This is a genomic window from Flavobacterium artemisiae (assembly GCF_042678225.1).
Taxonomy (GTDB): domain Bacteria; phylum Bacteroidota; class Bacteroidia; order Flavobacteriales; family Flavobacteriaceae; genus Flavobacterium; species Flavobacterium artemisiae.
The window spans coordinates 371,767-487,109 of sequence record NZ_JBHUDZ010000012.1; the positions used below are offsets into that span (position 1 = coordinate 371,767).

At 33.9% G+C, this 115,343-nt stretch carries 104 protein-coding genes, 4 tRNA genes and 1 riboswitch (2 of these 109 only partly in view); of the genes, 64 read left to right on the forward strand and 44 right to left on the reverse strand.

The features are described 5' to 3' along the window. Positions 1-67, reverse strand: the beginning of a protein-coding gene (locus tag ACFSC2_RS12300) for a hypothetical protein (RefSeq protein ID WP_379815146.1). Its footprint begins 287 nt before the window's first position; 67 of the gene's 354 nt are visible here — the first part of the coding sequence; it begins with the start codon at positions 65-67; its stop codon lies off the left edge, out of view. 222 nt (positions 68-289) lie between these two features. Here ACFSC2_RS12300 and ACFSC2_RS12305 point away from each other — a divergent pair, with 222 nt between their 5' ends. Beyond that, on the forward strand, positions 290-991 hold the full coding sequence (locus ACFSC2_RS12305) for a porin family protein (protein ID WP_379815145.1): 702 nt from the start codon (positions 290-292) through the stop codon (positions 989-991). On the opposite strand, the gene ACFSC2_RS12310 is transcribed toward ACFSC2_RS12305, so the two are convergent. Then, positions 986-1,591: a hypothetical protein gene (locus ACFSC2_RS12310; RefSeq protein ID WP_379815144.1), complete on the reverse strand. Its 606-nt coding sequence runs from the start codon at positions 1,589-1,591 to the stop codon at positions 986-988. The two genes, ACFSC2_RS12305 and ACFSC2_RS12310, sit on opposite strands and share 6 nt — an antisense overlap. 133 nt (positions 1,592-1,724) lie before the next feature. Between ACFSC2_RS12310 and ACFSC2_RS12315 the strand changes: the two genes are divergently transcribed. The 3 genes from ACFSC2_RS12315 (at position 1,725) to ACFSC2_RS12325 (ending at position 5,944) form a co-directional block, all read left to right on the forward strand. Then, complete coding sequence (locus tag ACFSC2_RS12315) at positions 1,725-4,196, forward strand: bifunctional UDP-N-acetylmuramoyl-tripeptide:D-alanyl-D-alanine ligase/alanine racemase (RefSeq protein ID WP_379815143.1); 2,472 nt, start codon at positions 1,725-1,727, stop codon at positions 4,194-4,196. A 203-nt stretch (positions 4,197-4,399) separates the two neighbouring features. Then, the gene (gene mscL, locus ACFSC2_RS12320; protein WP_379815142.1) at positions 4,400-4,786 is read left to right on the forward strand and encodes a large conductance mechanosensitive channel protein MscL; all 387 of its coding nucleotides are present in this window, start codon (positions 4,400-4,402) and stop codon (positions 4,784-4,786) included. A gap of 168 nt (positions 4,787-4,954) precedes the next feature. Then, on the forward strand, positions 4,955-5,944 hold the full coding sequence (locus tag ACFSC2_RS12325) for an aspartate-semialdehyde dehydrogenase (RefSeq protein ID WP_379815141.1): 990 nt from the start codon (positions 4,955-4,957) through the stop codon (positions 5,942-5,944). A 334-nt stretch (positions 5,945-6,278) separates the two neighbouring features. Here ACFSC2_RS12325 and ACFSC2_RS12330 read toward each other — a convergent pair whose 3' ends face one another. From ACFSC2_RS12330 to ACFSC2_RS12340, 3 genes are all read right to left on the reverse strand, one after another. Continuing rightward, the gene (locus tag ACFSC2_RS12330; protein ID WP_057121545.1) at positions 6,279-6,596 is read right to left on the reverse strand and encodes a 2Fe-2S iron-sulfur cluster-binding family protein; all 318 of its coding nucleotides are present in this window, start codon (positions 6,594-6,596) and stop codon (positions 6,279-6,281) included. Between the two features lie 187 nt (positions 6,597-6,783). Then, positions 6,784-7,023, reverse strand: coding sequence for a NifU family protein (locus ACFSC2_RS12335; RefSeq protein WP_057116000.1), 240 nt, complete (start codon positions 7,021-7,023; stop codon positions 6,784-6,786). Between the two features lie 75 nt (positions 7,024-7,098). After that, entirely contained in the window at positions 7,099-8,229 is a 1,131-nt protein-coding gene (locus ACFSC2_RS12340) for an Mrp/NBP35 family ATP-binding protein (RefSeq protein ID WP_379815140.1), read from the reverse strand. 428 nt (positions 8,230-8,657) lie between these two features. Here ACFSC2_RS12340 and ACFSC2_RS12345 point away from each other — a divergent pair, with 428 nt between their 5' ends. After that, entirely contained in the window at positions 8,658-10,142 is a 1,485-nt protein-coding gene (locus ACFSC2_RS12345; RefSeq protein ID WP_379815139.1) for a L,D-transpeptidase family protein, read from the forward strand. Positions 10,143-10,318: 176 nt separating this feature from the next. On the opposite strand, the gene ACFSC2_RS12350 is transcribed toward ACFSC2_RS12345, so the two are convergent. The 3 genes from ACFSC2_RS12350 to ACFSC2_RS12360 all read right to left on the reverse strand — a co-directional run bounded on the left by ACFSC2_RS12350 (position 10,319) and on the right by ACFSC2_RS12360 (position 14,968). Beyond that, positions 10,319-12,745, reverse strand: coding sequence for an ABC transporter permease (locus ACFSC2_RS12350; RefSeq protein WP_379815138.1), 2,427 nt, complete (start codon positions 12,743-12,745; stop codon positions 10,319-10,321). Between the two features lie 124 nt (positions 12,746-12,869). Next, positions 12,870-13,577, reverse strand: a complete 708-nt coding sequence (locus tag ACFSC2_RS12355; protein ID WP_057115876.1) for an ABC transporter ATP-binding protein — start codon at positions 13,575-13,577, stop codon at positions 12,870-12,872. Between the two features lie 152 nt (positions 13,578-13,729). Continuing rightward, on the reverse strand, positions 13,730-14,968 hold the full coding sequence (locus ACFSC2_RS12360) for an efflux RND transporter periplasmic adaptor subunit (protein ID WP_379815137.1): 1,239 nt from the start codon (positions 14,966-14,968) through the stop codon (positions 13,730-13,732). Positions 14,969-15,127: 159 nt separating this feature from the next. Between ACFSC2_RS12360 and ACFSC2_RS12365 the strand changes: the two genes are divergently transcribed. Beyond that, complete coding sequence (locus tag ACFSC2_RS12365; RefSeq protein WP_379815136.1) at positions 15,128-16,477, forward strand: sigma-54-dependent transcriptional regulator; 1,350 nt, start codon at positions 15,128-15,130, stop codon at positions 16,475-16,477. Positions 16,478-16,598: 121 nt separating this feature from the next. Beyond that, positions 16,599-17,924 carry a sensor histidine kinase gene (locus tag ACFSC2_RS12370; RefSeq protein WP_379815135.1) on the forward strand — a complete coding sequence of 442 codons (1,326 nt, stop codon included), beginning with the start codon at positions 16,599-16,601 and terminating at the stop codon, positions 17,922-17,924. A 242-nt stretch (positions 17,925-18,166) separates the two neighbouring features. Here the strand turns inward: ACFSC2_RS12370 and ACFSC2_RS12375 are convergent, their stop codons facing one another. The 5 genes from ACFSC2_RS12375 to ACFSC2_RS12395 form a co-directional block, all read right to left on the reverse strand. Further along, on the reverse strand, positions 18,167-18,493 hold the full coding sequence (locus ACFSC2_RS12375) for an MGMT family protein (RefSeq protein WP_263523981.1): 327 nt from the start codon (positions 18,491-18,493) through the stop codon (positions 18,167-18,169). 80 nt (positions 18,494-18,573) lie between these two features. After that, positions 18,574-19,212, reverse strand: a complete 639-nt coding sequence (locus tag ACFSC2_RS12380) for a LysE family transporter (RefSeq protein ID WP_379815134.1) — start codon at positions 19,210-19,212, stop codon at positions 18,574-18,576. Positions 19,213-19,253: 41 nt separating this feature from the next. Further along, positions 19,254-19,931, reverse strand: a complete 678-nt coding sequence (gene trmB / locus ACFSC2_RS12385) for a tRNA (guanosine(46)-N7)-methyltransferase TrmB (RefSeq protein ID WP_379815133.1) — start codon at positions 19,929-19,931, stop codon at positions 19,254-19,256. 198 nt (positions 19,932-20,129) lie between these two features. Beyond that, positions 20,130-21,515: an ammonium transporter gene (locus tag ACFSC2_RS12390; protein ID WP_379815132.1), complete on the reverse strand. Its 1,386-nt coding sequence runs from the start codon at positions 21,513-21,515 to the stop codon at positions 20,130-20,132. A 261-nt stretch (positions 21,516-21,776) separates the two neighbouring features. After that, entirely contained in the window at positions 21,777-22,265 is a 489-nt protein-coding gene (locus tag ACFSC2_RS12395; protein ID WP_379815131.1) for a nuclear transport factor 2 family protein, read from the reverse strand. A gap of 262 nt (positions 22,266-22,527) precedes the next feature. Here ACFSC2_RS12395 and ACFSC2_RS12400 point away from each other — a divergent pair, with 262 nt between their 5' ends. After that, on the forward strand, positions 22,528-23,193 hold the full coding sequence (locus ACFSC2_RS12400) for a hypothetical protein (RefSeq protein WP_379815130.1): 666 nt from the start codon (positions 22,528-22,530) through the stop codon (positions 23,191-23,193). Between the two features lie 359 nt (positions 23,194-23,552). On the opposite strand, the gene ACFSC2_RS12405 is transcribed toward ACFSC2_RS12400, so the two are convergent. After that, complete coding sequence (locus ACFSC2_RS12405; RefSeq protein WP_379815129.1) at positions 23,553-23,867, reverse strand: HPF/RaiA family ribosome-associated protein; 315 nt, start codon at positions 23,865-23,867, stop codon at positions 23,553-23,555. A gap of 360 nt (positions 23,868-24,227) precedes the next feature. Between ACFSC2_RS12405 and ACFSC2_RS12410 the strand changes: the two genes are divergently transcribed. Continuing rightward, the gene (locus ACFSC2_RS12410) at positions 24,228-24,461 is read left to right on the forward strand and encodes a hypothetical protein (RefSeq protein WP_379815128.1); all 234 of its coding nucleotides are present in this window, start codon (positions 24,228-24,230) and stop codon (positions 24,459-24,461) included. A gap of 53 nt (positions 24,462-24,514) precedes the next feature. On the opposite strand, the gene ACFSC2_RS12415 is transcribed toward ACFSC2_RS12410, so the two are convergent. Next, entirely contained in the window at positions 24,515-25,297 is a 783-nt protein-coding gene (locus tag ACFSC2_RS12415; protein ID WP_379815126.1) for an HNH endonuclease, read from the reverse strand. Positions 25,298-25,466: 169 nt separating this feature from the next. Then, on the reverse strand, positions 25,467-27,938 hold the full coding sequence (locus ACFSC2_RS12420) for an AsmA family protein (protein WP_379815123.1): 2,472 nt from the start codon (positions 27,936-27,938) through the stop codon (positions 25,467-25,469). A 242-nt stretch (positions 27,939-28,180) separates the two neighbouring features. On the opposite strand from ACFSC2_RS12420, the gene trxA reads away from it, so the two are divergent. Continuing rightward, entirely contained in the window at positions 28,181-28,498 is a 318-nt protein-coding gene (trxA, locus tag ACFSC2_RS12425) for a thioredoxin (RefSeq protein WP_008466289.1), read from the forward strand. Between the two features lie 397 nt (positions 28,499-28,895). On the opposite strand, the gene ACFSC2_RS12430 is transcribed toward trxA, so the two are convergent. Further along, positions 28,896-30,971, reverse strand: coding sequence for a tetratricopeptide repeat-containing sensor histidine kinase (locus ACFSC2_RS12430; protein WP_379815121.1), 2,076 nt, complete (start codon positions 30,969-30,971; stop codon positions 28,896-28,898). Next, positions 30,968-31,675 (reverse strand): LytR/AlgR family response regulator transcription factor, encoded by a 708-nt coding sequence (locus ACFSC2_RS12435; protein WP_379815120.1) that lies wholly within the window; start codon positions 31,673-31,675, stop codon positions 30,968-30,970. Before ACFSC2_RS12435 ends, ACFSC2_RS12430 begins: the two co-directional genes overlap by 4 nt. 207 nt (positions 31,676-31,882) lie before the next feature. Here ACFSC2_RS12435 and ACFSC2_RS12440 point away from each other — a divergent pair, with 207 nt between their 5' ends. The 10 genes from ACFSC2_RS12440 to ACFSC2_RS12485 all read left to right on the forward strand — a co-directional run bounded on the left by ACFSC2_RS12440 (position 31,883) and on the right by ACFSC2_RS12485 (position 43,602). Then, on the forward strand, positions 31,883-32,422 hold the full coding sequence (locus tag ACFSC2_RS12440; protein ID WP_379815119.1) for a hypothetical protein: 540 nt from the start codon (positions 31,883-31,885) through the stop codon (positions 32,420-32,422). Positions 32,423-32,470: 48 nt separating this feature from the next. Beyond that, a complete protein-coding gene (locus ACFSC2_RS12445; RefSeq protein ID WP_379815117.1) occupies positions 32,471-33,052 on the forward strand; it encodes a hypothetical protein in 582 nt (193 codons plus the stop codon). 151 nt (positions 33,053-33,203) lie between these two features. Then, positions 33,204-35,780: a M1 family aminopeptidase gene (locus tag ACFSC2_RS12450; RefSeq protein ID WP_379815115.1), complete on the forward strand. Its 2,577-nt coding sequence runs from the start codon at positions 33,204-33,206 to the stop codon at positions 35,778-35,780. Next, on the forward strand, positions 35,777-36,703 hold the full coding sequence (locus ACFSC2_RS12455; RefSeq protein ID WP_379815113.1) for a DUF58 domain-containing protein: 927 nt from the start codon (positions 35,777-35,779) through the stop codon (positions 36,701-36,703). The genes ACFSC2_RS12450 and ACFSC2_RS12455 overlap by 4 nt, the downstream gene beginning before the upstream one ends. An 86-nt stretch (positions 36,704-36,789) precedes the next feature. Beyond that, positions 36,790-36,863, forward strand: a tRNA-Asp gene (locus tag ACFSC2_RS12460). 623 nt (positions 36,864-37,486) lie between these two features. Continuing rightward, positions 37,487-37,560, forward strand: a tRNA-Asp gene (locus tag ACFSC2_RS12465). A gap of 480 nt (positions 37,561-38,040) precedes the next feature. Further along, positions 38,041-38,865: a helix-turn-helix transcriptional regulator gene (locus ACFSC2_RS12470; protein ID WP_379815112.1), complete on the forward strand. Its 825-nt coding sequence runs from the start codon at positions 38,041-38,043 to the stop codon at positions 38,863-38,865. Positions 38,866-39,611: 746 nt separating this feature from the next. After that, positions 39,612-40,910 carry a TolC family protein gene (locus tag ACFSC2_RS12475; RefSeq protein WP_379815111.1) on the forward strand — a complete coding sequence of 433 codons (1,299 nt, stop codon included), beginning with the start codon at positions 39,612-39,614 and terminating at the stop codon, positions 40,908-40,910. Positions 40,911-40,964: 54 nt separating this feature from the next. Then, on the forward strand, positions 40,965-42,017 hold the full coding sequence (locus tag ACFSC2_RS12480) for an HlyD family secretion protein (protein ID WP_379815110.1): 1,053 nt from the start codon (positions 40,965-40,967) through the stop codon (positions 42,015-42,017). A 1-nt stretch (position 42,018) separates the two neighbouring features. Next, positions 42,019-43,602 (forward strand): efflux MFS transporter permease, encoded by a 1,584-nt coding sequence (locus ACFSC2_RS12485; RefSeq protein WP_379815109.1) that lies wholly within the window; start codon positions 42,019-42,021, stop codon positions 43,600-43,602. Here the strand turns inward: ACFSC2_RS12485 and ACFSC2_RS12490 are convergent. Then, a complete protein-coding gene (locus ACFSC2_RS12490) occupies positions 43,599-43,970 on the reverse strand; it encodes a hypothetical protein (RefSeq protein WP_379815108.1) in 372 nt (123 codons plus the stop codon). The genes ACFSC2_RS12485 and ACFSC2_RS12490 overlap by 4 nt on opposite strands. Positions 43,971-44,075: 105 nt before the next feature. Here ACFSC2_RS12490 and ACFSC2_RS12495 point away from each other — a divergent pair, with 105 nt between their 5' ends. Beyond that, on the forward strand, positions 44,076-44,738 hold the full coding sequence (locus tag ACFSC2_RS12495; RefSeq protein WP_379815107.1) for an HAD family hydrolase: 663 nt from the start codon (positions 44,076-44,078) through the stop codon (positions 44,736-44,738). 98 nt (positions 44,739-44,836) lie between these two features. Here the strand turns inward: ACFSC2_RS12495 and ACFSC2_RS12500 are convergent, their stop codons facing one another. The 4 genes from ACFSC2_RS12500 to ACFSC2_RS12515 all read right to left on the reverse strand — a co-directional run bounded on the left by ACFSC2_RS12500 (position 44,837) and on the right by ACFSC2_RS12515 (position 46,956). Continuing rightward, entirely contained in the window at positions 44,837-45,628 is a 792-nt protein-coding gene (locus tag ACFSC2_RS12500; protein WP_379815106.1) for a hypothetical protein, read from the reverse strand. 347 nt (positions 45,629-45,975) lie between these two features. Then, entirely contained in the window at positions 45,976-46,299 is a 324-nt protein-coding gene (locus ACFSC2_RS12505) for a hypothetical protein (RefSeq protein WP_379815104.1), read from the reverse strand. Then, on the reverse strand, positions 46,299-46,724 hold the full coding sequence (locus ACFSC2_RS12510; RefSeq protein ID WP_379815103.1) for a hypothetical protein: 426 nt from the start codon (positions 46,722-46,724) through the stop codon (positions 46,299-46,301). The genes ACFSC2_RS12505 and ACFSC2_RS12510 overlap by 1 nt, the downstream gene beginning before the upstream one ends. Position 46,725: 1 nt before the next feature. Continuing rightward, positions 46,726-46,956: a helix-turn-helix domain-containing protein gene (locus ACFSC2_RS12515; protein ID WP_379815101.1), complete on the reverse strand. Its 231-nt coding sequence runs from the start codon at positions 46,954-46,956 to the stop codon at positions 46,726-46,728. Between the two features lie 86 nt (positions 46,957-47,042). Between ACFSC2_RS12515 and ACFSC2_RS12520 the strand changes: the two genes are divergently transcribed. After that, positions 47,043-47,276, forward strand: a complete 234-nt coding sequence (locus tag ACFSC2_RS12520) for a hypothetical protein (protein ID WP_379815100.1) — start codon at positions 47,043-47,045, stop codon at positions 47,274-47,276. Positions 47,277-48,142: 866 nt separating this feature from the next. Here ACFSC2_RS12520 and ACFSC2_RS12525 read toward each other — a convergent pair. After that, positions 48,143-48,227, reverse strand: a tRNA-Leu gene (locus tag ACFSC2_RS12525). A gap of 109 nt (positions 48,228-48,336) precedes the next feature. Here ACFSC2_RS12525 and ACFSC2_RS12530 point away from each other — a divergent pair. From ACFSC2_RS12530 to ACFSC2_RS12560, 7 genes are all read left to right on the forward strand, one after another. After that, a complete protein-coding gene (locus ACFSC2_RS12530; protein WP_379815099.1) occupies positions 48,337-49,725 on the forward strand; it encodes a dipeptidase in 1,389 nt (462 codons plus the stop codon). Between the two features lie 29 nt (positions 49,726-49,754). Next, the gene (locus ACFSC2_RS12535) at positions 49,755-50,195 is read left to right on the forward strand and encodes an energy transducer TonB (protein ID WP_379815098.1); all 441 of its coding nucleotides are present in this window, start codon (positions 49,755-49,757) and stop codon (positions 50,193-50,195) included. A gap of 238 nt (positions 50,196-50,433) precedes the next feature. Further along, the gene (locus ACFSC2_RS12540) at positions 50,434-51,165 is read left to right on the forward strand and encodes an energy transducer TonB (RefSeq protein WP_379815097.1); all 732 of its coding nucleotides are present in this window, start codon (positions 50,434-50,436) and stop codon (positions 51,163-51,165) included. 334 nt (positions 51,166-51,499) lie between these two features. Then, the gene (locus ACFSC2_RS12545) at positions 51,500-51,880 is read left to right on the forward strand and encodes a toxin-antitoxin system YwqK family antitoxin (RefSeq protein WP_379815096.1); all 381 of its coding nucleotides are present in this window, start codon (positions 51,500-51,502) and stop codon (positions 51,878-51,880) included. Positions 51,881-51,897: 17 nt separating this feature from the next. Beyond that, positions 51,898-52,866, forward strand: coding sequence for a DUF6624 domain-containing protein (locus ACFSC2_RS12550; RefSeq protein WP_379815095.1), 969 nt, complete (start codon positions 51,898-51,900; stop codon positions 52,864-52,866). Positions 52,867-52,916: 50 nt separating this feature from the next. After that, entirely contained in the window at positions 52,917-53,288 is a 372-nt protein-coding gene (locus tag ACFSC2_RS12555; protein ID WP_379815094.1) for a BlaI/MecI/CopY family transcriptional regulator, read from the forward strand. Then, positions 53,285-54,511: a M56 family metallopeptidase gene (locus ACFSC2_RS12560; protein WP_379815093.1), complete on the forward strand. Its 1,227-nt coding sequence runs from the start codon at positions 53,285-53,287 to the stop codon at positions 54,509-54,511. Before ACFSC2_RS12555 ends, ACFSC2_RS12560 begins: the two co-directional genes overlap by 4 nt. A 206-nt stretch (positions 54,512-54,717) precedes the next feature. Here ACFSC2_RS12560 and ACFSC2_RS12565 read toward each other — a convergent pair whose 3' ends face one another. Further along, positions 54,718-56,082 (reverse strand): saccharopine dehydrogenase family protein, encoded by a 1,365-nt coding sequence (locus ACFSC2_RS12565; protein WP_379815092.1) that lies wholly within the window; start codon positions 56,080-56,082, stop codon positions 54,718-54,720. Positions 56,083-56,270: 188 nt separating this feature from the next. Here ACFSC2_RS12565 and ACFSC2_RS12570 point away from each other — a divergent pair, with 188 nt between their 5' ends. Together ACFSC2_RS12570 and pckA are read left to right on the forward strand one after the other, a co-directional pair. After that, positions 56,271-56,657, forward strand: a complete 387-nt coding sequence (locus tag ACFSC2_RS12570) for a DUF423 domain-containing protein (RefSeq protein WP_379815091.1) — start codon at positions 56,271-56,273, stop codon at positions 56,655-56,657. Positions 56,658-56,957: 300 nt separating this feature from the next. Further along, on the forward strand, positions 56,958-58,562 hold the full coding sequence (gene pckA, locus ACFSC2_RS12575) for a phosphoenolpyruvate carboxykinase (ATP) (protein WP_379815090.1): 1,605 nt from the start codon (positions 56,958-56,960) through the stop codon (positions 58,560-58,562). Positions 58,563-58,853: 291 nt separating this feature from the next. Here the strand turns inward: pckA and ACFSC2_RS12580 are convergent, their stop codons facing one another. Together ACFSC2_RS12580 and ACFSC2_RS12585 are read right to left on the reverse strand one after the other, a co-directional pair. After that, positions 58,854-59,912 carry a phytase gene (locus ACFSC2_RS12580; RefSeq protein ID WP_379815089.1) on the reverse strand — a complete coding sequence of 353 codons (1,059 nt, stop codon included), beginning with the start codon at positions 59,910-59,912 and terminating at the stop codon, positions 58,854-58,856. A 76-nt stretch (positions 59,913-59,988) separates the two neighbouring features. Next, positions 59,989-62,799 carry a TonB-dependent receptor gene (locus tag ACFSC2_RS12585; protein ID WP_379815087.1) on the reverse strand — a complete coding sequence of 937 codons (2,811 nt, stop codon included), beginning with the start codon at positions 62,797-62,799 and terminating at the stop codon, positions 59,989-59,991. Between the two features lie 237 nt (positions 62,800-63,036). Between ACFSC2_RS12585 and ACFSC2_RS12590 the strand changes: the two genes are divergently transcribed. From ACFSC2_RS12590 to ACFSC2_RS12620, 7 genes are all read left to right on the forward strand, one after another. Beyond that, positions 63,037-64,137: a DUF4407 domain-containing protein gene (locus tag ACFSC2_RS12590; protein WP_379815086.1), complete on the forward strand. Its 1,101-nt coding sequence runs from the start codon at positions 63,037-63,039 to the stop codon at positions 64,135-64,137. 161 nt (positions 64,138-64,298) lie between these two features. Then, positions 64,299-64,976, forward strand: a complete 678-nt coding sequence (locus ACFSC2_RS12595) for a glycerophosphodiester phosphodiesterase (RefSeq protein ID WP_379815085.1) — start codon at positions 64,299-64,301, stop codon at positions 64,974-64,976. Positions 64,977-65,126: 150 nt separating this feature from the next. Continuing rightward, a complete protein-coding gene (locus tag ACFSC2_RS12600) occupies positions 65,127-66,335 on the forward strand; it encodes a BaiN/RdsA family NAD(P)/FAD-dependent oxidoreductase (protein ID WP_379815084.1) in 1,209 nt (402 codons plus the stop codon). Positions 66,336-66,340: 5 nt separating this feature from the next. Beyond that, a complete protein-coding gene (locus ACFSC2_RS12605; RefSeq protein ID WP_379815083.1) occupies positions 66,341-66,988 on the forward strand; it encodes an HAD family hydrolase in 648 nt (215 codons plus the stop codon). Beyond that, positions 66,989-67,561 (forward strand): Crp/Fnr family transcriptional regulator, encoded by a 573-nt coding sequence (locus ACFSC2_RS12610; RefSeq protein ID WP_379815082.1) that lies wholly within the window; start codon positions 66,989-66,991, stop codon positions 67,559-67,561. A 59-nt stretch (positions 67,562-67,620) separates the two neighbouring features. Further along, positions 67,621-68,310 carry an MBL fold metallo-hydrolase gene (locus ACFSC2_RS12615; protein WP_379815081.1) on the forward strand — a complete coding sequence of 230 codons (690 nt, stop codon included), beginning with the start codon at positions 67,621-67,623 and terminating at the stop codon, positions 68,308-68,310. A 51-nt stretch (positions 68,311-68,361) separates the two neighbouring features. Then, on the forward strand, positions 68,362-69,081 hold the full coding sequence (locus ACFSC2_RS12620; RefSeq protein WP_379815080.1) for a hypothetical protein: 720 nt from the start codon (positions 68,362-68,364) through the stop codon (positions 69,079-69,081). Here the strand turns inward: ACFSC2_RS12620 and ACFSC2_RS12625 are convergent. Continuing rightward, positions 69,068-70,063 (reverse strand): tetratricopeptide repeat protein, encoded by a 996-nt coding sequence (locus ACFSC2_RS12625; RefSeq protein WP_379815079.1) that lies wholly within the window; start codon positions 70,061-70,063, stop codon positions 69,068-69,070. The two genes, ACFSC2_RS12620 and ACFSC2_RS12625, sit on opposite strands and share 14 nt — an antisense overlap. 58 nt (positions 70,064-70,121) lie before the next feature. Continuing rightward, positions 70,122-70,598 (reverse strand): TspO/MBR family protein, encoded by a 477-nt coding sequence (locus tag ACFSC2_RS12630; protein ID WP_379815078.1) that lies wholly within the window; start codon positions 70,596-70,598, stop codon positions 70,122-70,124. A 150-nt stretch (positions 70,599-70,748) separates the two neighbouring features. Between ACFSC2_RS12630 and ACFSC2_RS12635 the strand changes: the two genes are divergently transcribed. The 6 genes from ACFSC2_RS12635 (at position 70,749) to ACFSC2_RS12660 (ending at position 76,072) form a co-directional block, all read left to right on the forward strand. Then, positions 70,749-71,831, forward strand: coding sequence for a diphosphomevalonate decarboxylase (locus ACFSC2_RS12635; RefSeq protein WP_379815076.1), 1,083 nt, complete (start codon positions 70,749-70,751; stop codon positions 71,829-71,831). Between the two features lie 62 nt (positions 71,832-71,893). Next, positions 71,894-72,124, forward strand: a complete 231-nt coding sequence (locus ACFSC2_RS12640) for a hypothetical protein (RefSeq protein ID WP_379815075.1) — start codon at positions 71,894-71,896, stop codon at positions 72,122-72,124. Positions 72,125-72,172: 48 nt separating this feature from the next. Then, complete coding sequence (locus tag ACFSC2_RS12645; RefSeq protein WP_379815074.1) at positions 72,173-73,111, forward strand: mevalonate kinase family protein; 939 nt, start codon at positions 72,173-72,175, stop codon at positions 73,109-73,111. A gap of 68 nt (positions 73,112-73,179) precedes the next feature. Then, on the forward strand, positions 73,180-73,770 hold the full coding sequence (locus ACFSC2_RS12650) for a DUF502 domain-containing protein (protein ID WP_379815073.1): 591 nt from the start codon (positions 73,180-73,182) through the stop codon (positions 73,768-73,770). A gap of 58 nt (positions 73,771-73,828) precedes the next feature. After that, positions 73,829-74,785: a geranylgeranylglycerol-phosphate geranylgeranyltransferase gene (locus ACFSC2_RS12655; RefSeq protein ID WP_379815072.1), complete on the forward strand. Its 957-nt coding sequence runs from the start codon at positions 73,829-73,831 to the stop codon at positions 74,783-74,785. A gap of 378 nt (positions 74,786-75,163) precedes the next feature. Continuing rightward, positions 75,164-76,072 (forward strand): pseudouridine synthase, encoded by a 909-nt coding sequence (locus tag ACFSC2_RS12660; RefSeq protein ID WP_379815071.1) that lies wholly within the window; start codon positions 75,164-75,166, stop codon positions 76,070-76,072. A gap of 64 nt (positions 76,073-76,136) precedes the next feature. Here ACFSC2_RS12660 and ACFSC2_RS12665 read toward each other — a convergent pair whose 3' ends face one another. After that, positions 76,137-76,739, reverse strand: a complete 603-nt coding sequence (locus ACFSC2_RS12665) for a DUF937 domain-containing protein (RefSeq protein WP_379815070.1) — start codon at positions 76,737-76,739, stop codon at positions 76,137-76,139. 285 nt (positions 76,740-77,024) lie between these two features. Beyond that, on the reverse strand, positions 77,025-77,525 hold the full coding sequence (locus ACFSC2_RS12670) for a DUF456 domain-containing protein (RefSeq protein WP_379815069.1): 501 nt from the start codon (positions 77,523-77,525) through the stop codon (positions 77,025-77,027). 470 nt (positions 77,526-77,995) lie between these two features. Here ACFSC2_RS12670 and ACFSC2_RS12675 point away from each other — a divergent pair, with 470 nt between their 5' ends. Further along, positions 77,996-78,481: a hypothetical protein gene (locus ACFSC2_RS12675; RefSeq protein WP_379815068.1), complete on the forward strand. Its 486-nt coding sequence runs from the start codon at positions 77,996-77,998 to the stop codon at positions 78,479-78,481. Positions 78,482-78,487: 6 nt separating this feature from the next. On the opposite strand, the gene ACFSC2_RS12680 is transcribed toward ACFSC2_RS12675, so the two are convergent. Next, positions 78,488-79,591, reverse strand: coding sequence for a glycosyltransferase family 2 protein (locus ACFSC2_RS12680; protein WP_379815067.1), 1,104 nt, complete (start codon positions 79,589-79,591; stop codon positions 78,488-78,490). Further along, a complete protein-coding gene (locus ACFSC2_RS12685) occupies positions 79,588-80,532 on the reverse strand; it encodes a hypothetical protein (RefSeq protein ID WP_379815066.1) in 945 nt (314 codons plus the stop codon). Before ACFSC2_RS12685 ends, ACFSC2_RS12680 begins: the two co-directional genes overlap by 4 nt. A 140-nt stretch (positions 80,533-80,672) precedes the next feature. On the opposite strand from ACFSC2_RS12685, the gene ruvC reads away from it, so the two are divergent. The 9 genes from ruvC to ACFSC2_RS12730 all read left to right on the forward strand — a co-directional run bounded on the left by ruvC (position 80,673) and on the right by ACFSC2_RS12730 (position 86,286). After that, on the forward strand, positions 80,673-81,227 hold the full coding sequence (ruvC, locus tag ACFSC2_RS12690) for a crossover junction endodeoxyribonuclease RuvC (RefSeq protein WP_379815065.1): 555 nt from the start codon (positions 80,673-80,675) through the stop codon (positions 81,225-81,227). A gap of 99 nt (positions 81,228-81,326) precedes the next feature. Beyond that, positions 81,327-81,704: a four helix bundle protein gene (locus ACFSC2_RS12695; RefSeq protein ID WP_379815064.1), complete on the forward strand. Its 378-nt coding sequence runs from the start codon at positions 81,327-81,329 to the stop codon at positions 81,702-81,704. A gap of 104 nt (positions 81,705-81,808) precedes the next feature. Further along, positions 81,809-82,936, forward strand: a complete 1,128-nt coding sequence (hemW, locus tag ACFSC2_RS12700; RefSeq protein ID WP_379815063.1) for a radical SAM family heme chaperone HemW — start codon at positions 81,809-81,811, stop codon at positions 82,934-82,936. A 107-nt stretch (positions 82,937-83,043) separates the two neighbouring features. Continuing rightward, a complete protein-coding gene (locus ACFSC2_RS12705; RefSeq protein ID WP_379815062.1) occupies positions 83,044-83,421 on the forward strand; it encodes a GxxExxY protein in 378 nt (125 codons plus the stop codon). Between the two features lie 51 nt (positions 83,422-83,472). Further along, on the forward strand, positions 83,473-84,231 hold the full coding sequence (locus ACFSC2_RS12710; RefSeq protein WP_379815061.1) for a cyclase family protein: 759 nt from the start codon (positions 83,473-83,475) through the stop codon (positions 84,229-84,231). A 150-nt stretch (positions 84,232-84,381) separates the two neighbouring features. Further along, positions 84,382-84,783 (forward strand): GNAT family N-acetyltransferase, encoded by a 402-nt coding sequence (locus ACFSC2_RS12715; protein WP_379815060.1) that lies wholly within the window; start codon positions 84,382-84,384, stop codon positions 84,781-84,783. Continuing rightward, on the forward strand, positions 84,780-85,130 hold the full coding sequence (locus ACFSC2_RS12720; protein WP_379815059.1) for a DUF4260 domain-containing protein: 351 nt from the start codon (positions 84,780-84,782) through the stop codon (positions 85,128-85,130). The genes ACFSC2_RS12715 and ACFSC2_RS12720 overlap by 4 nt, the downstream gene beginning before the upstream one ends. 6 nt (positions 85,131-85,136) lie before the next feature. Continuing rightward, positions 85,137-85,508, forward strand: coding sequence for an MmcQ/YjbR family DNA-binding protein (locus tag ACFSC2_RS12725; protein ID WP_379815058.1), 372 nt, complete (start codon positions 85,137-85,139; stop codon positions 85,506-85,508). Between the two features lie 70 nt (positions 85,509-85,578). Beyond that, complete coding sequence (locus ACFSC2_RS12730) at positions 85,579-86,286, forward strand: PH domain-containing protein (protein WP_379815057.1); 708 nt, start codon at positions 85,579-85,581, stop codon at positions 86,284-86,286. 76 nt (positions 86,287-86,362) lie between these two features. On the opposite strand, the gene ACFSC2_RS12735 is transcribed toward ACFSC2_RS12730, so the two are convergent. The 8 genes from ACFSC2_RS12735 to ACFSC2_RS12770 all read right to left on the reverse strand — a co-directional run bounded on the left by ACFSC2_RS12735 (position 86,363) and on the right by ACFSC2_RS12770 (position 98,794). Next, on the reverse strand, positions 86,363-88,030 hold the full coding sequence (locus ACFSC2_RS12735; RefSeq protein WP_379815055.1) for an alpha-amylase family glycosyl hydrolase: 1,668 nt from the start codon (positions 88,028-88,030) through the stop codon (positions 86,363-86,365). 234 nt (positions 88,031-88,264) lie between these two features. Then, a complete protein-coding gene (locus ACFSC2_RS12740) occupies positions 88,265-90,136 on the reverse strand; it encodes a glycoside hydrolase family 13 protein (protein ID WP_379815053.1) in 1,872 nt (623 codons plus the stop codon). A 5-nt stretch (positions 90,137-90,141) separates the two neighbouring features. Continuing rightward, the gene (locus ACFSC2_RS12745) at positions 90,142-90,849 is read right to left on the reverse strand and encodes a carboxylesterase family protein (protein ID WP_379815052.1); all 708 of its coding nucleotides are present in this window, start codon (positions 90,847-90,849) and stop codon (positions 90,142-90,144) included. 213 nt (positions 90,850-91,062) lie between these two features. Continuing rightward, a complete protein-coding gene (locus tag ACFSC2_RS12750) occupies positions 91,063-93,177 on the reverse strand; it encodes a glycoside hydrolase family 97 protein (protein ID WP_379815051.1) in 2,115 nt (704 codons plus the stop codon). Positions 93,178-93,204: 27 nt separating this feature from the next. Beyond that, complete coding sequence (locus ACFSC2_RS12755; RefSeq protein WP_379815050.1) at positions 93,205-95,508, reverse strand: glycoside hydrolase family 65 protein; 2,304 nt, start codon at positions 95,506-95,508, stop codon at positions 93,205-93,207. 48 nt (positions 95,509-95,556) lie between these two features. Then, entirely contained in the window at positions 95,557-96,210 is a 654-nt protein-coding gene (gene pgmB, locus ACFSC2_RS12760; RefSeq protein WP_379815049.1) for a beta-phosphoglucomutase, read from the reverse strand. Positions 96,211-96,230: 20 nt separating this feature from the next. Next, on the reverse strand, positions 96,231-97,586 hold the full coding sequence (locus ACFSC2_RS12765; protein WP_379815047.1) for an MFS transporter: 1,356 nt from the start codon (positions 97,584-97,586) through the stop codon (positions 96,231-96,233). A gap of 176 nt (positions 97,587-97,762) precedes the next feature. Further along, positions 97,763-98,794, reverse strand: a complete 1,032-nt coding sequence (locus ACFSC2_RS12770) for a LacI family DNA-binding transcriptional regulator (RefSeq protein ID WP_379815046.1) — start codon at positions 98,792-98,794, stop codon at positions 97,763-97,765. Positions 98,795-99,029: 235 nt separating this feature from the next. On the opposite strand from ACFSC2_RS12770, the gene ACFSC2_RS12775 reads away from it, so the two are divergent. From ACFSC2_RS12775 to ACFSC2_RS12790, 4 genes are all read left to right on the forward strand, one after another. Then, positions 99,030-102,011: a SusC/RagA family TonB-linked outer membrane protein gene (locus tag ACFSC2_RS12775; protein WP_379815045.1), complete on the forward strand. Its 2,982-nt coding sequence runs from the start codon at positions 99,030-99,032 to the stop codon at positions 102,009-102,011. Positions 102,012-102,046: 35 nt separating this feature from the next. After that, positions 102,047-103,651, forward strand: coding sequence for a RagB/SusD family nutrient uptake outer membrane protein (locus ACFSC2_RS12780; protein ID WP_379815044.1), 1,605 nt, complete (start codon positions 102,047-102,049; stop codon positions 103,649-103,651). A 19-nt stretch (positions 103,652-103,670) separates the two neighbouring features. Next, entirely contained in the window at positions 103,671-104,768 is a 1,098-nt protein-coding gene (locus ACFSC2_RS12785) for a SusE domain-containing protein (RefSeq protein ID WP_379815043.1), read from the forward strand. Between the two features lie 84 nt (positions 104,769-104,852). Continuing rightward, positions 104,853-107,729 carry an alpha-amylase family glycosyl hydrolase gene (locus tag ACFSC2_RS12790; protein ID WP_379815042.1) on the forward strand — a complete coding sequence of 959 codons (2,877 nt, stop codon included), beginning with the start codon at positions 104,853-104,855 and terminating at the stop codon, positions 107,727-107,729. Between the two features lie 92 nt (positions 107,730-107,821). Here the strand turns inward: ACFSC2_RS12790 and ACFSC2_RS12795 are convergent, their stop codons facing one another. Beyond that, positions 107,822-108,046, reverse strand: a complete 225-nt coding sequence (locus ACFSC2_RS12795) for a DUF6814 family protein (protein WP_379815041.1) — start codon at positions 108,044-108,046, stop codon at positions 107,822-107,824. 14 nt (positions 108,047-108,060) lie between these two features. Next, positions 108,061-109,554, reverse strand: coding sequence for an MFS transporter (locus ACFSC2_RS12800; RefSeq protein ID WP_379815040.1), 1,494 nt, complete (start codon positions 109,552-109,554; stop codon positions 108,061-108,063). Positions 109,555-109,786: 232 nt separating this feature from the next. Beyond that, positions 109,787-109,979, forward strand: a riboswitch (cobalamin riboswitch). Between the two features lie 278 nt (positions 109,980-110,257). Between ACFSC2_RS12800 and ACFSC2_RS12805 the strand changes: the two genes are divergently transcribed. Continuing rightward, positions 110,258-111,577, forward strand: a complete 1,320-nt coding sequence (locus ACFSC2_RS12805) for a DUF5074 domain-containing protein (protein WP_379815038.1) — start codon at positions 110,258-110,260, stop codon at positions 111,575-111,577. A gap of 166 nt (positions 111,578-111,743) precedes the next feature. Here the strand turns inward: ACFSC2_RS12805 and ACFSC2_RS12810 are convergent. Beyond that, positions 111,744-111,816 (reverse strand) — tRNA-Phe (locus ACFSC2_RS12810). A gap of 99 nt (positions 111,817-111,915) precedes the next feature. Here ACFSC2_RS12810 and ACFSC2_RS12815 point away from each other — a divergent pair. The 5 genes in view from ACFSC2_RS12815 to ACFSC2_RS12835 are tightly spaced (at most 50 nt apart) and all read left to right on the forward strand, a layout consistent with a single transcriptional unit that may run on beyond the window. Then, complete coding sequence (locus tag ACFSC2_RS12815; protein WP_379815037.1) at positions 111,916-112,650, forward strand: type III pantothenate kinase; 735 nt, start codon at positions 111,916-111,918, stop codon at positions 112,648-112,650. Next, positions 112,643-113,872 carry a hypothetical protein gene (locus ACFSC2_RS12820; RefSeq protein ID WP_379815036.1) on the forward strand — a complete coding sequence of 410 codons (1,230 nt, stop codon included), beginning with the start codon at positions 112,643-112,645 and terminating at the stop codon, positions 113,870-113,872. Before ACFSC2_RS12815 ends, ACFSC2_RS12820 begins: the two co-directional genes overlap by 8 nt. 50 nt (positions 113,873-113,922) lie before the next feature. Continuing rightward, complete coding sequence (gene lptC / locus ACFSC2_RS12825; protein WP_379815035.1) at positions 113,923-114,483, forward strand: LPS export ABC transporter periplasmic protein LptC; 561 nt, start codon at positions 113,923-113,925, stop codon at positions 114,481-114,483. A 5-nt stretch (positions 114,484-114,488) separates the two neighbouring features. Beyond that, a complete protein-coding gene (locus ACFSC2_RS12830; RefSeq protein WP_379815034.1) occupies positions 114,489-114,683 on the forward strand; it encodes a hypothetical protein in 195 nt (64 codons plus the stop codon). 3 nt (positions 114,684-114,686) lie between these two features. Next, on the forward strand, positions 114,687-115,343 hold the 5' portion of the coding sequence (locus ACFSC2_RS12835; RefSeq protein ID WP_379815033.1) for a hemolysin family protein. It continues 600 nt past the right edge of the window; the window shows 657 of its 1,257 coding nt (coding positions 1-657); it begins with the start codon at positions 114,687-114,689; its stop codon lies beyond the right edge, outside the window.

Consider the following 115,343-nt stretch of genomic DNA (forward strand, 5'->3'; position numbering starts at 1 on the left):
GAAACAATATTGAGAACAATATCATTACAGCAGATGCGAAACTTATTATGAGCTGTTTTCTTTTCATGCTTTGCAAAGGTATAAAAGATAAAAATATAAATGCATCTAATTTTTGTTTCGAAAAATGTATTTCTTGAAAAAAGTACAGTAAATAGCTTTATTCATCATTAAAAAAAGAATAATTAGATCAGAATCGTGTCCAAAGACATCATTATATTATATTTGTATATGAAATAAATCAGGTTTGAAAAGCGTTTGCTATAAAGACCTCTTAAAATAAAACTCCAATATGCGAATTATATACAGCTGTTTAATTTTACTCACTAGTTTTTACTCTTTTGCACAAGATGTTAAGCCTGAAGTAAAACCAGTGGTCAAAATTGACTCGCTGTATCGAGAAGATCAGTTTTATTTTTCGATAACTTATAATATGTTTACCGATATTCCGGCTCAGTTTAGGCAAAATAAATTTTCTCTCGGACTTGCAGGCGGTTTTCTTCGCGATATGCCAATTAATAAATCAAGAACAGTTGCAATTGCGACAGGTTTAGGTTTGAGTTATCAAAACTATTTTCAAAATCTTACTATTTCTAAAGACGCTTCTGGAGCAGTTGCATACGGCGTAAATGATTACGGACAGTTTGTTTCTAACCGTTACAGACAATACGCTGTTGAACTTCCGATAGAGTTTAGATGGCGCAACTCTACTTTTGAAAGTTATAAATTCTGGCGTATTTATGGAGGAATGAAATTAAGTTATATTTTTTCAAGCTCATCAGTTTTAGATGATGGAGAACAAACTTATAGAATCAATAATAATCCGGACATCAATAAATTTCAGTACGGTCCGTATATTTCTGCGGGTTATAATACTTGGAATCTTTACATCTATTATGGTTTAAGCCCATTGTTTAAATCGGCAACAACTGTAGATGGTAATAAGATTAATTTAAAGACCTTAAATGCAGGTTTGATTTTTTATATTCTATAACCAGAGATATAAAAAAAGCAGTTGCGGCATAATGCCGACAAACAATCCAATTAAGATTTCTCTTGGCGTATGTGCATCCATTTCTAAGCGCGAAGAAGCAACAACTCCAGAAAGTAAAATAAGCAATGCCGGCCAATACGGATTATGCATTTGAAGATGAATGTTAAGTCCGATTACAAAAATGGTAAAGCCGGTTATTGCTACCATATGAAGACTTGCTTTTATTTTAAATAAAGCGCAGACCAAAGCCAAAATAGTGCTGAATAAAGCTCCCAGAAAAAAGAAATGAAGCTCCGGATAACGCAGAATTACAATACTTCGTTTGACCAATAAAATATACAAAAAGCATTGTAAAACCAGCGGAATTGTGCGTTCTGAGGTCTTACTCAGCATAATCGATTTTACGTGCCCGGTTGATTTTAGCAATAAATAAAATAAAACCGGAACAATAACATTGATAACCAAGATTTGAAAAAGCACAAAATATTTTTCCTGCGAACTAAAAAGATCTTCTTTATAGAACAAATAAAATAAAGTGGCGTAAAGCGATATAAAAATCGGATGCAGTATATAGGAGAATATTGGAAGAAACTTTTTCAAAACAATAAATTTTTCGGGTATCTAACAAATATACTTTTTTGCCACGAATTCACGAATGATAAAAAAAGGAAATTCGTCAATTCGTGGCAAATTAACTCGTAATGCTGTAATTTTGAAAAAAAGAAATTTCCAAATGAGCCTAAACTTAAAAAGCCTGATTTCAGTTCTAAATGCCAAATGGATTGGTTTAGAAACTGATGTTTTTATCGATCATGTTTCAATTGACAGCCGTTCACTTCAGAACGGATCTCAAACTTTGTTTTTTGCTCTGGCCGGAGTTAACAACGATGCTCATTTGTTTATTCCAGATTTAATAAAAAATGGTGTAAAGAATTTTGTAGTGCATTATATTCCAGATAATTGTGCAGATAAAGCTAATTTTTTGATTGTAAAAAACACATTGCATGCACTTCAGGAATTTGCAGGATATTATAGAAATATTTTTCATTTTCCGATCATCGGAATAACAGGAAGCAACGGCAAAACCATTGTAAAAGAATGGCTTAACTTTTTATTGAGCCCCGATTATAATATAATCAGAAGTCCAAAAAGTTATAACTCACAAGTTGGTGTGCCGCTTTCGGTTATTGCGATTAATGAAAAGCATAATTTAGGAATCTTTGAAGCGGGAATTTCGACAGTAAGTGAAATGTCTAAATTAGAGAAAATCATTAAGCCAAATATTGGAATACTTACAAGTATTGGTTCTGCTCACGATGAAGGCTTTGAAAATATAGTGCAGAAGATTGATGAAAAATTGCTGCTGTTTAAAGATTGTTCAGTCATTATTTATCAAAAAAATGAAATTGTTGATTCGTGTTTAACTCAATTTACTGCCGAGTATATGATGCATCCGAGAAAGCTTTTTTCATGGAGTTTCAAAGATAATAGCGCCGATGTTTTTATTTTGAAAAAGGAAGTTGAGAATGAATCTACAGTAATTCAATATCAATTTAAAAAAGAAGTTCATAATTTGATAATTCCCTTCAGCGATGCAGCTTCGGTAGAAAATGTCATTTCTTGTTTGTTGATTTTGTTGTATTTTAATTATGATCAGGAAACAATTCAGAATCGAATTGAAATGCTTTATCCTGTTCGAATGCGTCTTGAAGTGAAAAACGGAATTAACAATTGCAGTATTATCGATGATAGTTACAGCTCCGATTTTCAATCGCTCAAAATTGCTTTGGATTTTCTAGAAAGCCAAAAGAAAAAAGGTGCTTCTAAAACGGTTATTTTATCTGATATTTTTCAAAGCGGTTTTACAAACGAAGAGTTGTATTCTAAAGTTGCCCAATTAATTTCGGACAATAAAATAAATCGTGTAATTGGAATCGGACCAACGATTTCTTCTTTTGCCGATCAGTTTGAAAACAGTACAATGTTTCAAAACACAACTGATTTTATTGAGGCAATTGAAAGCCTGAATTTTAATAATGAAACCATTTTAATCAAAGGAGCAAGATCATTTCAGTTTGAAGAAATTGTGTCGCTTCTTGAAGAGAAAACACACGAAACAGTTCTCGAAATTAATCTGGATGCAATTAGTCATAATTATAATTATTTTAAATCGAAGCTGGCACCAACAGTCAAAATGATGGTAATGGTAAAAGCTTTTGGTTACGGAAACGGCGGTTTGGAAATTGCAAAACTGCTGGAACATCATAAAGTAGATTATTTAGGTGTGGCTTTCGCCGATGAAGGAATTTCGCTTAAAAACGGTGGCATCAAATTACCGATTATGGTTTTAAATCCAGAATCGACCAGTTTTCCTTCGATTATTCAATACCAATTAGAACCAGAAATTTATAGTGTAAAAGGTTTAAATGCCTTTTTAAAAATTGCACGCGAAAAGAATCTAAAAGATTTTCCGATTCATATTAAAATCGATACCGGAATGCATCGTTTGGGTTTTGAAGAAAATACTTTAGACGAATTGATTCAGACTTTAAAAGGAAATTCGACCGTTCGTGTTCAAAGTGTTTTATCGCATTTGGCAACAAGCGATGATACCAAACATTATGATTTTGTAAATAAGCAGATTGCGTTGTTCGAAAAGCTTTCTTCTCGATTAATAAACGAATTAAATATAAATCCGATTCGTCATATTTTGAATACCTCTGGCATCAGCAATTTCCCGAATGCGCAATACAATATGGTGCGTTTAGGAATTGGTTTGTACGGAGTTTCAAATGATCCAGCAGAACAAAAATACCTAGAAAATGTTGGAACACTTAAATCCATTATTTCGCAGGTTCGTACAATTCCCGCAGGCGACAGCGTAGGTTACGGAAGAAGATTTATGGCTGAAAAAGAAACCAAAATCGCCACAATTCCGATTGGTTACGCTGACGGAATCGCAAGATTGTGGGGCAATGAAGTGGGTTTTGTGGTCATAAAAAATCAAAAGGCGAAAATCGTAGGCAGTGTTTGTATGGATATGTTAATGGTAAACGTAACAGAAATTGACTGCAAAGAAGGTGATTCTGTAGTGATTTTCGGCGAAAGCCCAACAGTAATTGAAATGGCTGAGGCACTAAAAACCATTCCGTACGAAATTATGACGAGTATTTCGCAACGAGTAAAGCGCGTATTTTTCAGATAGTTTGTTTTGAACCATATAAGTTATATAAGGGCATTTTAGTTTGACTTGTTTTCTTTTTTGTTTAAGAGTATTTTAAATCATTCCATAAAGCTTATAATTCCTTACATGACTTATATGGTTTAAAAGTCAATGAGAAATGAGGTTTTTTAAGGAAAATTGCGTATTTTCGATATTCATTTATTTAAAAACTAAACAAATCAGATATGGGATTTTTTTCAGAATTTAAGGCATTTGCAATGAAAGGCAATGTAGTTGACCTTGCTGTTGCTGTAATTATTGGAGCTGCTTTCGGTAAGATTGTAAATTCATTTATTGAAGATGTAATCACACCGTTAGTTTTAAAACCTGCTTTAGATGCAGCTCATTTGTCAAAAATAGAAGATTTAGTTGCCTTTGGAGGCGTTAAATACGGCCTTTTTCTTTCGGCAGTAATCAACTTTATAATTGTAGCCTTTGTTTTATTTTTGATTATTAAAGCAATGAACAGCCTTAAAAAGAAAGAAGAACCGGCACCAAACCAGCCTGCAGCACCAACTCAAGAAGAATTGCTTACGCAGATTAGAGATCTTTTAAAAAGTAAAAATATATAATACCGCTACACTAAGTCTAACTTAACCGCCTACTAAAGAGGCGGTTTTTTTACAAAATGTTTATTTTATAACATTTTGTTATTTTTTGTGAATCACCTTGCGGAGACTTTTATTATACTTATTTTTGCCATACAAATTAGAATAATTGATTTATTTAAAAATATAAAAATGAGAATAGCGGTTGTAGGTGCTACCGGAATGGTGGGCGAAGTAATGCTTAAAGTTTTAGCAGAAAGAAATTTTCCTGTTACAGAATTAATTCCTGTTGCATCTGAAAGATCAGTAGGAAAAGAAATTGAATATAAAGGAACTAAATATAAGGTAGTTGGTTTACAAACAGCAGTTGACATGAAAGCAGATATCGCTGTTTTTTCAGCTGGTGGGGATACTTCTTTAGAATGGGCTCCAAAATTTGCTGCTGCTGGAACGACCGTTATCGATAACTCATCAGCATGGAGAATGGATCCGACTAAGAAATTGGTTGTACCAGAAATCAATGCTTCTGTTTTAACGAAAGAAGATAAAATTATTGCAAATCCAAACTGTTCAACAATTCAGATGGTTTTGGCTTTAGCACCTTTGCACCAAAAATACAACATCAGAAGAATTATTGTTTCTACTTACCAATCTATCACAGGAACTGGTGTAAAAGCGGTAAAACAATTAGAAAATGAGTATGCTGGAGTGCAAGGAGATATGGCATACAAATATCCAATTCACAGAAATGCAATCCCGCATTGCGACAGCTTCGAAGATAACGGATATACTAAAGAGGAAATGAAATTAGTTCGTGAGACTCAAAAAATCTTGGGTGATAACACGATCAGAGTTACAGCTACTGCAGTTCGTGTACCAGTTGTTGGAGGCCACAGCGAGGCAGTAAACGTAGAGTTTACAAATGATTTTGAAGTTAATGAAGTTCGCGAAATTCTACATAATACAGATGGAGTAGTAGTACAGGATAATTTAGATACATTTACATATCCAATGCCTTTGTACGCAGAAGGTAAAAATGATGTTTTCGTTGGAAGAATTCGTCGTGACGAAAGCCAGCCAAATACATTAAACATGTGGATTGTTGCTGATAATTTAAGAAAAGGTGCCGCAACTAACACCATTCAAATCGCTGAATATTTAATTCAAGCAGGTTTGGTATAAAAATATAGTTGAAGAAAATTGTTAAAAAGGAAAAACCGTGATTACGTAAAAGTGATTACGGTTTTTTTGATAAATAGACATATCATTATTCAACAACAAACCCGACAGGTTTTTAAAATCTGTCGGGTTTGTTGTTGAATACCAATCTACATTCCGAAGGAATGCCTGCTCGGTAGAAAATAAATTTGAATTACGGTTGCACGTTCCGTAGGAACGTTGATTATTGAATATTGTTTTGCGACAAACAATATTATTTTTTCCACCGACCAGATATCCTACGGAATATATAAGTTAATAAAAAAGCGAGAATTGAGGTTCTCGCTTTTTTTATATTTTAATATTCAGGAGCCAATTCTAACTCCAATCCTTCTAAGTCTTCGGTAATTGGAATTTGACAGCCTAAACGACTATTAGATTTAACGTAAAACGCTTCAGAAAGCATAGCCTCTTCTTCATCTCCCATTTCTGGTAATGCAACATCATTTAGAACATAACATTGGCACGAAGCGCACATAGCCATACCGCCGCAGGTTCCTTCAACAGGAAGTTCGTATGCTTTGCATAACTCCATAATGTTCATTGCCATATCAGTAGGAGCTTGTAATTCGTGAATAACTCCTTCTCGATCTTTAATCTTTATTAATACATCCATTTTAAATTATTGGAATTTTATTTTAGGATTAGAAAACGTGTCCAAATCCTTCATAATTAATTTTAGCTTTTCGATTTCTGTTTTTGGCTTATTATAATGCAATATCATTTTGGGATGCATTATGTTCTAGATTCCTGAAGTAGATCTATATACTGTTAAAACATAAAGTCGAAAACAATTAAACGATTTACATAATATTTACCACAGTTTCAATTTGCGGCGCATATTTTTTTATTGTTGTTTCGACACCTGCTTTCAGTGTCATTTGATTTACGCTGCAGCTAATGCAAGCTCCTTCCAAACGAACTTTTACATGTTTATCATCTTCAATAGAAATCAATGAAATATCTCCACCGTCTGATTTCAAAAATGGTCTTATCTCGTCTAAGGCCAATAAAACATTATTTGTTAATTCTTCTGTTGTCATAATTATAATGTGTCAATTTATAATGTGCCAATTAGATATTATGTACATTCTCTAATTGGCACATTATCTAATTATCTAATTTTTTTTAACTGCCGAACAACCTGCCATTGTTGTAATTTTTACGGCTTCTGTTGCTGGTAAACTTTCGTTTCTGTTTACTGTTTCTTGTACAACATTTCGAGTGATTTCTTCGAATACTTTCTCGATTGGCGAAGCAGTCTGTAATGCTGCAGGACGACCGTAATCTCCCGCTTCACGAATAGATTGTACAATTGGAACTTCTCCTAAGAACGGAACTTCTAAATCTGCAGCCAGATTTTTTGCACCTTCTTGTCCAAAGATATAATATTTATTTTCTGGTAATTCTTCTGGTGTAAAGTAAGCCATGTTTTCGATAATTCCTAAAACAGGAACATTGATATTATCTTGCATAAACATTGCAACTCCTTTTTTAGCATCTGCAAGTGCCACAGCTTGTGGTGTACTTACTACAACCGCTCCAGTAATAGGAAGCGACTGCATGATCGATAAGTGAATATCTCCTGTTCCTGGAGGTAAATCAAGAAGCATGAAATCTAATTCTCCCCAATCTGCATCAAAGATCATTTGGTTTAAAGCTTTTGCAGCCATTGGTCCTCTCCAGATTACAGCTTGGCTTGGAGCAGTAAAGAATCCGATAGAAAGCATTTTGATTTCGTAGCTTTCGATTGGTTTCATTTTCGATTTTCCGTCAACCGTAATAGAAACTGGTTTCTCGTTTTCAACATCGAACATAATCGGCATCGATGGTCCGTAAATATCAGCATCTAAAACACCAACTTTAAAGCCCATTTTTGCAAGCGTTACCGCCAAATTTGCTGTTACAGTAGATTTTCCTACTCCTCCTTTTCCAGAAGCAACAGCAATAATATTTTTGATTCCAGGAATAGCGCGGCCTTTAATTTCTGGCTTTTCTGGAGATTCTACTTTAATATTTACTTTAACTTTTGCGTCAGGCGAAATTAATTCGTGAATTGTTTTTTTAATATCGTCTTCGGCTCTTTTTTTAATGTGCATTGCAGGTGTGTGCAATACCAAATCTACAACGGCTTCGTCTCCAAAAGTAATAACGTTGGTTACAGCACCGCTTTCAACCATATTTTTTCCTTCTCCAGCTATAGTAATTGATTCTAAAGCTTTAAGAATTTCTTTTCTATCTAATTTCATTGTGATGGGCTATTTTTGTATTGTACGAAATCAGAATATAAGATAATATTTATTTAAACTGATTTCAGGGTGCAAAGATAACGGATTAAGTTCGGAATTAAACGTTTTTTGAATTGTAATTATTGATATTGAGATTATTCAAAATTATTCTATGGAGATTTTCGTCACTATTTTGAGAATGAATGTTTTGGATGTAAAAATTTTCTTTTAAAATAACGAAGGTTTTTAAGATGAAAATAGAGGGTCTTTTTGTCTAAATTTTCTTCTTTTTTGAATTAGATTCTCACAAAACTTGATTATATTTGACACGCCTTAAGTCTGTGATTTTCAAATAGTAAAAAGTATGTGAAAACTTATTTTTAGGTCATTTTATTGAGTTTTCGATATTTTTTTTAAAAGTTTTTTCTTCAAACTTAAACTTTAAAAATATGCGAAATTTTACTTTGCCGACGATTCTCATTGCAATCAGTTTTTTTGCATTTTCATTTAAGGCAGCCCCAGACAAAATAAAAAGCATAGAATCTGCTGTTGTTTCTAAATATGCCGTAGTAACTATTGATGCCGCAGCGATTAATTCTTTTTTTAAAAAATATCCAAAACTCAAAAAATACCAAAAAGATGTTGAGGGTATTTATAAAGCCAAAGAATACAAATCGATTTGGTATGATGACAAAAGTATATCAGAATTTGGAGCCTTATTATATCAAAAGGTAAATGTTCTTAAAGATCAGGGAATAGATAGTACAATGCCTTACAAAGAGGTTATAGACGAAGCATTTAACGAAAGTGATAATATTGTACCGCCGCAGATTGATACCGAATTACTGCTCACCAACATGTATGTTTTTTACGCAAGCAACGTCTATTCTGGTGTAGATTCGGCAACTTTAAAAAAGATTGGATGGTATCTTCCGTCCAAAACCATTTCGTATTCCAGAATATTAGATTCGCTAATTGTAGACAACAGTCGTCTGAATGAAGACGATTATCTCTTATTCAATCAATATTATAAACTTCAGGATGCTTTAAAAAAATATCGCAAAATAGAAAAAGACAATCTTTGGCAGAAAATTACGATCGACAGCGCCAATTATAAAGATTTAAGACCAGACGATACTGCCATAGCAATTAAGCAGATAAGACAGCGATTATATGTCGTCGGCGATCTTAAACAAGACAATAAGAGCGATATTTATGACGAAGAATTAATGGCGGGAGTTTTGAATTATAAAAGAAGATACAATCTAAAACTGAATTACGCCATTACAAGAGATCATATCAATCAACTTAACGAACCGATCAGTAAAAGAATCAAAACGATTATGCTGAACATGGAGCGCTGCCGTTGGATTCCGACCAAATTAGCGAAAGCCAATGAATATATTATGGTTAATATTCCATCATTTAGAATGTTTTATGTGAAAGGCGGACAGTACGCGCTGGTTTCGGATATTTTTGTGGGAAGCCGATTAAGTGAAACGGTGATTTTTAGCGGTACAATGGATCGAATTGTTTTCAGTCCGTATTGGTATGTGCCGAAAAGCATCATTCAGAACGAATTAAAACTGCAGATGGCAAACGATAAAAACTATCTTGCCGATCATAATATGGAATGGAACGGCGGAAAAGTGAGACAAAAACCCGGTCCTAAAAACTCTTTAGGTTTGGTAAAATTTATGTTCCCGAATCCGAACGATATTTACATGCATGATACGCCTGCAAAAAGTTTATTTGAATTTGAAAAACGAACGTTCAGCCACGGTTGTATAAATGTGAAAGAAGCAAAAGCACTGGCATTAGAAATCTTAAAAGACGATCCAGACTGGCCTGTCGATAAAATTGACAAAGCAATGAGCGGTGAAAAAGAAACAACCTGTATGCTTAAAAATAAAATTCCGGTTTACATTGGTTAGTTTACAGCTTGGGTTCAGGATAACGGAGAAATTAATTTCTTTCCAGATGTTTACGGAAGAGACGATAGTTTAGATAAACTGCTTTATTCTGATGCTGTTACAATGAAATAAAAAATAAAAGCCCGACGGATTTAACTGAAATCTGTCGGGCTTCTTAAAAAAAATGGTCTACAAGTTTATTCGTATTTAAGATACTTCAATACATCAATTTTGGTTACTTGATACGCTTTTGTTAAAACAATTACTAATGTCAAACAAAGAAGCGAAATCAATGCTACACCAAACGGAATTGGAGAAACTCCAATTCTGAAAGCAAAATCTTCAAGCCATTTTTGTAATAAGATATAGGCAGGAATAATTCCGATTCCAAACCCCATTAAGCAGAAAAGAACGTATTGTTTTGATAATTCTTTTAATAAAATATCGGTTTCTGCACCTAATGTCTTTCTAATGGCAATTTCTTTCAATCTTCTCTCCATCGAAAATGATGCCAAAGCGAACAATCCGAACACAGCAATTATAATTACAACCATATTTAAGATAAAAAACAGATTTTTTTGCTTGATTTGTTCTTCATAAGTTTTAGCGAACCCTTTGTTAACAAATTCATAGTCAAAAGGATAATCAGGATTTACGTTTTTCTCCCAATACGATTTCAATTTTTCTAACGTTTCTGTTAAATTATTTGGAGATACCTTTACAAACACATTATTAAAGTTATTCCATTTTAAAGTTTTAAGATTAATAAAGACCATTGGCGGTACTTTATTTTGTAAACCAGTAATATTAAAATCTTTTACAACGCCGACAACTTTAAATTTCAAATTACCTTTTTCATCTCCCCATCCAGAGGTTACAACAGTATTTATCGGGTCTTTAAGATTTAATATTTTTACCAGCGTTTCATTCATCAGCATGCTGTTGATTGTGTCTGATGCAAACTTAGGAGATAGATCACGTCCTTGAACAATTTTGATTTTCATCATATCCAGAAAACCAAAATCCATTTCGACATTTCTTGGCTGTACAAAAATACCATTATGTGTAAATCCAGAACTTGAATTGGTGCTTCCTCCAAAAGAACCAGCGAATGTAGAAACATCTCTAACTCCAGGAATTTTGGCTATTTCTTGTTTGTCAACCAAATATTGCTGTGTTCTTTTAAATCGATCTGGTTTGTTGTATGGAATCGAAATAACTTGATCGCCGCTGAATCCCAGATCTTTATTTATCATATAATTAACCTGAGAATTGACAATCAAAGCACCAATGATGAAAAATGCTGCGATTCCGAATTGAAAAATAAGCATTGAATTTCGAACCCAAATACCGCTTTTACTTCTAGAAAAATTGCCTTTTAAAACTTTTAAAGTTTCAAAATTTGAGATATAAATAGCAGGAAATATACCGCCCAAAATAATAACTAATCCAAATATTAAAATGAGCTGCAGGTAAAATTCACTGCCATTTATAGTCAAATTTTTCCCTAAAAAGTTGTTGTAAAAAGGCAATGATAGCTCTACAATAGCAAGCGCAAAGACAATAGCAAGAAGCACAATTATAGCAGTTTCAAAAATAAACTGAGTGATAATCTGCTTTTTCGTTGCGCCGACAATTTTGCGAACACCAACTTCCTTGGCACGTTTTATTGCCGATGCCGTTGCAAGATTTACATAATTTACAAGCGATAAAATCAAAATTAAAACAGACAAGCCAGCCATGATATAAAGCAGTTTTAAATTGCCCATGCCTTCAGGAAAATTACTTCCAGAGGCTTTTGTGCCATGCAGACGAGCAGTCTTTAACTGATCCAGAATAATTTTAATTTCGCCGTTTTCTTTTACATATTGTTCCACTGTCTGTCCGCTTTCTTTGGCATCTTTTACAGTACGGTTTACAAAGTTTACGTTATGCATTTTCTTTAAAACCGAAGCAGGATCAGCATTTTTTTTGATTTTAATCAAGAAACCATAATTAAAATTTCCCCATCTGTTTTCGTCGCCATCTCTTTTTACACCGCTGAAAACATAATTTGGTTCTATAGAAGAAGGTCTGGTAACACGATAAACCGATTTTACAGTATAATTTGCAGTTCCGTAAAAGACAGATTTACCAATTGGATCCTGATCTTTAAAAAGTAATTGGGCCTGTTCTTCAGAAATGGCAACGCTGTTTTTTTCTTTTAGAATATTTGTTTTGGCTCCTTTTAAAATTTCGAAAGGAAAAAAATCAAAGAAATTATTATCACTGACCATTATTTTTTTAGTCAATAATTTTTGACCTTGATATTTGATAATATCCTGATCGTACCAAGTATTAAAAAAACAGATTTTTTCGATTTCAGGAATAGTCGCTTTGCAGGTTTCTCCAAACGGAATCGAACTGGTTGCCCAAGTATCCCCGGTTGCTCCGATTTTGTTTAGAACCATGTAGGTGTCTTCTTTTCCTGGATTCCATTGATCGTACGAATGTTCATTATTCCAATACAAAATCGCGAAAATCACGCCCGCAATTCCGATGCTTAATCCTAAAACATTTAAAAGCGAAAACAGTTTGCTTTGCTTTAAATGATAGATAAATATTTTAAACCAGTTGAAAATCATGGTATATGTTTTTAGTTAAATGAGTTTTTTTTAAAGATTTTTTCTTTAAAGCATTGTAAAAATTTTGCAGACAAATTCTACCAGAATAACGAATGCAGTAACAATAATTTTAATCATCATTTAATTATTTAGCGTCCATAAAAACATCAACATTTCGTTGATTTAATTTTTCAGAAAATATAACTCCGTCTTTCATATGAATCGTTCTTTGCGAAAAAGAAGCATCATAATCAGAGTGGGTAACCATCAGGATTGTAGCGCCTTTAGCGTGTAAATCGGTTAAAAGTTCCATCACTTCGTTACCGTTTTTACTGTCTAAGTTTCCAGTCGGCTCATCAGCAAGGATAATTTTCGGATCGTTTACCAAAGCCCTTGCCACCGCAACTCTTTGTTGTTGTCCTCCAGAAAGCTGCTGCGGAAAATGTTTCAATCGGTGCGAAATATTTAATTTCTCTGCAATGGCTTCAATTTTTTGCTTTCTCTCAGAAGCTTTTACATTGTTGTAAAGTAAAGGCAGTTCGATATTATCGTAAACAGAAAGCTCGTCGATCAAGTTGAAGTTTTGGAAAATAAATCCGATGTTTTCTTTTCGCACTTTAGCCCTTCCTTTTTCTTTTAAACCGATCATTTCTTGGTCTAACAATTTGTAGCTTCCGTCACTGGCGCTGTCTAGAAGTCCAATAATATTTAGTAAAGTCGATTTTCCACAGCCAGAAGGCCCCATAATAGTTAGAAAATCTCCTTTTTTAATCTCTAAGTTGATACCGCTCAAAGCAGCAGTTTCTATTTCTTCTGTTCTAAAAACTTTGGTTAAATTCTGAATCGTAATCATAATTTTTAAGGTTTTGAAATGTTATTAAATACGTTTTTTGATTGATGATTGATGTTTTTATATTTTTTTGTTTCAGGTTTCAAGTTTCAGGTTCTTTTCGTTGCGTTAACTTGAAACTTGAAACTTGAAACCTGAAACAAATGAAACTTATATTATTCCAGCGAAAGCACTTCTATGTCTTTGTAATCTGTATAAGATGAAGTAATTACCGATTCTCCTTCTTTTAAGCCTTCTAGAACTTCATAATACGAAGGATTTTCGCGTCCTAATTTGATATTTCTTCTTTCGGCTTTATTTCCTTTTACGACAAAAATCCATTTTCCTGCCGCTTCTTGGTTAAAACTTCCTCTCGGAATTACTAATGTTTTATTCTTTTCAGATAAAATCAATTTTACGCCAAAACTAAGTCCGTCTTGTAATACAATGTTTTCTTTTGATGTGAAAACCAGTTCAACTGTAAAGCGTCCGCCTTTTACTTCTGGAATAACTTTGGTAACTAAAACTTCAAGATTTGAACCTTTAAATTCAACCTGACCTTTTAGACCTTCTCTAATTTTTTCCAAATAAAACTCATCCACTTCTGCGACCAATTTATAGCCTTTTTTAGAATCGATTTTTCCGATGCTTGCTCCAGCCTGAAAAGTTTTTCCTAAAACCGGTTCAAAAGAAGTTAATCTTCCCGTTTCTGGTGCAGTAATCAGGAAATTCTTTTTGTTATTTCTAAGAATGTCCAAACTTTTCTCCATAGTCTGAATCGAACGATTGATCTGCGAAATCTGAACTTGATTGCTTTGTTTTTCTTTCTGAATGCTTTGTTGAATTGTTCTTTTGCGCTCTTCCTGAAAACGAAGACTTTCTTTAAACGTATTCCAGTCGTTTTTAGAAATTACCTCTTTATCGTAAAGCTTAGAATTCATATGGTACAATCTTTTGGCATCATTATAATCATGCTCGATTAAAACAAAATCTTTTGTCAAGTTCAATTCCTGATTTCTAATATTCAGTTTTCCTGTATTTAAGTTGTTGATTTGTTCAATAATAGCCGTTTCTTGAGTAAGATAATTTAATTCTGTATTTGGGTTGTACAAACGCGCCAATGATTGTCCTTTGGTTACCATTGCGCCATTTTCTACAAAAATCTCTTTTACAGAACCGCCCTCGGTAACATTTACGAGCATCAAATTTAGAGGTTCTACTTTTGCCTGAAAAACTACAAAGTCTTCAAAGAAAGCTTTTTCTGCTTTTTGAATGGTTATTTCTTCTGTTTTTACATTTAAAGTTCTTTTGGTATTAAAGGCAAAAAAAACGATGACAGCCAAAACTAAAAAAACAGCAATTGCTATTGAGAGATATCTAAATTTTTTATTTTTACGAGGAATTATCTTGTCCATTTCTTTAATAATTTACTGATAGTCAATAGGTAAATACTGTGCCATAAAATTTATTTTTTGTAAAGCATTGATTTTAAAGAGGCTTTGAAAATGGACTTAAAAAAGCAGTGTTCGATAATGAACAGTTGACCGTTCGAAAGCGAACATAAAACCAAAAACATGCGAAAAAAACAAGCCCAAATATTAATTGTTGACGATCAGGAAGAAATTCTTTTTTCGGCAAAAATGATTCTTAAAAAGCATTTCGAAACCATTTTTACAGAAAACAATCCTAAAAAAATCATTTCTCTTTTAAATGAAAATGAAATAAATGTGGTTTTGCTGGACATGAATTATCGAATTGGTTTTGAAGACGGGCGCGAGGGAATTCATTGGCTGAAAGAAATCAAAACGCTTTCTCCAAATACAATCGTGATTTTGATGACGGCATTTGGTAAAATCGAAACCGCTGTTGAAGGCATAAAAATTGGCGCTTTTGATTATGTTCTAAAACCTTGGAACAACGAAAAACTGCTAGAGGTAATTGATAAGGCAGTAACAGAAAGCAGAAAAAACAGTAAAAAAACAGCCGCAGAAAATACAGAACAAACCGAAAAAAGGTATTTTGTCGGAACTTCTGCCAAAATAAAACAAGCTTATGCAATAGCCGAAAAAGTAGCGAGAACAGACGCTAACGTTTTGATTTTAGGTGAAAATGGAACCGGAAAATATGTTTTTGCAGAACACATCCATCAACATTCTGAAAGAAAAAATCAGCCTTTTGTGCATGTAGATTTGGGATCTTTGAGCGATAATTTGTTCGAAAGTGAACTTTTTGGTTACGCAAAAGGTGCTTTTACAGATGCAAAAGTGGACACAGCTGGAAGATTTGAAACAGCTCAAAACGGAACTATATTTTTGGATGAAATAGGAAATATTCCGTTGCATCTTCAAGCGAAATTACTGCACGTTTTGCAGACTAAAACGGTAACACGTTTAGGAGAAAGTAAACCGCGTCTGCTCAATGTTCGTGTAATTGCAGCAACAAACAGCGACATTAAAACCGAAGTCAAGAATAAAACTTTTCGTGAAGATTTATTGTACCGAATTAATACAATGGAAATTAATCTGCCCGCTTTACGCGAAAGAAAAGATGATATTGTCCCGATGGCGAATTTTATTCTGGAGCAGATTGCTGAAAAATACAATCAGGAAAATTGGCATTTTGAAGAAAATGCAGCGCCTTATCTGGAAAAATATCCGTGGAAAGGAAATGTCCGCGAAATGGAAAATAAGATTGAACGCGCCCTTATTTTGGCCGAAAACAATACAATTTCTGTAATCGATTTGGATATTTTAGACTTTGAAGAAATTCAGGAAAACGACGAAAATCCGCTGTCTGAAATGGAAAAAGGAGCAATCGAAAAAGCTTTATTCAAACACAACGGAAACATCAGCAAAACCGCTGAAGAATTAGGTTTATCCCGCGCCGCTTTGTATAGAAGAATTGAAAAATATGATTTAAAATAAGTTTAGCCATAGATTATAAGGATTAAAATGATCTTTATTCTTTGTCTAAAAATAAAGTCTTCCGCAGATTTAGAAGCTAAAATCATTTTAATCTTTTAATCTGTGGCAAAAAATAATATAAATGAAGAATTGGAAATTTTATAACGCGCTATTTGTTAGAGTTTTATTTTTAATGATACTCTTTCTTTGTAGCGCTTTTTTGTTTTACAAAGGATTTAAATTCAATGCTATTTTAGTTGGTTTTTTTGCAGGGATATTTCTTTTCGAAATGTATTTTTTTGTCAAAAATCAACTTTTGTTTTATGACAAAACGATCAATTCTATTCTGCACAACGATTTTTCGGCCAATTTTCCAGACGAGAATAAAAAAGATAATTTCAAAAGTTTGTATCAATTGTATGACACTTTAAAAGTGCAAAAACAAGAACAGACTTCCAAAGAATTGATTTATCGTTCGATTTTGAACAGTATTGATACAGCGGCTTTAATCTTAGAAAAAGAAAATGAAACTTGGTCGGTTTTTATAATGAATGATTGTTTTTCGAGATTATTTAAAGTGCCAAAAGTAAGCCATTGGAAATATCTTAAAAATTATCTTCCAGCGCTTTGTGATGAAATTGAAAAAGTAGGTTTCAGCGAACTTAAAACCGCGATTTCAGTTAAAATTCAAGATCATGATCTGCAGACTTTTATGCTTCAAACTTCAATTACACAAACCTATAACAAAGAATATTTTATCATTTTATTGGATAGTATTCAGCGTGTAATTGAGAAAAAAGAAAAGGAAGCGTGGATTAATTTAATGAAAATTATTTCGCATGAATTAATGAATTCTTTAACGCCGATTCGGGCGCTTTCGCAAAATCTACTTCATATTGTAGATCAGGAAGAATTAGAAGAAGATGATTTTGAAGATATTAAAAGCAGTATTTCTACAATCATAAACCGAAGCGATCATTTACAGGTTTTTGTTGAGAATTACAGAAAACTTGCCATGCTGCCGACACCAAACAAACAAATGACGCAGATCAATGCTTTGTTTGAAGATTGTCTGCGAATTATGAATCCAATTTTGAAGGCAGAAGGAATCGAATTGATAAATGAAATCAACAGCTCACGTTCTATTTTGATAGATAAAAACCAAATGGAACAAGTAATTATTAATTTGATAACCAATAGCATTCATGCCTTAAAAGAAAAATCAGAAAAGAAATTGATTCTTTCAAGTTATACCGAAAATAACCGTTTTTTTATTGTGATTTCGGATAATGGAAGAGGAGTAGACTCAGAAATTCGAGACAAAGTTTTCCTGCCGTTTTTCACCACTAGAAAAGACGGCGCCGGAATCGGCTTAACGCTTTCTAAAAATATTGTGGAAGCACACGGCGGTTATCTAAGTTACCAAACAGATGCCGAAAAAACCGATTTTGTGATTTGCCTTATTTGATTTTTTTTTTTGAACCATATAAGTGATATAAGTTCATTTAAAAGAAATTTATTAAAGTTGACAAGGATTTTTATTGTAGAGACGCACTGCAATGCGTTTTTTTGTTCCCGCAGATTTAGCAGATTCGACAGATTTTTTGTTTGATTGTGAAGAATTAATCTCCTAAATCTGTAAAATCTGCGAGAGAAAAATTATTTAGCTCTGACTAAAATGAACTTATATCACTTATATGGTGAAAAAAATTAAATCTCAACTTCTGGTTTCCAAAAGTGCTTCTCAAAATCTACAATCTGATTATTGACTACTTTAATACCTTCGTTCTCTAAAAGTTGCTGCATTAAATTAGTTCCGTCAAAATGATGTTTTCCTGTCAAAAGTCCTTTTTGATTGACAACGCGATGCGCTGGAACATCGTCCATATTATGACACGCATTCATTGCCCAGCCGACCATTCGCGCAGAACGGGCAGTTCCCAAAGCTTTTGCAATTGCGCCATAAGAAGTTACTTTCCCAAACGGAATTTGTCTTGCAATTACATATACTCTTTCAAAAAAGTTTTCTTCAGCCATTTTAAAATATTTTTACCATTGAGAAATAAAATTAATTAAGATAAAACACTTAATTTTTGATAATCTCTTAATGGTGTTTTTTAACCGAAATAGTAATTCAAAATATTAATAAGCGTAGCAATAGCAACCAATCCCGTAATCGATCCGATGATTTTGTTCATGTTTTTCATTAGGTAATCGGTTTTTTTCTCGATTCTTCCGAAGAAAGCTATGTAGCTGTACAAAACAGCAAAAGATCCTAAAACCGAGCCTAATACAAAAGTGAAAATAATGTTGTTTTCGAAAACAAAAAGGTGATACGAAGCCAAAGTAACGCTCACGACAACGTAATACGGAATCGGGAAAAAGTTAAGACCAGAAAGCAGCATTCCGAGGAAAAAACGGCTTTTTTTGCTGCTTTTTTTAATCTTTGATTTCTTTTTGGTTTTCGGTTCTTTAGCAATAAAAAGGAAATAGATGGTAAGTATCGAAAAAATGACAAAACCTATTTCGCGAAGCAGTGTTACAACATCGGGACGATTATCGATCACCCGCGCAAAAAGAACGGCAACATATACTTGAAAAAAAATAACGAGAACAGCACCAATTACAAACCACAAAGCATTCTTTTTACCTTCTTTCAGGTTTATTTTGGCTGCGGTCATGTTAATTAATCCAGGCGGAATAATTCCAATTGCAGCAGCTATAAAGCCAGAAAGAAAGGGAGTAAATAAGGCCATTCAGTCAATTTGTAAGTTGTGTATTCGTTTGGAAAATTAAATTAGTCTTTAATTTTGAAACGAATATACGTAATTGCCTTGTTAATTTCTAAATATTGTTTTTCATAAAAAGTCTGAATCGAAGTTACCACTTCTGGACTTCCTTCATTTTTATATACATTATGATTGGCATAAAGTACTTCGTGACCTTCTCCGTGCAGTAAACCAAGTGTGTAACCGTGCATAAATTCACTGTCGGTTTTTAGGTTTACAACTCCGTCTTTGTTCAGGATTTTTTTGTACAATTTCAAGAACTCAGAATTGGTCATTCTGTGTTTGGTTCTCTTGTATTTGATCTGCGGATCTGGAAAAGTAATCCAGATTTCATCAACTTCGCCTTCGGCAAAAATATGATTGATCAATTCGATTTGTGTGCGGATAAAAGCCACATTATGAAGTCCGTTTTCTACAGCGGTTTTAGCACCTCTCCAAAAACGCGCACCTTTAATATCGATTCCGATAAAATTTTTGTCTGGGTATTTCTCTGCTAATCCAACAGAATATTCTCCCTTTCCACATCCTAATTCTAAAACTAATGGATTATCATTTTTAAAGAAATCAGAATTCCATTTTCCTTTTAAAGGCATTAAATCACCAACAACTTCTTCGCGTGTTGGCTGAAAAACGTTTTGAAATGTTTCGTTTTCTCTGAATCTTTTTAGTTTGTTTTTACTTCCCACTTTTACAAAAATTTTGTGCAAAATTAAGGAATATAAACGAATGAAGTAGTGTAAATAAGTTTTTTTGCCACGAATTACACAAATTTCCACTAATTTTTTCTTCTGTTTTTTTGTTCAAAACAAATCAGCAAAGCTGATGCTAAAAAAAAATAATTTGTGAAAATTTGTGTAATTAGTGGCTAAAAAAATATATAAATTTTAGCTGTATTCTGGGGTTTCAGGAACGGCTAACATTTTAGGATCAAGGGTTTCATCATGTTGTGATAAATCCAATCCGATGTGTTCTGATTCTTCTGAAACTCTTAGGGGAATAATAAAGTTAGTTACTTTGAATAAGAAATAAGCCCCGAAGAAAGTAAAGATTGAAACCAAAACCAAGGCCATCATGTGATGTCCGAAAACATTCCATCCGCCGTGAAGTAAACTCGCGTTTTCTCCGTGTGCAAAAATAGCCGTTAAAATCATTCCCATAATACCGCCGACACCGTGGCAGGCAAAAACGTCAAGCGTATCGTCAAATCTTTTTGAATATTTACAATTAACAGCCGTGTTAGAAACCAAAGCCGTCACAAATCCGAAGAACATACTTTCAGGAACTGAGACAAAACCTGCGGCAGGCGTAATGGCAACTAAACCAACTACAGCGCCGATACAAGCTCCAAGTGCCGAAACTTTTCTTCCGTTCATTCTATCAAAGAAAATCCAAGTTAACATCGCCGCAGCAGAAGAAGTTGTAGTGGTTGCAAAAGCCATTGCAGCAGTTCCGTTGGCAGCAAGTGCAGATCCGGCGTTAAATCCGAACCAGCCAAACCAAAGCATTCCTGTTCCTAATAACACAAACGGAATATTGGTTGGAATATGCTGACTGTTTTTTCTTTTTCCTAAAACAATAACTCCGGCCAAAGCGGCAAATCCAGAACTCATGTGCACCACAGTTCCGCCGGCAAAATCTTTTACCCCAAAGTAGCTTCCTAAAACTCCCGTCGGATACCAAACGGCGTGACATAAAGGAGCATATATGAAAATGGTAAATAAACTAATGAAAATTAAATAAGAGATAAAACGAACACGTTCTGCAAACGACCCCGTAATAATAGCAGGGCAGATAATTGCAAATTTCATCTGAAATAAAGCAAAAAGCATAAACGGAACTGTACTCGCTAATTGTTTATGAGGCAGAACGCCAACATAATCCATAAAAGCAAAAGTAAACGGATTTCCGAAAAAACTGTAAAAATGATCGCCAGAACCAAAACCAACTGGTTCTCCAAATGCCAGACTAAAAGCAACAACAACCCATAAAAGTGTAACCACTCCTAAGCATATAAAACTTTGAAGCATAGTCGAAATAACATTCTTTTTACCGACCATTCCGCCGTAAAAAAATGATAATCCCGGTGTCATAATCAAGACAAGACAACAAGAAGTCAGCATCCAGGCAACATCGGCAGTTACAATATGATCTGTTGTTGCAAATGCGGATAAAACATAATTATTTTCTGTTACAGTTGGCCAAAATGCACCGATAATGCATACGACACTTATCATTATGAAGGAAATGACCCAGCGTTTTTCTATTTTCATTTTAAAATACTTTGTTTAACCCTATTTTTTTTGGGGTCAAAGTTAAAAAAAAATAAATATTCTAGTTTGAAGGGCTGTTAAATTAGAGGTATGGCTTTTATTTTGGTTGATTTTGTAAAATTGAAGTGCTTTTTTTGAAACTATCTTATTTTGTACTTCAAAAAAAGCACTGTTTTTGCTGAATTTATTAAAATTAATTTGCTAATCCGATTTGTAAAACGCTATAAAAGTTATGTTTATAAAAAGAATTAGCAAAAATGTTTATTTTTTCTGAAGCTTTGAAATCAAAACGTCTTCAATCGGCGATTTAATTTTGGTTACGGCATCCACCTCATCATTCGGAATTGTCATTGATAAAACATAATGTTGAATTTTCCATTCGTTTCCAACTTTCACTAAAACACCAGAACCGCGGCAGATTTTCATTTGTGTATTCAGCAATTCGTCAAACCAAGCAATTTTTCCCGATTTATCAAAAAAGATATGACGTTCTAAAGCCGTAAAATTCCAAGTTGTTCCTTTGTCGAAATAAGGTTTTGCCCAAGTTTTAAAAGCCGATTTTGTCCAATTTTCTGTCGCATCGGTTCCGATATAAATTGCATCGTCGTTTAAGGCGCTGAAATAAGCTTCAAACTTAACATCGGCAGCAGCTTTGTGCCATGCGTCTAATGTTTTGTTGATTTTGTCTTTGTCGGCTTGTGCATTCGCGAAAGCGGTAATGAATAAAAGAAGTAAAGTGATTTTTTTCATGAGAGATAAATTAAAAGCTTAAAGTTAAGAATGATTTTGAATGGATGGAAGATTTCACGCAGATTTTGCAGATTTGAGCAGATTTAAATTAATTAATCTGCGTTGATCAGCTTAAATCTGTAAAATCTGCATGAAATAAATTTTAAAACTTCAAGACAAATCATTAAAGTAATTCAAAGTTAAACTTTAAATTATCTTACATCACTTATATGGTTTAAATTCAAAAAACGAGTATATTTGAGAGCTTAAAAATTCCCAAATTATGAATACAAAAATCTACATAAGTTCAATTATAATTTCTTCGCTGCTTTTAGTTTCCTGCAAAAAAGAATTAGAGCCTCAAGAAACTACAGCAACATCCGAATTAATCCGACTTGGACTTGCAAAAGATACTTCAAAAGTACAGACACCAGCAGCACAGACAGCTACTCAGTTGACAAACCCAAATACGGTTTTGAGCGATACAAAAGGAATAAATCCTGCTCACGGACAGCCAGGACACCGTTGTGATATTGCAGTTGGAGCGCCTTTGAATTCGGCTCCGACACAACAAGCACAAGCAGTTCAGGCGCAAGCAGGGCAGACAGTTCAAGTAAACACTGGTCAACCGCAAGTTGTTACGACTACTACAACACCAGTAAAAACAGCAAAAGGAATGAATCCGCCTCACGGACAGCCAGGACACAGATGTGATATTCCGGTTGGAGCGCCTTTAAATTCGCCTGCAGCAAAAACGACAGCAACGACAAACGCATCACAAAACGGAACGGTTTCTCAGAATTTTACCGTGACACCACAAGCAAATCCAGTGCCGGCATTGTTAAGCACAGAAGGCGAAGCAAAAGTTGCCGACGGAATGAACCCTGCACACGGGCAACCAGGACACCGTTGCGATATTGCAGTTGGAGCGCCTTTACCAAAATCATAATTTTTTTGAACCATATAAGTGATATAAGAAAATTTAAGATTTTCATTTATTGCTATTTATAAAAAAACGCGAAGCCGTAAAGTACCTACTTTGCGGCTTCGCGTCTTTGCGAGATTAATTCTTTCTAGTAAAACTAAACTGAACTTCTATCACTTATATGGTTCAAAAAATAAATTAATGTTCTTTTTTATGTTTCACCATATAAGTGATATAAGAAAATTTAAGATTTTCATTTATTGCGATCCATAAAAAAGGCGAAGCCGCAAAGTTTATTTAAATACTTTGTGGCTTCGCGTCTTTGCGAGATTAATTCATTCAGTAATTCTAAATGAACTTATATCACTTATATGGTTCAAAAATTAATGGGCTTTAATTTTTTCGAAAGTTGTAGTCAACGATTTTTTGGCTTTTGCCAAAGCGCCGCTAAAAGCTTTTTCTAGTGTTTCGGCGTGTTCTGTTACAGTGATTGGCTGTAATTTTACAGGACGAACTTCTATTACACATTTTTTGTCGTGCAGACTGAATTTTTCTCCATTTTCATCTCCAAAGTGAATTTCTACACGTGTAATTTTATCCTGAAAACGATCTAAGCTTTTTTCTACTTCTGCAGCAAAATAAGTTTCTAATCTTGCGCTTCCTTCAATGTTTTTGTCGGTGTTGATTTGTACTTTCATAATGGTTCATAATTTAATGATTCATAATTTAATGATTCATTCTCAAACTTATTTATTCTAAAGGAAAAAGACAAGTGAGTTAAGGAAATATTATGAAATTTTAAAATGATTTATTTTTCAATTTTGTAATTTCGATTTAGAGAAAATATACTTATAGTATTTTAATTTAAAAACAAAGAAAAAACCTACAATTTATATTTTGTTTTTCATATATTTGAAGTCCTTAAACTTTCAGACTATGAAAAAGACAAAACTTCTGCCCGCTCGGTACGCTGGCGGTATTGGAAACAACCGCAACGCTCTGAAAGGCGTAGGACAGCTAACCCTTGCGGGTTTTATTATTCCTTAAACTTTCAGATTATGAGTACAAACAATCTTTCACAAGAAACCCAATTAAGGTTAACTGAATTCTTCAACAATTCAATTGATACCAAAAGTATGGCGAAAAGCATTCGACAAGTAAATTATGTTCTTGCGCTTAATGCAATGCACGAAAAAGAATTTCTGCAGCAACAAAGCATAAGCCTTGAAGATAGTTTTTATTGGCTGCATAAATTAGCTGAGATTCTGGATCCTTATTTGGAGGTTGAGTAAGATTTATTAAAGATTAAATGAGAAAGCCACTTTGAAGAGTGGCTTTTTTGTTTTCAAAATATTTGTTTATTGAAAATCATATCTAAATGATGTTGCAAAAAATCCTTGTTTGGAAGATATTTTTGAGCTTTAATTATTTCATTATTTTCTATTGGAGCAAAATATTTTTGAAAGTATTCAGTATTTTTTTTCTTTTTTAATGTCTCAGAAAATATGATTTTGTGATCTGTATTAATTCCGATTAATCCTTTGTCAAATGCTTTGTCATAAAGCGCAGAAAAGCAAATTCCGTTTTCAGGATTTAAACGATGTTCTTCATTTGCAGACCAAGGTATTATATGACTGGCAAATAATAATTCAGGAATATCGATTCCTGTAATTGCACATTTGTTTGCATAATTTGTTAAAACCAATTTTCTAAAAAAACATTGGTTTACCCTTGTTTTTACTTCACGAATTTTCGTTTCACCTTTTAATTCTTTTAAGTCAGTAAGAATATCATTGTATTTGCTTTCAAGAGAAGTATTTTCTTTTTTAGCCAATATTTCTTCGCTTTGAAATAATAGTTCTTCTTTATTATTAAAGAATTCTTTCCATATAGGTTCAACTTGTCTCTTTCCATTTCCTAGACCTTTTATACCTCTTTGTTGATGAAAAGGATCAACACTTGCAAAATTACCTAGTCTCATTGCTATTGAGCTTGGAGTCCTGTTTATAAGTTTTGCTAATTCAATTACATCAGAATTGTTTTTGTGCATTTTTCCAAATTCAATTTTAAGATATAAATTAAAGACAACGATTAATTCTTCTCGTGTCCAGAGGTTTATTGGTGGCATTGTCGGATAAATTTGTCTCCGATAAATATAAACAATTAATATTTAAGTCCGATTTGTCATTTCGAGGAACGAGAAATCTCCACGAGTAACTCTACAATCTGAATCAAACTTTGCGGAGCCTCTTGTGGAGATTTCTCCTTTCGACATGACAAAAAAGAGAAATAAAACATCACTCCTTATCCCTCTTCCCCCACTTAATCTTCATTTTCCCCTCATTATCATAAGCAATCAAATGCAATACAATACCGCGTTCTCGAACTGCTTTTCGTTCGGCTTTGGTGGCGAGTTGGGCATCATTTTTAGAATTTCGAAGCGGAACAGTAAGTGCGAGATTGGTGCCTCGGCCGAAAGAATAAATACCGTCGATGTCGAGGTTTAAAACACTGGAGCTTATAGTTAGTTTATGAATATCAATCTGCTCACCGCGAAGAGTAAGATCGCCGGACAAATCGCTGAACGTAATATTCTCAACATCACGACGCGGAAACGCAAACTTGCCGACTTTCATAATCGGTTCAAAATTGAGCAGTGCGCCTTGGTTGACTTTAAAACTTAATTTTCCGCGCATGGAGTTGACAATTAGATTACCCTTTCCGTTCATGAATCCCGTTACGTTGGCGTCACTGCTAAGTCGGCCTTTTATGTTTTTCGGACTAAAAGATTTGATTTCGAAGTTATTAAACGATTTTAAAAAGCTGGCAATATCTACGTTGCGAACCTGTGCGACAGAGCTAAAAATATAATTATTTCCTTTAGGTTCTATGGCGCCGTTAAAAGTAATAGTACCGCCAGAAGTTTGTACGTTTCCATTTTTAAGCAGCAATTTCGAATTCAGCATTTGCAACGTTGCTTTTGTGTTGGTTGCAGTCAGCGCACCGTAAGTGATTTTATCGGCTTTTAGATTAATTACAGCGGTACATTTGTCAATAACCGATTTTAATTGATTGGTAAAATTCACATTCTTTTTAGCTGATTTTTGATGTGCCGTTTTTTGGGTGGGACTGTTTTTTAAAATCCCCAAAAATTGTTTTACATCAATATTAGGGCAGTAGATATTCCAATTTACGACCATTTTTTCGGGTGCGTCGTAATAGAGATTTAGGAAATTATCAATTTTTCCGTCAATCTGTATGATATTCTTTTTGTGCTTGTAAGCGATTTTTTTGATGTAAAGCGCCTCTTGTGTAAATGACAATTGCACGGCTGTTTTTTCTGCACGAATGCCTTTCGGAATATAATCAAATGTAGCGCTGTCAATATCAACATCGCCTGTAAAACGAGGTTTATTAATGTAAAGATCTACTATGTCAAACTGAAATCTCAAATTGGTTTTGGCATGGCCGCTTTCAAAATGAAGCATTTTTTCATTCATCATTCCGTTAAGTTTCGAAATATCAAAATCGGCATTTACAAGTCCGGTGGCAATTGGTTTTTCGAGATTGTTTATAACGGCTTGCGGAATTCGTAACGGAATAGTTTCATATTCACCTTTAAAATTGGTTAAAACAATCGCCGAATTCGGATCGTTAAATCCGTTTTGTGGTTTGAAATTATTGGTAAAAATTCCTTTAAAACTGCAATTGGTAAATAAGCCGTCTGGAATCGTAAGTTCGTTATTTTTAATAATTGCTTGAACCACGATCTTCGGATCGCCTTCAACATTCAAATCGCCTTTTATATCACAATTGACTTCAATAGGTTTTTTCAAATCAAACTGATTCAGTTTTTTGCTGATATTTCCCGATAATAAATTAGAGGCACTTCGCCACAAAATAGTGGTTTCGATATTGATTCCGGAAAGCGAATTTCCTTTTCCAATATTAAAAAAAGCAACAATATCAAATGAGTCAGAACCAATTTTTAAGTTTTTGGTTTTAATGTCAATTTTCTCTTTTTCATCATTATATGAAATGTCAAAATGCCCTTCGAGTTCTTTTTCTTTGGCAAAACTTCCGTGAACGGTATTAAAAGCGAGACTGTTGATTTTAGTTTTCAAAAACAAATCTGTCGTCCAATTATCGTCGTCATAATCAACTTTCGATTTTAAACTCGAAACATCAAAATCAAATAATTTATGTCCGAGCTGATTATCAATAGAAACATGAACATTATCTAAAAGAACTTCGTCAATTGTGGTTTCTGGTTTTTCGTTATTCGATGGTGTTTTTTTCTTTTTAGGTTTAAAAATATTGGTGTTAGAATAGCCGTTTGCAGCTTTGTAAATATTAATTTGAGCATCATTAATCACAATTTTGTGAATATTGATTTCGTTCTGCATCAAACTCCAGATGTTCAATCGGGCTTCAATTTCGTTGGCTTTTAGTAAAGTGTGTTTGTGCGAATTCCATTGATTGTCTTTTAGTTCGACATCTTTTAAGGCTAAAGTAAAATTGGGAAATCCGGTTAAAAACTTATAATGAAAATCGGTTACGTGAAATTTACCATTAATATTTTCATTGATTTTATGATTGACTTTCGCAACGATTTCAGCTTTATTCTGATTGAAATAAATTGACAAAGCACCGCAGGCTAGAAGAAGAATTGCAATTAAACCCAAAATAAAAAAACCGAAGCGTTTGGCATATTTTTTAAGACGTTCAGATTGAAAAAAAGTTTTTATTTGAAGTAAAGTTTCGGGCATTATAAGGGTATTTAGTATGATTAAAGATACCACAAAAATTTAACTTTAATTTAATTTTTTGATATTCAAATTAATACGAACTTTATAAATAGACCCAAATGTATGTTACAGTATATAATTTATGACAATACATTTATAATGAAAACTAATTTAGTAATGGTGTTTGATTTGTTTTAAATTTTTAAATTTGTACTGTAGTTTGAAAGTTAAAACATTCAGACATAATTTTAATCTAATATATTATGGCATTAGCAATAACAGATGCTACTTTTGATGAAGTAGTTTTAAAATCAGATAAACCAGTAATGGTAGATTTTTGGGCAGCATGGTGTGGTCCTTGTAGAATGGTTGGTCCAATCATTGACCAATTAAGCGAGGAATACGCTGGTAAAGTAGTTGTTGGTAAAGTAGATGTAGACGCTAACCAAGAATTTGCTGCAAAATATGGTGTGCGTAACATACCAACTGTTTTGGTTTTTCAAAACGGTGAAGTAGTAGGCAAACAAGTAGGAGTTGCTCCGAAACAAGCTTACGCTGACAGCTTAGACGCTTTGTTGTAATCTCCAAAGATTGCAATTGATATAAAAGAGGTTTGACGAAAGTCAAGCCTTTTTTATTGGTTTTCTGTCGCGAAGTGAAAAGTTTTTTTGCCACAAATTTCACGAATGGCAAGAATTTTTTGCTTTAATTTGAAATTTCACGAATTTTTACAAATGAAAATGGAGGATATTTTTGCCACAGATTATTAAGATTAAAATGATTTTTTTGAAACTCGTGAAACACAAAATTATTACTCTCGCAGATTTGGCAGATTACGCGGATTATTTATATTAAAATTGAAAAATAAAATCTGCACAATCTGCCAAATCTGCGAGAGAAACAAAAATCCATTTAATCTATTTAATCTGTGGCAACATAAAAAATTCGCGAAAATTAGTGCAATTCGTGGCGAAAAAATTAGAAGATCAGCGTAAAAGTAGTTCCAGTATCTGGCTTTGAGCAGACTTCGATTTTACAATTAATGGCGTTGGCTAAGTCGCGGATTAAGTGTAAACCCAAACCCGATTTGATTCCGATTACTTCGGATTCGTCGTATAAAGCTTTGAATTTTTCTTGTGTGCCGCCTGGGCCGTTGTCAGTTATAGAGAGGAAGGTTTTATTATTTTCCTGCCAGGCTTTCCATATAATTTGTGCATTTTCTGTTTTGTCCAAAGCTTTTATGGCATTTCCTGTCAGGTTTCGCATAATGGTTTTGAGATAATTTTCATCTGTTTCCAGCGAGATATTTTCTGGATTTTCAAATACGATTTGGATATTTTCAGAACTAGAAAAATGCTTTTGAATTTCTTCGAATATATTTTCTACCGCTAATTTTCTCGGCTGCGGTTTAAAGTTTTCCATCTGACCTTTGCTCCAAAACAACATATCTTCCATAGAATCCAGCAGATTTTCAGCTCCAGTTGTAATTTTGGTCTGCATTCTCAGTTTGGTTTCTTCATCCATTAATTCTGGATTTTCTTTTTGAAGATGCAGAAAATGAATCAAATTCGAAATAGGGCTTCGTAAATCGTGATTCAAAATACTAAAGAATCTTGCTTTGATTTTATTAGCTTCGTCCAATTCCTGATTCAGAGCCTGAAGTTTCAAATTGGTTTTCTTCCTGATCTGGCTTTGTCTTAATAACAATAATCCGATTATTGCAACAAGAGCAATTCCCGAAATAAGAAAAATACGCTGTTGTCTGGCATCTTCAATCTGAATGTTTTTGATCGCATTTTCGGTCGAAAGGTTCTTGATTTCCTGCGCCTTGGTTTTGTTTTGAAATCTGGCTTCTGCATTTGCAATATTTTGCTTAGCAGATTCTGCCATCATCTCGTCGTTGTTTTTGCTGTAGATTTCGTTATAATAATACGCTTCTTTCCATTGTCCGAGTGCAGCGAAACTTTGAGAAAGTTTTTTATTAATGTTGACGAAAGATTCTTTGTCGTATTTTAAAGCGTTTACAGAAGCTTTTTTTAAGGTTTCAATGGCTTTTTTGTATTCTCCTTTTTCATATAAAACCCTTCCCATTATAGCATTGGCTTCCATAATAATATCCTCGTCATTGGACTTTTTGCCTAATAAAACGGCTTTTTTAGCATAAAAATAAGCAGTTTGCGTCTGGCGTTCGTTGACGTAATATTCGGAAAGACTTCGGTTGGCATAACTTAAATTGAGAAACAAAGAATCTTTTGGTGTGATATAGCTGTAGACTTGCTTGTAATATTTTTGAATACTGTCTTTTTCTTTTAATGAAACATAACAGTGCAAGTAGTAATTTGATAAAAATGCGTTGACATAAGGAGAATGAATTGTATATTTTTTGGCCTCGTTCAAATATTCGACTGCTTTATGATATTGTTTCATTTTGGTGTAAGCGCTTCCTATTTGAAGATAAGAAACTCCGATATTTTCCTCATTGACTTTATCTTTTTTAAGCAGTTTTTTATAGGAAATCGCTTTTAGTTGATAACGAATAAAAGTTTCATATTGAGCATTATCCTGATAATATTCAGCCAGACTTCCGTTTAAAACAGCTTTGGTGTAATTGCTTTTTGTGGTATCCAAAACCTGTTTAATATATTGAGCTAAAGATTTACTTTTTACGGTATCTTGAACCGAATAATAAGCGTAGTTAAGACGCATTAAAATGGTTGTTTCATTTTTTAAATGGCGTGCTTTTCTGGCATATTTCAATGCTGTTTCATAATTAACCAGCGCATTTTGATATTGATTGTTGCTAAACTCATAAGCAAGACCCTTTTGAAGATAAAAACGACTCTTGTAAGCATTTTGATTTTTGGCAATTACTATTCCTTTGTCTGCAGCTTTAATCAGTTTTGGATAGTCTTCTTTTTCTAAAAGCCCAGCGGTGTATTGCAGCCAGACTTTCAGTTTTTCGTCTGTAGTTTTATAGCGTGCCAAATTAGGTTCCTGCTGTGCAAAGACATTCGAAGAAATAAAAAGTAAAAGCAATAACCTTATACTTCTCATGCCATTAAGTTTAGATTTTCTTTATAACTTCTCCCAATCGGAATCACGGCATTATTATTCAGAATAATTTCGTTCGAATTGATTTTCTGCACATATTGTTTTTGAACAGCAAAACTTCTGTGAATGCGCACAAAAGACTGAAAATGATCTTCTTTTAATAAATTTCCGATACTCGATAAAACGCAGTGTCTTTTCTGGTTTGTAATTACCAAAGTATAATCTTTTAAGGCTTCGAGATATAAAATTTCGTGCAGTTTTACCTTGGTTTGTTCGTGGCCTTCTTTAATGTAAATGGTGTCACCGCCAATACTTGCTTCAAAAAGAGACGCTTTGAGTTTGATTTCCATAAACTCTTCGATACGATTTATGGTTTGGGTAAAGCGGTCTAATTTTAAAGGTTTTACAATAAAATCTAAAGTTTCAATTTGAAAACTCTCTACAGCATGTTCAGGATGTGCTGTTATAAAGACGCAAACGGGAACTTCTAGAGCCTGTTTTCTAAATTCGATTCCGTTTAAACCCGGCATATCGATATCTAAAAACAGAATATCGATTTTTTCTTTTTCTAAAAAAGGAACAGCTTCTTCAGCCGATTCAAAAACACCTAAAATATCCAAAACAGGAAACTTCTTAGCGTACGAAACTGCCGTAAGTCTGTCTATTTCGTCATCATCAACAATAATACAAGAGTATTTTTTCATCATCAAATTGGCTTTTATAACAAAAAATAAGTCGTCTGTCTATTTAAAATGTTGTTCGTCTATTAGCGGTTTTTTGGCAGAATTTAATCCGGCAACTTTGTCCTGTAAATCAATCACAAGGAACAAAAAACCTTAAAGAGATTGTTACAAAAATAAAGCTATTGAATTAAAAAAGAATCATTTGACCAATTTTTTACAACTAAAATTATTATGAAAAATTTCAAAACCATTTTTACAATTTTATTATTAGCAGTTACTGCAATTTCTTGCAGCGGAGACGATGGCGCAGATGGTGTAGACGGAGCACAAGGAGCACAAGGAGCAGCTGGGACTGCAAACGTTATTTACAGCGCATGGATGACAGCTCCGACAGCGGCAGCAGAAACCATCGACGGAACTTCTGGATTGTCTACAACTCTTAATGCTCCAGAACTATCAACAGATATTTTAGCTAAAGGAACTATTCTGGTTTATATGTCTTTTGGAGGAGGAATGTACACATTGCCTTATACGTCTACAGCAGGCGGATCAGCGAATACAATAACTGCTATTACAAGTTTGCAAAAGATAAAACTGTTCCGATTCAAACATGCAAATGACGGAACTACAGTCGCACTTCCAACGACACTTAACTGGCGCTATATCCTGATTCCTGGCGGTGCAGCCGCAGCGACTGCAAAAACAGCAAAAATAGATTATTCTAAAATGAGCTACGAAGAAGTATGCCAACATTTTAACATTCAGCCTTAATTTATAAAGACCAATCAATTCAATTATAACTAATTAAAATTAAATATCATGAGAGCTTTTAAATCAATTTTTACACTTTTAATTATTACGCTTTCTGCAGCATGCAGCAGTGATGATGATAAAGACAATACGCCAAAATTTAATACAGAAAATCCGTTGGCAGCTTATTACACAGCAACCGGATTTAGTACAGTGACAAATTTTGTGAACTCGGGAGATTACGAATTCGGACTTGTATTTACACCAACCGTAAAAGGAAAAATTAAGGCCATAACCTTAAAGCTTCCCGCGGCAAACCCAACGGTTCGTGTCACGATCTGGGATTTCGCATCAAAAGCTGTTTTACGTTCTGAGACTCTAAACGTGGCAACAGCAGATGTGCAAGTTTCAAAAGAAATCAGCGAATTGGCGCTTGAAAAAGACAAAAAATACGTGATTACCATGAATTCTAATGACTGGTACAAAAAGAGCAAAGCAGATAATTCTAATGCTGTTTACCCAATTACAGCAGGAAATATTATAATTAACGAATACAGATGGCTTTCTGGAACAGCACAAACTTTTCCGACGACTGTTGCTACAAGCTACAATGCAGGAGATTTAAGTTTTGATTTTCAACAGACAGAATAATTTTTTGGATAGTTTTGAATTAGTAAGAAAAAGGTCTAACGATAGTTAGGCCTTTTTCGTTTTAAAAAGGAGAAAATAAAATTCGTATGAATTCGTGCCATTCGTGGCAGACTTTTTTTTTATTTTTAACGAATCTTATATTCCTTTAAAAATGAAAATCTTCTACTGCCTTCTCGTTTCTTTTGTATTAATGAATACTAATTTTGCACAATCTAAACCAGAAGAGAAATTTTTGGTAGACCAAGGTGTTTCACAGCAATTGGCTAATTATCGAAAATATCAAATTTCTGAAGTGTCGTATGAACTTCTATTCGAAATTCCGAATCAGAAAAATGAAAATATCAATGCCAAATTAAATTTAAATCTTAATTTAAAAGACTTACGTTCGGGTCTGGTTTTAGATTTTAAAGAAAAATCAGAAAATATAAAATCGATTTTGGTAAACGAAAAAAATATCAAAATAGATCATAAAGACGGGCATATTTTTATACTGGGAGAAGACTTAAAATCAGGTAAAAATGTAGTCTCAATTTCATTCACTGCAGGAAATTTATCTTTAAACAGAAATGACGATTTTCTATATACTTTATTAGTTCCAGACCGCGCGAGTACTTTATTTCCATGTTTTGATCAACCCGATATCAAAGCGACTTATAAACTGAGTTTAACTGTTCCAAAGGATTGGCAGGTTTTGGCTGGAGCCGAAGTGAAAAATAAAGTCGAAAAAGGAGATTTTACCGCTTATACTTTTGGCGAATCAGACAAAATGAGCACGTATTTGTTTTCTTTTGTGGCTGGAAAATTTAAAGAAACTACTCAGAAGCCAGGAAAGTTTGAAATGAAAATGCTGTATCGAGAAAACAATCCGAAAAAGATTGAAATTAGTACCGATACTATTTTTGGACTTCATCAGCAGTCATTGGATTTTCTTGAAAAATATACCAATTATGCATTTCCATTTCAAAAATTAGATTTTGCAGCCATTCCCGTTTTTCAATACGGCGGAATGGAGCATGTTGGAGCCATTCAATATAGAGAATCGACTTTGTTTTTGGACAACAGTTCTACCGATAACGAAAAACTAAACCGCGCCAAATTGATCGCTCATGAAACCTCGCATATGTGGTTTGGCGATTTAGTCACCATGAAATGGTTTGATGATGTTTGGATGAAAGAGGTTTTTGCCAATTTTATGGCAGACAAAATCATGAATCCGATTTTTCCGAAAATCAATCATAATCTGCAGTTTTTAAACGCTCATTATCCTGGCGCTTATGGCGAAGATCGTTCTTTAGGTACGCATCCGATCAAGCAAAAACTAGCCAATTTAAAAGATGCGGGATCACTTTATGGTGCTATTATTTATAATAAAGCGCCAATTATGATGCGTCAGCTTGAGGCTACTATGGGAAAAGAAGCTTTTCAAAAAGGAATTCAGAAATACATTTCAACTTACGCCAATGAAAATGCCGATTGGAATAATTTAGTTACGATTTTAGATGCTGAAACGCCTGTAGATTTACAGAAGTGGAGCGAAGTTTGGGTCAATAAATCGGGAAGAGCTATTTTTTCTGATTATCTAGAATTGGATAAGAAAAACAAAATCACAAAGTTTGAAATCAGTCAAAAAGCAGAAGACGGATCGGATAATATCTGGCCTCAAACTTTTCAAATTGGTTTGATTTATAAAAACGAGGTAAAAGTTTTAAATGTCAAGATTAATGATAAAACCTTGAATTTAAAAGAAATAGTCGGACTTAAAAAACCGTTATCGATCATTTACAACTATAATGGTTTTGGATACGGAGTTTTTCCGCTTGACGGGAATACTTTAAAAACAATTCCAACTTTAAAAGATGCAACGGCAAGAGCTTCGGCTTATATTAATGTTTACGAAAATACTTTGACAGGAAATGTTGCTCCAAACAAAGCTTTTGATTGTTTTGTGAGCGGCATTCAGACCGAAGAAAATGAATTGGTTTTAGGCATTTTAACCAGCCAGACAAATTCGATTTTTTGGAAATTTTTGACTGAAAAACAGCAGCAACAGAGACAGGAAGAACTGGAACAAGTAGTTTACGAACGTTTACAGGAAAAGTTATCGAGTAATGTAAAAAAGACGCTGTTTAATTTATTCAGTTCAATCGCTTATTCTGAATTTGGAAAAGAGAAATTATATGAGATTTGGAGTAAAGGGGTAACGATTTCCGGTTTAAAATTAAATGAAGATGATTATACCAACATGGCTATGAATCTGGCAATTTACAAACATCAAAAAGCCGATCAGATTTTAGCGAAAGCGAAAATGGCAATCACAAACCCTGATAAAATAAGACGTTTTGAGTTTTTAATGCCGTCACTTTCGCAGGATGAAAAAGTGAGAAATGCATTTGTAGAGTCTTTAAAATATGATGAGAATAGAGAAAAAGAATCTTGGGTTTCAGTTGGTTTGGCCAATTTTCATCATCCGCTGCGACAAGAAAGTGCTCAGAAATACATTCGTTTTTCTTTAGATTTAATCGAAGAAATTCAGCGTACGGGAGATATTTTCTTTCCAAAAGACTGGCTGAATAACACAATCGGCAAATATTCTTCTAAATTTGCTTTTGATGAAGTACAGCGATTCTTGAAAGAAAATCCTAACTTTAGTCCGATTCTAAAACGAAAGTTATTGCAATCGACAGACGGTTTGTACCGCGCGCAAAACATTAAAAAAGAAACCGAATGAAAATTGAAACGGAAATAGAGAAAGTCTCGAGTTTTCAGCATCTTGAAATGCTGGCAAATCAGGTTGTGGAAGGTTTTATATCTGGAATGCATAAAAGTCCGTTTCATGGATTTTCGGCCGAATTTGCCGAACATAAAGTCTATAACGCCGGCGAAAGCACCAAACATATCGACTGGAAATTGTTTGCCAAAACCGATCGTTTGTATACCAAACGTTTCGAGGAAGAAACCAATATGCGCTGTCATATTATTGTAGATAATTCGTCATCAATGCATTATCCGGAACTAAAATCAAATCAGCCTTTTTATGAAAAGAAGATTGGTTTTGCGGTTCTGGCTTCGGCGGTTTTAATGAATATTTTAAAGAAACAGCGTGATGCCGTTGGTTTGAGCGTTTTCTCGGATAATTATGAATATTACGCTCCCGAAAAAGGCAGTGACCGCCATCATAGAATGCTTTTGAATAAATTGGAACAATTATTAGAACAGCCAAAAGTCAAAAAAACGACTGATACAATTACGTATCTGCACCAAATTGCAGAGAAAATGCACCGCCGTTCGATGATTATTTTGTTTACAGATATGTTTCAGTCTGCAGACGAAGAGAAGTTATTCAATGCTTTACAGCATTTAAAACACAATAAACATAAAGTTGTTTTGTTTCACGTTGTAGACAGCAAAACCGAATTACAATTTGATTTTGATAATACGCCGAGAAAGTTTATCGACTTAGAATCAGGCGATGAGGTTTCTATTTTTGCCGATAATGTAAAAGAAGCGTACGAAAAAAGGGCAGAGGAGTACTTTAAAGAGTTGTCTTTAACTTGCGCGAAGAACCAGATTAAGTACGTTGCGGTCAATGTTGGCGATAATTTCGAAAAAATATTGACTACTTATTTAGTTGAAAAACAAAACTTTGGATAATATTTTAAATAAAAATTAAATATTTTTTATAAAAACACTTGCAGAAATGAAATTCTGTTATATCTTTGCAACCGCAATAACGCAGAGGTTTGGTAGTTCAGTTGGTTAGAATACATGCCTGTCACGCATGGGGTCGCGGGTTCGAGTCCCGTCCAGACCGCAATATTGGGAGAAGCCTTTCCTTTATGGAAAGGCTTTTTTGCCCAAAAACGGTATCTAAGATTAGTTGTGTTGTTTTGCTGAGAATTTGTAACTCTCAGCTCGGTTTAGTAGTTAGACCAATGAAAAGCTTTCCACTTTGTGGATGGCTTTTTTGATTTAAGACCTTTTGCAAAAGGTAAATTCCAATGATTTTGAATTCTCAAAATTAAATTCCAAATTTCAATTTACATACAGTTTGTCATTTCGACGAAGGAGAAATCGCACTAGAAATTCCACACAGATTTTACCGCAAAGCACGCGAAGATTTACACAAAGTCCGCAAAGCTTTATAAGCTTTACGGATTTTTTTGTTTCAATACATTTCAAACATAGCCCGTGGTTTCAACCACGGGGAGAAGAATTGTAATTATAATTACGCCCAAATGATTGAAAAAAGTGGTTGTGTTTGGATGCTTCTTTGCGAACTTTGCGGTTGAATAAAAGAAAGTTCTTACTTTTTGGTTAAAATCTAAATTTTTAAAATATTGGAATTTAATCAATTAAAAAAATATCAAAATTTTATTCGTAAAAACGCTTGCAGAAACGAAATTCTGTTGTATTTTTGCACCCACAATAACGCAGGGTTTGGTAGTTCAGTTGGTTAGAATACATGCCTGTCACGCATGGGGTCGCGGGTTCGAGTCCCGTCCAGACCGCCTAAGTTTGTAAAAAGCTTCTCTTAATGAGAAGCTTTTTTTGTTTTGTCCACTTTGTGAAATTTAACGCAAAGAGCGCTAAGGTTTAAGCAAAGTTCGCTAAGGTTTCTTTTAGCAAGATTTATAAAAGTTCGCAAAGCTTTATCGTATGGCTTTGCTAACTTTGGGTTTATAGGCGTAATGCTTGGAAAAAATTCTTGTGTGCTTTGCGGTTTAAATATTTTAGGTTTCAATTTTGGAATTTGACCGCAGTAATTTAACTATTAAGCACGCTAAGGTTTACGCAAAGAGCGCTAAGGTTTTTTTAGCAAGATTTATAAAAGTTCGCAAAGCTTTATCGTATGGCTTTGCGAACTTTGCGTTTATAAGCGTAATGCTTGGAAAAAATTCTTGCGTTCTTTGCGGTTAAATATTTTTAAGTCCAGTTTTGGAATTTGGAATTTTAAATATTGGAATTTATTTCTTTCCTATCTTTATACTATGGAACAAGGTACATTCAAAGTAGACAAATATTACCTCAATAAAGTAGATGCCGATAAAAAAAGCATTTACTGTCATCATGATATAATGGGTGAATTGTTTGTTCCTCGACACAAGCATGACAAAGCACAAATGCTCTATGCAGAGGGCGATGTGGTTTTTGTGACAACGGAAACAAAATCGTACTTTCTGCCTGCAAGGCATTTTATCTGGATTCCTGCCGGTTTAGAACACAGTATTGAACCAAAGTCGGAACATGTGATGATGCGAAATCTGTATTTTCCGGTTGAAAAGAATGAAGATGAATTCTACAAAAGCGAAGGTATTTATCCAGTGAACAATTTACTGCTTCAAATGATGATGTTTACTAATCAGTGGAATGGGGATTTGAAAAAGGGAACGCCGAGTTTTGTTATTGCAAAAGCGATAAAAGCAATTCTTCCTCAAATATGTCATACGAATTTGCCTTTAGAACTTCCTCAGCCCAAAGATGCTCGTTTGGGTAAAATTCTTCGTTATATCGAAAATAATCTTGGAGAAACAATTCTTTTTGCTGATGTGGCGCATGAATTTGGTTACAGCGAACGCTCTTTGTATCGCTTATTTCAAAAGGATCTCAAAATGTCTTTTATTCAGTATTATACCATTCGAAGAATTCTTAAAGCAATCGAACTTTTATTAGAAAGAAAGCTTTCGGTAAAAGAGGTAGCTCTGGAAGTTGGTTATAATAGTGTTCCGACTTTCAGTAACACTTTTTTCAAAATTTTGGGGCAAAGACCTTCTGATTATTTAAACGGAGAAGAAATTTTGGAGCGTGGGAAATAGATTTTTGTTTCACGCAGATTTATTTAGATTTAAGCTGATTTTGCTGATTTTCTTTATTTCAAGCTGAAATTTTTCTCTCGCAGATTCCGCAGATTTAGGGGATTTTTGAAATGCGTTAAATGATTTTATCACGCAGATTCAAATAGATTTAAGCTGATTTAGCTGATTTTCATTATTTTTTGCTAAAAATTTTTCTCTCGCAGATTCCGCAGATTTAGGGAATTTTTGAAATGCGCCGAATGATTTTTTCACGCAGATTCAAATAGATTTAAGCTGATTTAGCTGACTTTCATTATTTTTTGCTAAAAATATTTCTCTCGCAGATCTCGCAGATTTAGGGGATTTTTGGAATGCGCCAAATAATTCTTTCACGAAGATTTAGATAGATTTAAGCTGATTTACAGGTTTATTAAATAATAATCTGCACAATCTGCCAAATCTGCGAGAGAAAATAAAATCTGTGCATATCTGCTTAAATCCTTTTAATCCCGATAGCTATCGGGAGTGTGAAACCCTTAACCAGAATCAACAATATTCCTTTTTATCGTAATAATTTGTATTTCAGTATTTTAATATAACGTTTTCGAAAAATGGAATTTTAACATTTGTCCGAAATGAATATGTTATTGACTTTTTATGATTATCAGTCACGGAAAAAATGAAGGAACTTTGCATCATAAAATATTTATGTATTCATGTTCCTTACAAATTTAAAAGAAGATTGTTTCCCCAGAAGCTTGTGGATATTGTTAATTCTATTCACATTTAGTAGTTTACAGGCGCAGGAAGTTCATACGGTTTCTTTACAAGAAGCGATGAAACTGGCAAAGGAAAACAACAAAAAAGTCTTGAAATCTCAACTGGAGATTACGCTCGCTGAGCAAAATATCAAAGAAAGAAAAGAACTTAGATTGCCGGATGTAGAATTAAACGGCATGTATTCCAGAATTACCAACATTACCGAATTTAAAGGAGATGGTTTCTTAAACGGAAAAGAAGTTACCAAAGCAATTCCGGAAATCTACGAGGTAAATTCAACTTTTAAAATGCCGATTTACGTTGGAAACAAAATCAATAATGCGATTAAAATTGCGAATGATGAAAGTGAAATCTCCAAAATAAAATCGGAAAAAACAGAAAATGATGTCGAATTGCAGGTTGTGGCAAACTATCTGGCGATTTATAAAATGATGGAACTTCAGAAGATTTTTGAAGAAAATATCAAAGAAGAAAAAAGCCGATTAAAAGAAGTGCAATCGATGCAGAAACATGGAACGGTGACTAAAAATGAAGTCATTCGTGCCGAATTACAACTTTCAGATCGCGAATTGAATGCGTTGACAAACTCCAAAAACATCAAAATCGCACTTCACGATCTGAAGACGTTGATTCAGCTTTCGGAAAACGAAGAAATTGCAATCGACACGACTTCGAATTTAGACGAAATGAATGGTCTAGATCCGTATGATTTTTATCTGAATAAAGCGATGCAGAACGAAGAAATGCGTATTGCAAGTCAGGAATTGAAAATCAGTAAAACCGAACTGCAATTGGTAAAAGGAAATTATCTTCCAAGTGTACACTTCTTCGGGAATTATGGATTTTATTATCCAAACTACAAATTCTTTCCGCCAAATCCGTATTTGTACACTTTAGGTCAGGTGGGAATCGAGGCGCGTTTTGATCTTTCGGCTTTATATAAAAATAGAACGAAAGTTGCGCAGGCGAATACTAAAATAGAATGGCATAAAATGCAGACCGAAATTGTAAAAGACGAAATTCAGGACAAGCTTTTTAAAGAGCATACACAATATCAGGAAATCCTAGAAAAGTTTGTGGTGGTTGATAAAGCGTTGGATTTAGCGAATGAAAATTACCGAATTGTAAAGCTGAAATACTTAAACCAGTTGGTTTTAATTACCGAAATGGTCGATGCCGATAATGCTTTGCTTCAGGCGAAATACAACAAAATCTCAACTCATTTAGATGCCATTTTAAAGCATTATGAACTAATGCATACGGCAGGAATGCTTTCGCAGAGTTAAAAAGTTAGAAGAAGAGAAAATAGAAAATAGATAAAAGAAAATAAACTAAAGTTTATGGTTAAGATAAAAAATGAAACTAAGAGAAATAGAACGTTTCATATCATAATAACAATTATTGCGTGTACGCTGGTTGTCAGCGGGGTTATTTTAGGAATTTGGTTTTATGTTTTTAACCGAAATCACGAAGAAACCAATGACGCTCAGGTAGAACAATACGTTACGCCGATTATGTCAAGAATTACGGGTTATGTACAGGAAGTTCGTTTTAATGAAAATCAGTTTGTACATAAAGGAGATACTTTGGTGGTGATCGATAATAGAGAATATAAATCGAAATTGAATGTGGCTTTGGCCGATGTTCAAAATGCACAGCAAAACAGTGTTGTGGCTCAAAAAAATGCGGTTAATACAGCAAGCGCGACGGCAATTAACGAATCGCAATTAGAGGCTGCAAAATCGAATCTTTGGAAAACCAAATTAGAATATGAAAGATACAAAGCTTTGGTAAGCGAAGAAGCGGCAACTTCACAGCAATTAGAAAAGGTCCGCGCTGATTACGAATCGGCTCAGGCTCATTTTCAGGAAATGAAAAACAGGATTCATTCGGCTTCTTTGAGTACTTCTGTTGCCGAAGCCAATGTACCGACAACGCAGACGAATATCGCCTCAAAACAAGCTACGGCAGATAATGCTGCTTTATTTCTTTCTTACACCATTATTACAGCGCCTTATGACGGCTGGGTTGGAAAACGAACTTTACAACCAGGACAAATGATAAAAGAAGGTCAGTCTTTGCTTTCTATCGTGAGTAAAGAAAAATGGATTACGGCCAATTTTAAAGAAACGCAATTACAGTATTTAACTGTTGGGCAAGAAGTCGAAATCAAAGCCGATGCTGTAAGCAACAAGGTTTTTGAAGGAACAATTGCTTCGTTATCGCCAGCGAGTGGTGCGAGATTTTCGTTGCTTCCGCCTGATAATGCAACTGGAAACTTCGTAAAAATCGAACAAAGAATTCCGGTTCGAATTCAGTTAAAAGATAACGACAAACAAATCGATTTTTTAAGAGCAGGAATGAACATTACGGTTATTGCTGCACACAAATAAAATGGAAGATAAAAGTATATTTAAATCCTGGGTGCCGCGATGGGCGATCATTATTATCTTGTTCGTTTGTCTGTTGCATTCGATGATTTTATTGGGAGTTTATACGTCAAACGTAACGTATGCGGCAAGTTTTCTGGACATTGAACCCGAAGATTTGCAGTTTGCGATGTGCGTTACTTACGGAACTTTGCTGGCAACGATTTTAATAGAAAGCCGTTTCTCGAGTTTTTTTCCTGCAAAAAACTACCTGATGGCCGTTTATTCCCTTATCGGAATTACGATTGTGACATCGGCTTATATTACCAATTTTTCGGTTTTTTTATTGATGAGAGTTGCGGAGGGAATCCTGATGGCGCTTCCAGTAATTACAATCAGACAATTGCTGATTGAACAGTTTAATTCTAAAAATGCCATAATTATTGGTTTTTCATTTTATTATGGCTCGCTGTTGTTGTCAACGCCTTTTATTATGAATATTGCCGTATGGTTTCTCGATCATTACGACTGGAAATACATGTTGTATGTTTCGGGTGGCCTTCAGGTTTTAAACGTTTTTTTAATCTTAGTTACTTTCAGAGGGCACCGAATTACAAAGAAAATTCCATTGTATCAAATCGATTGGATGAGTTATTTTTTGGTTTTGATTTCTATTCTTTGCGGTGCCTACTTTTTTGTGTATGCTGAAAAAAAATATTGGTTCGAATCGTCAGAAATGGTTTTAATGCTGATGATTTCGCTCATTACAGGCGGATTATTCATCTTTAAAGAACGTTTGGTAAAAAGACCAAGTTTCGATTTCGAAGTCTTAAAATATGCCAATCTAAGAATTGGATTTTTATTGTTTTTTTTATTTTACATCAGCCGGGCGACACTGAGTTTGTGTCATTCGGCGATGTTCTCTATCTGGAATTGGGATCCGTCACGCGTTGCGGGCGTACAATACATTAACGGATTAGGAAATGTAATCGGACTAATTTTAGCCGCTTTTTTTCTGATGAAATCTGTTTCGGCGAAAATTATTTTCATGATTGGTTTTACGCTTATTGCGATTTTTCATTTTTGGTTTACGTTTCTTTTTGTGCCAGATGTGGCGCTTAGCGATATTATTGTTCCCTATATTTTGCAAGGAATCGGTGTTGGGTTTTTATTTGTTCCGCTCATCTTATTTACCACATCATCGGTTCCGGCAAATATGGCGGTTTCTTCAGGAATTGTTGGGGTTTCAGGACGTTTTTGGGGAAGTACAATTGGTTTTTGCGTGATGCAGAATGCGATGGTTTTCTTGAATAAAAAACACTTCCTAAAACTAAGCCAATTTGTAACTGGCGAAAATCCAGAAGCACAGCAAACTATAGCAAGTACAACACAAAGTTTCATTGCAAAAGGATATTCTGCAGATAATGCAAATGTTCTGGCTATGAAAAAGCTTTTCGGCACAATCTCGAAACAATCGACTTTATTGGCCGATATGGAAATTTATACCATTGTAGGTTATGGTTTGGTGGTTTTGATTATTCTAATTGCTTTAAATCAGCATTTGAGACAGACGATGACTTTCGTAAAAAGTAAAATTTGGATTGGCTAATAAAATTCTGGAAAAGTTTTTTGTTTTCCTGTTGTGGAAATGAGTATATAACCGTCTTTGCCTAGTTTTCCTAATAATGCTATTGATTTTTCAGAAGACATAATTTTTAAACTTCGAATTTGATCTTTAGAGATATTAATTTCTTCTAATTTTTTAGTCGAATATGTGATAAAATTATTCTCGATCTGAAGTGCCGGAGCAGAACCGAGAATTCCATTTTTTTGGTTTTCACGAATTAGATTGACTAGGTAAAGCTTATCTTTTCCTTTGAGAATATATCTACTTTCTATTTCGGTTAATTGTGTTGGTTTACAGCTTAGAAAAGAGACAACAAAAAATAATAAAAGTAAATTTCTGCAAATTTTCATTTCATTGATATCTTAAGTTAGAAAGTAAATAAAAGAATTGAATTTCAAATCTAAAAAAAAATATAAATGCTCGTATCTTGCAACCGTTAAAAACAAAATAAAATTATGAGCCAAAAATGTGTAATCTTTGATATGGACGGCGTAATCTGCCACACCAATCCGCATCATGTCGTAGCTTTCGAAGAGTTTTTCAATAAATATAAAATTCCGTACACCAATCAAGAATTTGAAGAACATATGTACGGAAAACACAATAGTTACATTATGTCGCATTTCTTCAAACGTACTATTGAAGGAGAAGAATTGATCAAACTAGAAGACGAAAAAGAAGGAATGTTTCGTGAAATTTATAAAGACAAAGTCGAAACAATTCCGCATTATATGCAGTTTCTGGAAGAACTAAAATCCCGCGGATTCAAAACAGCTGTTGCAACATCGGCGCCGCGTGCTAATCTGGATTTAATTGCCAATTTCCTGAAACTCGACCAAAAAATGGATTCGATGATGTCAAGCGAAGACGTTACACTTCATAAACCAAATCCAGAAGTATATTTAAAATCAGCAGAGCGTGTTGGCGTTTCTCCGTCGGATTGTGTGGTTTTCGAAGATTCTTTTTCGGGTGTTACAGCAGGATTAAATGCCGGAATGAAAGTGGTAGGCGTTTTGAGTACGCATACAAAAGAACAACTTCCGCCTTGTGATTTTTATATTAATGATTACAGCGAAGTGAATGTGGATAAGATTCTCGAGCTTTTGAGTAAAAAGTAATTAAACTTTGCGCCTTCGCGTCTTTGCGAGAGATTCATAAGTATAAAATCATGCTTTAAATGATCTCGCAAAGACGCGAAGGCGCAAAGTTTCTATATTCAATACTTCTCATTCAAAAAAGCAATCCAGCCTTTTTCAAATTCTTCGGGAGTTACTTTTAAAGTTTTTTCGATATCGCCAAATGACGAAATCAATTGAGAGACGCTATCTTTTCCCCATTTAGACGTCACATATTCAATAATGGTATAACCAATATTATAAATCTGATTGTTTTGATTGAGTTCTTTTAAAGTCAGGTTTTTGCTTTTGGCATATTTTACGCTTAAAGAATTGACTTCTTTTGCTTCAAAAATACTAATCGATTCCCAAAGCCAGCGCGGATATTCGGCTTTGAATTTTTTATCAAATTCTTTTTCGAAAGTTTTTCGGTCTTGTGAGATAATAGTCTCTTTGGCTTTATCGATTAAAATATTTAACTGAACGCAATGCGTAAATTCATGAAGCGCCGTTTTGAGCGGATCGTCGGGAAAAATAGCACTAAACCAATTGCTGTAGACAAAATGAAATTCGTTTGGACCGCGACTTGTGCCTTTCGTATTTTCTTTTAAACCAGTCGCAGTATTAAACTTGTATTGCGAACCGTAAATAAAAACCTTTATCACATCGTGTTGTACGTCTTTAAGGTTTTCTCTTATCGGAGCATAATTTTCTTCTAAATGTCTGCTGACTTTTTCGGCTTCACTTTTATAAATACCGCTATAAGAAATAGCAAAATGTTCTGATTTTAAAGTTTGAGTTTCCTGTTTAACGGTGAAACTTCGAACCGTTCTTGCAAAGTAAAAAACAACAATAATTCCTAAAAGAATGACTAATAATCTGTATTTTTTCATGTGTTCTAAATGGTTTTAGAGATTTAAAATGAATAAAATAGGGAGAATTAGTGTTTTTGGTATTTTAAAAATAAGAATATTTAAGATTAAAAAGATAAAATAAGTAAAGAAATTTCTGAATTTTTTCGGCTTAGTTTTCCGCATTGTAACTACGAAGCTTTGTCATTTCGACGTAAGGAGAAATCACACGCAGGATTCGACACAGATTAGTAATTTACTTTGTGGAGTTCTAGTGTGATTTGCTACGCCTGTTCGCTATCGCTCGGATCTCCTAACGTCGAAATGACAAACGAGATCAATTGCCTCCTGCTTTAGCTGGAGGTTTTTTGAATTGAAAGGAAATTGCTTTAGCCAAAATCTTTAAACATTACTATTAACATTAAAACTGTAACTAAAAGAAAAACAGAAGAACTCAGTAGAAGCCACAAAGTCTTTTCAAGCCATTTTGTTTTTAAATCTCGAAGCAGTAAAATAGAATTAGCAAAAGAAAAAATAACAAGAAAGATGCACAAAAGTAAAGTGCCAAAACTTCCGTATTCATAGATCCAGCGAAAATCGGTTGAAAATCGAAATCTTTCTATAAACCTTTTTGTGATACAACTTAGAAAAAATAATGTCGGAATTGCAATAGCAATTTTCTGCGTTAAATCAAGATTTTTGAGATTTTTCATCATTTAAATTCTTTCCAGGAAACAGTAGCTTTATTTTCTATTATCATAATAAATGCCCAAAGTTGAGGATGATTATAACAATCGGTCTCTGTAGAATAGTATATTTGATTTAAGTAATGTTTTATTTTTTCTGACAATACTGTTTTTAATTCTTTTTCATGTTCGATAGGTAATAATTCTTCTCTAAATCCGCCTTGATGGAGGCTAAACTTCCAATCTGATTCTGATTTACTAGCTTGGATTGAAAAACCTCGAAAACTGCTTTGAATATATTGATCAGCAAGAAATGTTTTTGAGTTTATTAAGTTTCCGTTGGTTATCGAACTAAACTTTATTCCAGCAAAAATTTCGATTTCTTTTATCTCTTTTAAAGTGAATAAAAAGCGAAATTTTTTAGGAAGTTTTTGTATTTTGAATTTCCCCATTTTACTTCACAGAAAAATTCAACAACTCTTTAGGTTCAATATCCAAACCTTTGGCAATTTTTACTAGAGTTTTTACGGAGGTATTAATTTTAGCAGTTTCTATTCTTGCTATTTGAGATTTAGTCATACCAGAATCATCAGCTAAATCTTGCTGTGATAAGTCTTTTTTTTCACGTAACTGTCTAATGTGAATTCCAAGATTTATGATATAAGTTTCTTCTGAAATATTCATATTTCAAAAGTGGAAAGATTTATTTCTCTTTCGATAGCATACATGCCTACAAATTATTATATTTGCCTCAAATAAAAAATAAGATAATGGTTACAGAAAGTATTTCAAAAGAAACAGAGAAAAGACTGTTGGATTTTTTTAATGATGTTGTTGACCCCAAAGATTTGGCAAAAGCGATAAGGCAATTGCATTATATAATTGCTTTGAGTTTGGTGATGGAAGAAGAAACTGTTTATGCACAGAAAGAAAACTTAAAAAAAGGTTTTTATTGGCTAAATGAGTTAGCCGAAATCTTGCATCCTTATTTAGAGGTTAAATAAAGAAATTGTGTTTTAAGCACAGTTCATTTCGACGAAAGGAGAAACCAAACAGCGAAACCGACAAAAAATTCCGAGTGATTTCCGCGATTTTTCCATAGTTTGACAACGCGTTGGTGATGCTGGGAATCTTCTTTCGTCAATTTGAAAATAAGATAGATTTTTTGCCACGTTTGTCATTCCGAGGAACGAGGAATCTTCACAAGTAACTCCACAACGAAAGTCCAATCTTTATCGAGCTTCTCGCGGAGATTTCTCGTTCCTCGAAATGACAAAACAGAGCGGATAGTCAATTAGATTTCGAAATATAGCCAATGGTTTCAACCATTGGAACGCAATCATTGTCGACAATCTATGTCTCCCGTGGTTGAAACCACGGGCTATGTTTGAAATAAAATTAGGTTAAAAGTTCATTTCGACGAAAGGAGAAACCAAACAGCAAAACCGACAAAAAATTCCGAGTGATTTCCGCGATTTTTTTCATGTGTACAAACGATTGGTGATGCTGGGAATCTTCTTTCGTCAAGATGAAAATAGGATAAATTTCCCGAAGCGGTTGTCATTCTAAGGAAAGGCAGTATGGAAAACCGTAAAACAAACTAATTTGTTAAAACTAGTTTTGTTATTATTAATCAATAAATTAAAAGAAATGAGATGTAGTAACTGCAGAAAAGATACGCCGTTCAGCGGTAAAGTTTGTCATTGGTGTAATAATGACAAATCAAAAGATCAACAGAATCATAGTGTTGTTGTATTTGTTTCAATAATAATTGTACTTATTATTTGGATGTTTATTTAGTAATATTGTTATGATTTAAGATTTACTCCAAAAACAAAAAAGCTTCTGAAAAATATTCAGAAGCTTTTTTTGGTGCGGATAATAGGACTCGAACCTACACGCCTTGCGGCACCAGATCCTAAGTCTGGCATGTCTACCAATTTCACCATATCCGCGGAATTGTGGGTGCAAAGATAGGCATACTTTTGAATTATCAAAGCGTTTTTTGAAAATTTTTTTTAATTCTCTTTTTTGTACTTTTGGTTTTCTATAAAAATAATTTAAATGGAAAACATTAAAGCTTACGTTCAACAACATAAAGATCGCTTTATCAATGAGTTGATCGAATTATTAAAAATTCCGTCGGTAAGTGCCGACACTGCATATTCTCAAGATGTTATTGATACAGCCGAAGCTGTTAAGGAAAGTTTAACAAAAGCAGGCTGCGATTATGTCGAAACTTGCGACACTCCAGGTTACCCAATTATCTACGGAGAAAAAATAATAGATCCAAATCTTCCAACGGTTTTAGTTTACGGACACTATGATGTTCAACCGCCAGATCCACTAGAATTATGGACTTCGCCGCCATTTGAACCAGTAATTAAAACCACAGACATTCACCCAGACGGCGCCATCTTCGCGCGCGGTGCTTGTGATGACAAAGGACAAATGTTCATGCACGTAAAAGCATTAGAATATATGGTTCAGAACAACGAGCTTCCGTGCAACGTAAAATTCATGATCGAAGGAGAAGAAGAAGTAGGTTCTGCAAGTTTGGCTTGGTTCGTAGAGCGTAATCAGGAAAAACTTAAAAACGACGTAATCTTAATTTCAGATACTGGAATGATTTCAAACCAACAGCCGTCTATTACGACAGGTTTAAGAGGTTTGAGTTATGTTGAGGTAGAAGTTACAGGTCCGAACCGTGATTTGCATTCAGGATTGTACGGTGGAGCAGTAGCGAACCCAATTAATATTTTGGCAAAAATGATTGCTTCGCTTCATGACGAAAACAATCATATTACAATTCCGGGATTCTACGATAAAGTTCAGGAATTATCTGCAGAAGAAAGAGCCGAAATGGCAAAAGCGCCTTTTAGCTTAGAAAGATATAAAAATGCTTTGAACATCGCTGATGTTTACGGTGAAAAAGGTTATGTAACCAACGAAAGAAACTCAATCCGTCCGACATTAGACGTAAACGGAATCTGGGGCGGTTACACAGGAGAAGGTGCTAAAACGGTTATTGCAAGCAAAGCTTTTGCTAAAATCTCAATGCGTTTAGTTCCAAATCAGGAATGGGAAGAGATTACAGAACTTTTTACAAAACATTTTACAAGCATTGCTCCGGCTGGAGTTACGGTAAAAGTAACACCTCACCACGGTGGTCAAGGTTATGTAACGCCAATTGACAGCATCGGATATCAAGCTGCCAACAAAGCATATACAGAAACGTTTGGAGTTCCTGCAATTCCTGTTCGTTCAGGAGGAAGTATTCCGATTGTAGCTTTGTTCGAAAAAGAATTAAAAAGCAAAACTATCTTAATGGGATTTGGTTTAGACAGCGATGCGATTCACTCTCCAAACGAACATTTCGGAATTTTCAATTACTTGAAAGGTATTGAGACTATTCCTTTGTTTTACAAGTATTTTGTGGAGCTTTCTAAATAGTTTTAAACGCAAAGAGCTTTTGTATAAATATGAATGTATGTTTCAGACCCATAGCTAAATTTAGTCAAAGAGTAATTGTTTTTATTATAATTGCTTTTGTTAATTATGGATTTTCACAAGCATCAGTTCAAAAAAAAATAGTTAAAGAGGGTCCAAATTTTAAATTGTTCAATGAAGTTGAAGTAAAACCTGAATTTGAGGGTGGTGTAAACAACTTTTACAAATATATTGGATATAATTTTAAGCGTCATGAAAATGAATTATATGGTGAAATAAAGGCATTTTTTATAATTGAAACAGATGGTTCAGTGTCTGATATTGAGATCATAAAAAACGACCTGGGAAATATCGCCGAAAAAGAACTTATTCGGATTTTAAAAAACTGCCCTAAATGGATTCCAGGTTATGAGAAAGGTATTCCCGTTAGGGTGAAATCTGTAATCCCTATCAAATTAGAAAAACCGAAATAAATATCCGTTTCTGGAAAAAATCAAATTTTGATAAAGTTGACTTCATATAAATCCGTTCAGCAATGAGCGGATTTTTTTTGAGTTTTTGCCAAGAAGACACTAAGTTTTTGTTTTGAAGTTTGTCAAAGTTTTTTGCTGCATTTTTTTCATTTCCAAACAGAAATAAATAGCTTTTGTATTGTTTTATTTGTTAAAATTGCAATCTATTTATCAAACCAAGAACTAACTAACCGTGAGAATGCAAAAAAAACTTTTAACTATCTTTTCTTTATTTATCTGTTTCATTTCTTTTGAAATTAAAGCTCAGACAAAAACTTTTCCAACAAGTAAAGACTATAAAGAAATGTCTGAATTGGACGAATTGCCTACTTTTCCAGGCGGTATTAATGAATTTTATAAATTCATAGGAGCAAATTATCAAACACCAAAAGTTCAGGGACTAGCGGGTAAAGTTTACGCCACATTTATAGTCGAAAAAGACGGATCTTTAGGTGAGATAAGAGTGTTGAAAGACATTGGTTACGGTACAGGAACAGAAGCAATCAGAGTGCTTCAAATTTCTCCTAAATGGATTCCTGGAAAGAGCAAAGGAGAAACGGTTCGCGTTTTGTATTCTTTGCCAATTAATATTGTTGCTACCGGACCGCTTGAAGAAATATATTCTCTTAACGAAGTGTTCGAAAAACCAGCTTATCCAGGAGGCTTGCAAAATTTTTATAAAGAGGTTTCAAAGCATTTCAAAAGCCCTGAAAAAGAGGGATTGAAAGGAGAGCTTGTTATTGGTTTTATAATTCAAAAAGATGGTTCGATAGGAGATACCAGAATTTTAAAAGATATCGGCTATGGTACAGGCGAAGAAGCTATTCGATGCTTAAAATTACTTAAAAAATGGTCTCCAGGAAAACTTAAAGATGGGACGGCGGTAAATACAGCTTACAGTCTGCCTTTTACCATTCAATCAAAAAATTAATTTAGTAAAGATTTTAAAATGATATAATCCGTTCAGCAATGAGCGGATTTTTTTTGAATTTGGTTGAAATTTGAAATCTAAAATGGATTTGGGCGTTGCCTCCGGCCGGGCTATCCGCTGTATCTTTTTATTTTTAAAGAAAAAATAAAAAGGATGCCGCTTCTATCCCTAACGCATTCGGGATTTTAAGAACCTCACGATTATTAAAGTAAAAAAATAAGAAAAAACTTGTTCGTTTGAAATTTAACTCTACATTTGTAGAAACGAATCTATAATTGTAGAGCAAATGAATTTCAAAAATCTTTTTTTACTATTGTTTTGTGGGTTGATATTTTTGAGTTGCAAAAGCAAACCGATTAATCAGAAAATAGACAAGAAAAAAGAAGGTGTTTGGATTGATTCCTATTCACAAGACGGCACAGATTACAAATCGTATGAATATTATAAAAACGATATTCCTGTAAAGAAATGGAAATCGTATATCAATGGAAAAATCTACAAAACAGAGAAATATAGAAACGGAATTTGTGTTGTAAAAAGTTATTATGAAAACGGAAAATTAGAATCTAAAGGAAAAACGAAGTTAGAAACCAATTCAGTTGAAACACATTGGTTTTATTTTGGAGAATGGAGATTTTATTCCAATAACGGGAAATTAACTGAAATTAAAAATTACGACAAAGGTGAATTAATCTCAGAACAAAGTATAAAATAAATCAGTAACCTAAGACCATGAAAAAAACAATTACTTTCTTTTTTATTGTAATGAATTGCTTTTTATCTCCAGCTCAGAATTATAAAGAATGGATTCGCAAAGCAGATTCTTGTTATGCTAAGGAAAACTATAAAACGTCTGTTGACTATTATGAAAAAGCTTTTAAAATAGAACAGAAATCGGCTGCGCATTTGTACAAAGCTAGTTGTTCTGCGTCTATGTCAAGCGAAAAGAAAAAAGCTTTTAAATGGTTGAATCTAGCTATTGATAACGGTTACAAAAGTATTGCATATCTTCAGTTTGATTGGGATCTAAAATCTTTGCATTCAGATAAACAATGGAAAAAAACGATTGATCATTTGCAGAAAAAACTGGATGTTTTGGAGGTTAATTATGATAAGCCTTTGCAAAAAGAACTTTTGGCAATTTACACCGAAGATCAAGGAATTCGCCAAGAGTTTATGCGGGTTTATAAAGCAAATGGCTTAACAGTAAATAAAAAGGTTGATAGCATTGGTAAAGTGATGCAGTTTAAAGACAGTATCAATCTTATTAAAGTGATGAAAATCCTGGACGAAAAAGGCTGGATCGGTTCAGATGTTGTAGGCGCAGAAGCGAGTCAGACGTTGTACCTGGTTATTCAGCACGCCGATTTGGTATATCAGCAAAAATATCTGCCAATGATGCGAGAGGCTGTGAAAAAAGGAAATGCAAAACCAGCTAATTTGGCTTATCTTGAAGATCGTGTTGCGTTGCGAGAAGGAGGTAAGCAGATTTACGGAAGTCAGATTTATACTAATCCTTCGACCAAAAAGAATTTCATTGCACCGCTAGAAGACCCTGACAATGTTGATAAACGAAGAGCAGAAGTTGGATTAGGGCCTCTCTCAGATGTTGCTTTAAAGTCGAATATAGTCTGGAATGTAGAAGAGTATAAAAAAGAATTACCAGAATTGATAGAATTAATTAATAAAAAAAAGCAATAAAGAAAAACTCAGTACCTTAGACTCTTAGAACCTCAGAATCTTAAAGAAAAATGCAATTATCAAACTCAGAAGAACAATTAATGGAACATTTATGGAAGCTTGAAAAAGCTTTTATGAAAGATTTGCTCGAAGCTTATCCAGAGCCGAAACCCGCAACAACAACAGTCGCGACTTTATTAAAAAGAATGATCGACAAGAAATTTGTAGCTTATAACGAATTCGGAAATTCTAGAGAATATTATCCGTTAGTCAAAAAAACAGATTATTTCTCAAAACATGTAAAAGGTTTGATTAGTAATTTCTTTAATAATTCGGCTTCTCAGTTTGCTTCGTTTTTTACGACAGAAACGAATTTGTCTACTTCAGAATTAGAAGAACTTAAAAAGATTATTGATTCGCAACTTCAAAAAAAGAAAAAATGATAGACTATTTGTTAAAATCAGGAATACTGCTTTTTGGTTTTTATGCAGTTTATAAAATAATGTTAGAAAACGAAAAAATGTTTCGTTTCAATCGAGCTTATTTATTAGGAAGTTTGATTTTTAGTCTTGTTATTCCGTTGCAATTGTTCTCAGTTCAATCTTTATTTTCAGATAAAATAAGCGTAATGCAGCTCGACGGAATTGTTATTCGAACCAGTACAGCCGTTTCTGATTCAGTAAATTTTAATCAGATTTTCTGGTTTGGAGTAGTTTTAGTTTATGCGATTGTAGCAATTATTTTGACGGTACGATTTTTTAAAAATCTGTATGCTATTTATAGGATTTCAAAAAATAATAAATCTCAAATTATTGAAAACAAGAAAGTCGTTTTGGTGAAAAATACCATTTTACCATTTTCTTTTTGGAATGCTATTTTTATTAATAAAGAAGATTTTGAAAACGGAAGAATTCCGACCGAATTAATTGCGCACGAGAAAGCGCATTTGGTACAGAGACATTCGCTGGATATTCTTTTTGTTGAGATTTTGCAAATCATTTTCTGGTTCAATCCGCTTATTGTTTTTTTTGAAAAAGCCATAAAACTGAATCACGAATTTTTGGCAGACGAAGCGGTGAATAATCAGTTTAAGGAAGTATCTAATTATCAAAACCTACTGCTGCATTTTGCTTCAAATAAAGGTACTGTTGCTTTGGCAAGTAATATCAATTATTTAATAACTAAAAAGCGTTTTCTTATGATGTCAAAAAAAGAATCTCTAGTGAAATCTACATTTAAAATTTGTGGTGTTTTTATTTTTTGTGGAATTATGTTGTTGGTTTTTAGTGAAAAAACAACTGCTCAATCAGCAAATAGTACTCCTATGATGAAAAATGGATTTTCGGTAAATTATGATACTGAAAGTGTAAATGAACCTCAATATCCAGGCGGGATCCAGGAGTTTTATAAATTCGTGGGAGAAAACTTTAAAATTCCTGAAGAAGCTTCAAAAAATAAAGTTGATGTAAAGATTTATATGGAGTTTATGGTTGAAAAAGATGGAAGTTTGTCTGAGTTTAAAGCCACCAAAGGAGATGTTTATGGAATAGGAAATGAGGCGATTCGTATTCTAAAGCTTTCACCAAAATGGATTCCGGCTACTCAGGAAGGAAAACCAGTTCGTGTTCTTTATAATCTGCCAATTCTCATTCAGTCAGCAAAATAGGTTTTTTTGAGGTACAAAGGTCCAAAGTTATAAAGAGACAGAGTTTTTTTACTTGTCAAAGTTGATTGACAAAGAATTAAAACCTTTGTTACTCCGAAACTTTGCACCTTTGTCCCTTTAGATAAAAAAAATCCGCTTCTAGTTCAGAGAAGCGGATAAAATTAAAAAACTAATAAAAAAAATTCTAAAAAAAATAATTGTCCAGACTAAAATAAGTCGGGGTTATATCCAAAATACGGGACGATTTGTTCGTTAAAAACAACTCCGTATTCTTCTAATTCTTTTAAAATAGGTTCGTAAACTTCCTTTTTAATCGGAAGCTGAACGCCTGGAGTTTTTATCTTTCCATTCAAGATTAATAAAGTTGCAATCGCAACCGGAAGACCAACAGTTTTGGCCATTGCAGTATACGTTTGGTCGTCGCCAATGCAGACCATTTTAGAATCAATTTGCTCTTTTTTGCCATTCATTTCGTAACCAAATTTATGATACATAACAATCATGTCTTTGTCATTTGGTTCTAAACTCCAGCTGTCGGATAATATCTTTTGGAGAATCTGTGCAGGAGTTGCATTTGGCAGATTGACTTTTTTGTTTGGGTTAAATAAATCCAGTTCCAAAAGTTTGTCCCACATAATATCGTCCTGATCGATTTTTAAAATCAGACGCGTTTTAATTTCTACAGAATCTGTTGGGTGATAAGGCAGAAACGAATTCACAAACTGACGGTAACTCATATTTTCAGAATCTTCCATGATGTAACTGTCATCAGTCATTCCGAGTTGTACAAACATATTCCATGCTCGCGAAAAACCAACTCGTCGAATTGTTCCTCTATATAAAGTAAGAACATTGTCTAAACCATAAACCGATCTGTATTTTAAAGAATCGCGGTTAGAATAGGCTTCAAACTTTCCATAACCTTCGACTTCTAGAAACTCCGTTCTTCTAAACAAAGCGCTGTACGGAATATATTTATAAGTACCTTCCTGAATAAATTTGGCTGCACCGCCTTGTCCTGCTAAAACTACATTTCGAGGCGCCCAAGTAAATTTGTAATTCCATAAATTATTGTCAGATTCTGGGGCTACCAATCCACCGCAGAAAGATTCGAATAAAAGCATTTTACCGCCTTTAGCTCTAATTTCGTCAATAACTTTCATGGCGCTCATATGGTCGATGCCGGGATCAAGTCCGATTTCGTTCATAAAAATCAGATTGTTCTTTTTGGCTTCTTCATCCAGCGCCTGCATGGCATCACTTATATAAGAAGCGGTGACTAAATGTTTCTTGAAATACAGACAATCTTTTGCAACTTCGATATGAAGATGTGCAGGAAGCATTGAGATTACAATAGAAGCTTTAGAAATTGCTTCTTGCCTTTGTGAATCATTAAAAATATCTAAAGAAATCGGCGTAGCATTCGGATGTTCTTGTGTCTTTTTTGAAGCTAATTCTAAAGAAAGGTCCGCTACAGTTAAATGCAGGTTTTCTTCAGCAGATTTTGCTAATAAATATCGAATCAAAGACGATGCAGATCTTCCTGCTCCAAGTATTAAAACGTTTCTCATGCTTTAAATATTTAACACAAATATATTTAAATGTTATATATGTAACAATTTTATTTAAATAAAATTGAATTTATTTTTTGACTGCAGCTAAAAAAATAAGCTGTTTTTATTCTAAATAATTGTAAAAGAGAAACGATTTTTCGGTTCGTTTGAAGTATTTTTGTGTCAAATTTCAAAAGAAATAAATTATGAAAAGAAGAATCGTATTAACGGGAGCTTTGGTTGGAATGATCGCTATTATTTTAGGTGCTTTTGGAGCACATTTGCTAAAAAAATATCTTACTGTTGATGAACTGAATACCTTTGAAGTTGGAGTTCGATATCAAATGTACCATGCACTGTTTCTTCTTTTTCTTTCTACACGAAAAGAGATTGCCGAAAAAACTTTAAAAACAATCTATAATTTGGTTGTGGCAGGAGTTTTACTTTTTAGCGGATCAATCTATTTATTGGCTACAAAAAGCCTGACAGTTTTTGATTTTAAAATTATCGTATTCGCAACACCTTTGGGCGGATTCTTATTAATTATTGCTTGGGCGGTATTATTCCTTACGATTTTGAGGAGAAAATCATAAAATACCGAATAAAAAATTCTATCTAAAAATTAATCTTTAATTTTGTCTCATAAATAACATATAACTTTATTTATGTGAATTTTTTGTATTTTATATTGAAAATCAAGAATAATATAACAAATTCATATAAAGAGGTGTAATAAAACAAATTAGAAGCGATTATTTTTTTGTTTTTATAATTTTAAGAACAAAATTTCTCTTTTTTCATATAAATTAAAGTGAAATTGGCTTTTTTGAAAGAAATAAAAATTAATCTGTAATTTTGCATTCTCTTAAGTATCACACACAACTTAAAAATTTATGGACACTAACACAGTTTTCGCGCAATCGATTTCGTTAAAAGAATTAGGAATTGAAAATGCAAAAGTTCGTTATCAATTAACTGCAGATGAATTACATGCTATCACTTTGCAGTCAGGGCAAGGTGTTGAAAATTCTACTGGAGCGTTGGCAATTAATACAGGTGAATTTACAGGTCGTTCTCCACAAGATCGTTTTATCGTAAAAGATGATATTACTAAAGATCAAGTTTGGTGGGGAAATGTTAATATTCCGTTTGAACCTTCAGCTTTTGAAAAGCTATATAATAAAGTAACAGCGTTTTTATCTAACAAAGAAGTTTTTGTTCGCGATTCATACGTATGTTCTGATCCAAATTACAGATTAAATGTTCGTGTAGTAACAGAAACGGCATGGTCAAATCTATTCTGTTACAATATGTTTCTTCGTCCAGAAGAATCAGAATTAGCTAATTTTACTCCAGAATGGACAGTAGTTTGCGCACCAAGTTTTATGGCAGATCCTGCTGTAGACGGAACACGCCAGTCTAATTTTGCTATTTTAGATTTTACTAAAAAAATCGCTCTTATCGGCGGAACTGGTTACACAGGAGAAATGAAAAAAGGAATTTTCTCTGCTTTGAATTTCATTCTTCCAGTTTTCAAAAATACACTTCCAATGCACTGCAGCGCCAATGTTGGTGAAGCAGGAGATACAGCAATCTTCTTCGGATTGTCTGGAACAGGAAAAACAACCTTATCAGCAGATCCAGAACGTAAATTAATCGGAGACGATGAACACGGATGGACAAACGAAAATACAGTTTTCAACTTCGAAGGTGGTTGTTATGCTAAAGTAATCAACTTAACAGAAGAAAATGAACCAGACATTTTTAGAGCGATCAAAAAAGGTGCGCTTTTAGAAAATGTAGTTTTTAAAGCTGGAACTAATGAAGTGGATTTTGATGATGTTTCGATCACTCAAAACACTCGTGTAAGTTACCCAATAACACATATTGATAATGTACAGCCAGGTTTGGTTGGACACAATCCTAAAAATATATTTTTCTTAACGGCAGATTCTTTCGGAATTTTGCCTCCAATCTCAAGATTAACTCCAGGTCAGGCGGCTTACCACTTTATTTCTGGATATACTGCAAAAGTTGCTGGAACAGAAGCGGGAGTTACTGAACCTCAGCCTAATTTCTCTGCTTGTTTTGGAGCACCATTTATGCCTTTGCACCCAACACGTTATGCGGAAATGTTGAGCAAAAAAATGAAAGATGCAGGAGTAAAAGTTTGGTTAATCAATACAGGCTGGACGGGAGGTCCTTACGGAACAGGAAGCCGTATGAAGCTAAAATATACTCGAGCGATGATTACCGCTGCTCTTAAAGGAGAATTGGATAATGTAGAATATAAAAATCACACTATATTCGGAATTTCAAAACCACAATCTTGCCCGAATGTTCCAGAAGAAATTTTGAATCCTCGAAATACTTGGGAAGACAAAGATTTATACGATAAAAAAGCAATCGAATTAGCTCAGAAATTCAAAGCTAATTTTGCCAAATTTGAAGAGTTTGCTAACGCTGAAATTTTAGCGGGAGCGCCAATTACAGAATAAAAGGAATTATTGATTCAAAATAAAAAAGCTGTTCGTTATGAACAGCTTTTTTTGTTTTTGTTACTTAAGGTTAAATTTTACGGCAAAGATTCACAAAGATTTACGCCAAGATTCGCAAAGTTTTATTTTTAAGCTTTGCGAATCTTGGCGTTTTTTTCTTTGCGTTAGAAAAATCATTGAAACGCAGTTTTCAGTACAGTTTAAAGGAAAGGACTGAAAAACTGCAATTTCAAATCAACACTGAATCTTTATACCAGAAATCATTGTACTAAAATATATGTATCAATGGTATTATTTCTTTGCTTCGTCAATACGTTTTTGGATTAAATCCCACGCATAATAGTGGAAAGTCATTCCGTTGCTCATGGCTACGAAAAGTCCGTTTTTGTATTTTGGACCTAAGTTTATGCTTGTAACATCTGCACCATCACATTCGATAGTAGATGTTGGAATTTCTGCCAATAAAGGATAACTGTTCGGATTTCCTTTTGCTCCTTCTCTCGGATAAACCATAAAAGTGTTTGCCTGTTGGTTGGAAACTAAAATATATCCGGTAGAATCTGTTTTCTTGTAAATAGCGATTCCTTCATTATCTGCTTTAAAATCTTTTTGCCCAAAAAGAGCCAATTCTTTATTATCGTTTAAAGACGGATCAGCTTTATATTTTCTGATTCCGAATTGTTCGTCGCAATATAAAACCGTTCCCAATTCGTTGTCAACTGCAATCGCTTCGATTTCTTTTTTACCGCTGTAAGCTCCAAATTTGCGAACTACTTTTGCTGCAGCGAATTTTCCATTTCCAGAAAGTTCATATTGCCATAAATAACTTCCAGAAGGTCCCGTTTTTCTTCCTACAATAGCAAAAATCTTCCCGTCAGCTGGGCGAGTGTAGAGTGCAACTCCCATAGGATCGCGTTGTGCTTCGCCTTCAAAAACAGGAATACCACCGTTATCAATAGGTTCTAAATCTGGTAAACTAAAAATTCGGATCTTATTTTCTTCTCTTTCAGTTGTAACCGCAACGTCAACTTTTTTTCCGTCAATAACCAATCCGTAAGCGATATCGACGTTGTTTGGTCTTTTTAGAACAATCGATTTTTTAAGGATTTTTCCATTCAAATCAAAAGCATACAAACCGCCGTCTGTATCTTTATCTGTTCCAACAATAATACTTTTAGAAGCATCTGTTGGGTGAATCCAGATAGATGGATCGTCTGTGTCGTGAGGCAAAGCTTCTGTAACCGCTGTCGGTTTTAAAGCATTCGGTTGAATCGGAGCTAATTTATCATCTTTACAAGCGGTAAATAAAACGCTTAAAAGTAAAAATGATAGTATAGATTTATTTTTCATTTGATAAATATATTTTAATGCAATTAGACAGAGCGATAAAACTCTGTCTAATGTAAGAATTTTAAAAAATTATATTTTACAAGTCTAATTTCAACCCAAGATTGAAACGTGCTTGGTAATATTCTGCTTGTTTTGTATGTCCTTCAACACCTTGGTAATAACGTAACGGCTGATTTGTCAAGTTATTCGCTTCTGCAAAAACACGTAATTGTTTTGTGATTTTATAAGAAGCATTCGCATCTAAGAAAAACTGCTTGTCATAGTAGCTGTCTTTGTAAGATTCAGAACCTAATTCATCTAAATAATCAGAAGTAAAGTTGGTTGAAACTCTCGCAGAGAAACGTTTGTTTTCCCAAGATAAAGATCCATTGAACATGTGCGGTGCAGTACCTGGAAGACTAATATTTTTTCTTTCGTTTCCATCCTCATCAGCAATTCCGTTTGCTTTAGATTTCGTGTAAGTATAGTTTAAGTAAATACCAAAACCTTTTAAGAATTTACCAGGTAAGAAATCCAACTGACGCTGTAAAGCAACCTCAAATCCGTAAACATTAACATTGTCCCCGTTTCTTGATTGTAAAAATGACCAGTTTTCTCCAGCTGGAATTGGGTTTGATTGATTTGGGAAATCTGCAGCAAATTTCGCATCAGTATATTGATTGTCGCTGTAGTTGTAAATGAAATCATTTAATCTTTTGTAGAAAACACCTCCAGAAATCAAACCAACAGATTTGAAATAGTTCTCTACCATCAAATCATAGTTGTATGCATATGTAGCTTTAAGACCTGGATTTCCAGCTGTAATTTCTTTGTCAGCAGCAATGTTGTTTACATAAGGAGCCAATGCGTAATAGTTTGGTCTTGCTAAAGCTGTTGTCGCTGCAGCTCTTAAAATCAAATCTTTTGTAGCATTGTATTGAAATGAAATACTCGGCAGTAAGTTCGTATAAGAGTTTGTATTGTTGATTTTGCTTTCTAATTCTTCTTCATCCAAAACTCTGTTTCCAGTATAATCAATATGCGTATTTTCAACACGGAAACCTAAAACCATAGAAAGTTTATCATTAAAATCCTGATCCCATCTTACATACGCAGCAGTAATTCTTTCTTTTGCGTTGTAGTTTACCGCTAAATATTCTGCTGGATCTGATTCTTTTTCGAATAAAGAAGCATTGTTCAAATCTAATCCTCCTAAATAAGCAGCAGAAGCAAAAGTTCCTGGTACATATTTACTTCCCGGATTAAATCCTTGACCATCATAATAACTTGTTGGAACTTCAGATAATAAATCCATTCCAGCATTAAGAGGAGAATAAGAATAGAACATATTGTTTCTTTCTTTTTCTTTTAAACGAAGTCTAAGACCAGTTCTCAATCTTCCTTTTTCTCCTGCAATTACAGAGAAAGGAAAACGGATATTTACTTTTGCACCAAATTCACTTTCGCTAGTTTCGTCTGTGTTTTCAGTAACTGAGTCAAATTCAAATTGATCAAGAGCTTCTCCAGCTGTTGTAACTAAAGGAAATCTTGTATCTGTTAAGTTTTCAAATACATCAAGGCCTTTCTGACGGTATTCGATATAACGCTCACCCGGACGGTATTCTCTTGCTTTTGCATAGTTGGCAGACCAATCTAAGTCTAAAGTAGAATTAATCAAGTGCTCTCCGCGAAGCGAATAATTCTGAACTCTTTGATCTTCTAATCTTCTGTTTTTATTTCGGCTGTTATCAACACCACCTTTTGTCTGACGTTTTACACGACCTTCAAAACCAATAATTTCTTCACCATTATAAAGAGGTTCGATATCGTCAATTGTAGTTCTAAAACGGTTTTCTCTATCGTCTCTCCAGTTGTAAATAGCATTAGCAAAAATCGTATTGTTTTCGTTGAATTTATAATCTAAAGCTACAGATGCGCTTCGGCGAATACGCTGTACATCATACTTTCTGATTTCTGAAGCTTGAAGATATTCATTTCCAAAATCATCTTTTACCCATTCGTTTTCGATGTTATCAGAACCGTAATCTACATTATTATAAGAACCGCTGAAAACTACTCCTAATTTATCGTTAGCAAAACGATTACCATAAACGAAACCAGCAGTATAAGATGCGTGGTCACGAATTGGTAAATAACCTCCTGCAAGAGTTGCAGAAATTCTTTCTCCGTTTGGAGTTGCTCTTGTAATTAAATTTACAGAACCTCCAATTGCATCAGCATCCATGTCTGAAGTCAGGGTTTTGTTTACTTCGATTGTCGAAATCATATCAGACGGAATTAAGTCCATTTGTACGTTTCTATTGTCTCCTTCAGCAGACGGAATTCTGTCTCCATTTAAAGTTACAGAGTTCAATGACGGAGCCAAACCTCTGATAATAATATTACGGGCTTCACCTTGGTCATTCTGCATCGTGATACCAGGAACACGTTTAAGAGCGTCTCCCACGTTAGCATCTGGAAAACGACCCATTTGATCTGATGAAATTACATTTCCGATATTTTTATTGTTTTTCTGCTGATTCAGTGCTTTTGCTTGACCTTTTAAGATATCTCCAACAATAACCTCTTTCAATTCATTTTCAGAAGCTTTAAGAGAAAAATCAATTACGTTGTTTTTTCCTGATTCAACTTTTATTTCTTGTGTTAAAGTAGTGTATCCAATATATTTTACTTCAACTTGGTAAGTTCCTTCATTAATATTTAATAATTCAAAACGACCGTTGTAGTCAGAAACGGTGTATTTTTTCTCGCCTACAATTTGAACCATAGCTCCAGGAAGTGGCAATTTGTCATCGGCATCTAATATCTTTCCAGATATTATGGCCTTCTGAGCAAAACCTGTAAAGGCGAATAAAAAGAATGCGGTTAATAAAAAGAATTTTTTCATTGTGTGTGTTTAGTTTGATTTTCGTTTGCGAAGCTAAAGCCCCAGTATTAATAAAGCCTTGAAAAAAAATTAACATAGTGTTATGATTGACCGTCAACAGATGATTTTTATTAATCTTTAAATAACATAAAGACATCAAATAATTGATTCACAATGAAAAAGAAAATGATATTTTGATTCTAATTGAAAATTTGGCGTTAAATTTGCCGTATCATCATTAATCAAAAATCATCAATCATGTTAAAACAATTTTTTATCCTATGTTCGGGAGCAGATAAAGATCTTCTCGAAAGCTGTTCAGGAGGCGAACAAACCAAATATGTTGGTATTGGCGCCACGGTTTTCTTTACAGCAGTTATGGCTTTCTTGGCCAGTGCTTATGCGCTTTTTACCGTTTTCGATTCTATTTACCCTGCTTTAGCTTTTGGATTTGTCTGGAGTTTACTTATTTTCAATCTGGACCGATTTATCGTTTCTACGATTAAAAAGAGAGATCGTTTTATGGATGAATTCCTGCAGGCAACACCTCGTATTATTTTAGCGATTATCATTGCCATTGTAATTTCGAAACCTCTTGAAATTAAAATTTTCGAAAAAGAAATCAATACCGTTTTATTGAAAGAGAAAAACGAAATGGAATTGGCGAATAAAAAACAAATCGGAACTTATTTCAAAAGCGATTTAGATAAAAATAAAGCCGAGATAGCGGCGCTAAAAGCAGATATTGTAAAGAAAGAAAAAGAAGTAAACGCATTATATTCAACCTATATTACAGAAGCAGAAGGAACTACCGGAACTAAGAGATTAGGGAAAGGGCCGGTTTACAAAGAAAAACGCGAAAAGCACGATGCTGCGCTTAAAGAATATGAAACTTTAAAAACCACAAACGAAGCAAAAATTGCCGAAAAAGAAAAAGCAGGCAAACAACTGCAAGCCGATTTAGACAAAAAAGTTACGCAGACACAGCCAATTATTGAAGGTTTTGACGGATTAATGGCGCGTATCAATGCGCTGAATAAACTGCCTTGGCTCCCGTCTTTCTTTATTATGTTGTTGTTTCTTGCTATTGAAACGTCACCAATTATAGCCAAATTATTAGCGCCAAAAGGGGAATACGATTTCAAACAAGAAGAAGCTGAAACGGCAATGAAAGCGACTTTGGAACAAAATAAATACCAACGCGAATTATTAGTAAGAACCAGCGCTTCTATGCACGATAGAGTGTACGCAGATATTGCTGAAGATAGAAGTTTATACGATTTACAACGCAAAAATGCCAGAGAATTGCTGGAACTTCAATCTAACAGTTTTGTAGAAAAGCAGAAAGCGACGCTTTAAAATTGAATAACAAGGTTTTTTAGCCACGAATTCATGAATTATTTTGATCTCATTTGAAGAGAGAAATTCTTGAATTCGTGGCTATTTATTTTTTTAAAAATCCCATTTCAGTTTCTTTAAGCCTTTGTACCTTTGCATCTCTGAAACTTATTCAAAGAAAAATGCTAAAAATAGCTCACCGCGGTGCCAAAGCATATGAAGCCGAAAATACGCTGCAAGCTTTCCAGAAAGCCTTAGACTTACATTCTGATGGAATCGAACTTGATGTTCACCTTAGTGTTGACGGACATATAATCGTAATGCATGACGAAACCATCGACAAAATGACTAACGGAAAAGGCGATATTAACACCTATACTTTAGCCGAATTAAAATCATTTTTGGTTGCAGAAAAATACCAAATTCCGACTCTAAATGAAGTCTTTGATTTAGTCGACAAAAAATGTTTCATTAATGTTGAACTAAAAAATGCAGATACTTCAAAACAAGTGGTTTCTTTAATTGAAGAATATATCTCTGAGAAAGGGTGGAATTACGAGCATTTTATCGTTTCAAGTTTTGATTGGAATGCCTTAAATGAAGTTCAAAATCTAAATCCGAAAATTTTAATCGGCGTTTTAACCGAAGAAGATGTTAAAGAAGCTTTGGCTTTCGCCGAAGATATAAAAGCATACGCCATTCATCCTGATTTTCAGTTGTTGAATAAAGAAAACGTAAAGCAGATTCAGGAAAAAGGTTTTCTGGTTTTCCCTTGGACGGTAAACTCCGAAGAAGACATTCAAAATGTAAAAAGTTACAAAGTAGACGGAATTATCTCAGATAATCCAGATAAAATATAAAATAGGCCACAGATTAAAATGGATTTTTTTTAACCACAAATTTTCACAAATTTAAATACCACAATCAATTCGTGAAAACTTGTGTTTAAATAAAAAATATAGACAAAAAAATTCGCGTCAATTCGTGAAATTCGTGGCAAATAAAACAATATGATCAAAAATTTCGACATAATAATCGTTGGTGGAGGCGCAGCAGGATTTTTTACAGCGATTAACATTGCAGAGAAAAATCCGAAACTAAAAATTGCCATTTTAGAAAGAGGAAAAGAAGTACTTTCTAAAGTCCGCGTTTCTGGAGGAGGAAGATGCAACGTTACCCACGCTTGTTTTGAACCCAATGAATTAGTAAAGTTTTATCCGCGCGGCGAAAAAGAACTTCGCGGACCATTTCATCAATTTTGTTCAGGAGATACAATCGAATGGTTTGAAAAACATGGAGTTGAGTTAAAGATAGAAGAAGACGGAAGAATGTTTCCCGTATCAAATTCGTCACAAACCATAATTGATTGTTTCTTAAAAGCGACAGAGAAATTAGGCATAAAAGTATTGACAGGACAAAGCGTACAATCGATTTTTAAAAAAGAAAATCATTGGAAAATTGATACACAAACCGATAATTATGCTGCTGAAAAATTAATTATGGCAACCGGAAGTAACCCAAAAATTTGGGAAATGCTTCAGGAGCAAGGGCATGCGATTGTAAGTCCAGTTCCGTCATTGTTTACATTTAATATAAAAGATTCTCGTATAAAAGAATTACCTGGCGTTGCGGCACAAGTAACCGTAAACGTAAAAGATACTAAATTAGAATCGACTGGACCGCTGTTAATCACACATTGGGGAATGAGCGGACCGGCAATTTTGAAACTTTCGGCTTGGGGTGCACGTATCTTACACGATAAAAATTATCAGTTTACGATTTTTGTAAATTGGTTGAATGATGTTGATACCGCAGACGCCGAAAAAATCTTAAAAGACTTAAAACAAGAACACGCTAAAAAAGCAGTTTCTAAAAAATCTCCTTTTGATTTTCCGAACCGTTTGTGGGAAAGTTTGGTCTTGGCTTCAGAAATTAATGAAGAAACGAAATGGGCAGATTTGTCTAAAAATCAATTGCAGCATTTGGCTTTGCAGCTTACAAAAGCCAAATTTCAGGTAAACGGAAAAAGTACTTTTAAAGAAGAGTTTGTAACCGCCGGAGGTATCGATTTAAAAGAAATCAATTTCAAAACCATGGAAAGCAAGATTCACGAGAATCTTTATTTTGCAGGTGAAATTGTTAATATCGACGCCATTACAGGAGGTTTTAATTTTCAGAATGCTTGGACAAGCGGGTTTATTCTGGCTCAAAATATTTAATTAGAATGAAATTTAAAGGAATTATTTTTGATTTAGACGGAACATTGGTTAATTCATTACACGATATTTCAGATGCGATGAATATTGTTTTAACTGGTTTAAATCATCCAACACATACTTACGATACGTATCAATATTTCATAGGAAGCGGTTTGCGCAATTTGGTCAGCAAAGCTTTGCCAGCAGCTCATAACTCAGACAAAGAAATTGAAATTTGTTTTGAATGTATGATTAACGAATACCGCAAAATCTGCACGTTGAAAACAAAACCTTATGATGGTATTTTAGATTTATTGAATAATCCTGCATTGGAGAACATCAAAATGGCTGTTTTTTCGAATAAAGCGGATGAATTGACGAAGAAAATAGTTTCAGAAATATTTCCTGAACATTTTGATTCGGCTGTCGGATTAAGCACCGAAGAACTTAAAAAGCCAAATCCGTTTGAGGCTTTGGCGATTAGTAAAAAATGGAATTTAAGCCCAGAAGAAATTCTATTTGTCGGCGATTCAGATATTGATATGTTAACGGCAACAAATGCCAATATGTTTCCTGTAGGCGTAACTTGGGGTTATAGAACTGAAGAAGAATTGAAAAACAGCGGTGCTAAAGTGGTTATTAATAAAGCTTCGGAATTAATTTCAATCCTGTAAATGCATCCTTCATTACAAAAACAAATTACCGCAATTGCCTCTTTTTCTGAAAATGAATTAGAGAAAATTGCGTCTTGTTTTGAATATGAAAATTTTGATTCTAAAGATTATTTATCTGAAATGGGGAAAATCAGCAGTAAGATTTTCTTCATTCTAAATGGGTTAGCGAGAGTTTATTATTTAAAAGACGGAAAAGAAATTATCACTTATCTGAGTTGTGACGATGGTTTTATTGCTTCGTATTCCAGTTTTATTAATCAGACGCAATCATTTGAAAGTATTCAATGTATTGAAGACTGCGAAGTACTTTCGATTACGTTTGAAAAAATGCAGTTTTTGTATCATAAAATCCCAAATTGGGAACGTGTAGGCAGAATTTTAGCCGAACAGAATTACCTTTGTATGGCCGATCGTGTTTTGAAACTACAAATGATTCCGGCCAAAGAAAAATACAAGACTTTTTTAGCATCGGCTCCAGCCAAAATAGTGCAGCGAACGCCTTTAATTTACATTGCTTCATTTCTAGGAATTACCCCAGAATCGTTGAGCAGAATCCGTCAAAATATTTCTTAACATTTATCAAGTATATTGAAAAAGGGAATTCGAATCTTTGTCAAAACAAAATTTGAAAGATGAAGAATATTGCCCAAGACGTTTACCAAATTCCGTTATTTCCTAGAAACGCCATAAATTGTTATTTGATAGAAGATGTTTTAATTGATGCCGGAATTAGAAGTTCAGCAAATACAATTTTAAAAGCTTTAAAAAGCAAAAACGTTACCCAACACGCATTGACACACGCACACGCAGATCATCAAGGAAGCAGTAAAATGATTTGCGAAATACGTAGTATTCCGCTTTTATGCAGTGAACCAGAAAAAGAATTCGCAGAAAACGGAAACGTAGTTACAGAATATCCAAATCCAAATCATATTATTTCTAAATTTCAGAAAAACTTCTGGGCAGGAAAAGGACATTCTGTTTCTCAAATTTTAAAAGAAGGCGATCAAATTGGCGGATTTATTGTTGTTGAAACGCCTGGACATTCCAGTGGTCATTTATCTTTTTTCAGGGAAAAAGACGGCGTTTTAATTGTTGGAGATGTCATGACCAATATGAATTTAATAACGACAAAAGTGGGTTTACATGAACCGCCCCATATATTTACTGCGGATCAAGAAACCAATAGAAAATCAATCCTAAAATTAGCGTCTTTAAAACCAAAAATATTATGTTTTGGTCATGGTCCTGTTTTGTTTAATAATGGAGAATTAGAAAGGTTTTCAATATCATTAATTAACAAGAATTTACAGAATCTGTAAGTTTTCGTTAAGAGTATTCGAATAATTTTACTTTCAGCAAATTAATCCTTTATGAGAGTAAAATTACTTACCACAATTTCATTTTTTACCTATCAGCTCAGCATTTCTCAAACCGAGAAATTATTAAAAGGAAAAGTTATCGACCAAAGCTTCGCCCTAAAAGGTGTCGAGGTTATTAATAAAACGGCTCTCACAAGTACGAGAACAAATGAATTAGGAGAATTTTCGATTCTTGTAAATCCTAAAGACAGCCTTTTTTTCTTTCATAAAGATTACTTTATGACAAGACTGAAAATTACGCAGGAAAAAATTGCCCAGAATAATATTGTGATTAAAATGATTTTAAAACCTGAGGAATTGGATAATGTTGTAGTTTCTAGATCTGTTTTTAATAAAAGTAATATACAAAATATTGCCAATAATCGAGAAGCTGTAAATGAAATCAAAAATCGTAAACAATTTGATGAAGTAGCTTCAAAGGTTAATGTTTATGATGGAAGAATAAAAAATGCCATAAATTTCAGTTACCCCATTTTTGATAAACCCAAGAAAAAAATTGAGCCTCGTGACGACCGTTTTAAAAAACTTTTAATCGCTTCTTGTCCTCCAGATTTTTTTACTAAAGATTTAAAAATTAAACCCGAAGAAAAAGAGATTTTTATAAATTTCTGTGATTCCGATCCTAACTCAAAATTACTTTTAGAACATCCAAATGTTTTGGAAATAATGGATTTTTTATATGCTAAAAATGAAGAGTTTAAGAAGCTGTAGCAGCTTTCTTTAATTTTCTCCATTTGATAAAAAAGACAATTGAACATATTAATAATATTACATTAATTGCTAAAGAAAATAATATAGTTTTTCCAAAATGATTATCGTTCTTTCTTGCTTTTTTAATTAATTTATCACTCAAATTTTGCTCACGAGAAGCCATTTTATTCAATTCCTCGTTATTTCTCAAAGAAAATTCATTCATCTTTTTGTAACAGATTATCAATCTTTCATTAAGTAAATTATTTTGAAATCCATATTTCTTAGAGAGTTCATATATTTCAGAAGCTTCATCAGAAATAGCTTCATTGAGTAATGTTATGTTTCCTAATTCAAAAAGCAAAACAGAAATAATTTTATCTTTTGGTTTTATAAACGAAATTCTTTCATTTAACTGAAAAAACAAGGCATCTTGCAACTTTGTTAATTCTTCATCAGAAAGCTTTGTTTTTGGCAGAACTTCTGACCCAAAGTTAGTACCAATAAAAAACTCGCCAGTTGGGTTTTGAATTTTTTTAATCTTGGCTTCTAATATTTTAAGATGAAGCCATTCAGATTCTTCATGAGATTTTGGATTAATTTCAATTGACTTTTTAATCCATTCATAAGCTTTTTCGTTTTCGCCCATTAATTCATAAGTAGTTCCAAGATTTGAAGCTGTTGAATATCTATTAGGTTTGATTTTTTCAATCTCTAAATATAATTTTAGTGCTTCTTCATATTTTCCCTGAATAATTAATACATAGCCTTTATCAGACAAATAATCGATATCTTTCGTTTTTTCATACCCTTTTTCAAGATCCAGAATTAAACTTGGAAAATCTTTAATCTTAAACTCATGCCCTCTGGGAACATAATATTCTTTATGATCGTGATAAACTTCAACTTTATTTTTTAATCTTTTAATGTCCCAATTTAAACAAGCAAAACCTTTAGACGAAATCAAAACTAAAACAATTAGAAAAACCTTAAATCTATTCATAAAGTAAACGTATTGATTAAACTTGAAACAAAATAAACCTAAAACTTGAAACAAAAAATCACTTATTCAACCACCAGATACTGGCGTTTAAAATCGCAGCAAAAGCAACCCAAGCCAAATAGGGAATCAATAAATAAGCAGAAATTTTATTGATCTTAGTGAATTTTAAATAGGTCTCATAAATCATCAGCCATAAAAGAATAATTTCGACTAAAGCCAGCATTGGATTTTTTAATCCGAAGAATAAATACGACCAAATGGCATTCAATATTAATTGAATTAAAAAGAATAAAAGCGCTTTTTTTACTTTTTCGCTTTGAGTATTTATTTTGTCCCAAACTAATCCCGCTGCAACAGCCATTAAAATATAAAGCAATGTCCAAACTGGCATAAAAATCCAATTCGGCGGATTAAAAATGGGTTTTATAAGCGTTGGATACCAACTTTCTACACTCGGTCTTGTTACCAAACTCGCAGAATATCCGACTGCTAAACAAACAATTAAAGCTATAATGATTTTTACCGTTTTATTCATAATATCAAATTTTGAATTCAAAAATAATCAAAAGAAAAATGAAACCATATAAGTAATATAAGTTCATTTAAGAAAGCAGCTTTATATTTTCTTATATAACTTATATGGTGAAAAAATTTAAAAGTTATCTTTGCCAAAATTTTATAATTCATGTTTACAGCAGCCGATTTTATTCCGCAGAAATATAATTCAACAATCGATAACGGAAGCTTTGAGTGGAGCGCTCCAAGCAATATTGCATTAGTTAAATATTGGGGTAAAAAAGACAATCAGATTCCGGCAAATCCGTCGGTGAGTTTTACGCTGAACAACTGTAAGACGATTACGAAAGTTGCTTTTTTGAAGAAAGAAAATCAGGGAACCTTTTCTTTTGATTTACTTTTTGAAGGAAAACCAAAAGAAGATTTCAAACCAAAAATTCAAAAGTTTTTAGAAAGGGTTGCCGTTTATCTGCCGTTTTTAAAAGACTATCATTTTACGATCGATACGCAGAATACATTTCCACATAGTTCGGGAATTGCTTCTTCTGCTTCTGGAATGGCGGCTTTGGCAATGAATTTTATGAGTTTGGAAAAAGAATTGAATCCAGAAATGACGGAGGATTATTTTTACCAAAAAGCTTCTTTTTTAGCACGTTTAGGTTCTGGAAGTGCCTGTAGAAGCGTAAAAGGAAATGTGGTGGTTTGGGGAAATCAGAAGAATATTCCAGTAAGTACCGACTTATTTGGAGTTGAATTTCCGCATACAATTCATGAAAATTTCAAAAATTATCAAGATACCATTTTACTAGTTGATAAAGGCGAAAAACAGGTTTCGAGTACAGTCGGACATGATTTGATGCACAATCATCCGTATGCCGAAAGACGTTTTGCTCAGGCACACGAAAATCTGGATCAATTAATTAGCATTTTTGAAAACGGAAATATTGAAGAATTTATCAAAGTTGTAGAAAGTGAAGCGTTGACTTTACACGCAATGATGATGACTTCGATGCCTTATTATATTTTGATGAAGCCAAATACGCTTCAAATTATCAATGCAATTTGGAAATTTAGAAGCGAAACTCAGATTCCAGTATGTTTTACACTAGATGCTGGAGCTAATGTACATGTGCTTTATCCTGAAAATGTTAAAGAAAAAGTACTGCAATTTATTCAAACCGAATTAGTTGCTTTCTGTCAGAATAGTCAGTACATTTGCGACGAAATTGGAAACGGTGCAATTGCATTGTAATTTTGCGTATCTTTAATACTTCAAAAAGCTAAAATAGATGAATACTGCGACTATAAAACTTTATGACTTATTTAGAAAAGAAACTTAATCTTGATGAGAATAAGGCTAAGGAATTTGTGGAAGCAATCGACAGAACTATCAGCGAAGAAATTAGACAAGACAAAAATGAAATTGCTACTAAAGATTTTGTAAAAAAAGAAATTGTAGATGCAAAAAATGACATGATAAAATGGTTTGTTGGTCTGTTTTTTGCCTTAGCAATGATGATTATTGGATTATATATTAAAGGTTAAGAATAAACAGAAAACTTCTGATTAAATAAAAAAGACATAAAATAAAAAATGAAAGGACCATTATTTTACTCGAAAATATTACTTTTTGGAGAATACGGAATCATCCGTGACTCTAAAGGACTTTCTATCCCTTATAATTTTTACAACGGTGCTTTAAAAAAATCCGAAGAACCTTCGGAAGAAGCTATCGCATCAAACAAAAGCTTAATAAGTTTTGCTTCTTATCTTGAAGTTCTTCATACACAGCAACCGGAATTGGTTACTTTTGATTTGGAGACTTTAAAAAGTGATATTGAAAGCGGTATGTATTTCGACTCTAGTATTCCGCAAGGATACGGTGTTGGAAGCAGCGGTGCGCTTGTAGCAGCGATTTATGACAAATATGCTACTAACAAAATTACCGTTTTAGAAAATCTTACACGCGAAAAATTATTACATTTAAAAAATGTATTTTCTCAAATGGAAAGCTTTTTCCACGGAAAAAGTTCTGGTTTAGATCCATTAAACAGTTATTTAAGCATTCCGATTTTAATTAATTCCAAAGATAATATCGAAGCAACTGGAATTCCGACTCAGAGTTTTGACGGAAAAGGTGCTGTCTTTTTGTTAGATTCTGGAATTGTTGGAGAAACTGCTCCAATGGTAAATATCTTTATGGAAAACCTTAAAGACAAAGGTTTCCGTGCAATGCTTAAAAATCATTTTGTAAAATATACAGATGCCTGCGTAGAAAACTTTTTGCAAGGCGACATGAAATCTTTGTTTACCAATACCAAGAAACTTTCTAAAGTGGTTTTGAATAATTTCAAACCAATGATTCCGGAACAGTTTCACGGAATCTGGCAGCACGGAATTGATACAAACGATTATTATCTAAAACTTTGCGGTTCTGGCGGAGGCGGTTATATCTTAGGCTTTACTGAAGATCTGGAACGCGCCAAAGCTTCGTTGAAAGACTACAAATTAGAAGTCGTTTATCAATTTTAAACTTTGCGTTTATAAGACATAGCTGCTAAATACTCTTCTTTCAATTAATCTTTAAAAGATATATAATTATGAAAAGTATTTTAAAAATCATCAAAGCAACATTTTTGGGAGGAATTCTGTTTTTGGCTCCTCTAGTTTTATTGCTTGTGCTTTTAGAAAAAGGCTATTCTATAACGCAAAAAGTAACCAATCCGATTGTAAATAATCTGCCTAGAGTTAAAATTCTGGGATTGGCTTTGCAGGAAATTGCAGCCATCTTAATTATTGTAATTATCTGTTTGGCTGCCGGACTTATATCTAGAACTGTTTTTGCTAAAAAACTTATTCAGAAACTAGAAGAAAGTGTTTTGAGTTTTGTTCCTGGATATTCGTTTATGAAAAACATGAATGAAAGTATTATGGGAATCGAATCTAATGAGAATTTAAAAGTCATTTTGGTTCCTACAGATGCTGGACTGCAATTTGCTTTTTTGATAGAGGAAATAAACGAAAACAAATTTGCTGTTTTTGTTCCGGATGCGCCAAATCCGTGGAGCGGATCGGTGGTTTTTGTAGAGAAAAAAGATATTACAGAAGTTGCTATTTCGCAGAAAGAAGCATTGTCCTGTATTAGAAAATTGGGATTTGGTTCTAAAAATTTATTAAAAAATAAGCTTTAATCGTTCTAAAAAAAATAATTGCCTTAAATTAGGCTCTAAAAACTATAACCTATAAGAAATGCTGAGCAGACAAAATAAAATTTTAATAATGAAAATTGTTAGTTTGTTCTCTGTAGTTCGTGGTTACAATATTCCGATTATTGTACTGGCACAATATTTATCTGCGATATTTATTTTGGCTCCAGAAATTAGGGCGCTTGATATTCTTCTTGATTTTTATTTGTTTCTAATTGTTTTTGCTTCGGCGATTACAATTGCTTCGGGGTACATTATCAATAATTTTTACGACAGTCAGAAAGATCTAATTAATAGACCCAATAAATCGATGCTGGATCGTTTGGTAAGTCAAAAAACCAAACTTACCGTTTATTTTAGTTTGAATTTTCTAGCCGTTTTAATGGCTTCTATAGTTTCCTGGCGCGCATTTTTATTCTTTTCGGCTTATATTTTCATGATTTGGTTTTATTCGCATAAAATCAAAAAGTATCCGATTATTGGAAATTTGATGTCGGCACTTTTGGCTGTAACTTCATTTTTTGCGATTTTACTTTATTTCTATAATAAAATTTCGTTTGAAGAAATTGAGAATCATATGAGTCATTTTGTTGTGATTTGGGCGCATGCAGTATTCTTGTTTTTACTGCTGTTAATTCGCGAAATGATTAAGGATCTTGAAAATTTAAAAGGTGATTTGGTTAATGATTATCGTACGATTCCGGTTCTTTATGGAGAAAAGGTTTCTAAGCAAATAATTACGGTACTGACCTTTTTGACGATTTTGCCCGTGTATATTTTGGTCAATATTTATGATGTGGGTTATATGGATATTTATTTTTATGTGTGCTTTGGGGTTTTGCTTTTTTTCCTGCTGTATTTATGGAAATCGAACTCTAAAGAGGAATATCTCAAACTTCATAATGTGCTGAAATTCTTGATCGTGGCCGGCGTTTTTTGTATTGTCTTGATTAATCCGAGTGTTTTGTGGCACGGAAGGGCTTTGCTTTCTAGATTTTAAATTTTTTTATAATACAGAGATTCGCATAGGTTTTCATAATGAATTTATAATTTCCGCGAATCTTGAATGTAGAAGAAATCAACACAAAGATTTAAAAAAACTCCGTGCATCTTTGTGAAAAGCTCTGCGAATCTCTGTGGTAGAAAAGTTTTCTCAAAAAAAGCCAATTGATTGAATCTAGCCCCGATGGAAGGGAAAATCCTTTTATTTTTTTCTTTAAAAAATAAAAGATTGGAATGAACAGCGGGAAACCATGTCTCTATAAATGCCAATTGTAATGCTCCTGATGATCAAAATGTTAATCGTATTGATCTTAGGACATTGAACTTAAGATTTATTAGCAGGAAAAAACTATCTTTGCACAAATTAATGATTTTTATGAACAATAAGGAAGGCAATAATAAAAGAGGCGGTTCTAGACCAAATAGTTCTAGGTCGAACTCTAATAAGCCAAAACCTGCTTTACCAAAGCGCGCTCAAGGTCCTAAGAAAGAGAAACCAGAAGTGAAAGCTGCAAAAGAAGCGGCAGAGCAAAAATTTAAAAAGCAGAATCAGGCTCCGAAAAGACAAAAAGCTTCTGACGAAATTCGTCTGAACAAATACATCTCTAATTCTGGTGTATGTTCTCGTCGTGACGCTGACATTTATATTCAGTCTGGAAACGTTAAAGTTAACGGTGTTCCGGTTACTGAAATGGGGTATTTGGTAAAACTAAATGATGTTGTAAATTTTGACGGTGTTACTTTGACGCCAGAAAAAAAGGAATACATTTTATTGAACAAACCTAAAAACTTTACAACTGCTTTTGACGAAGGCCAGGAATATCGCAATGTTTTGGAATTGGTGCGTGGTGCAACAAATGCCAAAATTGCTGCTGTTGGCAGAATGGATAAAAACACGACTGGTTTATTGTTGTTTACCAATGATACGGATATGATTCGTAAGTTTAGTTTACCGAACCAGAAATCACCTAAAATTTATCAAGTTTCTTTGGATAAGAATTTGAAATTTGAGGATTTAGAAAAAATAAGCAAAGGTTTGGTTCTAGACGGACACCGCGTTTCTGTTGAAGAAGTAAGTTATATTGACAACGAACCTAAAAGTGAGGTTGGTTTGAAATTACGTACGGCAAATGTAAAAGTGGTACGCGCTATTTTTGAGTCGTTTGACTATAATGTTTTGCGTATTGACCGTGTTTCATTTGCTGGGTTGACCAAAAAGAATCTTCCGAGAGGAAATTGGCGCTTTTTGACGGATCAAGAAATTATCAATTTGAAAAACGGTTAATGTTTTTCAAATTATAAAAATTATATAAATCCTGTTTTCTTTGAAAATGGGATTTTTTTATTTACTAGAAACTGAAAAAGTTATGTCCGAAAAGGGTGAAAATTGATCTTCCGATAGATTGGTTTTTTTCTTCGACAGTTTCGTAATTTGAAAAACCTAGGATGATTTTGATTCCAGGAGGAATGCTGTTTAATACTTCTCTTTTTTGATCTTCTAGAAGAAGTTTTAGACTTTCTATTAGTTGTAGATTGTAGCGTAGATAAGAAACAACTAATAGTGCTGAAAAGTTTAATATTTCTCTGGCAGTTTCGCTTTTGATGCCGACTTCGTTTGAAACCATTTCTGAAATCCTGCCTTTTTTGTTTGAGAATAATTCTTTAAGTAATGGATTTCCTTCTAGGCGGTAACATTCGTCGACTGATAAAATTCTTCCGGCAGTAAAATCGACTTCTTGGTAAAAAGTAGAACTTTCGGGAAGCATTGAAACAATTTCTGAGTAAAAATCGGCTTCTTCGGATTTGTTGTAAAGTCCCATTAAAATTGTTCCGATTGAGACATCGATTCCTTTGATTAAAAGGGCATCATTTTCAAAATAAAACTTGTTTAGTTTGGAGACAACATTAGAAGAAATAAAACGTCTAAGTTCAATTTGTAGGTTTGGGGTCATACGCTTAACTTATTAAATAAACATTATTTAAACTCAATCAAAATAATCGATAAAGTGAGGCTTTTTATCGTTTATCAGGATAAAAATATAAAATAAATTAACATTTCCAAAAAATAAGTTAAAAATTTACTTTCGAGATTCTCAGCGTTTTAGACCTTAAAATGGCAGAAACCAATAAATATAATGCCTTGATTGCTAAATAGTGTAAAAAAAGCAATAAAAAAAATTAAGAGTTTTTTTTGTAATTTCAAAAAAATAAGAAAAAGCTTAAAATAAAATTAACATTTAGAACAGCAAAATACGGTTCTGCCAGACAATAACCAGAAAAATTCCGAGGTAGATTACTGAAAAAAGAAAGTTTACAAAACTTGATGCTAAAAAGCCAAGAAGCGAACCGGTTGCAGCTTTAAAAGCACGTTTGTGATTGGTAGAATCGTAAAGTAATTCGCCGATTAATGCTCCAACAAAAGGACCAATAATAAAGCCGAAAGGGATGGGAGCAAGGATTCCGACCAGAAGCCCGATGTTGGTTCCCCAGACGCCGTAAGAACTTCCTCCAAATTTCTTGGTTCCTTTTGCAGGAATTACATAATCTAGAATGGTAATGACGACCATTAATAAAAATGTAATTCCTAAAACCCAGTAATTATTTTCGACCGCCTTTGTTAAATATAATAATAGTAAACCAACCCAGCTGCTTGATAAACCAGGAAGGACAGGGATAAAACTCCCTAAAATTCCAACGATAATGCATATAAAACCTAATAAAACTAAGACTAAATCCATATATTTTTTGTAATTTTGCACTTACAAAATGAATTTGTAGATGCATTCAATTTTTCAGATGCTGCTTTTTTTGTGGCTGACTTTTATAGTTGGTGCTAATCTTAGTGCACAGTCTAAAAAACTTTCTTTGGATGATCAAATACTTCAAGACAGTTTATATAAAAGTAATAAGAAAAAAGTTTTAAATTTCTCTATGAAAGAGTTTGATGCTCTTTTTTTGAGTTTTTTGACAAAAAAAGTAACGAAGCTATTTGGTTAACCAAAACAGAATTTTAAAATTACACAGTTCAGATTGCTGCTTTTTCAGATCGTCTTGCTCTTTTATGTCCTGATCAGGAAGAAGTTGCAGTTCAAAATAAAGAAAAATGGCTGTCTGAAAACTATCAAGATTATCTGGATTACAAAGCATCTCAAAAAAAATAATCGTATTTTTACAATTCTATTTTTTATTTCAAATTAATTCTAAAACTTTGAAGCAGTTTTTCCCTTTTTTTATTTGTATTCTTTTTAGCTCTTGTCAATATTTTGAGAAGCAGGTTCCGTCTGAGAAAGAATTACTGCAGAAGGAATTGAAATCGATAAATTGGAAAGAAGTTGATGAATATCCGTCTGTACCCGAATGCGATAAAATAACAGATAAAGCGGTTCGTCAGCAATGTTTTTTTGAAGTGATGTCGAATCTAATCGAAGAAAAATTAAACGTTGATACTTTATCTATTTTATATCCTGAATTGGATACGATTGAAGTAAAAGTAACTGTTTTTCCGAATGCGACAATGAAATTTGAACCTCAGTTTCGCAAAGATTCGGTAGCTTACGATACCATAAAAATTGACAGTATTCTGCATGCACGTTTGGTTGATTTTCCTAAAATTAATCCGGCAATAAAACGCGGTGTTCCTGTAAAAACACAGTTTATTTTACCTGTTATTTTAAAAGCTAAGGACAAGAAATAATTTCAATTATTTTGTAAACCTTCTGTCTTTCCATTGATAAGAACCAAATAAGCTGTATAATGCAACTGTAGAACTGAAAAATGGATAAAATAAACTGCTAAGTAAAAGACTTTTGATTTTAGTGTTTGTTAAAAATTGATTGGTTTTATAAAGCAGCACAAAATCAATTAAAAACTTAGTAAAGACGAATAAAACGAAAATCGGATACTGCAGAATTCCAAAAAGCAACAAGAAAAGTCCGATCATAATATTCAAATTTCCAAAGAAAACAATCAATCCGAGTATTTTTCCAAACGAGCTTCTGTACGAACTTGTTTTGGCCGCCCAGCGCACTCTTTGATAGAATAGGGATTTCCAATCTTCTGTTGGTTTTGTGGTAACAATGGCTTCTTGTGCTTTTAAATAATGAACTTGTTTTGGAAATTTTTCAATTGCTTTTTGGAGTAAAAAAACATCATCTCCGCTGGCAATTTTGTCGTTTCCTTCAAATCCATTTAAGCTTTCAAACAATGATTTGGTGTAGGCAAAATTAGCTCCATTACACATAAAACCTTTGTTTAAACCAAAACTTCCGATTGTTGCGCCTTGAAGACTTGCTAGATCCAATTGCTGAAAATGATGCAAAAAAGAATTTTGACATTTATAAGTAACTGCGCCCGCCAGCATCGAAACCTGATTTTCTTGAATATAATGATCAAATGTTAAAAGCCAATTTTGAGGAACAATACAATCAGCGTCGGTAGTAATTACCCAATCGGTCTTTACGTGTTTTATTGCAGTTGTAATAGCATCCTTTTTTGGAGATTTTGAAACTCTAAGATTGTCAACAACAGTAACTTGAAACTTGAAACCTGAAACTTGAAACTTTTCAGATGAAGCATCATCAACTAAAATTACCTTGAATAGATTTTCGGGATAATTTAGTTTAGAAAAACTTTCTAAAAGCGACGGAAGGTTTTCTTTTTCATTTCGAAAAGGAACAATAATCGTAAAACTGGTTTTTGGTACTGCATTTGATTTCTGATATTTTTTTACTCTTGTAAAACCATAAACAAGCATTCCGATTGTAATGAAGTAAATGGTTAATATGAGAAACAATACGAAAATCATTCTATGGTTTTTGTTTTAAAATTTAAGACGTAAAAGGCACCGATTATTACTGGTAAAACGACATTTAAAAACCACATTAAAGTGCTGATAAAAACTACAATCCATTCGTTTACGCCAAGTTTTCCGAAAAAATAAATGGCAACACTTCCTTTTACAGCAAAATCCAGAAACTGAAAAGTGGGTAGGGAAGAAGCTAAGAAATAAACCGATGTAATCGCTGCCATTAAAGTTAAATAAGGCAAATCGACATCAAAAGCAAGAAACAAAAAGTAATATTGATGCGAGAAAACCAAGTAACGGCAGATTCCCAGAAGAATGTTTTTTTGATGAACAGTTTTAGGAATTTCGTTAATCTTATGAATCAGTTTTTCTATAGAATATCCTTTTACTTTTATTTTTTTGATGGAAAATAAAAGCACTAAAATCAATAGAAATCCGCCAAATAAAATCATTACTGTTTTGGTTGTAATAACATTAAATTCTGCATTGAAATATAACAAACCGAAAACCCCAAAAACAATCGTTAAGATCATCTGAATTCCGTTGCAGATTAAGTTTAAGAAAACAACTTTTTTAGCATCAGATTTTGGATAATACAATGCTTTTCCGGCATATTCTCCAACTCCGTTTGGAGTGAAAATTCCGGCTGTTAAAGCAGCTAAAACTTGTTTTGAGGCTTCTGAAACGGATATTTTATGAATTACTTGTGCGAGATTCTGCCATTTCAAAATCTCAAAATAACGATTCAAAACACTTAATAATAAAATGAAACCAATTCCTAAAACAGATTGTTTTTTTTTGAATAAAGCAATAAACTTCTGCCAGTCTAATTTATCGTTGTTCGCCAGCTGATTGTAAATAAAATAAAATGCACCGCCAACAATCAAAAGTTTGATTAGAAGAACGAGGAATTGCTTAGCTTTGTGAGGAATTGAAATCATGCCGCAAAAGTAACATAAAGTATTGTAATAATGCTATTGCACAAAGATTCTCAAAGAAAACACGAAACTGCGCAAAGATTAAAAAAAACTTTGCGAATCTCTGTGTAATCTTAGTGTATCTCGGCGTAACACTTTAAAAATTGACAAAAGAACGCATCATATTAGGTATTGACCCTGGAACCACGATTATGGGTTTTGGATTGATAAAAGTCACAAACAAAAAAATGGAGTTTCTGCAGTTGAATGAATTGCAGCTTTCCAAATACGACAACCATTATCAAAAGCTAAAAATTATTTTTGAAAGAACTATCGAATTAATCGAAACACATCATCCAGATGAGATTGCGATTGAAGCGCCTTTCTTTGGTAAAAACGTGCAATCGATGCTTAAATTAGGTCGTGCGCAGGGCGTTGCGATGGCAGCGGGACTTTCACGCGATATTCCGATTACAGAATATGAACCTAAAAAAATCAAAATGGCAATAACAGGAAACGGAAATGCCAGCAAAGAACAGGTTGCCAAAATGCTGCAACAACTTTTGGGTTTAAAAGAATTGCCCAAAAATCTGGATTCGACCGATGGTTTAGCGGCTGCAGTTTGTCATCATTTTAATTCGGGAAAAGTTATCGCCGGGAAAAGTTATTCGGGCTGGGACGCTTTTGTGAAACAGAATGAGGATCGAGTTAACAAGTAGTGGTCAGTGGTCAGTTTTTTTAGTGGTCAGTGATAAAAAACAATATAAATATTTTGGAATAATTCTTACAAATGTTTCTTTTGTGAATAAAAAATAAAAATGAGATTTCAAGATTTATTAGCTTACAAAAAATCTTTTTCTTTAGCAATGAAGATATTTGATATTACAAAACGATTTCCAAAAGAAGAAACTTATTCCTTAACTGATCAGATTAGACGTTCGTCCAGAAGTGTTCCTGTTACGATTGCAGAAGCTTACAGAAAACGTATTTATCCAAAACATTTTTACAGTAAATTAACTGATTCTGATGGTGAAAATTCTGAAACACAAGTTTGGCTCGAATTTGCTCTTGCTTGTAAATATATTTCAAATGAATATTACAATGAACTTTTATCCGAAAGTATGGAAATCGGAAAACTAATTAATTATATGCTTTTAAACCCAGGAAAATTTGGAGTCAAGATTAGTGATCAGTAGATTACAATATTAAGTATTCAGAATTAAGTGATCAATTTAATCAAAATACTAAAACTGACCACTAACCTGATCACTAAAAACCTGACCACTGAACACTAAAAAAAATGAGCGGCATCTACATTCACATACCTTTCTGCAAGCAGGCCTGCCATTACTGCGATTTTCATTTTTCTACTTCGATGAAGAAGAAAGACGAAATGGTTTTGGCTTTGGCTAAAGAAGTTGCTATGCGAAAAAGTGAATTTAAAAATGAGACTGTCGAAACCATTTATTTTGGCGGAGGAACGCCTTCTGTGTTGACTTCTTTTGAAATAAATTTTCTAATTGAAGAAGTTTACAAAAACTATAAAGTTGCTGAAAATCCTGAAATCACCCTTGAAGCAAATCCAGATGATTTGTCGGCTGAGCGTATTTTAGAACTATCCAAAAGTCCGATAAACCGTTTAAGCATTGGGATTCAGTCTTTTTATGAAGAAGATTTGAAGATGATGAATCGCGCTCATAATTCGGCGGAAGCCAAAAAATGTTTGGAAGAAGCGATCCAATATTTTGATAATATTTCGCTGGATTTGATTTACGGAATTCCTGGTTTGAGTAATGAAATGTGGAAACAAAATATTCAAACTGCTTTGGATTTTGGTATTCCGCATATTTCGAGTTATGCTTTGACTGTAGAACCTAAAACGGCTTTGAGCAAATTAATCCAAACCGGAAAAGTTGCCGAACCTCAGGATGAAGTGGCTTCTAACCATTTTAATATTTTGGTTGAAATGCTTCAAAACAACGGATTTATTCATTATGAATTATCCAATTTTGGAAAAGAGGATTATTTCTCCAAAAATAATTCGGCCTATTGGCTTGGTAAAAAATATATCGGAATCGGTCCTTCAGCACATAGTTATGACGGTGAAAAAAGAGGCTGGAATATTGCGAATAATTCACTTTATCTGAAAGCAATTCAAAACGACGAACTTCCTATTGAAACTGAAATTTTAACGGTTTCAGATCGCTATAATGAATATGTTATGACTGGATTGCGAACAATTTGGGGCGTTTCTCTAGAAAGAATAGAAAAGGAATTTGGAACGGAATATTTAAATTATCTGAAGAAACAATCTCAAAAATTCTTAAATGATGATTTACTTTCCATCGAAAACAACATTCTAAAACCCACTTTAAAAGGAAAATTTTTAACGGATGGAATTGCTAGTGATTTGTTTTATTTAAATTAGGTTTAACCGCAAGGTACGCAAGGAATTACGCAAAGAACGCTATTTTTTGTAGGAATAAATTTATTTAAAATTAAAAATGTAGATTTGAGCTTTAAATTTTATTGCTCATGTCAGAAAATGATTTATCTCGAATTGTATTTAATTCAGCTTTAAAAGTTCATCAAACTTTAGGTCCTGGTCTTTTGGAGAGTGCTTATGAAGAATGTTTGTTCTATGAATTGAAAAAATTTGACCTTAAAATAGAGAAACAAAAAGCATTGCCGTTAATTTATGAAGATGTAAAATTAGATGTTGGTTACAGATTAGATATTTTAGTAGAAAATAAACTAATTTTGGAAATAAAAGCAGTTGATTGCTTAAATGAAGTTCATTTTGCTCAACTATTGACTTATTTAAAACTAGCAAATTGCAAACTAGGATTATTGATAAATTTTAATGTTACCTTATTAAAACATGGAGTTAAAAGAATAGCAAACAATCTTTAATAAAATTCTAGCGTCCTTTGCGTAAACCTTAGCGAACCTTGCGGTTAAATTATGATAGCAAAAATTAATAACCTAGAAATAGACTTATCAAAACCCATTGATATTTCGATTCCTCTAACAAATACAGATGAAAACCCGATTGCCTGGTATATCGAAAAACCAGTTATAGAGCCTGTGGTTTTTGGTGATTGGATCGGGAAAGTTTCGGAAGGAAAATCTTCTACGAATTTCAATAATATTTTCTTCAATCCGCATGGGCATGGGACGCATACGGAATGTCTGGGGCATATTACAAATGATTTTTACAGCATTAATCAATCGTTGAAACAATTTTTCTTTTTCGCCAAATTGATTACGGTCGAACCTGAAAAAATTGAAGATGATTTTGTGATTAGAAAAGAGCAAATTTCAGCTTTAGTAAGTGAAAAAACAGAAGCTTTAATTATTAGAACGCAGCCAAATCAGCCAAATAAAAAATCGAGAAAATATTCCAATACAAATCCGCCGTACCTTTCAGAAGAAGCTGCGATTTTCATCCGCGAAAGCGAAATTGAACATTTACTGATTGATTTACCAAGTGTGGACAAAGAACATGATGAAGGAAAATTATTGGCTCATAAAGCTTTTTGGAATGTAAAAGACACTGTAAATCTAAATTCTGACGCTAGATTAAACGCCACAATTACGGAAATGATTTATGCCCCAGATGAAATTGAAGACGGAAACTATATTCTAAATCTTCAAATCGCTTCGTTTGAAAATGATGCTAGTCCAAGTAAGCCGATATTATATAAAATTAAAAAAAGTTAGCCACGAATTACACGAATTTTCGCGAATTTCTTTTTAATGTTTTGCCACTGATTAAAAAGATTCTCAGGATTAAATCATTCTAATCCTTTAATCTGTGGCAAAAAATAATTCGCGAAAATTCGTGTAATTCGTGGCTAAAACCAAACTCCAATGATAACAGTCTCAACAGATAAAACAAAACTCGACGTTCCGTTTATACAGCACTTTTTAAAAGATATTTATTGGGCTGCTGGGCGAACAATTGACGAAGTACAACGAACAATTGATGCTTCGGTTTGCTTTGGAATTTACCTTGAAGATAAGCAAATTGGTTTTGCACGTGTAATAACGGATTATGTGGTTTTTGCTTATTTAATGGATGTTTTTATTACAGAAGAACACCGAGGAAAAGGATATTCGTCTGTTTTGATTGATGCTATGATGAAAGATCCTCAATTACAAGAAGTCAAAATCTGGCGTTTGGCCACAACCGACGCTCACTTTTTATACGAAAAATTCGGATTTACAAAATTAGCACATCCTGAAAAAATGATGGAAAAAGTAATCAAATGAAAACAGTTTTAAAACTCGAAGAAACAGCTTTATTTATTCTCGGAATCTTTTTATTCAGCCGTTTAAATTATGAATGGTGGTGGTTTTTAGCCTTAATTTTAGCTCCCGATTTATCCATGATCGGTTATGCATTTGGAAATAAAGCCGGTGCCTTTTTTTATAATGCCTTTCATCATAAAGGAATTGCAGTTTTGATTTATGTTTTCGGATGTTATTTTGATATTGAGATGTTGCAGTTAATGGGAATTATTTTATTTTCACATTCGGCAATGGATCGTATTTTTGGTTATGGACTTAAGTATGAAAAAGGCTTTAAATACACACATTTAGGTGAAATTGGTAAATAGAAAAATATGAATCTTGAAACGTTTTATGAATATTGTCTTTCTAAAAAAGGCGTGAGCGAGCATTTTCCTTTTGATGAAGATACTTTGGTTTTTAAAGTTGGCGGAAAGATGTTTGCTTTGTCTTCGCTTTCACAATGGGAAAAAAATGAGCAGTCGGTTAATTTAAAATGTGATCCTGACCGTGCGGAGGAACTTAGAGCCGAATATGATGAAATCAAACCAGGTTTCCATATGAGTAAAGTACATTGGAATACAGTGGCTTTGAACGGAAATCTGCCCGATAAATTTGTAAAAGAACTTATAGATCATTCGTATGAATTAGTTTTCAAAAGTTTGACAAAGAAAATTCAGAACGAAATTACCGAATTAGAAAATTAGGCATTACATTTGTAGCGTCAGTAAAAAAACTCAGCGACTTAAAAGCTCAGAAACTTAGCAACTTAAAAAAATGAAAGAACAATTTAAAAAGTTTTTAAACGAAGAACAAGACCCAAAAGCGATTGAAAAAATCACTTCAAAATTAAGCGACTTATTAATGAGAGGTGAAGAAGTTGGGTATATTGCCGTTCAAAAAAAACCAGCAATAACTGTTTTTCCTGAAAGTCTTGTTTTAACTAATAAAAGAATTATTATTTGTAAGCCTAAAAATTTAGGTCTTTCTATGGATTTCATAGATTATACTTGGGATGATATTTCGAGTACTTTTGTTAAAGAAAATATTCTAGGATCTGAATTTTCATTTGGAACAAAAACTGATTTAGCTATTTCAGTTGACTATATTCCAAAAATTCAGGCAAGAAAGATTTATACTTATGCTAAAGAACAATTGGATTTATTGAAAAATCCTGTTGTTGCTGCGGCTCCAATTGTTGAAGATGTTCAGGAAGAGGTTGAAGAAGAAGCGGAAGAAATCGAGGAAGTTGTGCCAGAAGAAGTGACAAGTTTTGCTGAAATTCTGCCTGCTGCTCCAGTTTACGAAACTTATGAGCAAATTCCTCCTCCAGCGCCAGCACCAACTGGAGATCGTAAATTAAGCGATTTATCGAAAGAAGAACTTTTTGACAAGCTTCAGAATTATAAAAAACTTCTTGATAACGGTTTAATTATGCAAGGAGAATACGATGCATATAAAAAAGAGATATTAAGTTATATGTAATTATAATTTATCCCAAAGGTTCAAAATAAAAACCCATCAGTTATTGATGGGTTTTCTTTTATATAACTTTTTGTTTCTAAATCTTCTCTAATAAAACAATTCCATATTCACTATCAATAGTTACCTTTCCATCAATAACTTCAACTTCTAGGTCTGAAAAGCAATCTCGTACTTTGGTTCCGTTTTCGAAAACAGCATTTACAGGAAGTCCTTTTTTCCCTTCAGGTAAATCTAAACCAATGATTACTTTATCATTGAAATTACCTTTAGAATAAGTTCTTGAAAACAAGTAATGTTCGCTTTCAATTTTTGAATGAATTCCAGCTCCAACGGCAGGATGATTCTTTCTAAATTGCCCTAATTTCTGCCAATGCCAAAGCATTCTTTGCGTATCTGGATTATTTTGAATATCGTCCCAGTTCATATTCGAGCGTAAAGTCGCGTCGCCTTGAGTTCCTTCAATTACTAGAGAACGATTTGATTCATCTCCGTAATAAACCTGCGACATTCCAGGCGAAAGCAAAAGCTTAGTTCCTGCTTCAAAACCTTTTACACGATTGGCATCGAAAGGCTGTCCGTCGTCGTGCGAAGAAACATAATTTAGAACTGAATAGCCTTTTAAATCGTTATTTAAATGATTGGAATATTTAGAAAATAAAGTTTCATAATCGCTTTGTGCAGCGTTCCATTTAAATTCAAAATTAATCATACTGTTGAAACCATTTTGGAAATAATTGACTTTTCGATCTCCAAAATCATAATCCTGACCACCGCTTATTCCGTAACCGTAAACTTCCGCAATCGTATAAAACGAATTATCATCTAAAACTTGCAAAGGATGATGTTTCTTCCAAGTTTCAAAAGCGTAATCACATTCTTTTTTAAAATCAGCCCAGACGCCTTCTTCGGTGTGTTTTACAGTATCGGCGCGATAACCGTCAATTCCGAATTCGAGAACATAATCGGTCAACCATTTTATAATGTAATATTTTGGTGTTCTTGGGTAATTGGTTCTTTTGAAAAATTCATCTAAGGAAGCAATTTCTTTTTCGTAACGGCCTTCTTTTTTCCATTTTTCGATTAAAAAAGGAGGCAATTCAACTTCCTGAACACTTTCGGTTCTAACATCTGGAAGATTTTCAACCAGCGTACACATGGTTGTGTTTTCAAAAGATTTGTAATCACAGACAACGCCAGTTCTAACCCAGTCAGAAGGCCAAACAGGATCTTCGGGAGTTACAGGGCCAGTATGATTGATTACGCCGTCTAAAACTATTCTGATGCCTTTTTCATGCGCTTTTTTAACCAAATTAGCTAAATCTTCTTTTGTTCCGAAGTTGGGATCTAAAGCAGTCCAGTCTTTTGCCCAATAACCGTGAAAGCCGTAACTCAGACCAGTTCCTTCATCAACGCCATCGTGAATTTGCTCTACAATCGGCGTAAGCCAAATGGCATTGATTCCTAGTTTTTCAAAATATCCAGATTCGATTTTTTTGGTGATTCCGATAATGTCTCCGCCTTCAAATCCGCGTAGTTTTCCGGGTATTTTAGTTCGGTTAAAATTTAAATCGTTTGATTTGTCGCCGTTGTAAAAGCGGTCTGTAAGTAAAAAATAAACATTTGCTCCTTCCCAAACGAAAGGTGTTTTCGAAGTATTATCGTTATTCATTGAAACTGATTTTGAGCCAGAACAACCCGTAATTAAGAATACTAAAGATAAAAAAAGGAAAGTGTATTTTTTCATTATTTAAGATTTTTTAAACAGGTTGAAAAAAAATAGCCACAGATTAAAAGGATTTAAGGGATTTTTTCTTTTTGCCACGAATTACACGAATTTTCACAAATTTAAATAGGAGTAAATAATTCGTGGAAATTTGTGCAATTCGTGGCGAAAAAAATCAGTGTTAATCAAATTAATCTGTGGCCAAAAAACATTGCGCCCTTTGCGATTGACATTGCGCCCTTTGCGGTTAAGTTTTTATTCCAATTCTAAAACCAAAGCCGATTTTGGTTCCAAAGTAATTTCAGAAGCTAAATCGAAAGTTTTTCCTGTGATAACATCTTTTCCTGATTTAAAGTTTTTGATGTTTTCTTTAAAACGGTTTGTTTTTAAAACTTGCTGTTTTGCATTGTTGTTGAAAACCACCATTACGGTTTTAGCATCTGTATATCTGAAATATACATACGTATTATTTTCTGGAATATAATGCGTCATTTTTCCGAAATGAACGGCTTCGTTTGTTTTTCTCCAGTTGAATAATTTCGAACTGAAATCAAAGAAAGAAGCTTGTTGTGCCGTTCTTCCTTCTTTTGTAAACGCATTGTTTTTGTCGCCAGCCCATCCGCCTGGGAAATCCTGACGAATATCGGCGTCGCCTTTGCTTTTGTCTCCGCCCATTCCAATTTCTGAACCGTAATAAATCTGAGGGATTCCGCGAATTGTAGCCAATAAAGTCATGGCCAGTTTGTATTTTGGAAGATCATATTTAAACTTTTCATTCATACGATCTGTATCGTGATTTTCGGAAAAAACCAAAATGTTATTGGTGTTTGGATAAAGAAAATCCATCGCAAAATTGTTGTAGAATTTAATCAATCCGTTGTCCCAACTTGGATTATCTTCGTTGAAAGCAGAAGTAATTTGACTTTGAAGTGTAAAATCCATTACAGATGGAAGGTTTGAATTGTAGTTTTCAATTGCACCAATTTTACTGTCTTTTTGCCAAAAAGCTAAATTCGCCTGATTGTGCATCCAGATTTCACCCACAATATTGAAATTAGGATATTCAGTTGTAATCGCTTTTGCCCAATTTGCCATCGCCGTTTTATCTGAATAATTATAAGTGTCTACACGGAAACCATCCAGATTAGCATATTCAATCCACCAAATAGCGTTTTGAGTTAAGTATTTTGCAACAAGCGGATTTCTTAAATTCAAATCCGGCATTGAAGGTACAAACCAGCCGTCAACACAAACTTCCTGATCTGTTTTTGAAGCGTGGATATCTGTAATTACTTCGCGTCTGTGGTGTGTTTGCGTATAGTTTTCAAATTGGTTAAGCCATGATTTTGTTGGTAAATCTTTCACCATCCAATGTGTAATTCCCCAGTGATTGGTAACATAATCCATAACCAGTTTCATGTCTTTTTTATGCATTTCCGAAGATAAACGAACGTAATCTTCATTTGTTCCGTAACGCGAATCTATTTTGTAAACATCAGATTGCCCGTAAGTATGATACGAATGTTGTTTGTCGTTATCTTCGCATAATGGCGTGCTCCAGATTGTCGTTGCACCAAGAGATGAAATATAATCTAAGTTTTTGATGATTCCTTCGATATCACCACCGTGACGTCCGCCTGGTTCTGTGCGGTTGGCTTTTTCAGTTAAAACAGGATCGCTGTCGTTTTTCGGATTTCCGTTTGCAAAACGATCTGGCATGATTAAGTAAATCAAATCAGATGAATCGTAGCTTTTTCTGTCGGCAGAATTTGCTCTTCTTTCTTTAAGCGCATATTTTTGAGTAAAAGCCACTTTGTTTTTCAATTTAAATGAAAAAGTTAGTTCAGAAGCTTTTACGTCTTTTGTATCAATAGTTACAAAAAGATAGTTTGGGTTTTCTGTTTTTTCAACATTTTTAATCGCAACATTATTAGAAACCGAAGCTTCGTATTGTGCAATATTTTTTCCGTAGAACATAATCTGTAGTTCAGAATTTTTCATTCCGGCATACCAGAAAGGCGGTTCTACTTTTTGGATTTGCGCTTTCGCGGAAGCGGAAAACAGCAAGACCAACAAAATTAGTTTATAAATCGAATGATGTATAAATGATGTTTTTTGGTTTTTCATAATTTTTATTTTTTTGATTTCTTCTGTTTGAGCATCCATTTGTATATTTCTGGATTTTTCTCGTATAGATATTGAATTTCATGGTCTTCGTTTTCTAAACGTGTAAACTTGAAATTTTTATTGCTTTCGCATGATTCTAAACCTTTTGCAATACGCTCGGTTTCACTAATCGGGATTTTATCATCGGCAGTTCCGTGAAAAGCCCAAATAGGAATCTTACTCAAATTGCAGACTCTTGTCGTATCGCTGTCGTTAATTCCTCCGCAAAGTGCTACAACGCCTGCAAATTTATCGGGAAAGTCCAAAGCTGTGATATAAGCACCGTAACCGCCCATGCTTACTCCTGTAATATAAATTCGGTCTGTATCGATTCTATATTTTGAATTTAATTCGGCATAAAGCGCTTCAAACCAATTCTCAGTTGACCAATATTTATTATCCGGACATTGCGGAGAAGCGATTATAAAATCGAAATCCTGACCTTTTTCTACTAAATAGGGAAGGCCGTAAATTTTTAGTTTATTGAGATCGTTTCCTTTTTGCGAACCGCCATGCAGGTAAATTACAAGCGGATATTTCTTCTTAGTTTCTTTTGCGTAATCTTTTGGTAGATACAAAAGATAATCATATTTCGCGTCAGCTTTTTTTTGGGAATAAATATTAATCCCTGAAAAAGCAACCAAAACCATTAGAAATTTTAACTTATAATTCATTTACAGGTTTTATTTAGTTCGATTCCTGCAAGGTTTTCAAAACCTTGTAGGTCTGTTTAGGAAATCGTGTGCGTAAAAATTAAACCTACAAGATTTTGGAAACCTTGCAGGATAATAGAATTTAAACCATACAAGAAATGTAAGAACATTTAAGACAAAAACTGGGGGATTTCTATTTAAATGGACTTACATTTCTTATATGGTTAATTAAAATTATTTGTTTTCAATAATGCTGATTGCATAACCTCCTCCAGGAGCAGAAAACTGAGATAATTTAGATTTATTTGTTACAGCAATTTTCTTGATTGTATAAGCTTGCGGATTTGTTTTGTAATGCGCATCTTTTGCATCAGCATAAATTGTTGCGGTGTATTTTTTACCTTTTTCAAGGAAACTGAAATCGATGTTTGAAGTACGAGCAGTTTCTCCGTTTACGTTTCCTACGAACCAGTTATTTGTTCCTTTTGCTTTACGGGCAACCGTGATAAAATCTCCAGGTTCAGCCTCGATATATTTACTTTCTGACCAGTCAACAGCTACATCTTTAATGAATTGGAATGCATCAGGAAAACGGTTGTAGTTTTCTGGAGTATCTGCAGCCATTTGTAACGGGCTGTACATCGTAACATATAAAGCTAATTGGTTACAGATTGTACTGTTTACATGCGATTTGTTGTCCGGATTCATTTTACTGATATCCATTTCGAAGATTCCAGGAGTGTAATCCATTGGACCTCCAATTAATCTTGTAAAAGGTAAAACAGTTACGTGATTTGGTTTAGAACCTCCAAAAGCTTGGTATTCTGTTCCTCTTGCTGCTTCGTTTCCAATTAAGTTGGGATACGTTCTCGCGATTCCTGTAGGACGAACTGCTTCGTGAGCGTTCACCATAATTTTATAATCTGCTGCTTTTTCGATAGCGTATTGGTAATGGTTTACAATCCATTGGCTGTAATGGTTTTCGCCTCTTGGCAAAATATCACCTACGTAACCGCTTTTTACAGCATCGTATCCGTTGTCGTTCATGAATTTGTACGCAGCATCCATATGGCGCTCGTAGTTACGAACAGATCCAGAAGTTTCGTGGTGCATGATGATTTTTACACCTTTAGATTTTGCGTATTCGTGCAAGCCTTTAACATCAAAATCTGGGTAAGGCGTTACAAAATCAAAAACATAATCCTTAGAATGTCCAAACCAGTCTTCCCAGCCTTCGTTCCAGCCTTCAACCAAAACGGCGTCGAAACCATTTGCTGCAGCGAAGTCAATGTATTTTTTTACGTTCGCATTGTTGGCACCGTGTGTTCCGTTTGGTTTTGCTTTCGCGAAATCGGTAACACCCAATTGAACTGTTGGATAGTCATTTGTGTACGACCAAGAGCTTTTTCCTGTAATCATTTCCCACCAAACACCAATGTATTTTACTGGTTTAATCCAAGAAGTATTGTCAATTTTTGACGGATCGTTTAAGTTATACGTCATTTTTGATGAAAGAATTTCTCTAGCATCATCGCTTACGATAATCGTTCTCCAAGGCGAATGATTTGGCGCTTGCATGTAACCTTTATCTCCTTTTGCATCTGGTGTTAACCAAGATTCGAAAACCATATTTTTATCATCTAAATTCAAGTGCATACAAGAATAGTTGATCAAAGCCGCTTCGTGAAGGTTGATGTAGATTCCGTCAGCCGTTTTTAACATCAAAGAAGTCTGCACTCCTGTTGGTGAAAAAGACTTTTGAGAAACGTTTGCCGTATACGCTTTTTGAGATAAACCTCTAATTTCTGAAAGTTTTGATTTTGTATAATCGTATTCCTGAGTGTCATAATCTCCTGGAATCCAGAAAGCAGTATGATCTCCAGTCATCGCAAATTGAGATCTTTCTTCTTTAATTGTAAAATAAGTCAGATTCTTTTGCACTGGAAATTCGTAACGGAAACCTAAACCATCTTCAAACAAACGAAAACGGATTACGATTTGTCTGTCTGTTCCTTTTTGGTTTAACGTTACAGCCAATTCATTATAATGATTTCTGATGTGATCTACTTCGCCCCAAACTGGTTTCCAAGTTTCATCAAAAGTTGACGTTTTGGTGTCAACAACAGTAAAATCATTCAACAAAGATTTTTTATCATCTTTAAGTTCAAGACCTAATTTACTGGTTTTTACAACTTCTTTGTTTTTATATTTTAAGTTGTAAGTTGGAGTTCCATCGCTTTGAAGCGAAAATTCCATTACGAACTTGCCTTCGGGAGATTTTAATTGCTGCGCTTTAGCAATCGTGCTAACGGCAAACAAAACTAAACTTGCGAAAAATAAGTTTTTCATGTTTTTAGATTTTTAGAGTATTGTAATTTAATTTATTTGTACAAATTTACTTGCAATTTCAGGATTTCCATTCACTACAATTGTTAAATCTTGATCGCCGTCTACAGTAAATGTTGTTTCATTATGATTTACAGAAACTTTCAAAATCTGGTTTCTGAAATTGATTTTAAACGAATAACCTTTCCATTCTTTTGGAATTTTTGGTGAGAAATGAAGCTGGTCGTTTTTAACACGCATTCCTCCAAAGCCTTCCACGATACTCATCCATGTACCGGCCATTGACGTGATATGACAACCTTCTTCTACTTCTTTATTATAATCATCCAAATCCAAACGAGAAGTTCTTAAATAAAAGGTATATGCCATGTCCATTTTATCTAAAGCTGCAGCCTGAATCGAGTGCACGCAAGGAGAAAGCGAACTTTCGTGAACCGTAAATGATTCGTAAAACTCAAAATTGCGTTTTAATTCTTCTTTCGAAAAATGATCTTCGAAGAAATAAAAACCTTGTAAAACGTCGGCTTGTTTGATGTATGGCGAACGCAACACGCGATCCCAAGACCATTTTTGGTTGATCGGACGCTGTGATTTATCTAAATCTTTTACTGGAACTAAATCTTTGTCTAAGAAACCGTCTTGTTGTAAATAAACGCCAAGTTCTTCTGAGAAAGGGAAATACATATCATTTGATACTTTTTTCCATTCCTGAATTTCTTCAGCAGAAAGGTTTACTTTTCCTAAAACTCTTTCGTGATCTGCAGGATATTCTAAGGCAACTTTATTGATTTGTTCCGAAGCAAAATCGATACACCATTTTGCAATATAATTGGTGTAAAAATTATTGTTGATGTTGTTTTCGTATTCGTTTGGACCTGTAACTCCTAAGATTACGTATTGATTTTTATCTTTAGAAAAAGAAGCTCTCTGATGCCAGAAACGCGCAATTCCGATCAACACTTCTAAACCTTTTTCTGGAATATAAGAGTAATCTCCAGTGTAGCGGTAATAGTTGTAAATCGCAAAAGCGATCGCTCCGTTTCTATGAATTTCTTCGTGTGTGATTTCCCATTCGTTGTGGCATTCTTCACCATTCATGGTAACCATTGGATATAAAGCCGCACCGTTTTTGAAACCTAAATTGTCTTTCGCATTTTCAATCGCTTTATCCAATTGATTGAAACGATACGTCAATAAATTTCTGGCAACCTGCTGATCTTTTGTCGCCATGTAGAATGGAATACAATACGCTTCAGTGTCCCAATATGTAGATCCACCGTATTTTTCTCCAGTAAATCCTTTTGGTCCAATATTTAATCGACTGTCTTTTCCTGAATACGTTTGGTTCAATTGGAAAATGTTGAAGCGAATTCCCTGTTGTGCCTTAACATCACCTTCAATAGTAATATCTGACATTTCCCATATTTTCGCCCAAGCATCGATTTGGTTTTGAAGTAAGGTTTCATATCCTAAAGAAACAGCAGATTTGATAACTTTTTCGGCTCCAGCTAAAGTGTTTTCATGATTTAAAGAAACCGTATAACCACCAATTTTTTGGATTGTTGAGGTTTGTCCTTTTGCGATAATCGTTCCGTAAGTATACTGAACTTTATCTGTTGTTGAATCGATTGTTGATGGCGAAACGTTGATATTTTCTCCATTTGCCAAAATCGTATTGTGCATGAAAGTCGTAACTTTAAAATGCGTTTTGAAAGTTTGAGCCGTTACAAAAGCTTCGTTGGTGCCTTTTTTAACTTCCAAAGGTTCCCAGAATTTTTCTTCCCAGTTGGCATCTTCATTGGTTACTCCGGCATCAATATACGGTTTATAAACGATTTTTGCATCTTTGTTTAAAGGTGTAACGTCGTATTTAATCACTCCGGCTTCGTCTAAATCTAATGAAAGAAAACGACGAATGTTTACCGCAATTTCAGTTCCATTTTTCAAAACAGCCTCAAAAGAACGGTTGTACCATCCTTCTTTCATGTTTAATTCTCTGCGGAAGTTTCGAACCTCTGTACAAGTATTTAAATCCAGATTTTCTTCGTTGATTTTTACATCGATTCCAATCCAGTTTGGCGCGTTTAATACTTTAGCGAAATACTTCGGATAACCGTTTTTCCACCAGCCCACTTTTGTTTTGTCTGGATAATAAATTCCGGCAATATAACTTCCTTGGAAAGTCTCGCCAGAATAGCTTTCTTCAAAATTCGCGCGCTGTCCCATAGCGCCGTTCCCGATGCTGAAAAGACTTTCAGACGATTTTACTCTTTCGGCATCAAATCCCTCTTCTATAACCGACCAATTGTCTGGTTTAATATAATCTTGATTCATTTGTTTTTACAGTGTTTTTTGTGATTGAATGATTGATTTTATGATTGATTATTTTGTGATTAATGATTCAATAAAGTTTTCATCGATTAGAGTGAAATCTTTAAAAATGAAATCAGCCTCATGTAAAATTGTTTCCTCACCAATTCCAACACTTACCATTTCTGCGATATTTGCTGCCTGAATTCCGGCAACAGAATCTTCAAATACAATTGAATTTTTCGGATCAATGTTTAATAATTGAGCCGCTTTTAAGAAAACTTCAGGATCTGGTTTTGCGTTGGTAACGTCATTTCCGTCAACAATTACATCAAAGTAAGAGATGATTCCTGTTTTTTCTAAAATAGGTCTTGCGTTTTTACTCGCAGAACCCAATGCAATTCCTTGGTTTTTATCTTTTAAAAGTTTTAGAATTTTAAAAACTCCTGGAAGAATCTCACTTTCATCCATGTCAACCAAATAAGATAAATAATCTTCGTTTTTTTGAATCAGCCATTTGTCTTTGTCTTCTTGAGAAGCCTCGACATTTCCTAATCCAAGAATTATATCTAACGAACGAACACGGCTTACTCCTTTTAGTAATTCGTTGTCTTCGTGTGTAAAATTTATGTTTAAAGACTGAGCAATTTTCTGCCAGGCTAAAAAGTGATATTTGGCGGTGTCTACGATTACTCCGTCAAGATCGAATATGAATGCTTTTTTCATATAAGTAGTGTGATTCTTATTTATGATTTAATATTGATGTCGTCTACGTCTTTAACTTTATAAACCAATGCTGCGGCAATTAAAAAGCTAACACCGCTGGTAATCAAAGCATAAATTGCATCGCCATTATAAAGATATTTTACAATTGGCCCGCCAATAAGTGCATTTACAATTTGCGGAATTACGACGAAGAAGTTAAAGATTCCCATATAAACACCCATTTTTTTAGGTGTTATAGATCCTGCAAGAATTGCGTATGGCATTGCCAGAATACTTGCCCAAGCCACGCCGATTAAAATCATCGGAAGTACAACCCAGTCTTCATTAGGCATAAAATAAATAGAAATTAATCCGATTCCTCCAATGACTAAAGAGAGAGAATGTGTTGATTTTCGTCCGATTTTTTTAGCAATATACGGCAGGAAAAACAGCGCGATAATTGCCGAAACTAAATTGTAAACACCAAAAAGGATTCCGACCCAGTCGCCGGCATCTTGATATTGCTGACTCGAAGTGTCGTTTAGCGGCAGACCGTATATGTGATGTGCAATTGCCGGAGTGGTAAAAACCCACATTCCGAATAAACCAAACCAAGAAAAAAACTGCACCCAGCTAAGCTGACGCATTGTAGTTGGCATTTTTGCAAAATCAGTAAAAATGTCTGTAAGTTTTGATTTTTCTTCTTCTTTGATTTCTTCCTCGTTTTGAGGATCTTCAAATTGGGCTAATTCTTGTGGCGAATATTCTTTTGTAGAAAATAAAGTCACCAAGATGGAACCGATTAAAACGGCAGCACCAATTATGAAAGACAAAGTTAAATTTAATGGTACACTTCCAGGAACTGAACTGTTTGATACACCAAAATACTTCGTTAAGATGTACGGAAGTGCTGAACCAATTACGGCTCCAAAACCAATTAATGAAGTTTGAATACTAAAACCGGCAGTACGCTGATCTGTTCTTAAATTATCTCCAACTAAAGCACGAAAAGGTTCCATAGCAATGTTGAAAGAAGCATCCATAATCATTAACATTCCGGCTCCAACCCATAAAGCTGGTAAAATTGAAATGAAGATATTGGCTTGCGGCATTAAAACTAATCCTACCGAAGCTAAAACGGCTCCCACTAAAAAGAAAGGTTTTCGTCTGCCGAATCTTCCCCAGGTTTTATCGCTGTAATGACCAATAATCGGCTGTACTATCAATCCCATAAGAGGAGCAATAATCCAAAACCACGACAGTTCATGTACGTCGGCACCAAAAATTTGAAGAATTCTGCTGGCATTTGCATTCTGAAGTGCAAACCCCATTTGTATTCCTAAGAAACCGAAACTCATGTTCCAAATTTCCCAGAAACTTAATTTACGCTTTTCCATTATCGTAATTTGAAAAATTATACGATAAGCGCTTTGCTTATCAAAACTTGCTGTTTTTTTCGAAGTAAAACTAAAAGCCTTGACAGGCGTAAAAGTATAAATTATTTTTTTATTAATGCTAATAAAAAAGCCATAAATATTTTTTATGGCTTTGGAATAGGTTGATTTTAAGAAAATTAGTCAGTAGATTCTCTTTTTATAAGATGTGTTTCGATCACTTCTGTTGTGTAATTTTCGTTTTCTTCTTCATCATCGTCATGTTCTGCTTCCAGCCTTTCAATCAGCATTTTGGCTGCTTTGTTTCCCATTTTTTCACCGCTCTGGCTTACAGTTGTGATACTTGGAGTGGAGTATTTAGAAATGATTCCGTCAGTAAAAGCAATAACAGCTAAATCTTCAGGGACTTTTAATCCCATTTTGCTTGCCGTTTTGATAATCGTTACCGCAAAAAGCTCATTTACAGCAAAAACAGCATCAAAAGCTCTGGCGTGTAGAAGCTCCGAAATGGTAATTTCGCAGGTATCCACATCTTCAATTTTAATAATTAAATCTTCATTGAAAGGAATTCCGTTGTCCAAAAGTGCTTTTTCATAACCATCAGTTCGCAATTTTCCGACACTTACATAATCTACAGTTGTAACCAGCGCGATTTTTTTTCTTCCGTTATCTATCAGACTTTGAACCGCTTCATATGCAGCGGCTTTATCATCAATAATCACTTTATCGCACAAAATATCATTCGTTACACGGTCGAACATTACAACGGGCATACCTTGATTGATAACCTCTGTAATATGATGAAAATCACCTTTGTATTGCGTTTCTTTAGAAAGAGACATGATAAATCCGTCGATGCTTCCGTTGGCTAACATCTCCATATTTAGGACTTCTTTATCGAAAGAATCATCCGATAAACAGATTACTACACTATATCCATTTTCGTTGGCAACCTGCTCAATTCCGTTAATAACAGTAGAGAAAAAATAATGTACAATTTCCGGAATGATAATACCAATACTTTTGGTTTTTCGGTTTTTTAAACTAAGGGCAATGTTGTTTGGTTTATAGTTGTAAAACTTTGCAAAAGCTTGAACTTTTTCACGTGTTTCTTCTCCAATTTCTAGACTGTTTCTAAGTGATTTTGAGACAGTTGAAATGGATACGTCGAGTTCTTTTGCAATCTGTTTTAGGGTTATTTTGCGTTTCATATAATTATTGAAAAAAATCTAATTATTAATAAAGGTATCTAATATTTTTAGAATTGATAATTTTTGACTGAAAAGATTACAAAATATAGAAAGTTTTCAACACTACCACGTTTTCGTAACTCAATATAAATTGTGTCCGGTCGATCATGTTAATAAATTCATAATTTTGAAATTCGAAGTAAAATTAAAAACTTAACTAACGTTCAAAAACTCAAAACTAATTTAAACAAAAAGTATGAAAACAATTTACAAAAAGTTGTTATTTTTATTCCTATTGTTGCCGTTTACAGTGTTAGCTCAAAGCACTTTAAGCGGGACTGTTGTTGATAAAGCAACAGGTCAGCCAATACCTGGAGTAAATGTAAATGTACAAGGTGCACCGAACGGAGCATCAACAGGATTTGATGGTAATTACCAACTGTCAAATGTTAAACCTGGAAACAAAATCGTTATTTCTTTTATTGGTTACAAAACGCAAACGATTGATTTCACAGGTCAAAAAACTTTAAATGTTTCTTTAGAAGAAGATACTAATCAACTTCAGGAAGTTGTGGTACAAGTAGGTTATGGTACCGTTAAGAAAAAAGATGCTACAGGATCTGTTTCTCAAATTTCTTCTAAAGAGTTTAATAAAGGTATCAACGTAACTCCAGAAAGTTTAATCGGCGGACGTATTGCTGGTGTAAATGTTGTTGGAGGAGGAGCTCCAGGAGCAAAAGCTGATATTAGAATTCGTGGAGGATCTTCTTTAAGCGCTTCAAACGATCCATTAATTATCTTAGATGGACTTCCTTTGAGTAATGCTGTTCCTAGTGGGGCTACAAGTATTCTTTCTACGATTGATCCAAACGATATTGAGTCTTTTACAGTTCTTAAAGATGCTTCTGCAGCTGCTATCTACGGTTCTCGTGCAGCAAATGGGGTAATTGTAATTACTACTAAAAAAGGTACTAAAGGTGGTGTAAAAGTTAATTTCAGCTCTCAAGTTGGTGTTAATACAGTTACTAATACAGTTGATGTTTTAAATGCAGACCAATTCCGTAATTTTGTAAATACAAAAGGAAGTGATGCTCAAAAAGCATTAATGGGAACTGCAAGTACAAACTGGCAGAACGAAATTTTCCATACAGCATTAACTACAAATAATAACATCTCTGTAAGTGGTGCTTTATTTAATAAATTACCAGTACGTTTATCTGTTGGAAATGTTGATAATCCTGGAATCTTAAGAAATACTTCTTTTGAAAGAACTACGACATCGATATCGTTAAACCCAGTTTTATTTGATAATCACTTAAAAATTGATATTAGCGGAAATTTATCTTTTAGCAAAAATCAATTTCAAGACGAAGATGCGGTTATTGGAGCAGCCATCAGCTTTGATCCTACGCAATCTCCTTATCAGGCAGGTTCTCGTTACGGAGGTTATTTCGAATGGTTAGAGTCAAATGGGAATTTAGCATTATTACCTGCTAAGAATCCAGTTGCAAGATTAAACCAAGAAGATAAAAGATCTAAATCTACCAGAAAATGGGGTAACATTAGTTTAGATTATAAATTCCACTTCTTTGAAGATTTAAGAATCGTTGCCGAAGCTGGTATTGATAGATTTGATAGCAGCGGATACAATAGACAAAGTAATCAAAGTGCTTTAGGATATCAGCCAACTGCATTTAGTTCAGGAACTTGGGTTAATTTAGGAAACAATGAGACTTATACTGATGATCTTCAAAACAAAAATTTAAATACATATTTTGTTTACAGTAAAAATTTAGGGAAACTTAAATTAGATGCAACTGCTGGTTATAACTATCAGTTGTTCCAAAAAGAAAAATACCAATCAGGAGCACTTACACAACCTGCTGCAACTAGAAATGAAGATGTTATCACTGATCCAGATATCAATTTACAATCTTTCTTTGGTCGTTTAAATTTAGGTTGGGATAGTAAATACTTATTGACTTTAAACTACAGAAGAGACGGAACATCTCGTTTTTCTGAAGAAAATAGATGGGGTAATTTTATGGGAGGTGCTTTTGCATGGAACATTGCTGAAGAATCTTTCCTAAAAGATAATGGTACACTTTCGAGCTTAAAATTAAGAGTTGGTTACGGTACAACAGGCCAGCAGGATATTTCTGCACAGTATGATTATTTACGAAGAGTAACTCTTGGTACAGTTAATACTCAGTATGTATTTAATGGTGTTGTTTACAGAACAGCGCGACCAGAAGGTTACAACCAAAATATCAAATGGGAAGAGCTTGCAGAGATGAACATTGGAGTTGATTTCGGATTCTTAAATGACAGAATTACTGGTTCTGTTAACTATTTTGATAAAAAATCAACAGATTTATTAGCTGATGTATTAGTTCCAGATGGAGCTAACTTAAGAAATCAAGGATTTAATAATATTGGGGATTTAAGAACTAAAGGTCTTGAGTTTAGTCTTCAATCAGATATTATTAAAAAAGATAATTTAACTTGGAATGTTGCTGTTAATGCTACTTATCTAGATCAGAAAATTGAAAGCTTAGGTCAAACAGTTGAAGGTTTCCAAGGTTATGAAGTAGGTGATAACATTAAAGGAGGAAATGGAAACAAGGTGTTAATTAACACTGTTGGATCTGCTCCAAATTCATTCTTCGTATATGAGCAGTTATACGATGCAAACAAAAAACCTATTGCTGGTGCTTATGTAGATAGAAACAATGATGGTAAAATTGACGCTAATGATCGTTACAGATATAAAAAACCAACAGCTGATTATACATTCGGTTTATTCTCAACTTTAAATTACAGAAAGTTTGATTTTACAATGAACTGGAGAGCAAGTTTAGGAAATTACATTTTTGATAACGTAAATTCTAATATGGGTTATTCAGATGCTGGTTTAAGAAGACAAACAGATTTATCTAATGTAAGTTCAGACTATTTAAACACAGGATTTACTTTTGAAGATAACGGAACACAACGTTATTTGTCTAATTATTATATAAAAGATGCTTCTTTCATTAAATTAGATAACGTAACTCTTGGGTATACTTTAGATAAATCTTTATTGAAAGATGTTTCTTTAAGATTCTCTGCGGGTGTTCAAAACGTTTTTGTACTTACAAAATATGATGGGTTAGATCCGGAAAAATTCAACGGAATCGATGGTAATGTTTACCCAAGAGCAAGAACTTTCTTGTTTGGAGTAAATGCAAGTTTCTAATAGTACATTGAAAAACAAAATTTAAAACACACAAAATGAAAATATCATTTAAATATATATCTTATTTTTTCCTATTCATCCTAGGAATAAGTATGACGTTTACTTCGTGTACTGACGATTTGAACGTGACGCCTAAAGATGACGATGAATTTTTATCTGAAACCTTTTTTCAGGATCCGGCATCTTATAAGCAGGTTTTAGCAAAATTATATGCTGGTTTATATGTTGGAGGTAATGATGGTGACGGAACTGCAGATATTGCTGGTCTTAGCGGGGATTTCAGCAGTTACCTGCGTTTACTTTTCGTAACTCAGGAATTTACAACAGATGAAGCAATTATTGCTTGGGCTGATGGTACTTTGCCAACATTAAACACACAGACTTGGTCTCCTCAAAATGAGTTTTTATACGGAACTTATTCAAGAGCATCTTACCACATCAGTTTGGCAAATGAGTTTTTAAGACAAACTACAGATGAGAAGCTTACTGAAAGAGGAGTTGATGCTAGTCTTAAAACTGAAATTGCAACTTTTAGAGCAGAAGCTCGTTTCTTAAGAGCTTTTTCTTATGTTAATTTAATGGATTTATTTGGTAATGTGCCAATTACTACAGAAGCTGATCCAGTTGGTTTCTTTTATCCAGTTCAAAAATCAAGAGCAGAAGTTTTTGCTTTTGTAGAATCTGAATTAAAAGATTTGGATACTAGTCTTCCAAACGCAAGAACAAATGAGTATGGAAGAATTGATAAAGTTGCTGCTAAATTTTTGCTGGCTCAAATTTATCTAAATTCTAAAGTGTATACTGGAACAGAAAGAAATAATGAAGTAGGTACATTGTGTACAGAAATCATTAACTCAGGATATACATTTGCAAACGTTCCTTATGCGTATTTATTTTCAGCAGATAATGACAAGAATGGTGCTCAAAATGAAGTTATTTTCCCAATCATTAGTGATGGAAATGCCATTAGAGCAACTGGTGGAGGAATGAGTTTTATTCTTCACGCTTCTATTGGAGGAAGTATGGATGCTGCTTCAAGAGGAATGGACGGAGGATGGCAAGGTATCAGAACTCGTAAAGAGTTTGTGGCTCTTTTCCCTGATGCAACAGCTACTGGAGACAAAAGAGGAACTTTCTATACAGATGGACAAGCTTTAGATATTACGAATGTATCAACATTTACAGATGGTTATGCTGTAACAAAATACATCAACAAAAAAGCTGATGGTTCGCCAGCGCAAAGAACTGATATTCCTGATACAGATTTCCCAGTTTTTAGAATTTCTGATGCTTATTTAATGTATGCAGAAGCTGCGGTTAGAGGAGCAAGTACTGCGAACACTGCAACTGCAGTAAATTACATTAACCAAATTAGAACAAGAGCTCAAGCAGCGACAATATCTGCGGCAAATTTGAATCTTGATTTTATCTTGGCAGAAAGAGGTAGAGAATTATTTTGGGAATGCCACAGAAGAACGGATTTAATTCGTTTTGGTAAATTCACAGGAGGAGCTAAAATATGGCAATGGAAAGGTGGAACAATGAATGGTGTTGCAACAGAATCTTTTAGAGATTTAATGCCTATTCCTGCGAAAACAATTCAGGCTAATCCGACTTTAAAACAAAATCCAGGATACTAACACCTAATAGAACTGAAAAATGAAAAATATATATAAAGTTTTAATCGCATTTATTGGTGTATTGGCAGTTTCGTGTAATGCAGATGCTGTCGAAGAAAGACCAATTCTTGATGTTGTTTCAACACCAGAAATTACTGCACCAACAACAGGACAAAATTATGTTCTAGATGTTGAAAAAGCTGCAGAAGAGGTCGCTAAATTTAAATGGTCAGCTGCAGAATATTCTACAGCTGTGGCAGTAAAATATAGCTTGTTAATTGACAAAAAAGGCGGTGATTTTAGTACTGCAAAAACATTGCAGACTACCACAAACAGTATTACTGAAGTTTCTGTACTTGCGAGAGAATTGAATCAGGCAGCAATTGATCTTGGAGGACAGCCAGAAGTTGCTGCACAATATGATGTAAAGATTACTGCAAATGTTTCTGGAGGATTTTCTCAAGTATCAAAAGGTTTAATTACAATTACAGTTACACCGTATCTTGGAAAAGTTAAATATGAATTTACAGACTGGTACTTAATAGGAGCTGCTGTAGCTGGAGGATGGGACAACAATGTTGACACCAAACATCAGCCAATGTTCAGAGACGGTAAGGATGATACAAAATATAAATTTGTAGGATATTTTAAAGCAGGTAACTTTAAACTAATATCTGTAAAAGGAAGCTGGGATTCTCAGTTGGGGAAAGCAGATGACAGTTCGATTGAAATTAAAAACAATGCGGGTGAATTTACAATTCCAGCAGATGGATATTATAATTTCCAGTTTAATACCAAAACTTTAAAATATACTTTGATACCTTTCGCAGATGCTGCAGCAATAGCAAAATTATATGATACTGTTGGTGTTATAGGAAGCAGTACTCCTGGAGGCTGGGATGCTTCTACTGCATTAGATAAATCGACTTTTGACAAACATGCGTGGTCGTTAGGAGCAACAAATTTAAATGATGGAGAAGCAAAATTTAGAGCAAATAATGCATGGGATGTTTCATGGGGTGGAACTACTGCTTTTTCTGGTGGAGGAACCGGGGATAACATACCAGTAGCAAAATCTAAATATGTAATTTATTTCAATGATTTAGACGGAAGTTATTTGATGATTCCAAATCAATAAGAACTTCAGTTAATAACTGAAAAAGGGCTATCTCCAGATAGCCCTTTTTTAATCAAACTAACTAATCAAATAACCACACTGATTATGAAAAAAACTTTACTATCAATATTTTTATTGATGGCAGTAACTGTTTTTGCCCAAGTACAAACAGTTACTTATTCAATAAACCCAGCAACATTTGAAGATACTACATCAATTACTATTACAATTAACGGCAGCAGTGTCAACGAGACTTCTTGGGGAATAAGTGCAACTCACGCCTTATATCTTTGGTCTTGGTCTTATGATGTAAATGATACAAATCAAATGGATTCTCCTTCCAATGGTTCTTGGACTGCCTCAAACGAAGCCAGCAAATTTACTTATAACGCAGGAACAGATACTTATACAAAAACCTTAACTCCATCTACCTATTTTAGTAGAAACGGAATAGGCAGAATAGGCTTTCTAGTAAAAACCAAAGATGGAACGGGAGATAAAAAATCGCAGGATATTACGGTTGAAGTGGGATCTTTTCAAGCTTCATTGACTGCTCCTGTAGAAAACAGTACTTCAATTATTGCTTCTGGAGCCAGTTTTAATATTACTGCAACAAATACAAATGGAGCGGCGAGTTATACTTTAAAAGGAAACGGAACAACAATAAACTCAAATACAAGTACTTCAAGTTATTCTTATACACATACGAACATCACCAATAATCAAAGTTACGAATTGACGATTACTCAAGGAGCAACAACAATTGTCAAGAAGTTTTCAGTTGTAGTAAATCCTAATACAGTTTCTCAGGCGATGCCGAATGGTTTGGTTGATGGAATCAACTATAATACTTCAGATGCGACAAAAGCCACTTTGGTTTTAGATGCTCCGCTTAAAGATTTTGTTTACGTTGCAGGAAGTTTTAATAATTGGCAGCCAACTTCGGCTTATGCCATGAAAAAAGACCCGACATCTGGTAAATTCTGGTTAGAACTTACAGGATTAGTTTCGGGCGCAGTAAATACCTATCAATATTGGGTTGTCGATGCAACTCCTTTAGCAAATTCACCAGCAATGGTAAAAACGGCCGATCCCTATTCTACTTTGGTTTTATCTCCTTATGATGATCCTTGGATTCCTGCTTCAAAATACCCAAATATGCCGGCGTATCCTGCAGGACAAAGTTTTGAGGTTACAGTTTTAAAAACAGGACAAACCCCTTATAATTGGCAGGTAACCAATTTTGTAAAACCTGAAAAAGAAAAATTAGTTGTTTACGAAGTTTTAGTTCGTGATTTTGATGCATCAAGAAGTTATCAAAGCTTAATTGACAGAATCGATTATTTTAAAAACCTTAAAATAAATGCGATCGAATTAATGCCCGTAATGGAATTTGAAGGCAATGAAAGCTGGGGTTACAATACCTCATTTCATATGGCTTTGGATAAATTCTACGGAACTTCGGATAAGTTAAAAGAGTTTATTGATTTATGCCACCAAAACGGAATCGCAGTTATTTTGGACGTTGCGCTGAATCACGCTTTCGGAAGAAATCCGATGGTGAGAATGTGGATGAATGATCCTGATGGCGATGGTTTTGGTTCTCCAACAGCAGAAAATCCATACTTTAATACAGTTGCAAAACATACTTATAGTGTGGGAGAAGATTTTAATCATTCTTCACTAAAAACACAATATTATGTAGAACGTGTCGTAAAACAATGGATTGAAGAATATAAAATTGATGGTTTCCGTTGGGATTTAACAAAAGGATTTACTCAGGCGTGTACGGCTTCAGACGAAAGCTGTACCAATGCATATCAGCAGGATCGAGTAGATATTTTGAAAAAATATGCTGATTATTCGTGGAGTTTGGATCCAACACATTATACCATTTTTGAACATTTAGGAACTGATGCAGAAGAAAAAGAATGGGCAGATTATAAAGTTGCAGAAACGCCAAGTAAAGGAATTATGATGTGGGGAAAAATGACAAATCCATACAATCAGTTATCGATGGGATATTCATCAGATAGTAATATTTCGAGAATGACAAGTTCAAGCCGTGGTTTTATAGCAAATCGTTTGATGGGTTATGCAGAAAGTCATGACGAAGAAAGATTAATGTATAAAAATGTTCAATATGGCGCTTCAAACGGAAGTTATAATGTAAAAACATTAAATACGGCTCTTTCAAGAATGTCTGCAATTGGGGCGGTTTCGTTACTGGTTCCAGGGCCAAAAATGATTTGGCATTTTGGAGAATTAGGAATGGACGATTCTATTTTCAGCTGTAATAACGGAACTGTAAATGACGAATCAGCAACAATTTCTGGAGATTGTAAATTGGACACAAAACCACAACCGCAATGGACAGAAAATTGGCTTGGAGATTCGAATCGAAATAAAATTTATAACGATTGGGTAAAAATGATCACCTTAAAAACGGTAGAACCAGTATTTTTAGGAAATGCAACAATGACAAATGCAAATTCGTTGGCAGTAAATATTAAAATTACCAATAGCAGTCTAGCTTCAACTCAGTTAAAAGATGTTGTGATACTAGCGAATTTTGATGTTACGGCTCAGAATTTAACACCCAATTTTCAATATCCTGGAACTTGGTATAATTTAATGGATAATACCACTTTAAATGTTGCAGATGTGACTTCACCGATAAATTTAGCCCCTGGAGAATTTAGAATTTACGGAAATAAACAAGCTAATTTAGCGATCGAAAATTTTGAAAAAGAAAATTTGGTTAGTTTATATCCAAATCCGGTTGCAGATTATTTTACATTGAGTTTTGCAGCTTCAAAAGTAGAAATTTATGCTGTAACAGGACAATTAGTAAAATCATTTAAAACAAATGGAAATTCTGATTTTCAATTTCACGTAAATGATTTAACAACAGGATTATATCTGGTAAAAGCTTATAATGAAGAAAATAAAGTTCAGGTTGTAAAATTCATTAAAAAATAATGACCTGAGAAATTAAGATTTTGGTTTGGTTAGTAATGTAAAGGGGCTGTATTATGAAAATAAACAGCCCTTTTATTATACCTTTTTTTGATTTATTTCTTTTTGTTGTATTCGCCAATTAAAGAATAATAACCAAAAGTTCCTAAACCCATAACGATAAGCGGTGTTAGAATAAAAAGAATAATTACACCAAATACCAGATCGTCTTGTTGATCTGAGAGGAGTTTTGGTAAACCAAATTCAAATACGCAGAAATAAGCTGCTGCTGCTCCTAAAGCAATCCATAAAACCCCTAAAATTTGTTTGACGGCATTCATAATTTTTTTAAATTTTAAAGGTGAGTAGTTTTGTTTTTGTTTTCAATATAAACCATGCCGATTACAAAGCAGATTCCTGCGATAATAATAGGATACCACAAACCGTCTAGATAGAAATCTTCTTTTCCGGCGGCTTTGGCGTGTATTACAAAATAAGTAGAAATGGCAGGAAGCAGTCCGCCAAAAATTCCGTTACCAACATGATACGGAAGTGACATCGAAGTGTATCTGATTTTGGTTGGAAACATTTCAACTAAAAAAGCGGCAATTGGACCATACACCATCGTTACAAAAATAACTTGTATAAAAACTAAGAAAATTAACATCCATTTATCGCTCGAATTAATTGTAATTGAAATACTTGTTTGCAACTCTTTTTTAGGGATATACGTTTTTTTCTCCAAAGCGGTTGTACCATCAGTATATTTTTTTTGAATAGTAATTATCCTGCTGCCATCCGCTTTAATTTCGCTAGTTTCTTTAAGGTTTTCGGCAATTTCAGTTTTCTGATTTAAAGAAGTGGTGTTGTACATCTCCTGATAAATAGAGCGGTACGATAATATGGCAAGAAGCATTCCGAACATCATAATATACTTTCGTCCGACTTTATCGCTCAGCCATCCAAAAAAAATAAAAAACGGAGTTCCTATTAAAAGTGCAATTCCTAACAATTCATCAACTTGCGAAGAATCCACATTCATAACCGTTTTCATAAAGCTCATCGCATAAAATTGTCCTGTATACCAAACAACACCTTGTCCCATAGTGGCTCCAAATAATGCCAAAAGAACGAACTTTAAGTTGTATCGGTTTCCAAAACTTTCTTTTAACGGATTAGCACTTGTCGTTCCTTCTTTTTTCGCTTTTGCAAATACAGGAGATTCGTCCATATTTTTTCGAATTAAATAAGAAACGCCGACCATAACGATAGAAACCCAAAACGGAACACGCCAGCCCCAAGAATCAAAATCTTCATTTGAAAGAATATTTTTAGTCGCAAGAATAACCATCAGCGAAATAAATAAACCAACAGTAGCTGTAGTTTGAATCCATGAAGTCCAATAGCCTTTTTCTCCCACAGGGGCATGTTCTGCTACATAAGTTGCAGCACCCCCATATTCACCTCCTAGCGCAAGGCCTTGCAGTAAGCGCAGAATCAATACTAATAAAGGAGCAAGGAAACCAATCGTTTCGTAACTCGGAATACATCCAATTAGAAAAGTCGAACCTCCCATCAATAATAAAGTCGCCATAAAAGTATATTTACGACCAATAATATCGCCAAGCCTTCCAAAGAATAAAGCCCCAAACGGACGCACAACAAATCCTGCAGCAAAAGTAGCAAGAGTAGATAAGAATGCGGCAGTCGGATTATCACTCGGGAAAAATTTAGTAGAAATAACAACAGCCAGACTGCCGAAGATATAAAAGTCGTACCACTCAATCATGGTGCCCATAGAAGAGGCCGAAATCACTTTCCAAATGCCTTTAGTAGAAGTTTTGCTCATAAAACTGCTTTATAATCTTATTAGTAAATGAAAGATAAAAATATAGTTTTACGAATATATAAGATAATTTTTTATCCACTTGATACTTTTTTAACAAAAAGTAATTATTTGTTGACTTTTTGTGCTTTAATAAGTTACTTCTTGATAAATTAAATTTGAGATCTCTTTTAAAGTTTTTAATTACAAGAGCAGCTTGTTTTCTTAAAAAAGAAAGTACTAGATTTGCAGCTCAAAATTTGAATCAGAAAATGGTTGTCATATTTCGATAAATAGTGACATTAAAAGGGAATTTGGTGAAAATCCAAAACTGTCCCGCAGCTGTAAGCTCATTAACTGAAACCCTTTAATATGCCACTTTTCAATTAGAAAGGGAAGGCTGGGTGTAGGGAGCAAGTCAGAAGACCTGCCATTTTTATAGTAATAATAGCTTTCGGGGGTTGAAGCTAGAATTAAGAACAAGTACTTTTCACATTCTGTGAACGGGTATTTGTTTGGTTATTCTATTCTCGTAAGCCAAAATAAAGTTTATGAGATTTTTTTCTGCAAATATGATATCGTAAAACAATTCTGTTTTCGACTTTCCTTTTTCTCTGCTAAAAATCATTTAAACAAATCGCTGTACAATTTGCTTTGTAGAATTATTTCTATGAATTAAAATGAATGTCGATTAAAAGTCAAGTGATAATTTTTTAAATATTTAATAATGAAAACCCAATTTTTTTTCAGGCATTTAATTGCAATTGCCTCTTTGGCAGTCTTAATAACTTCATGTAATAATGACGATGATTTTACAGCTCCTCCAGTAATAAACGGCGAACAGCAGTTAAAAGACACTTTGACAATTGGAAAAACACTTAAGTTAAGTTCAAAAATAAAAGACCGAAATAATTTATCCTTCGAATGGACAGTAGACGGAAAAGTAGTAAGCGCTGATTCTACTTTTACTTTTAATCCAGAAAAAAGAGGCGATTTTAAAATTAATATGACTGCCAAAAATAGCGGTGGAGAGGTAACACTTACTTATGATATACACGCGTGGGGCGCTTATGAAAATGGTTTTTTCATGATTAATGAAGGCTGGTTCGGACATGGAACAGGAACAGTTGGCTTTTATAGATATGATACAAAAGCAATAGAAGACAGTGTTTTTGTAAAAGTGAATCCAGATAAAAATTTAAAACCAGAATCATCAACATTGGAATTTGGAACGATCATCAACAAAAAATTATTTTTAGTTTCAAAAGTAGGCGGTCCTGTTGTTGTGGCTGACGCTTATTCATTAAAAGAAGAAAAAAGAATCGAGGCAAAAGGCGGCAATGATTGGCGTGCAATAGCTGCTATCAACGAAAATCAAGCACTGTTAACTTCAGGAAAAGGAATATTTAAGTTGAACCTTAACACAATGGAGTTAAACGGTCAAGTTGATGGAATTACTGGTCAGGTGGGAGATATTGTTAAAGTGAATAATTACATTTTTGCATTGTCAGCCACAAAAGGTGTTCTTATTATTAACGCTTCGACTTTGGCTGTAGAGAAAACTATTTCAGGAATGGCTGTAGGTTTTGCCGTTACAGATGATAAAAAAGTGTGGGCAGCAGGCGGAACAAAACTTATAAATATAGATTCGAATAATCTTGAAGTAACCGAAATTGCATTAGGTTTCCAAGCATACGGAAGCTGGGGTGCGTGGCATCCAGGATCGATCGCTGCTGCTAAAAATGATGTTTTTATTGCTAAAAATGCAAGTTTCAGCGGTGGTAAAGAAATTTATAAGTATACAGGAGATGTTGCTTCATTGGCGAAACCTTTTGTTGCTTTAACAGGAGTAAATATATTATATGGAGCAGGAATAGGATACGATAGAAAGAAAAACAATCTAGTTGTAAACACTGTAGACTCTGGATTTGGTGCTAATTTTGCAAACAATAATTTGTATTTCTTTAATGCAGATTCTGGTGCTAAAACTTCGGGAGTAAGCTTTTCAGGATATTATTTCCCTGCGGTTTCAGTATTTCATCAATAGTTTTTCTTAACTGCAATCACGATAGCTCTCTAAGCTAAGATTTACGCAAGGGTCGCAAAGTTATTATTAAACTTTGCGACCCTTGCGTCTTTCTTTCCGTTCTTTGCGGTTAAATCTTTCAGAAAGTTGTAAAAAACAAAAAACCCACTCGTTTGAGTGGGTTTCGTGGTACCTCCAGGGATCGAACCAGGGACACATGGATTTTCAGTCCATTGCTCTACCATCTGAGCTAAGGTACCGTGCTTGTTGCGGGTGCAAATATATAATCATTTTTGGTTTGTGCAAAACATTTTAAAGAAAAAATCAATTCGTATCTTCGCAAAAACAAAATATCAAATATGATTTTAACCGTCGATGTTGGGAATACCAGAATTAAAGCTTCTGTCTTTGAGGGTAATACTGCTTTGGAAAATTTTACTTTCGACAAAAATGAACTCGAAAAAAAAATTAAAAATATTTTAGAAAAGTTTCCAAAATGCACAGATTTGGTTGCAGCATCAGTCGGAAAAATAGAAAAAGAGTCTTTTTTATTGTTCGAAAAAGAGCTGAAAGTGCATTTTTTGACACACGAAGACAAATTTCCGTTTACAAATAAATATGCAACACCAAAAACATTAGGAATAGATCGTATGGTTTTGGCAGCTGGAGCGACTTTAAAGTTTCCAAAACAAAACAGATTAGTTATAGATGCCGGAACTTGCATAACCTACGATTTCATCGACGAAAATGACAATTATTTGGGCGGTGCTATTTCTCCCGGACTTCGATTACGATATGAAAGTTTGCATAACTTCACGGCCAAACTGCCTTTGCTGACTTTTGAGTCGCCAGAATCTTATATTGGGAACTCCACTGCACAGGCGATTCATTCTGGTGTTGTCAATGGTTTCGTCTATGAGATTGACGGTTTTATCGATGAATATCGCGTACAATTTTCAAATTTTATCATAATTTTAACGGGAGGCGATGCAGATTTTTTGGCTAAACGATTAAAAAATACCATATTTGCCAATTCAAATTTCCTTTTGGAGAGTTTGAACCAAACATATCAATATAAAATCGACAATGATTAAAAAAATTATAGTAAGCGCTTGTCTGCTTATATCGTTCGCTTCATTTGCTCAGCAAGGAACAGCTTCCCCTTATTCTTTTTACGGAATTGGTGATTCAAGATTCAAAGGTACTCTTGAGTTTAGATCTATGGCTGGAGTAGCAGTAGAGCAGGACAGTATCCATTTAAATATTGATAACCCTGCAAGTTACGCAGGTTTGGGACAGACTACATTTACTGTGGGGGGAACGTTCGCAACTTCGACATTAAAAACCAACGAACAATCAGAAAAAGCACAACGCTCTACGTTTGATTATTTAGCTGTAGGAATTCCGATGGGTAAATTTGGAGCTTCTTTCGGTTTAATTCCTGTGAGTTCTGTAGGATACAAAATCCTAAATGATAATACAGCAACAGAAGGAGCTACAAGTGCACAGCTTGAAGGAAAAGGTGGTGTAAATAAAGTGTACTTTGCTTTGGCTTATAAAATTAAACCACATTGGAGTGTTGGAGCAGATGTGCAGTACAATTTTGGTAAAATTACAACAACTAGTATTGAAGCTATAACAGGTGTTCAAAACACAACTTCTGAAGTAAATACCTCAGAATTGTCTGGTGCCAGCTTTAATTTAGGAACGATGTATCAAACTAAAATTTATAAAAAAATGAGTTTGTTTACTAGTTTAAGCTACACATTAGATAGTAAATTAAATTCTGACAATACAAGAGTAATTACCGTGAGCGGAGATCCAGATCCTTACACATATAGCCCAGTTTCTCAAAAATTAACACTTCCTAGTAAATTAACTATTGGAGCGGGAATTGGAGAAGCAAGAAAATGGCTTGTAGGAACTAGTATGATTTTTCAAGGCAACGGACAATTGTCAAACTACTATAATCAAAGCTCAAATGTACAATATGAGAAATATGCTAAATATGCGGTAGGAGGTTATTTTATACCTAATTACACATCGTTTACAAGTTACTTAAGCAGAATTACATATAGAGCCGGATTGAAATATGAAAAAATTGGTTTGATTGTAAATAACGAATCAATTAAAGATGTCGGAATGACTTTAGGAGCAGGTTTTCCAATTACTGGAACTTTTTCTAATGTGAATATTGGTATCGAATTCGGAAAGAGAGGAACAGTTTCCTCTAACTTAGTTCAAGAGAATTATTTAAACTTCAGTGCTAGTTTCTCTTTCAATGATAAATGGTTTGTGAAGAGTAAATTCAACTAAACATATAATTTATCTTTTTTAAGCTCACTACAATTTACTACTTTTGGCAGATGAATTTACCAAAAAGATATAGTATTCTATTTGTCACGGTTATAGCCGTGACAATGTTTTTTGGCTGCGAGAGTAATTTTAAAGAAGTTCAAAAAATTAACTTCTCAGAATTTGTACCTGCCAGTGATGCCGATACGGTAAATATAAAGTATACCGATTCTGGTCGTATTTCGACTGTTTTGATAAGTCCTAAAATGCTCGATTATTCGAATTTAGATTTTCCATTTACCGAATTTCCAAAAGGTGTAGATGTTACTTTGTATGATAAAAAACAAAAACGTACTTTTATAACAGGAAACTATGCTGTTTCGTATAAGAATACAGGAATCATTGATTTGATTGGAAAAGTTAGAATTGCTTCTGAAGCAGGACAGGTTTTGGAGACAGAACAGCTTTATTTTGATCAGAAAAATGAATGGTTTTATACCGAAAGAAAATTTAAGTTAACGGATGCAAAAGGAGTTTCTTTTGGTCAGGGAATTGATTTTAGTAAAGATTTTAAAGTGATTAATTCACAGCGAATAAGCGGTGAAATTGAATCAGACGAAGGTTTAGAATAAAAAATATGGGATATTTAAAATACACACAATACATTTACATTGCTTTTGCAGTTTACTTTATTTACGACGGTTTTACAAAGTTGAATGAAGAAAACGATACCGCAGCTTTAAGTTTTATTATCGCAGGTATGGCAATATTTATGTTTTTCTTTAGGAGAAGATTTGTCAAGAAATTTGAAGACAAAAACAAAAAACAGTAAAAAATGGAAATTAGTATTATAATAATATGTTTAATACTAGCAGCCTTTTTTTCGGGAATGGAAATAGCCTTTATTTCCTCAAATAAAATTTACCTCGGAATAGAAAAAAGACAAGATACTTTTTTGTCGCGCATTCTGGCAAAACTTACCGAGAATCCTTCCAAATTTATCGCAGCTATGCTCATTGGTAATAATGTGGCATTGGTCATTTATGGCTTTTTTATGGGCGATGTAATACTAAGATGGATTACGAATCTAGGTTTTGTTTTTTCAGATTGGATCAGTTTGCTTGTTCAGACTTTGGTAGCTGCTTTTATTGTTTTATTAACGGCTGAGTTTTTTCCTAAAGTCTTTTTTCAAATCTATGCTAATTCATTAATCAAGATTTTTGCCGTTCCCGCCTACTTATTTTATCGCCTATTCTATTATATATCATCCTTTTTTATCTGGATTGCCGATTTTGTTTTGAGAAAATTTTTCAAAACAGCTGGAGATCAGATTCAGTTGTTTAGTAAGGTAGAGTTAGGGAACTACATTAACGAACAATTAAGTGATGTTGAGGAAGACGAAGAAGTAGATTCTGAAATTCAGATCTTTCAAAATGCATTAGAATTTTCGGGTGTAAAAGCGCGCGATATTATGACGCCTCGCACAGAAATT

Excerpts from the sequence above, each read along its gene's own strand:
- ACFSC2_RS12305 (WP_379815145.1), top strand. The coding sequence starts at position 290 with ATGCGAATTATATACAGCTGTTTAATTTTACTCACTAGTTTTTACTCT.
- ACFSC2_RS12315 (WP_379815143.1), top strand. The coding sequence starts at position 1,725 with ATGAGCCTAAACTTAAAAAGCCTGATTTCAGTTCTAAATGCCAAATGG.
- mscL (WP_379815142.1), top strand. The coding sequence starts at position 4,400 with ATGGGATTTTTTTCAGAATTTAAGGCATTTGCAATGAAAGGCAATGTA.
- ACFSC2_RS12325 (WP_379815141.1), top strand. The coding sequence starts at position 4,955 with ATGAGAATAGCGGTTGTAGGTGCTACCGGAATGGTGGGCGAAGTAATG.
- ACFSC2_RS12330 (WP_057121545.1), bottom strand. The coding sequence starts at position 6,596 with ATGGATGTATTAATAAAGATTAAAGATCGAGAAGGAGTTATTCACGAA.
- ACFSC2_RS12335 (WP_057116000.1), bottom strand. The coding sequence starts at position 7,023 with ATGACAACAGAAGAATTAACAAATAATGTTTTATTGGCCTTAGACGAG.
- ACFSC2_RS12340 (WP_379815140.1), bottom strand. The coding sequence starts at position 8,229 with ATGAAATTAGATAGAAAAGAAATTCTTAAAGCTTTAGAATCAATTACT.
- ACFSC2_RS12345 (WP_379815139.1), top strand. The coding sequence starts at position 8,658 with ATGCGAAATTTTACTTTGCCGACGATTCTCATTGCAATCAGTTTTTTT.
- ACFSC2_RS12350 (WP_379815138.1), bottom strand. The coding sequence starts at position 12,745 with ATGATTTTCAACTGGTTTAAAATATTTATCTATCATTTAAAGCAAAGC.
- ACFSC2_RS12355 (WP_057115876.1), bottom strand. The coding sequence starts at position 13,577 with ATGATTACGATTCAGAATTTAACCAAAGTTTTTAGAACAGAAGAAATA.
- ACFSC2_RS12360 (WP_379815137.1), bottom strand. The coding sequence starts at position 14,968 with ATGGACAAGATAATTCCTCGTAAAAATAAAAAATTTAGATATCTCTCA.
- ACFSC2_RS12365 (WP_379815136.1), top strand. The coding sequence starts at position 15,128 with ATGCGAAAAAAACAAGCCCAAATATTAATTGTTGACGATCAGGAAGAA.
- ACFSC2_RS12370 (WP_379815135.1), top strand. The coding sequence starts at position 16,599 with ATGAAGAATTGGAAATTTTATAACGCGCTATTTGTTAGAGTTTTATTT.
- ACFSC2_RS12375 (WP_263523981.1), bottom strand. The coding sequence starts at position 18,493 with ATGGCTGAAGAAAACTTTTTTGAAAGAGTATATGTAATTGCAAGACAA.
- ACFSC2_RS12380 (WP_379815134.1), bottom strand. The coding sequence starts at position 19,212 with ATGGCCTTATTTACTCCCTTTCTTTCTGGCTTTATAGCTGCTGCAATT.
- ACFSC2_RS12390 (WP_379815132.1), bottom strand. The coding sequence starts at position 21,515 with ATGAAAATAGAAAAACGCTGGGTCATTTCCTTCATAATGATAAGTGTC.
- ACFSC2_RS12395 (WP_379815131.1), bottom strand. The coding sequence starts at position 22,265 with ATGAAAAAAATCACTTTACTTCTTTTATTCATTACCGCTTTCGCGAAT.
- ACFSC2_RS12400 (WP_379815130.1), top strand. The coding sequence starts at position 22,528 with ATGAATACAAAAATCTACATAAGTTCAATTATAATTTCTTCGCTGCTT.
- ACFSC2_RS12405 (WP_379815129.1), bottom strand. The coding sequence starts at position 23,867 with ATGAAAGTACAAATCAACACCGACAAAAACATTGAAGGAAGCGCAAGA.
- ACFSC2_RS12410 (WP_379815128.1), top strand. The coding sequence starts at position 24,228 with ATGAGTACAAACAATCTTTCACAAGAAACCCAATTAAGGTTAACTGAA.
- ACFSC2_RS12415 (WP_379815126.1), bottom strand. The coding sequence starts at position 25,297 with ATGCCACCAATAAACCTCTGGACACGAGAAGAATTAATCGTTGTCTTT.
- ACFSC2_RS12420 (WP_379815123.1), bottom strand. The coding sequence starts at position 27,938 with ATGCCCGAAACTTTACTTCAAATAAAAACTTTTTTTCAATCTGAACGT.
- trxA (WP_008466289.1), top strand. The coding sequence starts at position 28,181 with ATGGCATTAGCAATAACAGATGCTACTTTTGATGAAGTAGTTTTAAAA.
- ACFSC2_RS12430 (WP_379815121.1), bottom strand. The coding sequence starts at position 30,971 with ATGAGAAGTATAAGGTTATTGCTTTTACTTTTTATTTCTTCGAATGTC.
- ACFSC2_RS12435 (WP_379815120.1), bottom strand. The coding sequence starts at position 31,675 with ATGATGAAAAAATACTCTTGTATTATTGTTGATGATGACGAAATAGAC.
- ACFSC2_RS12440 (WP_379815119.1), top strand. The coding sequence starts at position 31,883 with ATGAAAAATTTCAAAACCATTTTTACAATTTTATTATTAGCAGTTACT.
- ACFSC2_RS12445 (WP_379815117.1), top strand. The coding sequence starts at position 32,471 with ATGAGAGCTTTTAAATCAATTTTTACACTTTTAATTATTACGCTTTCT.
- ACFSC2_RS12450 (WP_379815115.1), top strand. The coding sequence starts at position 33,204 with ATGAAAATCTTCTACTGCCTTCTCGTTTCTTTTGTATTAATGAATACT.
- ACFSC2_RS12455 (WP_379815113.1), top strand. The coding sequence starts at position 35,777 with ATGAAAATTGAAACGGAAATAGAGAAAGTCTCGAGTTTTCAGCATCTT.
- ACFSC2_RS12470 (WP_379815112.1), top strand. The coding sequence starts at position 38,041 with ATGGAACAAGGTACATTCAAAGTAGACAAATATTACCTCAATAAAGTA.
- ACFSC2_RS12480 (WP_379815110.1), top strand. The coding sequence starts at position 40,965 with ATGGTTAAGATAAAAAATGAAACTAAGAGAAATAGAACGTTTCATATC.
- ACFSC2_RS12485 (WP_379815109.1), top strand. The coding sequence starts at position 42,019 with ATGGAAGATAAAAGTATATTTAAATCCTGGGTGCCGCGATGGGCGATC.
- ACFSC2_RS12490 (WP_379815108.1), bottom strand. The coding sequence starts at position 43,970 with ATGAAAATTTGCAGAAATTTACTTTTATTATTTTTTGTTGTCTCTTTT.
- ACFSC2_RS12495 (WP_379815107.1), top strand. The coding sequence starts at position 44,076 with ATGAGCCAAAAATGTGTAATCTTTGATATGGACGGCGTAATCTGCCAC.
- ACFSC2_RS12500 (WP_379815106.1), bottom strand. The coding sequence starts at position 45,628 with ATGAAAAAATACAGATTATTAGTCATTCTTTTAGGAATTATTGTTGTT.
- ACFSC2_RS12505 (WP_379815104.1), bottom strand. The coding sequence starts at position 46,299 with ATGAAAAATCTCAAAAATCTTGATTTAACGCAGAAAATTGCTATTGCA.
- ACFSC2_RS12510 (WP_379815103.1), bottom strand. The coding sequence starts at position 46,724 with ATGGGGAAATTCAAAATACAAAAACTTCCTAAAAAATTTCGCTTTTTA.
- ACFSC2_RS12515 (WP_379815101.1), bottom strand. The coding sequence starts at position 46,956 with ATGAATATTTCAGAAGAAACTTATATCATAAATCTTGGAATTCACATT.
- ACFSC2_RS12520 (WP_379815100.1), top strand. The coding sequence starts at position 47,043 with ATGGTTACAGAAAGTATTTCAAAAGAAACAGAGAAAAGACTGTTGGAT.
- ACFSC2_RS12530 (WP_379815099.1), top strand. The coding sequence starts at position 48,337 with ATGGAAAACATTAAAGCTTACGTTCAACAACATAAAGATCGCTTTATC.
- ACFSC2_RS12535 (WP_379815098.1), top strand. The coding sequence starts at position 49,755 with ATGAATGTATGTTTCAGACCCATAGCTAAATTTAGTCAAAGAGTAATT.
- ACFSC2_RS12540 (WP_379815097.1), top strand. The coding sequence starts at position 50,434 with ATGCAAAAAAAACTTTTAACTATCTTTTCTTTATTTATCTGTTTCATT.
- ACFSC2_RS12550 (WP_379815095.1), top strand. The coding sequence starts at position 51,898 with ATGAAAAAAACAATTACTTTCTTTTTTATTGTAATGAATTGCTTTTTA.
- ACFSC2_RS12555 (WP_379815094.1), top strand. The coding sequence starts at position 52,917 with ATGCAATTATCAAACTCAGAAGAACAATTAATGGAACATTTATGGAAG.
- ACFSC2_RS12560 (WP_379815093.1), top strand. The coding sequence starts at position 53,285 with ATGATAGACTATTTGTTAAAATCAGGAATACTGCTTTTTGGTTTTTAT.
- ACFSC2_RS12565 (WP_379815092.1), bottom strand. The coding sequence starts at position 56,082 with ATGAGAAACGTTTTAATACTTGGAGCAGGAAGATCTGCATCGTCTTTG.
- ACFSC2_RS12570 (WP_379815091.1), top strand. The coding sequence starts at position 56,271 with ATGAAAAGAAGAATCGTATTAACGGGAGCTTTGGTTGGAATGATCGCT.
- pckA (WP_379815090.1), top strand. The coding sequence starts at position 56,958 with ATGGACACTAACACAGTTTTCGCGCAATCGATTTCGTTAAAAGAATTA.
- ACFSC2_RS12580 (WP_379815089.1), bottom strand. The coding sequence starts at position 59,912 with ATGAAAAATAAATCTATACTATCATTTTTACTTTTAAGCGTTTTATTT.
- ACFSC2_RS12585 (WP_379815087.1), bottom strand. The coding sequence starts at position 62,799 with ATGAAAAAATTCTTTTTATTAACCGCATTCTTTTTATTCGCCTTTACA.
- ACFSC2_RS12590 (WP_379815086.1), top strand. The coding sequence starts at position 63,037 with ATGTTAAAACAATTTTTTATCCTATGTTCGGGAGCAGATAAAGATCTT.
- ACFSC2_RS12595 (WP_379815085.1), top strand. The coding sequence starts at position 64,299 with ATGCTAAAAATAGCTCACCGCGGTGCCAAAGCATATGAAGCCGAAAAT.
- ACFSC2_RS12600 (WP_379815084.1), top strand. The coding sequence starts at position 65,127 with ATGATCAAAAATTTCGACATAATAATCGTTGGTGGAGGCGCAGCAGGA.
- ACFSC2_RS12605 (WP_379815083.1), top strand. The coding sequence starts at position 66,341 with ATGAAATTTAAAGGAATTATTTTTGATTTAGACGGAACATTGGTTAAT.
- ACFSC2_RS12610 (WP_379815082.1), top strand. The coding sequence starts at position 66,989 with ATGCATCCTTCATTACAAAAACAAATTACCGCAATTGCCTCTTTTTCT.
- ACFSC2_RS12615 (WP_379815081.1), top strand. The coding sequence starts at position 67,621 with ATGAAGAATATTGCCCAAGACGTTTACCAAATTCCGTTATTTCCTAGA.
- ACFSC2_RS12620 (WP_379815080.1), top strand. The coding sequence starts at position 68,362 with ATGAGAGTAAAATTACTTACCACAATTTCATTTTTTACCTATCAGCTC.
- ACFSC2_RS12625 (WP_379815079.1), bottom strand. The coding sequence starts at position 70,063 with ATGAATAGATTTAAGGTTTTTCTAATTGTTTTAGTTTTGATTTCGTCT.
- ACFSC2_RS12630 (WP_379815078.1), bottom strand. The coding sequence starts at position 70,598 with ATGAATAAAACGGTAAAAATCATTATAGCTTTAATTGTTTGTTTAGCA.
- ACFSC2_RS12635 (WP_379815076.1), top strand. The coding sequence starts at position 70,749 with ATGTTTACAGCAGCCGATTTTATTCCGCAGAAATATAATTCAACAATC.
- ACFSC2_RS12640 (WP_379815075.1), top strand. The coding sequence starts at position 71,894 with ATGACTTATTTAGAAAAGAAACTTAATCTTGATGAGAATAAGGCTAAG.
- ACFSC2_RS12645 (WP_379815074.1), top strand. The coding sequence starts at position 72,173 with ATGAAAGGACCATTATTTTACTCGAAAATATTACTTTTTGGAGAATAC.
- ACFSC2_RS12650 (WP_379815073.1), top strand. The coding sequence starts at position 73,180 with ATGAAAAGTATTTTAAAAATCATCAAAGCAACATTTTTGGGAGGAATT.
- ACFSC2_RS12655 (WP_379815072.1), top strand. The coding sequence starts at position 73,829 with ATGCTGAGCAGACAAAATAAAATTTTAATAATGAAAATTGTTAGTTTG.
- ACFSC2_RS12660 (WP_379815071.1), top strand. The coding sequence starts at position 75,164 with ATGAACAATAAGGAAGGCAATAATAAAAGAGGCGGTTCTAGACCAAAT.
- ACFSC2_RS12665 (WP_379815070.1), bottom strand. The coding sequence starts at position 76,739 with ATGACCCCAAACCTACAAATTGAACTTAGACGTTTTATTTCTTCTAAT.
- ACFSC2_RS12670 (WP_379815069.1), bottom strand. The coding sequence starts at position 77,525 with ATGGATTTAGTCTTAGTTTTATTAGGTTTTATATGCATTATCGTTGGA.
- ACFSC2_RS12680 (WP_379815067.1), bottom strand. The coding sequence starts at position 79,591 with ATGATTTTCGTATTGTTTCTCATATTAACCATTTACTTCATTACAATC.
- ACFSC2_RS12685 (WP_379815066.1), bottom strand. The coding sequence starts at position 80,532 with ATGATTTCAATTCCTCACAAAGCTAAGCAATTCCTCGTTCTTCTAATC.
- ACFSC2_RS12695 (WP_379815064.1), top strand. The coding sequence starts at position 81,327 with ATGAGATTTCAAGATTTATTAGCTTACAAAAAATCTTTTTCTTTAGCA.
- hemW (WP_379815063.1), top strand. The coding sequence starts at position 81,809 with ATGAGCGGCATCTACATTCACATACCTTTCTGCAAGCAGGCCTGCCAT.
- ACFSC2_RS12705 (WP_379815062.1), top strand. The coding sequence starts at position 83,044 with ATGTCAGAAAATGATTTATCTCGAATTGTATTTAATTCAGCTTTAAAA.
- ACFSC2_RS12710 (WP_379815061.1), top strand. The coding sequence starts at position 83,473 with ATGATAGCAAAAATTAATAACCTAGAAATAGACTTATCAAAACCCATT.
- ACFSC2_RS12715 (WP_379815060.1), top strand. The coding sequence starts at position 84,382 with ATGATAACAGTCTCAACAGATAAAACAAAACTCGACGTTCCGTTTATA.
- ACFSC2_RS12720 (WP_379815059.1), top strand. The coding sequence starts at position 84,780 with ATGAAAACAGTTTTAAAACTCGAAGAAACAGCTTTATTTATTCTCGGA.
- ACFSC2_RS12725 (WP_379815058.1), top strand. The coding sequence starts at position 85,137 with ATGAATCTTGAAACGTTTTATGAATATTGTCTTTCTAAAAAAGGCGTG.
- ACFSC2_RS12730 (WP_379815057.1), top strand. The coding sequence starts at position 85,579 with ATGAAAGAACAATTTAAAAAGTTTTTAAACGAAGAACAAGACCCAAAA.
- ACFSC2_RS12735 (WP_379815055.1), bottom strand. The coding sequence starts at position 88,030 with ATGAAAAAATACACTTTCCTTTTTTTATCTTTAGTATTCTTAATTACG.
- ACFSC2_RS12740 (WP_379815053.1), bottom strand. The coding sequence starts at position 90,136 with ATGAAAAACCAAAAAACATCATTTATACATCATTCGATTTATAAACTA.
- ACFSC2_RS12745 (WP_379815052.1), bottom strand. The coding sequence starts at position 90,849 with ATGAATTATAAGTTAAAATTTCTAATGGTTTTGGTTGCTTTTTCAGGG.
- ACFSC2_RS12750 (WP_379815051.1), bottom strand. The coding sequence starts at position 93,177 with ATGAAAAACTTATTTTTCGCAAGTTTAGTTTTGTTTGCCGTTAGCACG.
- ACFSC2_RS12755 (WP_379815050.1), bottom strand. The coding sequence starts at position 95,508 with ATGAATCAAGATTATATTAAACCAGACAATTGGTCGGTTATAGAAGAG.
- pgmB (WP_379815049.1), bottom strand. The coding sequence starts at position 96,210 with ATGAAAAAAGCATTCATATTCGATCTTGACGGAGTAATCGTAGACACC.
- ACFSC2_RS12765 (WP_379815047.1), bottom strand. The coding sequence starts at position 97,586 with ATGGAAAAGCGTAAATTAAGTTTCTGGGAAATTTGGAACATGAGTTTC.
- ACFSC2_RS12770 (WP_379815046.1), bottom strand. The coding sequence starts at position 98,794 with ATGAAACGCAAAATAACCCTAAAACAGATTGCAAAAGAACTCGACGTA.
- ACFSC2_RS12775 (WP_379815045.1), top strand. The coding sequence starts at position 99,030 with ATGAAAACAATTTACAAAAAGTTGTTATTTTTATTCCTATTGTTGCCG.
- ACFSC2_RS12780 (WP_379815044.1), top strand. The coding sequence starts at position 102,047 with ATGAAAATATCATTTAAATATATATCTTATTTTTTCCTATTCATCCTA.
- ACFSC2_RS12785 (WP_379815043.1), top strand. The coding sequence starts at position 103,671 with ATGAAAAATATATATAAAGTTTTAATCGCATTTATTGGTGTATTGGCA.
- ACFSC2_RS12790 (WP_379815042.1), top strand. The coding sequence starts at position 104,853 with ATGAAAAAAACTTTACTATCAATATTTTTATTGATGGCAGTAACTGTT.
- ACFSC2_RS12795 (WP_379815041.1), bottom strand. The coding sequence starts at position 108,046 with ATGAATGCCGTCAAACAAATTTTAGGGGTTTTATGGATTGCTTTAGGA.
- ACFSC2_RS12800 (WP_379815040.1), bottom strand. The coding sequence starts at position 109,554 with ATGAGCAAAACTTCTACTAAAGGCATTTGGAAAGTGATTTCGGCCTCT.
- ACFSC2_RS12805 (WP_379815038.1), top strand. The coding sequence starts at position 110,258 with ATGAAAACCCAATTTTTTTTCAGGCATTTAATTGCAATTGCCTCTTTG.
- ACFSC2_RS12815 (WP_379815037.1), top strand. The coding sequence starts at position 111,916 with ATGATTTTAACCGTCGATGTTGGGAATACCAGAATTAAAGCTTCTGTC.
- ACFSC2_RS12820 (WP_379815036.1), top strand. The coding sequence starts at position 112,643 with ATGATTAAAAAAATTATAGTAAGCGCTTGTCTGCTTATATCGTTCGCT.
- lptC (WP_379815035.1), top strand. The coding sequence starts at position 113,923 with ATGAATTTACCAAAAAGATATAGTATTCTATTTGTCACGGTTATAGCC.
- ACFSC2_RS12830 (WP_379815034.1), top strand. The coding sequence starts at position 114,489 with ATGGGATATTTAAAATACACACAATACATTTACATTGCTTTTGCAGTT.